Source organism: Peribacillus simplex (assembly GCF_030123325.1).
GTDB lineage: Bacteria > Bacillota > Bacilli > Bacillales > DSM-1321 > Peribacillus > Peribacillus simplex_D.
The window spans coordinates 3254892-3370234 of record NZ_CP126106.1; the positions used below are offsets into that span (position 1 = coordinate 3254892).

The 115343-nt window shown below is 37.5% G+C and carries 111 protein-coding genes, 9 pseudogenes and 1 riboswitch (1 of these 121 only partly in view); of the genes and pseudogenes, 28 read left to right on the forward strand and 92 right to left on the reverse strand.

Annotated features, from left to right (window positions below; translation table 11 throughout):
* Positions 1 to 24: 24 nt before the first annotated feature.
* From QNH43_RS15265 to QNH43_RS15285, 5 genes are all read right to left on the reverse strand, one after another.
* A complete protein-coding gene (locus tag QNH43_RS15265) occupies positions 25 to 288 on the reverse strand; it encodes a metal-sensitive transcriptional regulator (protein WP_054395644.1) in 264 nt (87 codons plus the stop codon).
* A 178-nt stretch (positions 289 to 466) separates the two neighbouring features.
* Entirely contained in the window at positions 467 to 910 is a 444-nt protein-coding gene (locus QNH43_RS15270) for an SRPBCC family protein (RefSeq protein ID WP_283914790.1), read from the reverse strand.
* A 539-nt stretch (positions 911 to 1449) separates the two neighbouring features.
* Entirely contained in the window at positions 1450 to 1980 is a 531-nt protein-coding gene (locus QNH43_RS15275) for a DUF4309 domain-containing protein (RefSeq protein ID WP_283918375.1), read from the reverse strand.
* A gap of 672 nt (positions 1981 to 2652) precedes the next feature.
* Positions 2653 to 4083 carry an aspartate ammonia-lyase gene (gene aspA, locus QNH43_RS15280; RefSeq protein ID WP_076369768.1) on the reverse strand — a complete coding sequence of 477 codons (1431 nt, stop codon included), beginning with the start codon at positions 4081 to 4083 and terminating at the stop codon, positions 2653 to 2655.
* 23 nt (positions 4084 to 4106) lie between these two features.
* On the reverse strand, positions 4107 to 5096 hold the full coding sequence (locus QNH43_RS15285; protein WP_283918376.1) for an asparaginase: 990 nt from the start codon (positions 5094 to 5096) through the stop codon (positions 4107 to 4109).
* Between the two features lie 226 nt (positions 5097 to 5322).
* On the opposite strand from QNH43_RS15285, the gene QNH43_RS15290 reads away from it, so the two are divergent.
* Positions 5323 to 5697 (forward strand): helix-turn-helix domain-containing protein, encoded by a 375-nt coding sequence (locus tag QNH43_RS15290; RefSeq protein WP_283914791.1) that lies wholly within the window; start codon positions 5323 to 5325, stop codon positions 5695 to 5697.
* A 713-nt stretch (positions 5698 to 6410) separates the two neighbouring features.
* Here QNH43_RS15290 and QNH43_RS15295 read toward each other — a convergent pair.
* The 7 genes from QNH43_RS15295 to QNH43_RS15325 all read right to left on the reverse strand — a co-directional run bounded on the left by QNH43_RS15295 (position 6411) and on the right by QNH43_RS15325 (position 12826).
* A complete protein-coding gene (locus tag QNH43_RS15295) occupies positions 6411 to 6578 on the reverse strand; it encodes a hypothetical protein (RefSeq protein WP_283914792.1) in 168 nt (55 codons plus the stop codon).
* A 287-nt stretch (positions 6579 to 6865) separates the two neighbouring features.
* Positions 6866 to 7831 carry a homocysteine S-methyltransferase gene (gene mmuM / locus QNH43_RS15300; protein WP_283914793.1) on the reverse strand — a complete coding sequence of 322 codons (966 nt, stop codon included), beginning with the start codon at positions 7829 to 7831 and terminating at the stop codon, positions 6866 to 6868.
* A complete protein-coding gene (gene mmuP / locus QNH43_RS15305) occupies positions 7828 to 9216 on the reverse strand; it encodes an S-methylmethionine permease (RefSeq protein WP_283914794.1) in 1389 nt (462 codons plus the stop codon). The genes mmuM and mmuP overlap by 4 nt, the downstream gene beginning before the upstream one ends.
* A gap of 83 nt (positions 9217 to 9299) precedes the next feature.
* Positions 9300 to 9402: riboswitch (SAM riboswitch) on the reverse strand.
* 239 nt (positions 9403 to 9641) lie between these two features.
* A complete protein-coding gene (locus QNH43_RS15310) occupies positions 9642 to 10250 on the reverse strand; it encodes a flavin reductase family protein (RefSeq protein ID WP_283914795.1) in 609 nt (202 codons plus the stop codon).
* 18 nt (positions 10251 to 10268) lie between these two features.
* The gene (locus QNH43_RS15315; RefSeq protein ID WP_283914796.1) at positions 10269 to 10877 is read right to left on the reverse strand and encodes an alpha/beta hydrolase; all 609 of its coding nucleotides are present in this window, start codon (positions 10875 to 10877) and stop codon (positions 10269 to 10271) included.
* Complete coding sequence (locus QNH43_RS15320) at positions 10877 to 11824, reverse strand: ring-cleaving dioxygenase (protein ID WP_283914797.1); 948 nt, start codon at positions 11822 to 11824, stop codon at positions 10877 to 10879. The genes QNH43_RS15315 and QNH43_RS15320 overlap by 1 nt, the downstream gene beginning before the upstream one ends.
* A gap of 24 nt (positions 11825 to 11848) precedes the next feature.
* Positions 11849 to 12826, reverse strand: a complete 978-nt coding sequence (locus QNH43_RS15325; protein ID WP_283914798.1) for a ring-cleaving dioxygenase — start codon at positions 12824 to 12826, stop codon at positions 11849 to 11851.
* 242 nt (positions 12827 to 13068) lie between these two features.
* Between QNH43_RS15325 and QNH43_RS15330 the strand changes: the two genes are divergently transcribed.
* Entirely contained in the window at positions 13069 to 13668 is a 600-nt protein-coding gene (locus tag QNH43_RS15330; protein ID WP_283914799.1) for a nitroreductase family protein, read from the forward strand.
* Between the two features lie 181 nt (positions 13669 to 13849).
* Here QNH43_RS15330 and QNH43_RS15335 read toward each other — a convergent pair whose 3' ends face one another.
* From QNH43_RS15335 to QNH43_RS15345, 3 genes are read right to left on the reverse strand one after another with little or no spacing between them, the layout of a single operon-like run.
* Positions 13850 to 14902: an alpha/beta fold hydrolase gene (locus tag QNH43_RS15335; protein ID WP_283914800.1), complete on the reverse strand. Its 1053-nt coding sequence runs from the start codon at positions 14900 to 14902 to the stop codon at positions 13850 to 13852.
* Complete coding sequence (locus tag QNH43_RS15340) at positions 14895 to 15395, reverse strand: hypothetical protein (RefSeq protein WP_283914801.1); 501 nt, start codon at positions 15393 to 15395, stop codon at positions 14895 to 14897. The genes QNH43_RS15335 and QNH43_RS15340 overlap by 8 nt, the downstream gene beginning before the upstream one ends.
* A 25-nt stretch (positions 15396 to 15420) precedes the next feature.
* The gene (locus tag QNH43_RS15345) at positions 15421 to 16182 is read right to left on the reverse strand and encodes an SDR family oxidoreductase (RefSeq protein ID WP_283918377.1); all 762 of its coding nucleotides are present in this window, start codon (positions 16180 to 16182) and stop codon (positions 15421 to 15423) included.
* A 302-nt stretch (positions 16183 to 16484) separates the two neighbouring features.
* Here QNH43_RS15345 and QNH43_RS15350 point away from each other — a divergent pair, with 302 nt between their 5' ends.
* On the forward strand, positions 16485 to 16937 hold the full coding sequence (locus QNH43_RS15350; protein ID WP_283914802.1) for an OsmC family protein: 453 nt from the start codon (positions 16485 to 16487) through the stop codon (positions 16935 to 16937).
* Between the two features lie 51 nt (positions 16938 to 16988).
* On the opposite strand, the gene QNH43_RS15355 is transcribed toward QNH43_RS15350, so the two are convergent.
* Positions 16989 to 17240: a YkuS family protein gene (locus tag QNH43_RS15355; RefSeq protein ID WP_283914803.1), complete on the reverse strand. Its 252-nt coding sequence runs from the start codon at positions 17238 to 17240 to the stop codon at positions 16989 to 16991.
* Positions 17241 to 17338: 98 nt separating this feature from the next.
* On the opposite strand from QNH43_RS15355, the gene QNH43_RS15360 reads away from it, so the two are divergent.
* Positions 17339 to 17473: a YuzL family protein gene (locus QNH43_RS15360; RefSeq protein WP_098369432.1), complete on the forward strand. Its 135-nt coding sequence runs from the start codon at positions 17339 to 17341 to the stop codon at positions 17471 to 17473.
* A gap of 116 nt (positions 17474 to 17589) precedes the next feature.
* On the opposite strand, the gene QNH43_RS15365 is transcribed toward QNH43_RS15360, so the two are convergent.
* On the reverse strand, positions 17590 to 17754 hold the full coding sequence (locus QNH43_RS15365) for a hypothetical protein (protein ID WP_283914804.1): 165 nt from the start codon (positions 17752 to 17754) through the stop codon (positions 17590 to 17592).
* Between the two features lie 95 nt (positions 17755 to 17849).
* On the opposite strand from QNH43_RS15365, the gene QNH43_RS15370 reads away from it, so the two are divergent.
* Positions 17850 to 18041, forward strand: coding sequence for a hypothetical protein (locus QNH43_RS15370; protein WP_377396808.1), 192 nt, complete (start codon positions 17850 to 17852; stop codon positions 18039 to 18041).
* A gap of 169 nt (positions 18042 to 18210) precedes the next feature.
* Here QNH43_RS15370 and QNH43_RS15375 read toward each other — a convergent pair whose 3' ends face one another.
* The 3 genes from QNH43_RS15375 to QNH43_RS15385 all read right to left on the reverse strand — a co-directional run bounded on the left by QNH43_RS15375 (position 18211) and on the right by QNH43_RS15385 (position 20871).
* The gene (locus QNH43_RS15375; RefSeq protein WP_283914805.1) at positions 18211 to 19149 is read right to left on the reverse strand and encodes a magnesium transporter CorA family protein; all 939 of its coding nucleotides are present in this window, start codon (positions 19147 to 19149) and stop codon (positions 18211 to 18213) included.
* Between the two features lie 308 nt (positions 19150 to 19457).
* Positions 19458 to 19730 carry a hypothetical protein gene (locus tag QNH43_RS15380; protein ID WP_076369795.1) on the reverse strand — a complete coding sequence of 91 codons (273 nt, stop codon included), beginning with the start codon at positions 19728 to 19730 and terminating at the stop codon, positions 19458 to 19460.
* A gap of 61 nt (positions 19731 to 19791) precedes the next feature.
* Positions 19792 to 20871 (reverse strand): nitric oxide synthase oxygenase, encoded by a 1080-nt coding sequence (locus QNH43_RS15385; protein WP_283914806.1) that lies wholly within the window; start codon positions 20869 to 20871, stop codon positions 19792 to 19794.
* A gap of 245 nt (positions 20872 to 21116) precedes the next feature.
* Here QNH43_RS15385 and QNH43_RS15390 point away from each other — a divergent pair, with 245 nt between their 5' ends.
* On the forward strand, positions 21117 to 21440 hold the full coding sequence (locus QNH43_RS15390; protein WP_048678030.1) for a catDE operon transcriptional regulator CatR: 324 nt from the start codon (positions 21117 to 21119) through the stop codon (positions 21438 to 21440).
* 128 nt (positions 21441 to 21568) lie between these two features.
* A complete protein-coding gene (locus QNH43_RS15395; RefSeq protein WP_283914807.1) occupies positions 21569 to 22486 on the forward strand; it encodes an NAD(P)/FAD-dependent oxidoreductase in 918 nt (305 codons plus the stop codon).
* Positions 22487 to 22578: 92 nt separating this feature from the next.
* Here QNH43_RS15395 and QNH43_RS15400 read toward each other — a convergent pair whose 3' ends face one another.
* Positions 22579 to 22725, reverse strand: coding sequence for a lmo0937 family membrane protein (locus tag QNH43_RS15400; protein WP_141993711.1), 147 nt, complete (start codon positions 22723 to 22725; stop codon positions 22579 to 22581).
* A gap of 252 nt (positions 22726 to 22977) precedes the next feature.
* Between QNH43_RS15400 and QNH43_RS15405 the strand changes: the two genes are divergently transcribed.
* Both QNH43_RS15405 and QNH43_RS15410 read left to right on the forward strand, forming a co-directional pair.
* Positions 22978 to 23298, forward strand: a complete 321-nt coding sequence (locus tag QNH43_RS15405) for a YckD family protein (protein ID WP_283914808.1) — start codon at positions 22978 to 22980, stop codon at positions 23296 to 23298.
* Positions 23299 to 23466: 168 nt separating this feature from the next.
* On the forward strand, positions 23467 to 25440 hold the full coding sequence (locus QNH43_RS15410; RefSeq protein WP_283914809.1) for a S9 family peptidase: 1974 nt from the start codon (positions 23467 to 23469) through the stop codon (positions 25438 to 25440).
* 266 nt (positions 25441 to 25706) lie between these two features.
* Here the strand turns inward: QNH43_RS15410 and QNH43_RS15415 are convergent, their stop codons facing one another.
* The 8 genes from QNH43_RS15415 to QNH43_RS15450 all read right to left on the reverse strand — a co-directional run bounded on the left by QNH43_RS15415 (position 25707) and on the right by QNH43_RS15450 (position 33844).
* Complete coding sequence (locus QNH43_RS15415) at positions 25707 to 26138, reverse strand: CBS domain-containing protein (RefSeq protein ID WP_283914810.1); 432 nt, start codon at positions 26136 to 26138, stop codon at positions 25707 to 25709.
* Between the two features lie 79 nt (positions 26139 to 26217).
* Positions 26218 to 27054: an MBL fold metallo-hydrolase gene (locus QNH43_RS15420; protein WP_283914811.1), complete on the reverse strand. Its 837-nt coding sequence runs from the start codon at positions 27052 to 27054 to the stop codon at positions 26218 to 26220.
* Positions 27055 to 27143: 89 nt separating this feature from the next.
* Positions 27144 to 27293: a hypothetical protein gene (locus QNH43_RS15425; protein WP_283914812.1), complete on the reverse strand. Its 150-nt coding sequence runs from the start codon at positions 27291 to 27293 to the stop codon at positions 27144 to 27146.
* An 89-nt stretch (positions 27294 to 27382) separates the two neighbouring features.
* Positions 27383 to 28363: an ABC transporter permease gene (locus QNH43_RS15430; RefSeq protein ID WP_283914813.1), complete on the reverse strand. Its 981-nt coding sequence runs from the start codon at positions 28361 to 28363 to the stop codon at positions 27383 to 27385.
* Positions 28356 to 29270, reverse strand: a complete 915-nt coding sequence (locus QNH43_RS15435) for an ABC transporter ATP-binding protein (RefSeq protein WP_283914814.1) — start codon at positions 29268 to 29270, stop codon at positions 28356 to 28358. The genes QNH43_RS15430 and QNH43_RS15435 overlap by 8 nt, the downstream gene beginning before the upstream one ends.
* A complete protein-coding gene (locus tag QNH43_RS15440; protein ID WP_283914815.1) occupies positions 29267 to 30058 on the reverse strand; it encodes an SGNH/GDSL hydrolase family protein in 792 nt (263 codons plus the stop codon). Before QNH43_RS15440 ends, QNH43_RS15435 begins: the two co-directional genes overlap by 4 nt.
* 388 nt (positions 30059 to 30446) lie before the next feature.
* Complete coding sequence (locus QNH43_RS15445; RefSeq protein ID WP_434060121.1) at positions 30447 to 31643, reverse strand: MFS transporter; 1197 nt, start codon at positions 31641 to 31643, stop codon at positions 30447 to 30449.
* Positions 31644 to 31711: 68 nt separating this feature from the next.
* Positions 31712 to 33844 carry a PAS domain S-box protein gene (locus QNH43_RS15450; RefSeq protein ID WP_283914816.1) on the reverse strand — a complete coding sequence of 711 codons (2133 nt, stop codon included), beginning with the start codon at positions 33842 to 33844 and terminating at the stop codon, positions 31712 to 31714.
* Between the two features lie 362 nt (positions 33845 to 34206).
* Between QNH43_RS15450 and QNH43_RS15455 the strand changes: the two genes are divergently transcribed.
* Positions 34207 to 35121: a YitT family protein gene (locus tag QNH43_RS15455; protein ID WP_260320902.1), complete on the forward strand. Its 915-nt coding sequence runs from the start codon at positions 34207 to 34209 to the stop codon at positions 35119 to 35121.
* 85 nt (positions 35122 to 35206) lie between these two features.
* On the opposite strand, the gene QNH43_RS15460 is transcribed toward QNH43_RS15455, so the two are convergent.
* The 4 genes from QNH43_RS15460 to QNH43_RS15475 form a co-directional block, all read right to left on the reverse strand.
* Positions 35207 to 35401 (reverse strand): cold-shock protein, encoded by a 195-nt coding sequence (locus QNH43_RS15460; RefSeq protein ID WP_034307294.1) that lies wholly within the window; start codon positions 35399 to 35401, stop codon positions 35207 to 35209.
* Between the two features lie 850 nt (positions 35402 to 36251).
* Complete coding sequence (locus QNH43_RS15465) at positions 36252 to 36458, reverse strand: cold-inducible protein YdjO-related protein (protein WP_061463486.1); 207 nt, start codon at positions 36456 to 36458, stop codon at positions 36252 to 36254.
* 126 nt (positions 36459 to 36584) lie between these two features.
* The gene (gene recQ / locus QNH43_RS15470) at positions 36585 to 38714 is read right to left on the reverse strand and encodes a DNA helicase RecQ (protein ID WP_283914817.1); all 2130 of its coding nucleotides are present in this window, start codon (positions 38712 to 38714) and stop codon (positions 36585 to 36587) included.
* 154 nt (positions 38715 to 38868) lie between these two features.
* Positions 38869 to 39702, reverse strand: a complete 834-nt coding sequence (locus QNH43_RS15475; RefSeq protein ID WP_283914818.1) for a 3D domain-containing protein — start codon at positions 39700 to 39702, stop codon at positions 38869 to 38871.
* A 257-nt stretch (positions 39703 to 39959) separates the two neighbouring features.
* On the opposite strand from QNH43_RS15475, the gene QNH43_RS15480 reads away from it, so the two are divergent.
* Genes QNH43_RS15480 through QNH43_RS15490 form a run of 3 tightly spaced genes read left to right on the forward strand, consistent with a single transcriptional unit; the run spans position 39960 to position 41043 of the window.
* Positions 39960 to 40193, forward strand: coding sequence for a spore coat associated protein CotJA (locus QNH43_RS15480; protein WP_048679115.1), 234 nt, complete (start codon positions 39960 to 39962; stop codon positions 40191 to 40193).
* Positions 40194 to 40460, forward strand: coding sequence for a spore coat protein CotJB (locus QNH43_RS15485; protein WP_063234474.1), 267 nt, complete (start codon positions 40194 to 40196; stop codon positions 40458 to 40460).
* Between the two features lie 13 nt (positions 40461 to 40473).
* The gene (locus QNH43_RS15490; RefSeq protein ID WP_283914819.1) at positions 40474 to 41043 is read left to right on the forward strand and encodes a manganese catalase family protein; all 570 of its coding nucleotides are present in this window, start codon (positions 40474 to 40476) and stop codon (positions 41041 to 41043) included.
* A 45-nt stretch (positions 41044 to 41088) separates the two neighbouring features.
* Here QNH43_RS15490 and QNH43_RS15495 read toward each other — a convergent pair whose 3' ends face one another.
* Together QNH43_RS15495 and QNH43_RS15500 are read right to left on the reverse strand one after the other, a co-directional pair.
* On the reverse strand, positions 41089 to 41961 hold the full coding sequence (locus tag QNH43_RS15495) for a CvfB family protein (protein WP_283914820.1): 873 nt from the start codon (positions 41959 to 41961) through the stop codon (positions 41089 to 41091).
* A 202-nt stretch (positions 41962 to 42163) separates the two neighbouring features.
* On the reverse strand, positions 42164 to 42466 hold the full coding sequence (locus QNH43_RS15500; RefSeq protein WP_283914821.1) for a response regulator transcription factor: 303 nt from the start codon (positions 42464 to 42466) through the stop codon (positions 42164 to 42166).
* A gap of 110 nt (positions 42467 to 42576) precedes the next feature.
* Between QNH43_RS15500 and QNH43_RS15505 the strand changes: the two genes are divergently transcribed.
* Positions 42577 to 43767: an alanine--tRNA ligase-related protein gene (locus QNH43_RS15505; protein ID WP_283914822.1), complete on the forward strand. Its 1191-nt coding sequence runs from the start codon at positions 42577 to 42579 to the stop codon at positions 43765 to 43767.
* Between the two features lie 97 nt (positions 43768 to 43864).
* Here QNH43_RS15505 and QNH43_RS15510 read toward each other — a convergent pair whose 3' ends face one another.
* A complete protein-coding gene (locus tag QNH43_RS15510; RefSeq protein WP_283914823.1) occupies positions 43865 to 44278 on the reverse strand; it encodes a hypothetical protein in 414 nt (137 codons plus the stop codon).
* A 78-nt stretch (positions 44279 to 44356) separates the two neighbouring features.
* Positions 44357 to 44548 (reverse strand): hypothetical protein, encoded by a 192-nt coding sequence (locus tag QNH43_RS15515; RefSeq protein WP_283914824.1) that lies wholly within the window; start codon positions 44546 to 44548, stop codon positions 44357 to 44359.
* A 141-nt stretch (positions 44549 to 44689) separates the two neighbouring features.
* Here QNH43_RS15515 and QNH43_RS15520 point away from each other — a divergent pair, with 141 nt between their 5' ends.
* Entirely contained in the window at positions 44690 to 45211 is a 522-nt protein-coding gene (locus tag QNH43_RS15520; RefSeq protein ID WP_283914825.1) for a GNAT family N-acetyltransferase, read from the forward strand.
* Between the two features lie 41 nt (positions 45212 to 45252).
* Here the strand turns inward: QNH43_RS15520 and QNH43_RS15525 are convergent, their stop codons facing one another.
* The gene (locus QNH43_RS15525) at positions 45253 to 47502 is read right to left on the reverse strand and encodes a HelD family protein (RefSeq protein WP_434060122.1); all 2250 of its coding nucleotides are present in this window, start codon (positions 47500 to 47502) and stop codon (positions 45253 to 45255) included.
* 720 nt (positions 47503 to 48222) lie between these two features.
* Between QNH43_RS15525 and QNH43_RS15530 the strand changes: the two are divergent.
* Positions 48223 to 48581: pseudogene (locus QNH43_RS15530) on the forward strand (HD-GYP domain-containing protein); the annotation flags it as partial.
* 176 nt (positions 48582 to 48757) lie between these two features.
* Positions 48758 to 48997 (forward strand): ribbon-helix-helix domain-containing protein, encoded by a 240-nt coding sequence (locus QNH43_RS15535; RefSeq protein WP_076369834.1) that lies wholly within the window; start codon positions 48758 to 48760, stop codon positions 48995 to 48997.
* 182 nt (positions 48998 to 49179) lie between these two features.
* Here the strand turns inward: QNH43_RS15535 and QNH43_RS15540 are convergent, their stop codons facing one another.
* Positions 49180 to 49581: an RDD family protein gene (locus QNH43_RS15540; protein WP_076369836.1), complete on the reverse strand. Its 402-nt coding sequence runs from the start codon at positions 49579 to 49581 to the stop codon at positions 49180 to 49182.
* A 336-nt stretch (positions 49582 to 49917) separates the two neighbouring features.
* Here QNH43_RS15540 and QNH43_RS15545 point away from each other — a divergent pair, with 336 nt between their 5' ends.
* The gene (locus tag QNH43_RS15545; protein WP_283914827.1) at positions 49918 to 51537 is read left to right on the forward strand and encodes an ABC-F family ATP-binding cassette domain-containing protein; all 1620 of its coding nucleotides are present in this window, start codon (positions 49918 to 49920) and stop codon (positions 51535 to 51537) included.
* A 197-nt stretch (positions 51538 to 51734) separates the two neighbouring features.
* The gene (locus QNH43_RS15550; RefSeq protein WP_283914828.1) at positions 51735 to 52007 is read left to right on the forward strand and encodes a hypothetical protein; all 273 of its coding nucleotides are present in this window, start codon (positions 51735 to 51737) and stop codon (positions 52005 to 52007) included.
* 693 nt (positions 52008 to 52700) lie between these two features.
* Here the strand turns inward: QNH43_RS15550 and QNH43_RS15555 are convergent.
* Positions 52701 to 52931: pseudogene (locus QNH43_RS15555) on the reverse strand (IS110 family transposase); the annotation flags it as partial.
* 181 nt (positions 52932 to 53112) lie between these two features.
* Between QNH43_RS15555 and QNH43_RS15560 the strand changes: the two are divergent.
* Positions 53113 to 53269: pseudogene (locus tag QNH43_RS15560) on the forward strand (IS6 family transposase); the annotation flags it as partial.
* 233 nt (positions 53270 to 53502) lie between these two features.
* On the opposite strand, the gene QNH43_RS15565 reads toward QNH43_RS15560, so the two are convergent.
* The 5 genes from QNH43_RS15565 to QNH43_RS15585 form a co-directional block, all read right to left on the reverse strand.
* A complete protein-coding gene (locus QNH43_RS15565) occupies positions 53503 to 54555 on the reverse strand; it encodes an aldose epimerase family protein (protein ID WP_283914830.1) in 1053 nt (350 codons plus the stop codon).
* Positions 54556 to 54822: 267 nt separating this feature from the next.
* Complete coding sequence (locus QNH43_RS15570; RefSeq protein WP_241593677.1) at positions 54823 to 56217, reverse strand: sugar porter family MFS transporter; 1395 nt, start codon at positions 56215 to 56217, stop codon at positions 54823 to 54825.
* A gap of 317 nt (positions 56218 to 56534) precedes the next feature.
* Entirely contained in the window at positions 56535 to 57959 is a 1425-nt protein-coding gene (gene araA, locus QNH43_RS15575) for an L-arabinose isomerase (RefSeq protein WP_283914831.1), read from the reverse strand.
* A 52-nt stretch (positions 57960 to 58011) separates the two neighbouring features.
* Positions 58012 to 58707 (reverse strand): L-ribulose-5-phosphate 4-epimerase, encoded by a 696-nt coding sequence (locus tag QNH43_RS15580; RefSeq protein ID WP_076369848.1) that lies wholly within the window; start codon positions 58705 to 58707, stop codon positions 58012 to 58014.
* Positions 58708 to 58729: 22 nt separating this feature from the next.
* Positions 58730 to 60340, reverse strand: coding sequence for a xylulokinase (locus tag QNH43_RS15585; protein ID WP_283914832.1), 1611 nt, complete (start codon positions 60338 to 60340; stop codon positions 58730 to 58732).
* A gap of 329 nt (positions 60341 to 60669) precedes the next feature.
* Here QNH43_RS15585 and QNH43_RS15590 point away from each other — a divergent pair, with 329 nt between their 5' ends.
* Together QNH43_RS15590 and QNH43_RS15595 are read left to right on the forward strand one after the other, a co-directional pair.
* Positions 60670 to 61761, forward strand: a complete 1092-nt coding sequence (locus tag QNH43_RS15590; protein ID WP_283914833.1) for a GntR family transcriptional regulator — start codon at positions 60670 to 60672, stop codon at positions 61759 to 61761.
* Positions 61762 to 61910: 149 nt separating this feature from the next.
* Positions 61911 to 62801, forward strand: a complete 891-nt coding sequence (locus QNH43_RS15595) for a LysR family transcriptional regulator (RefSeq protein WP_283914834.1) — start codon at positions 61911 to 61913, stop codon at positions 62799 to 62801.
* Between the two features lie 596 nt (positions 62802 to 63397).
* Here QNH43_RS15595 and QNH43_RS15600 read toward each other — a convergent pair.
* From QNH43_RS15600 to QNH43_RS15620, 5 genes and pseudogenes are all read right to left on the reverse strand, one after another.
* On the reverse strand, positions 63398 to 63580 hold the full coding sequence (locus tag QNH43_RS15600; RefSeq protein ID WP_034307388.1) for a YolD-like family protein: 183 nt from the start codon (positions 63578 to 63580) through the stop codon (positions 63398 to 63400).
* Between the two features lie 641 nt (positions 63581 to 64221).
* Positions 64222 to 65271 (reverse strand): annotated as a pseudogene (locus QNH43_RS15605) (flotillin family protein); the annotation flags it as partial.
* A gap of 496 nt (positions 65272 to 65767) precedes the next feature.
* Positions 65768 to 66514 (reverse strand): twin-arginine translocase subunit TatC, encoded by a 747-nt coding sequence (gene tatC, locus QNH43_RS15610; protein ID WP_283914835.1) that lies wholly within the window; start codon positions 66512 to 66514, stop codon positions 65768 to 65770.
* 64 nt (positions 66515 to 66578) lie between these two features.
* Positions 66579 to 66761 (reverse strand): twin-arginine translocase TatA/TatE family subunit, encoded by a 183-nt coding sequence (locus tag QNH43_RS15615; protein ID WP_283914836.1) that lies wholly within the window; start codon positions 66759 to 66761, stop codon positions 66579 to 66581.
* A gap of 12 nt (positions 66762 to 66773) precedes the next feature.
* Positions 66774 to 68411, reverse strand: a complete 1638-nt coding sequence (locus QNH43_RS15620) for a PhoX family protein (RefSeq protein ID WP_283914837.1) — start codon at positions 68409 to 68411, stop codon at positions 66774 to 66776.
* Positions 68412 to 68811: 400 nt separating this feature from the next.
* On the opposite strand from QNH43_RS15620, the pseudogene QNH43_RS15625 reads away from it, so the two are divergent.
* A pseudogene (locus QNH43_RS15625) lies at positions 68812 to 68988 on the forward strand (GNAT family N-acetyltransferase); the annotation flags it as partial.
* Between the two features lie 452 nt (positions 68989 to 69440).
* Here the strand turns inward: QNH43_RS15625 and QNH43_RS15630 are convergent.
* The 6 genes and pseudogenes from QNH43_RS15630 to QNH43_RS27820 form a co-directional block, all read right to left on the reverse strand.
* Positions 69441 to 69779 carry a hypothetical protein gene (locus QNH43_RS15630; protein WP_283914838.1) on the reverse strand — a complete coding sequence of 113 codons (339 nt, stop codon included), beginning with the start codon at positions 69777 to 69779 and terminating at the stop codon, positions 69441 to 69443.
* Positions 69780 to 70112: 333 nt separating this feature from the next.
* The gene (locus tag QNH43_RS15635; protein WP_283914839.1) at positions 70113 to 70784 is read right to left on the reverse strand and encodes an NAD(P)H-dependent oxidoreductase; all 672 of its coding nucleotides are present in this window, start codon (positions 70782 to 70784) and stop codon (positions 70113 to 70115) included.
* A 339-nt stretch (positions 70785 to 71123) separates the two neighbouring features.
* Positions 71124 to 71966: an oxidoreductase gene (locus QNH43_RS15640; protein WP_283914840.1), complete on the reverse strand. Its 843-nt coding sequence runs from the start codon at positions 71964 to 71966 to the stop codon at positions 71124 to 71126.
* 657 nt (positions 71967 to 72623) lie between these two features.
* The gene (locus QNH43_RS15645) at positions 72624 to 73586 is read right to left on the reverse strand and encodes a TIGR03943 family putative permease subunit (protein WP_283914841.1); all 963 of its coding nucleotides are present in this window, start codon (positions 73584 to 73586) and stop codon (positions 72624 to 72626) included.
* Positions 73587 to 73599: 13 nt separating this feature from the next.
* The gene (locus QNH43_RS15650) at positions 73600 to 74592 is read right to left on the reverse strand and encodes a permease (RefSeq protein ID WP_283914842.1); all 993 of its coding nucleotides are present in this window, start codon (positions 74590 to 74592) and stop codon (positions 73600 to 73602) included.
* Positions 74593 to 75034: 442 nt separating this feature from the next.
* Positions 75035 to 75271, reverse strand: a pseudogene (locus tag QNH43_RS27820) (metal ABC transporter solute-binding protein, Zn/Mn family); the annotation flags it as partial.
* A gap of 371 nt (positions 75272 to 75642) precedes the next feature.
* Here QNH43_RS27820 and rpmG (QNH43_RS15655) point away from each other — a divergent pair.
* A pseudogene (gene rpmG / locus QNH43_RS15655) lies at positions 75643 to 75789 on the forward strand (50S ribosomal protein L33); the annotation flags it as partial.
* 80 nt (positions 75790 to 75869) lie between these two features.
* Here rpmG (QNH43_RS15655) and QNH43_RS15660 read toward each other — a convergent pair.
* The 22 genes from QNH43_RS15660 to QNH43_RS15765 form a co-directional block, all read right to left on the reverse strand.
* On the reverse strand, positions 75870 to 76793 hold the full coding sequence (locus QNH43_RS15660) for a CobW family GTP-binding protein (protein ID WP_283914843.1): 924 nt from the start codon (positions 76791 to 76793) through the stop codon (positions 75870 to 75872).
* Between the two features lie 182 nt (positions 76794 to 76975).
* Positions 76976 to 78163, reverse strand: coding sequence for a GTP-binding protein (locus tag QNH43_RS15665; protein WP_283914844.1), 1188 nt, complete (start codon positions 78161 to 78163; stop codon positions 76976 to 76978).
* 46 nt (positions 78164 to 78209) lie between these two features.
* Positions 78210 to 79385 carry an FAD/NAD(P)-binding protein gene (locus QNH43_RS15670; protein WP_283914845.1) on the reverse strand — a complete coding sequence of 392 codons (1176 nt, stop codon included), beginning with the start codon at positions 79383 to 79385 and terminating at the stop codon, positions 78210 to 78212.
* A gap of 275 nt (positions 79386 to 79660) precedes the next feature.
* Complete coding sequence (locus QNH43_RS15675) at positions 79661 to 80017, reverse strand: hypothetical protein (protein WP_283914846.1); 357 nt, start codon at positions 80015 to 80017, stop codon at positions 79661 to 79663.
* A gap of 76 nt (positions 80018 to 80093) precedes the next feature.
* Positions 80094 to 80363, reverse strand: coding sequence for a 30S ribosomal protein S14 (gene rpsN, locus QNH43_RS15680; protein WP_283914847.1), 270 nt, complete (start codon positions 80361 to 80363; stop codon positions 80094 to 80096).
* Positions 80364 to 80443: 80 nt separating this feature from the next.
* The gene (rpmG, locus tag QNH43_RS15685) at positions 80444 to 80593 is read right to left on the reverse strand and encodes a 50S ribosomal protein L33 (protein WP_251428333.1); all 150 of its coding nucleotides are present in this window, start codon (positions 80591 to 80593) and stop codon (positions 80444 to 80446) included.
* A gap of 40 nt (positions 80594 to 80633) precedes the next feature.
* A complete protein-coding gene (locus tag QNH43_RS15690) occupies positions 80634 to 81812 on the reverse strand; it encodes a GTP-binding protein (RefSeq protein ID WP_283914848.1) in 1179 nt (392 codons plus the stop codon).
* 318 nt (positions 81813 to 82130) lie between these two features.
* Positions 82131 to 83750, reverse strand: coding sequence for a nucleoside recognition domain-containing protein (locus tag QNH43_RS15695; RefSeq protein WP_283914849.1), 1620 nt, complete (start codon positions 83748 to 83750; stop codon positions 82131 to 82133).
* A 9-nt stretch (positions 83751 to 83759) separates the two neighbouring features.
* Entirely contained in the window at positions 83760 to 84860 is a 1101-nt protein-coding gene (locus QNH43_RS15700) for an NAD(P)/FAD-dependent oxidoreductase (RefSeq protein ID WP_283914850.1), read from the reverse strand.
* A 273-nt stretch (positions 84861 to 85133) separates the two neighbouring features.
* The gene (locus tag QNH43_RS15705) at positions 85134 to 85556 is read right to left on the reverse strand and encodes a Fur family transcriptional regulator (protein WP_283914851.1); all 423 of its coding nucleotides are present in this window, start codon (positions 85554 to 85556) and stop codon (positions 85134 to 85136) included.
* A 390-nt stretch (positions 85557 to 85946) separates the two neighbouring features.
* Positions 85947 to 86768 (reverse strand): metal ABC transporter permease, encoded by an 822-nt coding sequence (locus tag QNH43_RS15710; RefSeq protein ID WP_283914852.1) that lies wholly within the window; start codon positions 86766 to 86768, stop codon positions 85947 to 85949.
* On the reverse strand, positions 86714 to 87421 hold the full coding sequence (locus QNH43_RS15715; RefSeq protein WP_283914853.1) for a metal ABC transporter ATP-binding protein: 708 nt from the start codon (positions 87419 to 87421) through the stop codon (positions 86714 to 86716). Before QNH43_RS15715 ends, QNH43_RS15710 begins: the two co-directional genes overlap by 55 nt.
* 76 nt (positions 87422 to 87497) lie before the next feature.
* A complete protein-coding gene (locus QNH43_RS15720) occupies positions 87498 to 88457 on the reverse strand; it encodes a metal ABC transporter substrate-binding protein (RefSeq protein WP_283914854.1) in 960 nt (319 codons plus the stop codon).
* Positions 88458 to 88770: 313 nt separating this feature from the next.
* Entirely contained in the window at positions 88771 to 89949 is a 1179-nt protein-coding gene (gene cntE, locus QNH43_RS15725) for a staphylopine family metallophore export MFS transporter CntE (protein WP_283914855.1), read from the reverse strand.
* Between the two features lie 30 nt (positions 89950 to 89979).
* A complete protein-coding gene (locus QNH43_RS15730; protein ID WP_283914856.1) occupies positions 89980 to 90726 on the reverse strand; it encodes an ABC transporter ATP-binding protein in 747 nt (248 codons plus the stop codon).
* Between the two features lie 2 nt (positions 90727 to 90728).
* The gene (gene cntD / locus QNH43_RS15735) at positions 90729 to 91535 is read right to left on the reverse strand and encodes a staphylopine uptake ABC transporter ATP-binding protein CntD (protein ID WP_283914857.1); all 807 of its coding nucleotides are present in this window, start codon (positions 91533 to 91535) and stop codon (positions 90729 to 90731) included.
* Complete coding sequence (cntC, locus tag QNH43_RS15740; protein ID WP_283914858.1) at positions 91532 to 92431, reverse strand: staphylopine uptake ABC transporter permease subunit CntC; 900 nt, start codon at positions 92429 to 92431, stop codon at positions 91532 to 91534. The genes cntD and cntC overlap by 4 nt, the downstream gene beginning before the upstream one ends.
* Positions 92432 to 93364, reverse strand: coding sequence for a nickel/cobalt ABC transporter permease (opp1B, locus tag QNH43_RS15745; RefSeq protein ID WP_283914859.1), 933 nt, complete (start codon positions 93362 to 93364; stop codon positions 92432 to 92434).
* Between the two features lie 116 nt (positions 93365 to 93480).
* Entirely contained in the window at positions 93481 to 95103 is a 1623-nt protein-coding gene (gene cntA / locus QNH43_RS15750; protein ID WP_283914860.1) for a staphylopine-dependent metal ABC transporter substrate-binding lipoprotein, read from the reverse strand.
* 115 nt (positions 95104 to 95218) lie between these two features.
* A complete protein-coding gene (locus QNH43_RS15755) occupies positions 95219 to 96538 on the reverse strand; it encodes an opine metallophore biosynthesis dehydrogenase (protein WP_283914861.1) in 1320 nt (439 codons plus the stop codon).
* A 30-nt stretch (positions 96539 to 96568) separates the two neighbouring features.
* Positions 96569 to 97363 carry a class I SAM-dependent methyltransferase gene (locus QNH43_RS15760; protein ID WP_283914862.1) on the reverse strand — a complete coding sequence of 265 codons (795 nt, stop codon included), beginning with the start codon at positions 97361 to 97363 and terminating at the stop codon, positions 96569 to 96571.
* 27 nt (positions 97364 to 97390) lie between these two features.
* On the reverse strand, positions 97391 to 98224 hold the full coding sequence (locus tag QNH43_RS15765) for a histidine racemase CntK family protein (protein ID WP_283914863.1): 834 nt from the start codon (positions 98222 to 98224) through the stop codon (positions 97391 to 97393).
* Positions 98225 to 99063: 839 nt separating this feature from the next.
* Here QNH43_RS15765 and QNH43_RS15770 point away from each other — a divergent pair.
* Entirely contained in the window at positions 99064 to 99843 is a 780-nt protein-coding gene (locus tag QNH43_RS15770) for a M15 family metallopeptidase (protein WP_283914864.1), read from the forward strand.
* A 333-nt stretch (positions 99844 to 100176) separates the two neighbouring features.
* On the opposite strand, the pseudogene QNH43_RS15775 reads toward QNH43_RS15770, so the two are convergent.
* The 4 genes and pseudogenes from QNH43_RS15775 to ltrA all read right to left on the reverse strand — a co-directional run.
* Positions 100177 to 100338: pseudogene (locus QNH43_RS15775) on the reverse strand (IS110 family transposase); the annotation flags it as partial.
* A 320-nt stretch (positions 100339 to 100658) separates the two neighbouring features.
* Positions 100659 to 101435: a YibE/F family protein gene (locus QNH43_RS15780; protein ID WP_283914865.1), complete on the reverse strand. Its 777-nt coding sequence runs from the start codon at positions 101433 to 101435 to the stop codon at positions 100659 to 100661.
* Positions 101432 to 102571 carry a YibE/F family protein gene (locus QNH43_RS15785; protein ID WP_434060123.1) on the reverse strand — a complete coding sequence of 380 codons (1140 nt, stop codon included), beginning with the start codon at positions 102569 to 102571 and terminating at the stop codon, positions 101432 to 101434. The genes QNH43_RS15780 and QNH43_RS15785 overlap by 4 nt, the downstream gene beginning before the upstream one ends.
* A gap of 279 nt (positions 102572 to 102850) precedes the next feature.
* Positions 102851 to 104110: a group II intron reverse transcriptase/maturase gene (gene ltrA / locus QNH43_RS15790; RefSeq protein ID WP_283914588.1), complete on the reverse strand. Its 1260-nt coding sequence runs from the start codon at positions 104108 to 104110 to the stop codon at positions 102851 to 102853.
* A gap of 1274 nt (positions 104111 to 105384) precedes the next feature.
* Here ltrA and QNH43_RS15795 point away from each other — a divergent pair.
* Entirely contained in the window at positions 105385 to 105588 is a 204-nt protein-coding gene (locus QNH43_RS15795; RefSeq protein ID WP_214750194.1) for an alpha/beta-type small acid-soluble spore protein, read from the forward strand.
* 571 nt (positions 105589 to 106159) lie between these two features.
* Here QNH43_RS15795 and QNH43_RS15800 read toward each other — a convergent pair.
* The 4 genes and pseudogenes from QNH43_RS15800 to QNH43_RS15815 form a co-directional block, all read right to left on the reverse strand.
* Positions 106160 to 106486 (reverse strand): annotated as a pseudogene (locus QNH43_RS15800) (transposase); the annotation flags it as partial.
* A gap of 29 nt (positions 106487 to 106515) precedes the next feature.
* Positions 106516 to 107061: an HNH endonuclease family protein gene (locus QNH43_RS15805; RefSeq protein ID WP_283914866.1), complete on the reverse strand. Its 546-nt coding sequence runs from the start codon at positions 107059 to 107061 to the stop codon at positions 106516 to 106518.
* Positions 107062 to 107600: 539 nt separating this feature from the next.
* Complete coding sequence (locus QNH43_RS15810; protein WP_283914867.1) at positions 107601 to 109133, reverse strand: flotillin lipid rafts scaffold protein FloT; 1533 nt, start codon at positions 109131 to 109133, stop codon at positions 107601 to 107603.
* Positions 109134 to 109153: 20 nt separating this feature from the next.
* Entirely contained in the window at positions 109154 to 109672 is a 519-nt protein-coding gene (locus tag QNH43_RS15815; RefSeq protein WP_214787077.1) for an NfeD family protein, read from the reverse strand.
* A 326-nt stretch (positions 109673 to 109998) separates the two neighbouring features.
* Here QNH43_RS15815 and QNH43_RS15820 point away from each other — a divergent pair, with 326 nt between their 5' ends.
* On the forward strand, positions 109999 to 110571 hold the full coding sequence (locus QNH43_RS15820; protein WP_283914868.1) for a biotin transporter BioY: 573 nt from the start codon (positions 109999 to 110001) through the stop codon (positions 110569 to 110571).
* Positions 110572 to 110854: 283 nt separating this feature from the next.
* On the opposite strand, the gene QNH43_RS15825 is transcribed toward QNH43_RS15820, so the two are convergent.
* Positions 110855 to 111340, reverse strand: coding sequence for a YusW family protein (locus QNH43_RS15825; protein ID WP_283914869.1), 486 nt, complete (start codon positions 111338 to 111340; stop codon positions 110855 to 110857).
* A gap of 98 nt (positions 111341 to 111438) precedes the next feature.
* Positions 111439 to 112083 (reverse strand): PAQR family membrane homeostasis protein TrhA, encoded by a 645-nt coding sequence (trhA, locus tag QNH43_RS15830; RefSeq protein WP_283914870.1) that lies wholly within the window; start codon positions 112081 to 112083, stop codon positions 111439 to 111441.
* A gap of 158 nt (positions 112084 to 112241) precedes the next feature.
* On the opposite strand from trhA, the gene QNH43_RS15835 reads away from it, so the two are divergent.
* On the forward strand, positions 112242 to 112829 hold the full coding sequence (locus tag QNH43_RS15835) for a DUF2087 domain-containing protein (protein ID WP_283914871.1): 588 nt from the start codon (positions 112242 to 112244) through the stop codon (positions 112827 to 112829).
* Between the two features lie 68 nt (positions 112830 to 112897).
* On the opposite strand, the gene QNH43_RS15840 is transcribed toward QNH43_RS15835, so the two are convergent.
* From QNH43_RS15840 to QNH43_RS15855, 4 genes are all read right to left on the reverse strand, one after another.
* Entirely contained in the window at positions 112898 to 113497 is a 600-nt protein-coding gene (locus QNH43_RS15840) for a cell wall hydrolase (RefSeq protein WP_283914872.1), read from the reverse strand.
* Positions 113498 to 113602: 105 nt separating this feature from the next.
* Positions 113603 to 114178, reverse strand: coding sequence for a GNAT family N-acetyltransferase (locus QNH43_RS15845; protein ID WP_283914873.1), 576 nt, complete (start codon positions 114176 to 114178; stop codon positions 113603 to 113605).
* 39 nt (positions 114179 to 114217) lie between these two features.
* Positions 114218 to 114622, reverse strand: coding sequence for a secondary thiamine-phosphate synthase enzyme YjbQ (locus QNH43_RS15850; protein WP_283914874.1), 405 nt, complete (start codon positions 114620 to 114622; stop codon positions 114218 to 114220).
* A gap of 511 nt (positions 114623 to 115133) precedes the next feature.
* Positions 115134 to 115343, reverse strand: the 3' end of a protein-coding gene (locus QNH43_RS15855) for a PTS fructose transporter subunit IIABC (RefSeq protein ID WP_283914875.1). The gene runs 1683 nt beyond the window's last position; 210 of the gene's 1893 nt are visible here — the last part of the coding sequence; the start codon falls outside the window, past its right edge; its stop codon occupies positions 115134 to 115136.

Consider the following 115343-nt stretch of genomic DNA (forward strand, 5'->3'; position numbering starts at 1 on the left):
AACAATAACAATAAATATAATTGCTTATCGGCTTTTCACTAATAAATTCACAGCTTCTTTCACTAGCTCTTCGGGATTCTTTTCTCCGGATTCATTAGCCTCCCGGACGCATTCTACAAGATTTGAACTTACAATTACCCCAATTGTCCTATCGATTGCAGATCTAGTGGCAGATAACTGCGTTACAACATCTCTGCAATCTTTGTTTTCCTCCATCATTTTCAATATCCCACGCAGCTGTCCTTCAATTCGCTTCACTCTATTTTTTACTTGCTTATCATATTCCATGTGAGGCCTCCTACCCTGCCTATTACTTATTTATCCTATCCTATCCAGACATCCATCATTAAACCTATTCAGTTGAAATGAAGGTTTGATAAAAATCATACAATTTATAATACATACCACTTAGGTATAATTGTCAAGTGTCAATATTATTCAATAATCATAGCTCCAATATGTAATTCTATTTTTGTACTAGGAGACTTTGTGCAACTGCCTCAGAAAACTCGATCGTCATTTGGGGAACGTAGGTTTTTAACAAAGCATTGACGATAGGGGCTTTGGCTCCTTTTGCCGTAATCGCCAGGCAGCCAGTCATTTTAGTCTGTCCACTTCCGCACTGTTCTGCTAAAAAATAGCCATGCCCATCAAATTTTTCATTTAATCCCTTAAGTTTAAATGTTACCTTATCGGGTTCAATCCATTCCAATATCTTCACTTCAAGTTTAATTTTCTTCTTCATTAATCCCAAATCGCTTTTAAACTCCCATATGAGTGTCCACTCATTTACCATCTCATGATTGATATATCCTGGGACAAGAGGTGCCCAACGATCTATACTACTTACAAATCCCCATACAGTTTTAATTGAAACAGGTAAAATGATACTATGCACACCTTCTGACAAAGCAGTTCCCCCTTAATTTTTCTTTTTACATCTTTTTAATGTATGGCTGAACAATATTGAATAGAACGGTAAGATCAGATTCTTAAACAAAATTCTCCCGGTGGTGAGAAACCATTTAGAGATATACAGCAAAGAATCGCCCCCTGCAATAAAGGGACGATCCTTTTTTATTGCTGGGTCTCAGACTTTAGACAAACTTGATACAAATTTAGAATGCCTACATTTTTTTGAGGGAGTGTAAAATATGAGCGTTGGTTTCCACTCCAGGCACTCGCTTTCCGCGGGCGGTCCGGGAGCCTCCTCGGCGCTCTTGGCTCCTGTGGGGTCTCCCTTGGACGCACTTTTCTAAGCAGGAGTCTCGTACCCTCCTTTCCAATCAACTTTGCTTAACAATGCAGATGGAACCCCTTTGGTCTATAAACTCAGACCCAGCTTAATTGCTGGGTCTGAGTTTATGAAAAGATTATTCTTACGTATCTTTTTAGGTTTCCTCATTTTCTTTAAATAAAGTAGGATCAGGATCAGGATCAGGATCAGAATCAATTATTATCTGACGCAAATTCAACCGTATACATATTCAATCTTGGATCAGGGTTAATCCAGGCACTTTCAAACACGAAGACGACTTTATAATTTGCGTAATCGGTATAAGTGACATAGTACATCCCTTCTTGCTCCACTTCACTTACAGGTTCACCAACCAATCCCTTCAACATGGATAAATGGATGGTTTGCAATTGCGGATCAAAATCATCAATGGCGGTAATCGTTTTTCTACCTGTTGAACCGTCATAGAGGAATCGGATATTATGGGACCAATAATTGGCCGCAACGGTACTTAAATCTTCCGGTGCACCCCAGGCTTTTTCCACTTTCTTCAACGAATCACCTACAGAAAATGGGCCACTGTTAATGGTTTGCTGGGATTCATAGGCTAAACCCATGATCTGCCGAATCAGAAGGTCTGGCGTGGATTGTGATGTTAATGAAGATGACGCAAAAGCAGCCTGCCCACTAAAAATGAGAAATGCGAGCATTAGAAATGTAACACTCCGGATAAAACGATTCACTTGTTTCAAAGTTATCCTCCCTTTCCACATGGAAATGACTAATTACATTATTTTTAAATATCTTAAAAAAGATGAAAAATTGCGTATATCATTCCAATTGGTTTTACCTTTACCATTAATATTCATTGGAACTTTGGACACATACCATTCGTTTTAGAAAAAACTTAAAATGAAATAATAAGCTATTTAACTTGACGCCAATGGTGCCTTCTTTATCCGAGTGGGCACAAAAAAACGTTCACATCGTTTCTTATGAAGATAGTTTATTTTTAAAAGATAACCATGGTGGAGATTTGGAGAACTCATTCTTAAATAGGGACTTTAAAACAAAAAGGGCTGCTATTTTGGGAGCACTGGATTTAGTTCCTAAAAAAGCTGCCGTGCAGGCACTGTAGCTGGACTGACTGGCTTATTTGGATATTTAAGAGGATTTGTAGCTGCTAATGCTATTAGATATTTTAGGGGGATGGGTTTTTTATAATCCATGATTTGAATGACGACCAAAAAATTGAATATTCAGTCTTCAATACCCACTATCAGTTGACGGACGGTTGGGAACATTTCATGTTGGTATGTATATAATTAATGACTATGCCTTTATACCAGCGGTCCTAAAGGCATAGTCATTACATCAAAAATCATCTAGATTTATGTTTTGTACTAATTTACTGGTTATTGCCGATCAAAAAGAGAAGCTCCCGCTATACCGGGTTTTGTCATCTCATAAGGATTTAGAATCAGATCCAATTCTTCTTCTGTCAACACATCATATTGTAAACAAAGTTCGCGAACTGATTTGCCTTTTAATATCGCTTCACGCGCAATACGTGAAACCACTTCGTACCCAAGGTGCGGATTGACTGCTGTAATCACTCCAACACTTTGTTCGACATAATCTTTTAAATGTTGCTCATTAGCTTCAATGCCTTCTAAACAATAATCTGTAAAGACATTGAAAGCATTGTTCATTATGCTAATTGATTGCAATAAATTGAATACAAGGACTGGCTCCATTACGTTCAACTCAAGTTGTCCTGCTTCAGAAGCTAAGCAAATCGTATTATCGTTCCCGATGACTTGGAAAGCGACTTGATTAATTAATTCTGGCATTACTGGATTTACTTTTCCTGGCATGATGGATGAACCTGGTTGACGTGCTGGAAGTGTGATTTCTCCTAATCCCGCTCTCGGTCCTGAAGCCATCAAACGTAAATCATTAGCAATTTTAGACATATTCATCATACATACTTTCAATGAAGCTGACACTTCAGTATATGCATCCGTATTCTGGGTTGCATCTACTAAATGTTCTGCTCCTACAAGCGGCAAGTTACTGATTTCAGCTAAATATTTAACAACATTTTCAATGTAACGAGGATCTGCGTTCAATCCCGTTCCCACGGCTGTTGCTCCCATATTCACTTCATATAAATGTTGACGTGATTGACTGATTCGTTTTATGTCCCGATCCAACACGCGGCTGTATGCCTCAAATTCTTGACCGAGTCGAATTGGCACTGCGTCCTGAAGATGTGTGCGTCCCATTTTGATAACATGATCAAATTGTTTTGCTTTTTTCTTTAAAACCGTACTCATCTTGGTCATTGTTTGTAACAATTGCTCTAAAAGCCTCAGTGTTGATAAATGAATGGCAGTAGGGAATACGTCATTGGTTGATTGCGACATGTTAACATGGCTATTTGGACTAACTTGTACATAATCCCCTTTATTGTGTCCCATGAGTTCTAACGCACGGTTGGCAACGATTTCATTAATGTTCATATTCATTGATGTACCTGCGCCGCCTTGAATTGGGTCAACGATGAAATATTCATGCCACTTTCCATCGATCACTTCATCAGAAGCTTTGACGATAGCGCTTCCAATACCATCATATAATCGTTTGGTATCCATATTTGCTAAAGCGGCTGCTTTTTTAATCATGGCTAGTGCACGAATCATTTCTTCATTGACCTTATAACCGGTAATCGGAAAATTCTCTACAGCGCGTAAAGTTTGTATTCCATAATAAACATCTGCCGGAATTTCCTTTTCCCCAAGAAAGTCTTTCTCGATGCGGTATGTTCTCTCTTCTATCAACATTTCATCTTGCCCCTTTGTTTGTTCTATAATGTAATATCCTCTGCAATCGGTGTTTCCATCATTTCCTTCACTTTTTTGGGATCTTGTGTCTTGGCTAAAATCCACATCAACTTAGGAACGATGGCTTCTGTATTCATATTTCCGGAACGAATGATGACATTCTTATTCACTTTTCGTCCCACTTCGTAAATATCCATATCTTCCCCTTCTTCCAAACATTGGGTAGTAATGACTACGGATATTCCACACTGTACTAACTCATTCAATTTTTCTAGAATATTTCTTCCTTGAAACGGAATACCACCGCTTCCATAACTTTCAATTACGATTCCCCGACATTGATTTTTCAGAGAATCAAAGAATTCAGGTTTAATACCGGGATACAGCTTAACCAAAGCAACATCAGTACATAGGGAAGCATCTAACTTAACTTCCTTTTTCTTTGGTGAATGAACTGGCTTTAGATACTCAATTTTATCTTTGAATATGGTAGCGATATATGGATAGTTTATACTTTCAAACGAATCATAGCTTTTAGTTCTCAATTTAATGGCCCTAGTACCCTGGATGACTCTACCATCAAAAACAACAAATACTCCTCCAATATCTTCACAAGCAAACCGAATCGCATCAGAGATATTTCTTTTGGCATCTGTCTTTTTAAAGGCAATTGGGATTTGAGAACCTGTAATGACAATTGGTTTCCCTAACTCTTGTAACATATACGAGAGCGCAGCTGAAGTGTAAGCCATTGTATCTGTTCCATGGGTAATCACAAAGCCATCGTAATCATGGTAGTGCTCATGGATGGATTGTGCCATTTCTGTCCAATCTTCGGGCTGCATATTTGTACTATCAATATTCATCAAAGGCTTACTATCAATCTGATAAAGTAAATCCAATCCCGGCAGGTGTCCTAAAAATTCGTCAGCTTTCATTTCTGGAACCAGTCCATCTTTTCCTTCTAACGATGCAATTGTACCACCTGTAGTAATTAACATCAACTTCTTCATTTTTGACTTCAACTTCTCCAATATACCCCCCCTATAAAACCTCCCTGTCTTACAATCATTCAATCTTCTTAGAAAAATGTTATCGCTATAAATGTACATGTTACGCGTACACCACATGTTATTATAGTCATGTTCCAGAGTGAAATCAAGCTCAAATCATTCATTACGCGTACGCTCATTCCAATTTGATGTTATAATGGATTTATATAAAAGGAGAGTTATAAGAATGATTGTAAATAGATTAACTACATTAAGGAAGGCCAAAAGGTGGTCTTTGCAATATACCGCTGACAGACTCGGAATCGCCAAGAGTACCTATGCAGGTTACGAATCGGGCCATCGCCGCCCTTCGTTAGAAACGATTAATTTATTAGCAGGCTTATATGATACATCCACTGATTACATTCTAGGTCGAGTGGATTATCCATCTAAAGATATTACCACAGAGTCACCACGAGTCATGGAATTAACGGATTCGCCAAATATGAATCTGGCTGTCGATGGAATCTCTCTTTCTGAAGAGGAAACGATTCAATTCATCGCTTTTATTAGAGCTAAACGAGAAGTGGAAATATATCGCGATAAACAAAATGTAACATAGCAGACATTGTGCATAAGACTTGGTATATTGGAATGACCACACTTCATCATCAGGTTCTTATAATATTCACGATATAACTGGCATGTTTTATTTAAAACTGTAAAATTCCATGGCTTTAACCAGTTAGGATAAGTCGGTTATGCTTAATCATCAAGTTCGCCCTTTGAAGCTACCCATAATTATTTCTGGATGACAAGAGAATAGGCAGATAAAACTTACTTACTTACTTACTGGTCTTATTAGCTTTTGGAATTCTAATAGTGCCCCGAGTTTAGAAAATTAAGTTTTATTAATTATATATAGAAGAAAGTAGACTAATTAAATGTCATCCATCATCATTATTCTGTTATCTTCTTTAACTTACTTCCTTTTCCATCAAGGGAAAAGGAGTAAATTCCGCTGTTTTTTCTATCCACCAACTATGCTTATTTAAGTTCAATACCCGAATTTCCCTCTTGATTTATTTGTAATGAAAGAAAAACCATAGCAAAGCTCATGGTTTTCCCCCGTTTATAAATGGACATTGCTGTCCCATCTTTAAAGCTAAAAACGAAGCTGAATTTTGGAAGCCTTATGAAGTGTAAGGTATATCGTTTAATTCATGTGCTTCTCTTTTCGGAAAGCGAAATTATAAAATCCTTAAAGGTATGGAAAATTGCTCAATATCTTGGTTGTTTAGAACTGTCTCATTCGATATGCCGTTTCCCAATAAATCAAGGCATCTCGTCTTCTTTTTCCCGATTTTTGAAAGCTTCATGTGTGACAATATCCTCGATTTGTTCATATTGCCGGCTATGTTCCTTCTCTTCGCTAATTCTATTATTGGGTAGATTTCCTGGATGTCCTTTTTCTTTGTGATTAAAACCTTTACCACGACTCATACTCATTCTCTCCTTTTTAATCATTATTTGTTTAGTTTCCCCAAGCACACAAAAAATATGATTTAATTTCTCTTTTTCCTGTTTTTGCAGCAGGTTTGGATTCACCTTTAATTTCAGCCGAAATTCATTGTAAAATAAGGGATATGTGTCAATCCGTGATGTTCCTTCACACCCGATCTAGTGCAAAAAAGAACAGGAATCGTCAAATTATGACACTTCCTGTTCTTTTTATTAGGGTTTTACTACTACTTACATACCTTATAACAGTTTGCTTAACAGTAAAAGGGTTAGGAGGATACCACAACGGAAGGTCTCCACTTTCTTGAAATGTCTGCAATATGATGCGGTTCCGTTCTGCAACATCCTCCAATTAAACGTGCCCCTGCATGGTGCCATTCTTCAGATTTCAGGTCGAACCTGTTACATGATTCTTCACCATGCCAGGTTTTAGTTTCCGGATTATATGTTTCACCAGAATTCGGATAAACTATAATTGGTTTATGCGTGTTTGAACGCAACACCTGTATGGCTTCCGTGATACCTGATATGGGCGCACAGTTGATGCCGATTGCAGCAATTTGCTCACTATCCCCAAACAATCTGGTACACTCCTCAAGCAATGTACCGTCACTAATCGCTTTTTCATTTTTCAATGAAAAGGATAGCCAAGCATAGACTTCTGGATAATCTTTCAATAATGTATGTAATACTTTTGCTTCTTGCAGAGAAGGAATCGTTTCAAATGCTAAAATGTCAGCACCGGCTTCAATCAAAGCAGATATTCGCGAGCGATGAAATGCAGTTAAAGTTTCATCGGAAACACCATAGTTTCCTACATACTCTGAACCATCTGCAAGGTAAGCCCCATAAGGTCCAACTGATGCAGCAACCAATGGCTTAGGTCTAATCGCTTGATATTCTTCTTCCTTCCAAAATTCATCTCTTGCTTTCCTTGCGAGTAAAACCGTTTTCCGGATTAGTTCCAAAGCCTCTTTCTCTTGTATTCCGCGGAGGGCGAAACCTTCAACTGTTGCTTGGTAGCTTGCCGTTATCGCACAATCAGCACCAGCCCGAAAGTAGTCAGAGTGAACTTGATAAATCACTTCTGGATTTTCAAGTAATACACGTGCAGACCACAGGGGATCGTCCAAATCGCACCCATGCCTTTCAAGCTCTGTAGCTAGAGCCCCGTCCAAAATCATGACTGAATGATCTCGTAATATTGCGTCAATTGGGCTAATTTTTTTATTCATGTTCTACTCCTCTTTTTCTTTATAGTTTGTGTCAGATAATAACTTCCATAGCAAAATAAAATAAAAGGAATGCCACAATATAGTGCAATTCGTTGTGTAGGATCAAATGCAATTCCTATGCAAGAAGCAAGACATAGCATAAAAGAAACGATTGGTATGAGTGGATATAATGGTGTATGAAAAGCCAAATCATTTACTGAATTTCCTTCTTTTATAAATCGTCTGCGAAATAGAAACTGTGACGCGCTAATACTCATCCAAACTACTACCACGGCTAATCCAGAAATGGATACAAGCACTATATATACAGTATCCGGTGCAATAATACTCGAGAAAAGGGCTAAACCACCTCCCAACATACTGCAAAGGACTGCATTTATCGGAACACCCCGTTTTGACAATTTTGCAAATATGGGTGATATAGTTTTCTTATCCGCAAGTGACCAAAGCATTCTGGATGATGCATATAATCCAGAATTTGCAGCAGACAAAATGGCAGTTAATATAACAAAGTTCATAATATCCGCTGCATACGGCACTCCAATTCGTTCGAGAACTGCAACAAAGGGGCTCTCTAGTACGCTTGCATCCGAAATAGGCAATAATGCGGATAATACAACAATGGTCCCTACAAAAAAGATGATCAATCTCCATAATGTCATACGGATTGCCTTTGGTATCGTTTTTTCTGGATTCACTGTTTCTCCAGCTGCAATTCCGATTAATTCAGTTCCAGAAAACGCGAAATTCACCGCGAGCATTGTCATTAGAATAGCAAAAGCACCATTCGGAAATAAACCTGCACTTGTAAAATTGGAAAATAACGGGGGTGATTGTGAATGAATTATTGGAATAAAACCTATCATTGCCGCAGCTCCCAGAATAATAAATATAACAATAGCAAATACCTTTATAGACGCAAACCAGAATTCGGATTCAGAGAAAAACTTAACGGTCCACGCATTTAAAGCCAAGACCAATATGGCAAATAGAGCACTCCATATCCAGACATTAATTGATGGAAACCATCGCTGCATTAACAATCCTGCAGCCGTAAATTCCGAACCTAGTGCAACAGTCCAGGTTAGCCAATACAACCAGGCTACTGTATATCCTGTCCCTGGTCCGATGTATTTGGCTGCGTAGCTATGAAACGCACCTGTCTCGGGCATTTGTACTGCCAGTTCACCTAGACATAGCATGACTAGATAAACCACTAAAGCCCCAATCAGATACGAAAGGATGGTGCCGAATGGGCCAGCCTGTTGAATCGTATAACCCGAACTTAAGAATAAACCAGTTCCAATCACCCCGCCAAGCGATAGCATTATTATATGCCGTGCTTGCATTTGCCTTTGAAAATCATGCTTCTTTTTGTTCACCATTCTTACTCTCCTTAATCTTGGATCCAGAAAAAACGAAAACGCACTCTAAAAAAGAGTGCGTTACTGACAAATAAACACGTACGGTCTTATCTATCAAGGTTTCACCCCCTGGAATTAGCACAGTGTCATTATAGACCTGTTGCTGAGGTTTCATAGGGCCAGTCCCTCCACCTCTCTGGATAAGAAATTATTTTTTTATAACTTTATCAATCTATGAAAAAATTGTCAAGTTTTGTTTCGAAATGTAAAGACTTCCTTATAAAATTCTAACGATCATGGCGCCGATGGCATTCATATAAAAATGGTTGCTCGTTTTTGAACAGTGCTTACCGCATTAAAATTGCAGATAAAGCTAACCGGGAAAATTTTGATCAAAAAAATGACGCCATCTTAAAAAGATGACGCCATTTTTACTTTCTTTTCACTTAAGGACGTTCTATTTCAAATAATTCCCCTAGTTTTGTATAAGTATGACCCGCTAATCTTGCTACAGGTTTCAGCCCATTCTGGTCAATTCGGCCATTATGGTAAATATCTTGCTCTATATGATAGCAGACTATTTTCCCTATCAATAAATCACATCCAGGTTTATTCTGGGAACCTGCCAATGGTATCGCATGCTCTAATGTACATTCAAAGCGTACCTTCGCTTCTTGCAATCCTGGTACTGATATCTTCTCACTAACAGCCAGCGTGAAATGGGTAAGACCCAATTCACTTTCGTCAGATGGGAGTTCCTTGGCCGTTCGATTTGCATCAGCTACATTATTTTCATCAGTGATATGAACAACGAATTCACCTTTTTGAATTGCATTTCGGGCTGTGTCCTTTGAAACTCCTTCTTTCCGTTGAACAGAAATGGAAATCATCGGAGGATTTGAACTGACTATGTTAAAAAAGCTGAATGGCGCTATATTGATTGTACCGGTGTCGGATTGTGTCGTAACCAGGGCTATAGGTCTCGGTATAATGCTTCCAGTCAAAAACTTGTAATTTTCCCGTTCAGTCAGACTTTCGGGATTAACAGAAATCATCTTCATTCCCTCTCATTCTTATAAAAAGTTCTTCTGAAACCATGATCCTGCTGCCTCAACCTCTGCACGTGTTAACTGATGACCGTAATTTTCCCAGTGAACATCCACTTTAGCACCAGCTTGCAGTAAAAGTTGATTAAGTTCATCAGTTTCTTCTGCCGGGCAAATCGGATCGTTTTTACCTGCAGCAATAAATACAGGTATATCCGAAAGGGATGGCAAAACAATCCCTCGTCTAGGCACCATTGGATGATGTAGGATCGCTCCTTGTAATGCCCCTTCGAAATGGAACAGCAAACTTGCCGCTATATTTGCACCATTGGAATAACCTAATGATACCACTCTGTCACGGTCGAAGTCATATTTTTGGGACGCTGATTCCAAGAAGTCATAAAGCTCTTTCGTACGGAAAATCAAGTCTTCTTCATCAAAAACCCCTTCGGATAACCGGCGGAAAAAACGAGGCATTCCGTTTTCAAGTACATTTCCCCGTACGCTTAATACGGATGAACCCGGGGAAACCATTTCCGCTAATGGCAAGAGATCTGTTTCCGTTCCTCCAGTGCCATGTAAAAGCAAAAGTAACGGAGCTTCTGGATTACTTCCTTTTTGAAAAATATGCTTCATCATTTATCCTCCTCTAGTACTCTCGGCACTGCCGGCAGTAACGTTTTCTCCATGATTCCCCTTTTTTCTTCCAGCCATGGCGGCAGCATTAATTTACTGCCCATCGTTTCCTTCGTTTCATCATGAGCGAAGCCAGGTGGATCTGTGGCCACTTCAAAAAGTATGCCTCCATCTTCCCTGAAATAAATGGCATCGAAGTATTGACGGTCTGTAAAGGGTGTCACACCATAGCCATGGTTGGCGATATGCTCCCTCCATTCTTTATGATCTTCATTATCGATTGCTCGCCATGCAAGATGATGGACAGTTCCCACTCCGATTTTCCCATTTGGCAAAACCGTTTTTTTAACATCTATCAAATTTCCGATGTCCGATGTGGATTTGAAGCGGATGTAATCGCCCTCTTCCCCAATCTTTTGCAGGCCGATCACATTCTCTAATAGTTCCATCGTTTTAATCGGTTTTGACGTCAATAATACGGCACCGCCGAATCCCTTGACAGCCTTATCAGCTGGTACACCGCCGAATGACCACTCGCTATTTTTCCCTTCTTTACGCTCAACCAGTTGAAGTTGCAAACCATGTGGGTCTTGAAATTCCAGATATTCCTCGCCGAAACGTGAAACCTTTTCAAAATCTATGTTAAATTTACCTAAACGCATTTCCCAGAAACCCAATGATCCTTCCGGAACGGCATATGTTGTAACACCCACTTGTCCTGAGCCAATTCTCCCTTTGTATGCCCCTGGCCAAGGAAAGAAAGTGATGATAGTGCCCGGAGAACCTGATTCATCTCCGAAATACAAATGATAGGTGCCTGGATCATCAAAATTAACGGTTTTCTTCACCATACGCAGTCCCAATACTCCAGCATAAAAATCCACGTTCTCTTGAGGATTGCCTACAATTGCGGTTATATGATGTATTCCTGCATTTTGCTTTTGCATGCCGATTACTTCCTTTCCCGTTGATTAATTTGTTGGTTTTGTATTCAGTGGTTTTAAATTCGCTTCAATATCCTTTCTTTTCGATTCTAAAAATGGTGGCAGGGCAAGGTTCTCACCTAAGTGCTGCTCTGCTTCATCCACTGCAAAACCTGGTCCATCAGTAGCTAATTCAAATAAGATGCCATTCGGCTCCCTAAAATAGAGTGAATGAAAATAAAAGCGGTCCACATATCCCGAGTTCACGAATTTCGATTCACTAATTTTCTCTATCCATTTTCTCAGTTCCCCTTCATTATCCACCCGGAAGGCAACATGGTGTACTCCACCCCTCCCCAACCTTTCCCGAGGTATGTCATTCCTTTCTTCAATATGGAGTTCGGCTCCTGTTCCTCCCTCACCTGTCTCGTAAACGACTATCGGATTTTGCCCCCTAATTGAGGATGGGTATGTGCCTGATTTCCTGAACCCCAATACCTTGGTAAGAACGCTTTCTGTTTGTTCAATATTGGGTACAGTAAGTTTTACTGGTCCTAATCCAAGGATTGAAAACTCTTGCGGTACCGGGCTTCCATCCCACGGTAATCCTCCTTGAACCCCGTTATTATCCTGATCGGAAACCAGAAGAAGCCTCTGCCCTTCAGGATCTTTAAAAGATAGCACCTTCCTTTCAAAACGGCTCGATATTTCATCATGCTCAACATTGAATTCAACAAACCTTTTTTTCCAATATCCTAGTGCTTCATCATCTCTCACCCTTAAGGAAATTTCTGAAATACTATTGTTCCCCTCATGTGTGCGGGCAGCATTGGGAATTTCAAAAAATGTCAATTCCGTACCCGGTGAACCAATTTGATCTCCATAAAATAAGTGATACACACGAACATCATCTTGATTCACCGTTTTTTTAATTAATCGCATCCCTAAGACTTTCGTGTAAAATTCAAAATTATTTCCCGCTTTAGCTGTAATCGCAGAAACATGATGCAATCCTTTTAATTCCATCCGTACCACTCCTATCTTTATAAATCTCCCCTTACGGAGAAGAATTAATCCGTAAATAATATCTCGAATTCAAAGTATTTAACCTTCACAATACTCTTAATACAAATATCTTGATTTAAAGATAAACGACAGTGATAAAATTGTCAACCATTTTCAATCAAATAATTTCGCCAGTATTCACTTAACATAAAAAATTAAAATCAGGTCAAAATAAATCAGTATAAAGAATGGAGGTGTGATATATGGGTAAAGATTTTTTTAGCGCAATTGAAGATAGACGCTCTTATTATTCCCTTAGCAAGGAACGTGTTGTTCCTAATAAAAGGATTAAAGAAGTTATCGATCATGCCGTTCAATATTCCCCTTCCGCTTTCAACTCCCAAAGTGCAAGAGTGATTGTTTTAACTGGCCAAAGCCACGACCAATTATGGGCTATCACGAAAAAAACATTAAGAAAAGCAATCGGTGTCAAGGATTTTGAAAAAACTGAAGAAAAAATGAAGTCATTTATAAATGGTTATGGTACGGTTTTATTCTTTGAAGACCAGGCCATTATAGATAGGCTTCAAGAACAATTCAACACGTATGCCGAAAACTTTCCGATTTGGTCGAACCAATCGTCTGCCATTTTACAATTTGTCGTATGGACTTCCTTGGAAATTGAAGGGTTTGGGGCAAGTCTTCAGCATTATAACCCTTTAATCGATGACGAAGTGAGAAAGACATGGGATATATCACGCGATTGGAAACTCATCGCACAGATGCCCTTTGGAAAACCAACTGCAGGGCCTGGCGATAAAGACTTCTCACCACTTGAAGAACGTGTGAAATATTATCATTGAAACAATAGGGGCTGTCTCTACATAACGAGCCAGCCCTTTCAGTTATTTCATTTAGTAATCCGGAAATGCTGCAAAAAATTTTGAAAATATCAATGATGCAAAGCCTATATATTCTACAACCGGCATGATTTTGATATCCTCAATGGCGTTCAACATGTACATTTCAAATCCCCCTTGTAACCTATTGAATTGGTGAAGAGCGCCCCGGTAGCCATTCCTTCAAATAATATGGTAGTTCACCGGAATATTGTTTAGCAGCATGTCCACTTTTCAGTAGGCTATATGTCTTATCCTTACATCTTAAATGCTTCATTATCGGATAAATCATTTCCTGTGGGACCAATCGATCATACTCACTCGCGCATACCAAAACACTAGCATCAATTTTCGATAGCTTCGCTTTTTTCCCCCTTACCTTAAAACCCCCATTAACCAAGCTATTTTTTATCAAAAGGTCTTTGGTTATTTGTTTTGCGGCTGCTCCGGATAATGGTATATGCCCATTAGCCCAAGCATTGAAGCGGCGCCAATTTTGAACGTATTCATCATCATCCGCTTGATTCAATAAAGATAAATAGGGTGATATATAGATAGGAGATGTAATTAATCGGATTCCGTATTTAACTGCACTGGCTGGGATCGTTTGATAAATATCAATCGTATCGTTAAAATCCGCGGTACCTTCCTTTAACGCTTCCTGCCATTGATCAAAAAATTCCGAGGCACTGAAATCAACCGGTGTAACGGAGAGGATCAAGTTCTTGATTGGCTCGTCTGCAATGGCAGCATAAATTGCGGCGATTGTACCGCCGAGGCAAAACCCCATAACTGTAATTTCTGATGCTCCAGAGTGGCGTAATGCACGCTGTACTCCTTTTTGAATATAATCGACGATATAATCTTCGATCGATATATCACCATCTTCAAAGCCCGGACTTCCAAAATCAAGCAAATATACATCAAAACCTTCATTCACAAAAGATTCTATTAAACTATTACCAGGGGACAAATCAAGAATCAAAGGAGTATTGATCAGTGAATATATAAGAAAAACCGGCACATCATATTTTTTTTGTGCTGATGGATAATACCAAAGCGTTGATTTGTTTTTTTTCCATACCTCTATTTTCGGCGTCTGTCCCATTTCAGGCATTGGCTGATTGGGAATATCCATAAAATGTTTCCATTTAGATATGGATTCGGATTGATTTTTTGGCTCTTTCCGCTTAGACATTTGAATTTCCCTGTCCAGATGAATCTAACTCAGGTAACTGCGAGCTTAACAATAAGGAGTTATTTATAAAATCCGATATCCTTTTTTTACGCCCTTCGATTTCATTGGATTCCCAACTTGACTTCTTTTTCTTACTGCGCGATGAGGCATTGCGTTTATTACTAACTGAAGAATTACCTCTGACGAGCCCGCCCCTATCCTCGACAAGTGTTGAAACCAGCTCTTCTAAACTATCAATTTTTTCTTCGAGCTGGATGACCAGTTTCGCTACACTCGCTACATCTTTTTTTGTTGGGTAATTCATGATGATGGACATTCTTTCTGAGGCTTCCTGCATTCTATTTATTCTTGGAATCTGCAATCGGGCATTGTCGCTTACTGCTTCTATTAACTCACGATTATTTAGCAAATCCTTAATTTTACCATTAAGCTGTTGCTCTTTTTGTGTGCCTAGTAATTTAAGCCCTTTATAAAAATTTGATTTTCCCGCCATATTTCTTCCTTCCTTTCTCCTCCGTTTACACTAATGCCGAAATTCCACCGTCAATGATCAAAACATGACCAACCATATAGTCAGAAGCCTGTGAGGCTAAAAATACGGCGGCACCCCTTAAATCATCTTCATCGCCAAACCTGCCAGCCGGAGTTTTACCTAATATGTCATAGTTAGACTTTTCAAGAATTTTCTTTGTGATTTTAGTCGGGAAAAATCCAGGTGCAATTGCATTGACTTGGATCCCATATCTAGCAAGTTTAACTCCTAAATCCTTGGTCATTGTAATGATGGCACCCTTACTGGTGTTATAAGCTATCGTATCCAATAGCTCAGGAAACGTCCCGCCAAGACCTGTCACCGATGCAATATTTATGATTTTTCCGGAATTTTGCTGCTTCATGACCTTCGCTACAGCCTGTGAAAACAGGAATGTACCTGTAACGTTAACATTCAATACTTTTTCCCACTTATCCTTGGGAAGATCCAAAAGCGGACCTGACCAAGACGTACCGCTGTTATTGACAAGAATATCAATCGTGCCGAATTGAGCAAGCGTTTCCTTGACGACATGGTCAATGGCACTCTGATCGGTGATATCACATTCAAAGGCAATGGCATTAACACCCATCGATTGCAAGTCTTCACATGCCTCCTTACATAGAGGAAAATTTCGTGAAGCAATGACGATATTTGCACCAGCCTCCCCCAACGCCATGGCGATCTGTTTGCCCAGTCCTCTGCCGCCGCCGGTGATGATAGCCGTTTTATTAGTCAAATCGAACATTTTACTCAATGTAGTCAACTTTTCAGCCCTTCCTTAATGAAGAATTATTTATATAAAACCGTCTATATCATTATAGAAAAGCCTATCCAATATTGTGCTTAAAATAGCCTAATGCCTCTGCCTTTTGTTTAAATCAACATGTATCCTTTATATCAATGAGGAATGCTTCGGTCAGCTGGCGGAAATTCGGCCTATTGGAAACTTAATTCGTCCGATTACTGAATTATTAGACTGAGTGAGCAAAATCGGATACTTAACCTGTTAAATCGTTTACACTATAGAACAGTAAGGAGGTTAAAAAAATGACGGTACATCACTTTCATTTAACCGCCGAATGGCCCGGCGGCAGAAATGATATCGGTACAATTCATTCAGGGAATCTTCAAACACAGATAAGTATTCCTACTGGAATGGAGGGACCAGGGATCGGCACTAATCCCGATGAAATGCTTCTTGGGGCGGCATCAACATGCTATATCATTACCTTTGCTGCAATGTTAGAGCGAGCCCATATAGAAAAAGCAAGATTGTCCATGCAATCGGAAGCGTTAGTGGATGTTACGAATGGTGTATTCACCTATAAGAAAATCATTCATTGCCCTGAACTTGTATTAGTCCAAGGCACTTCTGAAAAAGTGGTTGAAAAAGCGAGGAAACTTGCTGAAAAAGCTGAAACTTCATGTATGATTTCTAAAGCGATCAAAGGTAATGTAGAGGTGGAATTGAATATGACAATTTCCATAGCACAGTTTTAACCTTGAACTGAAAAAGTGCCTAACCCTATGTCGGTTTAGGCACTTTTTGAACTATTGAATCATGTTCACTTTATTTTCAACCTCGCGGCACACTTCATCAGCCGTTAAACCATTTGCTTCAATGATGGACGCTTTCAATGAAGTATCGCTTATACCCATCACATTACTTTCCAAACCTGTTACCACACAACAATCCACGTTTTTTACGTCAGCTTCTTGTTTAATCTCCACAACATCAAAACCTTTTTCACGAAGTGCTTCCTGAATATTCGTTAATGATTCTTCAACACCGATTTTTGACATCAACACACACCTCCTCTACCCTCTAACCTGTCCTTTTCACCTTCAATATATGTATAGGATGTAAAGGAAATAGGGAAAGTAATATCGAGGTGATAAACATGAATGGGAAAAACAAGAAAGATGCTTCACAAACTCGTTTAGGTTCTTCTCAGATAGAGGGGCAAGGTACCACTACGAAAGAAACCGGGGCCTTCACTCAACCTTCTTCACTTAAAAAGCAAAAACGTTCCTGATAAAAGAGAATCCTAAATCAACCATGGAACTCCGACTTCATGATACGCAAAAAAACGCTTGGTTTAACCGCCAAGCGTTTTCCTCTGCATGGACCTGTCTTCACTTTACAAGGTTCTTATATATTTTGTTTTCTGATTTCCCTTTGAATTTTTAGATCATTCAATCGATCTCCATCAATTGTTTTTGAATCCATTTTTGCTTTATCGGCTCCACCAGGGTTTAAATCACTTGCCCTTAAATTATTATTGGGCGCTGCTTGCTCGTTCCATTTGGTCATCATGATCTCCTCCTCAGTCCTTTATCTTTCCCAAACCTAAGAATTTTCATGAATACACCCCATCATTTATTGCAAAGATAGGAATGGAGGTGGTTTTATTGGAACCAAACAAACCCGGCAATAAGAATGTACCGGATTTTAAAGAGTTGAACGACCGTATCATCAGAGAAGCATCACAGAGTCCCCGTTTAGTGATAAAAACAAATTTGGATGCAAAGAATGTAAAGGATGAGAACCCTTATGCCGATCGGATCAACAGTGAAGGATTTTCTGATTTTTTTGAGGAATAAAACAAACCACTTTGTACAATTTGGACGTTGATTGGAACGAAGGGCACTCGCTTTCCGTGGGCTGTCCGGGAGCCTTGGCGCTTTTGCGCCCGCGGGGTTTCCCCTGGACGCGCTTTTCCCGCATCCCTTTTGTCTACAAAATGAAACCGGCTTTATAAGCCGGTTAATTTTAAAAATATTTTTTCTTCCAAAAAATGAATGCCGTCGTCCCAGCCAATGTGATGGCAATTAATAATGTAAAAATGAAAGCAAACGGATTATGTTCAAATGGCAGTTCCACATTCATTCCGTAAAAACTTGCCACCATCGTCGGAAGTGTTAAAATAATGGTCACTGAGGTTAGAAACTTCATGGCATTGTTGACATTATTGGAAATGATCGAAGCGAAGGCATCCATCATACCGCTAAGAATGGATAAATACACTTCTGCCATTTCGATTGCCTGAGCATTTTCGATGATTACATCCTCAAGCAATTCTTTATCTTCTTCATACATTTTCAAATAATTAAAACGGAGGATCTTATCAAGTACTACGCGATTGGATTTCAATGATGTCGTAAAATAAACCAGGCTTTTTTCCAAAGCAAGGAAAGTGTATAATTCTTTATTTTTCATGGACTGATGCAATTCACGTTCCGCTTCATTAGTCATCTTGTTAATCTGTTTCAGGTAACGTAAGTAATAGGATGAAATCTCAAATAATAATTGTAAAGCAAACCTTGTTTTCTTATTGGTGAAAAACCCTTTGATTTTATTGTTTTTGAAATTCGCCAATATCGGTGTTTCTTTCAAAGACACTGTAATGAAACAGTCTTTGGTAAAGATCATACCTATGGGGATCGTTTCAAAGATCGGTAAGTCGGCCTCGTCCCTGGTCAAATATGGGAAGTCGACAATAATTAAAACATTATCATCCTCTTTTTCGATTCGTGGCCTTTCCTCATCGTCCAGTGGATCTTTCATGAAATTGATCGGTAATTGCAAAGTCGTGCATATATAATCTATTTCAGCTTCTGTGGGCGCGACAATGTTCACCCATGAACCTTTTGTCATTTCCTCGATATTGTTTAGGTGACGGTTTTCATCCGTCTTGTAGATTTCAATCATTTCTTGACCTCCTCTTCTATAGAGAAAGCCTTATTTACCTTCTTCGAGCAGATACTCAGGGAGAATAACAGTCTCGACTTCTAGCATCATAGTGGCTTCCTCTTTCTTTCTGGGTTCAGGATCATAAGAACTGCTGCTCACTCGTATCCACTTCCTTTCGATTCTTTTATCTTAATCCTTATTCATTTAAAGCACAATAAAGAATTTAATACCATGAATCCACGCACAGAATTCACAATTATCTGATTTTTTTCATTTGAAAAATATAATACAAAAACGCTTGGGTATCCCCAAGCGAGTCTGTTTCATTATCCATGCTTCGCATTATTATAATAGTGAACACCATACATGGCGCCTTCATCTACCATTTTATTATCGTCATGATCATATGGATCAGGGTGACCTGCCTTTTCAATTACGGGATCCAGCTCGGAAGCCTTCCTATTCCAAAAGCCTACTGTTTTTGCTTTTGCATTGGACCATATGTCCTTCACTTTTCCTCTATTCGTTTTATTCGATAAAAATGAGACTCCGGCAACTCCGACTCCTATTAATACTACGTTTTTTCCTAATGCCATCATTACCTTCCCCCTTATTTATTGACTTGCTATATCTATACCCCACGTCAGTTAATTTAAACCTTTATTTATATGGAGGAATTTGATAAAAGAAATTAGGTTTCTTTATTTCATTGTTATATGGCTGATGAAAAACGTGTGTCGTCGCTGGAGACACCGGTGGAATTAACCAGGTCCAGTCCCCTGTTACTTTCCGGTCACAAGAGGCTTCTTTTTCTTCGAATTTCTTGAATTGTTTAGCTGCTGTATGGTGATCCACAATGCTGACTCCGTGTTTTTTATACGAATGAAGGACTGCTTCATTCAGTTCGATAAGGGCTCTATCTTTCCATAAATTCGAATCACGCTTAATATCCAAGCCCATTCTCTCCCCGATTGCCGGCAGCATATTGTAGCGTTCTTCATCCGCGAGGTTCCTGGCACCGATTTCCGTTCCCATGTACCACCCATTAAATGGTGCAGCTGAATAAGTAATACCACCAATTTCCAATCTCATACCGGAAATGATTGGAACTGCATACCATTTGATTTGAAGATCTTTGAACCATTTTAGCTTAGGGTGGGTGATTTGAACTTCTTTAATGAGGCTTTCAGGTATATCATGAAAACTAGGCGGTTTTCCGTCCAATTGGACTACAAGGGGTAAAATATCGAAAGGTCCGATTTTCCCTTCCCATCCTAATGCCATACATTGCTTGGTGAATTCGATTGAACTTGAATCACCGATTACTCCATGTTCAGTCTCATATCCTGCATATCGAATGAGCTGATGATTCCAAATATCCACTTTTCGATCATGATCTTTCTGTTTGAAAATGGTAATCACAGGTCTGATGCTCCCATTATTCGTAGCATATTCGATATGCTCAAAGAGAGACGATACTATTCCTTCTTCGCTTTGAACCATCCTTTTATCAATCACCCTCAGCGATTCCCAAAAAAAGCGTCCAATGCAACGATTGCTATTACGCCAAGCTAATTTAGCACCGTATACCAGTTCTTCATATGTATGTTCATATCTGCCTGTTTCATTTATTTCCTTGTTAATTTGTTCGATCCTGCCATTTATGTCCTCTTCCGTTTTCAATAATTCCGGATAACTTGTCCTGATAAAGGATACAGCCTCTTGCAGTAGATCATTCATCTTTCCCACGGATCCTTCCATTTGCAAAACTTTGACTTCAATATTAAAATAACATATTTTTCATGGCATCCCTAAAGAACACTATTGTTTAAAAGCTCATTTTTTTAAAATGTGGCAATTCCGAGGCGGAATACTTTTCATGATACTTAAAGTAAGCTCATAAATTTCATATACTAAATAATTATCGGTAAAGTTGTTACATATGAGGTAAATGGATTATAATATATTAATAATGAGGTGATATGATGAATAATACGACACTTTGTCCACGTTTTGAAAAAGGAATGCAAATCTTGAGTAAACGCTGGACTGGATTGATTGTCAATCAATTACTTAATGGCCCTCAACGGTTTTGTAATATTGAATCTGCATTCCCGATAAGCGGCAGGATTCTTTCTGAACGTTTAAAGGACTTGGAAATTGAAGGTATCGTTAAAAGGGACGTTTATCCAGAGACACCGGTCAGGATTGAATATTCTTTAACTGAAAAAGGCAAGGCTCTTGCACCGGTAATGAACGAAATTCAAAATTGGGCACAAGAATGGCTCGAACCAATACAGAATCAATGATATAGGAATTAAGAAGGGAGGAAGGTCTGCGGACCTCCTCCTTTTTTGTTTAAGTGCCAGTGCCTAGTGGTATATTTTTTACAGATAGAATAACACTAGGTTTATTCCAAATTTATGGGCGGTGAATTATGAAACAGGCAGATTGCATTATTATTGGTGGTGGTATAGCCGGTATTCAGGCAGCCATACAGCTCGGAAGATATAAACATGATATTATCGTCATTGATTCTAATCAAGGCCGATCTTCCATTGCCAAGGCTTACCATAACATTCTTGGATGGCCAGATGGGGTAAGCGGCAAACAATTAAGGACGCTTGGCCGACAGCACGCTGAAAAATTCGGTGTCGAATTCTTGGATGATACAGTGAAATCCCTTGAAAAAAAGCAGGACAAGTTTTTTATCCAAACAAAAAATGACAGGGAATATCAAGCTAAAATGGTTTTTTTTGGCACCGGCATTACCGATAACATTCCTCCAATCAAAAACATCTATCCAACTCTTGGGACATCCACATATATATGCCCTGATTGTGATGGGTATGAAATCATGGATAAGCAAACCGTTGTCATAGGAGGAGGAAATACGGGCGCGAGCATGGCGCTTACTCTATTATATTGGTCAAAAAATATCATTTATGTAAATCATTTGAAAACAAAAATTGATGAGGAGTATAGGGAAAAGTTAAAGGAAAATCAGATTCCCGTAATCGAAGAGGAAGTTTTTGAAGTCCATGTTGATGCCAAACAGCAGTTGACAGCCATACAATTGGTATCAGGTAAATTAATCGAAGCTGAAAAGGCATTCACGGCATTTAAGGGTAACAAACTTAATAATGAGCTGGCCTTACAATTGGGTGTGCAAGTAAATGAAAACAATCATGTGGTGATTCATCCACGGACTAAAGAAACGAATATTAAAGGAGTCTGGGCAGGCGGCGACCTCGTTGCCCATTCCGAACAAGTCACCATTTCGATGGGGGATGGTACCCAAGCAGCGATATGGATTCATAAGAGGCTGTTGGGCCAGCCACTTCCTTATGATTGACAACCTGATGGAAGATTAAAAGGCGACCTGTCAACCAGGCCGCCTTTTATATTGGTATATATAAAGTTTTCCACGTTAGCCTTCTAACACATCTATGTTCGATTCCTCCCCTTAAAAACTTTAACCAAAATGAGAATGACCGCGATGATAAGCAAGATATGTATAAATCCTGCAGCCACTTTAAAGACTAAACCAAGAACCCATAATAATATGATTAGACCAATAATTGTCCAAATCATGATTAAGCCCCCTTTCTTCCCTTCTTTAGATGATTTTTTATTAATAAGAACCTACAACGAAATTTTCTGCTTACATTTAAATTACCCCATATCTTTCTGTAACAAACCCTTACACTATTTTTTACATAAAACTGTAAATGCTGTAAATGATAATAAAGGAATGAGGAATCTTCCATATTGAAAAACAGCCACCATAAGGAAGAGACTTTCAGGTTTTACCACAAAAATCCAATTAGAAGGAGTCGTTCATTCATGAAAAAGTTTTTAGTCATCTGTTTAACAGCCTGTTCCCTATTCTTGGTTAATCTGAATCACTCGGCTGCACAGGAAAATAAAGCAAAGCCGGAAAGTGTTCAATTCACTGAAGCTCAAAAATCGGAAATCGCTAAGATCCAAAAACAGATACTCGCTGATAAAAAGATATTGATCGAAAAATATGTCGAGTTTGGCGCGCTTTCGAAAGAAGAAGCCGATAAAATGGTTTCACATTTTGAAGAACATTATAAAATGATGGAAGAACATAATTTTCAAATTCCGCCGCACCGCCCACATTCTCGACACATGCACAAGTAATTGCATGTTATTTGCCTATAGCCTGATAATCCGACCTGATGAACAGGCCGGATTATTTTCATTTCTTTCGTCCTTGATAAATAAACATTGCGCGTTTACCATTTACTAAAGGATTTATATTTCTCTTTAGCGAAATACATAACTATGAGAAATGAAAGGGTGAAAAGGATGAACAAAATAGGTATAACAGCAAGAGACTTATTTCACTTGAAATCAGTAACCGACCCAAAGCTATCCCCGGATGGAAGCATGGTGATTTATGTCCAAACAAGAATAGATGAAAAAACGGAAAAATACATTTCCAATCTGTATATGTTCAGCCTGATTACGAATGAAACAAAGCAATGGACGTTTGGGGACAATCGTGATACATCACCAGCCTGGTCCCCCGACGGCAAGCATATCGCCTTTATATCGGACAGATCTGGTAAAAAACAGGTCCACATTATAGGGAGCATTGGCGGGGAAGCTCGACAGCTGACCCATTTCGTGAACGGTGTATCAAAGCCTATTTGGTCTCCTTGTTCCACCAAATTGCTGCTTTCAACCGGATTAAAGGTGGGGGAAAACCTTAATACGGTCAAGGAAAATGATTTGTCCAAAGAAGTTCATAGATATGACCGGATTAAGTATAAATGGGATGGAAGAGGCTATTTTGATCAGTTATATCAGCAGCTGGTCATAGTGGAAATTTTTAAGGGAGATTCCACATTGCTAACGGAAAACCATATTGATCATCATCCGAATGCATGGTCCCCAGACGGACAGCGTATTGCATTCATAAGCGGGGATGCAGAAAGAAGTGATGATGAACTTTTTTCCGATATTTTCATCATGGAACTAGAAACGAAAGCTTTAGAGAGGATAACGGATGGCAAAGGTTTCTTTAGAGATCCGAAATGGTCTCCAAATGGCGAATATCTATCTTTCATTGGCCATAATAAAGAATTTGCCGGTGCCACCTTTTCAAATATCTGGTTATATTCCATTTTCGATCAAACGACTCAGTGTTTGACCGAAGGATGGGACGTCCAAATTGGAGATTCCGCAATTGGTGATTTCCAAATCGGAGCCGTCGACCCAGGTATCTTATGGACAAACGATAGCCAAGGCTTTTACTTTTTAATTAGCGATTATGGAAATACCGGAGTTTATTATGGTTCCATTGAAGGAGCCATGTATCCATCGATCCTTGACCCGCAGCATATATACGGCCTGACTATAGATCCCGAAAGCCATCGTGCTGTGGTGGCTATCAGTACACCTGTTCATCCCGGCGATCTCTTTGCTTATAACCTTACAAACGGCGATAAGGAACAAATCAGTTTTGTTAATGAGGATTTTTTGAAGGATAAACATTTGTCCATGGCTGAACCCATTACATTTCCATCTGTTGATGGTCTTACCATCCACGGCTGGATCATGAGACCGACCGATTTTAATAGCAATCAAAAATATCCGCTCATTTTAGAAATTCACGGCGGTCCGCATATGATGTATGCCAATACCTATGTACATGAATTCCAGACCTTGGCTAATGAAGGGTATACTGTATTGTTCACTAACCCGCGCGGGAGTGTAGGATATGGCCAAGACTTTGTAAATGCCTGCAGGGGCGATTATGGTGGCATGGATTATAAGGACTTAATGGCTGGAGTTGATCATGTTTTAGCCACGTATGATTTTATCGAGCATGAAGATTTAGGGGTAACCGGGGGAAGTTATGGAGGATTCATGACAAATTGGATCATCGGACACACCAACCGCTTCAAGGCCGCTGTGACTCAGCGTTGCATAAGTAATTGGCTAAGTTTTTATGGGGTCAGCGACATCGGCTATTATTTTACAGAGTGGGAAGTAGGCGGCGATATCGTTAACTCTGCTGAAAAATTATGGCAGCACTCTCCTTTAAAATATGTTTCCAATGTGACTACCCCTTTACTTTTACTTCACGGTGAAAAGGACTTCCGCTGTCCCATTGAACAGAGCGAGCAATTTTTTGTCGCTTTAAAACGGCAAAAAAAAGAAGCGGTGCTTGTTTCATTCCCAGATGAAACTCATGAAGTATCCCGAAGCGGATCTCCAAAAATGCGCCTGCAGCATGTTGAGGAAATCAAAGGATGGTTCAATAAACATCTTTAAAAACAAGACTGTTTTCGCATACTTTATTGATATTTACCAAGTAAAGCGGTGTGGTTGATTTCCCCTCCAGATGCTCGCTTTCCGCGGGGCGGGCGGTGAGCCTCCTCGGCGAACGCCTGTGGGGTCTCACCTGTCCCGCTGCTCCCGCAGGAGTCTCGCACTTGCGCTCCAATCAACCTTAAATCGTTTTGTTTTAAAAACAACAATCTTTACGAAAAGAGCCAAAAACAAAAACTCTGTTAGCAAAGCTAACAGAGTTTTTGTTTTTAGTGTTGAATTTGGTCTCTGTCCTCGGAAATCGAACTTAAAGCATTTCCTGCCATTGAATTTGTCTGTTGGTGTACAGCAAGATCACCTAATGCCACGACTCCCACCAGCTTGTCATTCTCAATGATTGGGAGCCTTCTGATTTGTTCGGTAGCCATTAATTCTTCAGCTTCCTCCACCGACATATCGGGCGTACCTGTTACAAGGTTCGTGGAAATGACATCAGTAATTCTAGTTGAATTCGGCTTTTTCTCGGCAACACAACGAATGACGATATCCCTGTCTGTGATGACACCAATTAAATGGTTATTCTCCAATACAGGAATGACACCAACATCATCATTCTTCATTTTGACTGCTGCTTCATATATATTATCTTCCGCCGTGCAACAATCCACGTTTGTTGTCATGATATCTCTTAATGTAGTCACGGATATCCCTCCATTTTCATAAGTTACTTGTTTATTTTTGACTTCTGTAAAGAAATTATTCATGAAACACGCACACGCTTCATTCCACATATTTCCCATGATCCGGTTTGGCTAATGAATCGAACTCCTTTGCAAGCTTTGATAAACCCATTTCCAGTTCTTGCCCTTCAACAGGATACCCGTGCCCCGTTATGGCAACAGCCGGCTTCATACTTTCCAATAACTTTACAGATTCTTTTGCAGCCTCCCAATCAGTTGTCAAATACCGCGGTGGGCCCGCAATTTCTTTCTCCTGAGTGATAACCTTGTATAGGGAATCTTGTCTGACATTCACAAAAGTATCTCCAGCAATCAAACTTCGGTCACTTTCACGGAAAAGTGAAATATGTCCTTTTGAATGGCCAGGGGTGTGAATCCATTTCCAATCGCGAAGCCCGGGAACACTTTGATCATCAGGCAATGGCTGAACTTTTTCATCAAGGTTGATTCCCTCATTCGGAAATATCCATGAAATTTTTGCGACCATCCCCCCTTCAACTGTAGGATCCGGTTCGGGGTAATTTTCCTGTCCCGTTAAATAAGGCATTTCTTTTATATGGGCATAAACAGGAGCATTCCAATACTCCATTAACTCAATCAGTGCACCAACATGATCGAAATGTCCATGTGTCAAAATAATGGCGGCAGGTGGATTTTGAGGTCCATATATTTCTTCAGCCGTTTTCTTTATTACCTCCGCTGAGCGTGGCATCCCTGCGTCTACCAATACCCATTTATCATCTTTGGGTGACCCTACAAAAATCACATTAACGATTTGGACGGACAGACAATATATATCCTCATTTATTATCTGTACATCACCACTGGAAACTGAAGTCATTGGCATCAATTTTTCATTCAAATGATTATCATCCATTTATAATCCTCCTAATTTTGAACAATCTTTTTTAAAAGGATACCCTGTACATGAAAATAAAAAACAACCTATAATTTATATAGGCTGCTTCAGACTGTAGACAAATATGAAGAAAAGTTGCAGATGATTTCAAAAATCAGCTCCCTTTCCGCCGACTGTCTGCCAAGCCTCATCAAAGCAAGCGTCTGTGGTGTCTCGGCTAGCCAGTTATTCGGCAGGAGTGTCGCAAATTTCTTCAATCCAGTGAGTTTTCAGTTCATATAAAACATAAAAAATCATGCAGTATAACCAAGTCATGGTTTAAAATCATGGTTATCATTCCTTCGCCTCAGTATACATCCCTTCGGGTAAATACTGTAAAGGATACAATTAAAGCAAGAGCCCACCAAACGAGCAAAGTAGTGACAGATGATAATAAAGTCATCCCTTCTATCGGGGGAGCCGTCCCGCTAATATAGGCGGTCAACTTCAAATTCACCATAAAGAAATATTTCGCTGATTCCCATGATGAAACCATATTGTTCAATATAGCCCCGGAAATTAATGCTGCCAGCATGATGCCCATTCCTGCAGGGGTGCTCCTCACTAAAACCGAAAGCATGAAAGAAAGGGTCCCTACAACGACCGCCACCAGCCAGACAAGTCCCAAATCCATCAATAAGAATTTCCATTGTTCAACTAACCTTACTTGACTGACATCCACATCAGCACCATGCAATTCGAATCCGGTTATTACAGGGGCCCCCCATCCTTGATACCCGAAAACGATTCCTGATAAAAGGTAAGACAATACGGCTGTCATCGCCACGATAATCGAAACCGATAATAATAATGTTACATATTTGCTCAATAAGATTTTCCAGCGCTCCACTGGCCTTGTAAGCAGTAGCTTGATCGTGCCTTGTCCATTTTCGGAGGAAACCAAATCACTGGCCACAATCATGATCAACAGCGGAATGAACAAATCAATTGCATTTTCCAAAAACATGCGTGTAAAAGTAGCTGCGCCTGGTTCTGAGGGATTGATATCATGATCGAGATAATATTGCTGCTGCTTCAGACTTACTTGCAGCTGTTCACGCCACTCATCCAGCATCCTATTCGAGCCCAACCGATTTTGAGTATCAATGATTTGCTGCTGAAGAGCTGCACGCCAATCCTCAGTTCCCAATTTCTCCCGCTGCTCTTCCACTTGTTTGTATTGGGCATATGTAAACATCAACACTAAAATTCCAACGATGATACCTATTATGATCAGCCGTTTTTTTGCCAACATCTTCATCATTTCATTTTGGACCAAGTTATTCAATGCCTGCACCTCCGACACCGGTAACTTGCAAAAACAACTCTTCCAATCCCGGGAGCTTTCGATTCATTTCATGCACCCTTACCCCTGCTTGGATAAGTGCAGCATTCCAATCGGGTGTTTTGAGTTCATCATAAGCTGTAATGATATATTTGTGATCTAAGGTAATATCGGTGAAGCTGCTTAGAATTTCCGCTCCCTTTTGAAAAGGTTCCACCCGCCAAATTATCCGCTCCTGCGTGGATAATAAGCTTTCCACTGTATCCGTTTTGATAATTTCCCCGCCTTTAATAATTGCGACCCGGTCACAAAGTTGCTGTATTTCACCTAATAAATGTGAAGAAACCAGTACACTCATACCTTCATCTTCAGCCAACTTCCTGATGAATTGTCGCATTTCACGGATTCCGGCAGGATCGAGCCCGTTAGTCGGTTCATCCAAAATTAACAGCTTAGGGCTGTTCAGCATTGCCTGCGCGATTCCTAAACGCTGTCTCATACCTAACGAATAGGTCTTCACTTTATCGTGAATTCTCGCTTGCAGACCGACGAGTTCAACAACCTCGATCAATCTTGTTTCATCTACATCAGGTAACATTCTTGCAAAGTGGATCAAATTATCCCACCCACTCAAAAATGTATATAATTCTGGATTTTCAACGATGCAGCCCATTTGCTTCATAGCCTTCGTAAATTCCTGACGAACATCATACCCGCATATATGGATGGAACCCGAGGTTGGCTTAATCAATCCGACCAACATACGGATTGTCGTCGTCTTACCTGCTCCATTCGGTCCTAAAAAGCCGAAAACCTCACCTTCATTCAACTCAAAATCTATTCCTTTAATAATTTCCCTTTTGCCAATCTTTTTTCTCAAGTCCCTAACAGACAATGTCACCTGTTTCATCGTTCCACATCCTCCCATTTTATTAAAGGAGCAACTCTATCAGCAATTAAACGATACCCCTTCTTATTAGGGTGAAAATTGTCCGAATACAAATACTCATTTACCGACAATTGAAATAAATCGAATGTTGGAACGAAAATTGCATTTTCATAATGAGCCACTACTTCAGCCGTTTCATTATTCCAGTCCCGTACGATGCGGTTTGTATCAAAGTCTTTATCCAAATCTATAAATGGGTTATACAGGCCAAGCAGCAAAATAGTGGCTGAATCATTGACTTTATTTATATCTTTAAAAATTTGATGTAAATTTCCCAAGAAATTCTTTTGTGATACGGAAGTAGCTTCCCGATCATATTCAAGCAGGGTTTGCCCTTTTTGAAATAAATCGTTACCCCCGATTGTAACTAAAATAACATCAGCTTCCTGAATTTGGCGCTTCACTTCCGGTTGTTTCACTTGTTGCACCAATTCTTTAGACACTTGTCCATTAATTCCAAGGTTATGAATGATTGGTTTTCTATTATATTGACTCTTCAAGTCTTCAACAACAAGTCCAACATAGCCTTTGCCTGTTTCATCACCTGTGCCACGTGTTAATGAATCGCCTATCGCCACTACCGTAAAATCTTCGGGAAGGTCATTTTTTATGGGGGTTTCTTCAATTACTTCCATATCGGATGTTCCTTTTCCATAATGGTCCATAATCGCCCATCCTAGGCAAAATACAAAAAACAGACCGATAAGAGCTGATACGATGGTAGTAGCCAACACTTTTGGTTTACTCAAAAATACTCACCCTTCCATTCATTCTCTATCTTCCATTAAATCATATTATTTCCAAAAACAAAAAAACGTTTACTTATGGTTAAAAATCCCATAACTTAATTGTTAACAGCATTTCTTTTATAAAGCGCACCCTTCCCCTCTTATCAATAAAAAAAGGCAGAATGGGATTCATCTATTCCCTTTCTGCCTTTTTTTATTTGCTGTTTAATCGATCCCTGACCCACCACGGTATTCCTTCTGATTTTGTCTGCTTTTTCCGGAAACATTATGCACCCACTAAAGGTGGCACTCCGGAAGGTCGTTAATGCAGCACCTAAACCTGAGTTTTGCATGCCCACTTCAATTGATTTTGATCATTGTATCTCCTTATATTAGAACGGACCACTCATCATTTTTTAATTATAACTAGGGGTTTCCCCATTACTTTTAAATTTTTCTCTAACTTCATGAGCCAAATTGTAAGCAGCATCCCGATCAGTGTGAGTAAACCATAAAATAAATAGACTGAATATATTCCTGATTTATCCAATATTATCCCGCCGCTGAAGGTACTGAACCAGTTTCCCAATCCGTTGCCAATGGCGGAATAAAGCGTTATTGCTGTAACTGTTATATGTGCAGGGACGACTTCCCTGATATATTGTAAAGCTGCTGGTATGAATAAGCCAAGTGAAAACCCTTGAATGACCGAAGTCACATATACGGTAGCCAAACTTGGTTCGGTGAAGTACAAACCCCAGCGGACCAATGAAGCCGCGCCAGCCAATAAGGTAATTGGCAGCAGGCCTATCTTATGAATCCATGTACCTGCCATTCTCATAAAGGGAATTTCCGATAATACAGCTAATAGGAATGCAATGCCAATTCCTGTATATGTTCCGCCTCTTGCCTCGACAAACAAACCATAGTATACATTATTTGCAAGATTAGGACCAAAAAGCAAGAACGTGATAGCAAGAAAGATTAGAAAACGTTTCATGGTGATCAATTCTTTCATTCCGCCGAAAAGTTTCACTTTCCCCCCAGGAGGCTCTTCGGGCAAACGAAGAGCCAGGCTAGCCGCGATCAACAGGCCAAAGAAAAAGGCATAAAATATAACGGAAGGACCCATGAAGGATTCAGATAACTTTCCCATTACAAAAACCGCCACACCGTAACCAAGTGATCCGAATAAACGGATTTTCCCATAATTCGATTTGATTTTTGTTGTATATTGAAGGGTGATGCTATCAGAAACTGGTATTATCGCACTTTGAAAGATGGCCAAAGCAATTGCGACGGATACTAAAAGGAAATAGGGCTCGAACATCAAGTAGCCTAAACCGAATACACCAGCAAGAAACGATGTCATTGCAAGTATTTTTGCTGGTCTCCCGCTCCAATCACAGACAATTCCCCAAAAAGGTTGAAAAACGATCATCACTATCGGTCCAACAGACATGATCGTACCTATTTCAATACCGGATAAACCTGCTTCATTGGCCAAATAAACGCTTAATAGCGGTGTTAAACTTCCCACTGCAAAAAAAGAAAAAAGGTAAAATACCTTCAAGTTTATAATATTGACATGCTTTTGTTTTTCCAAATCCAGTTCCCCCACGCAGACTCTTCTACAAAGTTGATGATTTTTTTCATTGCTCCCTAATAGGCATTTTAAATAGGGAGCACGATATTAAAGACTGTTCCTTTATTGACTTCGCTCTCGACAAAGACATTCCCCGAATGGCTTTCTATGATTTTAAAGCTGATCATGAGACCTAACCCGTTTCCAGATTTTTTCGTTGTGAAAAATGGTTCCCCGAGTCTCTTTAGCTGCTCTGGCGGCATCCCAATTCCTGTGTCGGTAATGGATATATGCACTTTATCCTCTTTAAGTTCAGTGATGACTTTTATGAACCCACCGTCAGGCATAGCTTCCATACCATTTTTAATGAAGTTCAATATGACTTGTTTTAACCGATTCTCATCACACCGAACGAGTATCTCTTCGTCATTACAATCCGAAATCAGCCTGATGTTCTTCTTCCTTGCTTCAAACTCCGTCAAAGATACAACGTTTTGAATGATCGACACAAGATTCTTCGTTTCCAATATCAATGCCTGTGGTTTGGCCAATTGTAAGAACTCTTCAACTATCTCATTCACACGATTGATTTCATCCATGATTATTTCTAGATATTCTTGTTTATTTTTGTCCGTTTCATCCAATTGCAAAAATTCCGTATATCCTTTCATGGATGTCAGCGGATTCCGTATTTCATGTGCCACCCCAGCTGCAAGCTGACCGACAGCGGCTAATTTATCCTGCCGATGGAGCATCTCTTCAGATTGTTTACGCTCAGTTATGTCATATCTAAGTGCCAAAAACTGAGATGGCTTTCCTTCTTCGTTGAAAAATGGAACAATGGTTGTATCGACCCAATAAAAACTGCCATCTTTGGCCTTGTTCCTAATTTCACCTTTCCAAACTTTCCGTTCATGGACGGTCTTCCACATTTGTTCAAAGAATTCCTTTGGATGGTATCCAGAATTAACCATTTTATGGGTTTGGCCTATCAATTCACCTTTCCCATAACCTGAAACCTCCGAGAACTTTTCATTCACTTCAATAATGACTCCTTTATCATCGGTTATCGCCACAATCAAGGATTGGTTTATTGCATAATGCATATCTTCCAGTTCCTTGATTGAACCCTTTAAAGCATTTTCTGCTTTTTTACGACTGGAAATATCCGAACGGATGGAAATATATTGATATGGTTTCCCCTTTTTCATAAAAGGAACGATAGTTGTATCAACCCAATAAACATTACCATCTTTAGCCCGATTGCATATTTCACCATGCCATGTTTTCCCTTGGCTGATCGTTAGCCATAAATCAGTGAAAAATTCTTTTGCATGATAACCAGAATTTATTATGGAATGGTTTTTCCCTATTAGTTCATGTTTTTCATATTGTGATATTTCCAGGAATTTTTCGTTAACATATGTAATGATTCCTTTTGCATCCGTGATGGCGACGATTGCCGATTGATCTAAAGCATAACGGATATCACTCACAGTATTATCGCTTTTTGCTAACCGACGGCCCACAATCGTACTTGAAGCTATCAAGCTGGCAAGGATGAATAATGAAACGAAGCATGTAAGATAAAGCATAAATGGCGTGAGTGGAACAAATTCAACCGGTTCATTTTTCACGTTCATCGGTAACACTCTCACAAAAAGATAATAGCCTTCAATGATTGCCCCACTCATCATGAGCGTACTGACTGGCTTTAGCGAAGATTGACTTAATTTATTAAAATAAAATAATATTGCAAGCGCTGCTACAAATAATATAAAGATACTGAAAAGCGTACTGAGAACCGACAATGGGCTAAAGTGCAAGGAGTGATTTAAAGAAGATGTTCCCATTATATAATTGGATAAAATGGCCATCGTAAACATGAAGCCGCAAAAAACGATTTGCAGGAATTGGGTTTTATACGATATGGCCAATAACCCAACCCCTGCGAGCGCTATCGCTAGAGCTAACGAAAAAATTATTGTAGAAAAGTTGGATGCTGCCATTCCTGAATTATCGAGGGTATATATGACCACAAAATTAAGCGTCCAGATTGCCACTCCCATAGAGCAGCTGCTCCCTATATATACCAGACGTTTATATCTCTCTATCGTCAGTAATGTTGTCAGTAAATCCAAAGCCGTATAACACGCCATTATTATCAATAGTACTGCAATCATAAAGAGGACAGAATTTGATGCCACAATTGATTGTTCCATTTTTTTACTTGATCACCTCTACCGTTCTATTCTCCTATATTGTAATGTAAATTCACAGGACCTCAAAGGTTTTTTATTTCCTTACTCCTATTTGATTTTTACGTAGCACCCCTTGCCTCAAGAAAATGAAGGTTTTTTCATAAATTCAATAAAATGAGAAATACTATTGTTTTGTATGGAGTAGAATATGAATACATGGTAATGACAAGCATTCACAATCCTGTTTCATCATTGCAGGGAATTATCAATAATACCAATAATTATTCAGGAATATATTAATCAAGAATGTTAATTTCTTTATTTAATTATACCTATAGGTTTATAATTAAATAGAACCTATATAGAGAGAAGGAGTGGGGGTCATGATTATGTCAGACCTGGCAGGTGCAAGTACAACAGAAATTATGCAAAAGAAGACCCAGCATAAAAAATTAACACTTAGACAAATTTTACAGAGAGGTCTATTAATTACGATCGGTGCGGTTTTAATGGCTGTCGGCCTCGAGATTTTTTTAGTGCCGAATAACGTAATCGACGGGGGCATAACGGGTATTTCGATTATGTTATCTTACATCACTGGATGGAAGCTTGGAATCTTTCTTTTCATTTTGAATCTTCCTTTCTTTTTTATCGGTTATAAACAAATCGGAAAAACCTTCGCATTATCTACCCTTTATGGAATTTTAGTCCTTTCCATTACCACTACATTGCTTCATCATGTACCAGCTTTCACTCAAGATATCCTCCTAGCGTCCGCTTTCGGCGGAATGATTCTTGGAATTGGTGTTGGAATGGTCATACGATATGGCGGCTCATTGGATGGTACAGAAATACTTGCTATTCTCGCTAGCAAGAAACTCCCTTTTTCCGTTGGGGAAATCGTCATGTTCTTTAATTTATTCATCCTTGGCAGTGCGGGCTTCGTATTCTCGTGGGATCGTGCCATGTATTCGATCATAGCTTACTTCGTGGCATATAAAACGATGGATATTGTCATCGCAGGTTTGGACGAATCCAAATTTGTTTGGATTATCAGTGATGAATTTAATGATATCGGCGATGCGATAATGAATCGTCTTGGACGGGGCGTAACCTTTTTAGCTGGCGAAGGAGCTTATTCTGGTGATGATAAAAAAGTCATCTTTTGTGTAATAAACAGGCTTGAGGAAGCAAAACTTAAAGAGATAGTCAAAAGCTTCGATCCATCTGCATTTCTTGCCGTAGGGGATATCGCGGAAGTTCGAGGCGGTCGGTTCAAGAAAAAGGATATTCACTAAACTCAACTGCTTTTTGCTTCATCCAATTGGCAAAAAGATAAAAAAAGCTGAAGGGAGAATCCCCTTCAGCTTTTTTTATCTAGACTTAATAGTTTCTTGGATTGTTGATTGCTTGAAGCATTCTGGTGCCGGGTTTCATCTCGCTGCTACATAACGGACAAACATGTTCATCATTACTTGTAAAGTTATCGCGAATCCAACCTTTGCAATCTTCTGATGTACATTCCCACACCTTTGTTTCTTCAGGAATGATTTCTTCCGTATTATTTCTTCTATACATATATCTCACTCCTTAGAATTGAATTGACTCCGTCCTGCATAACAGATCACAAGCCATAAAGATAAAAGAAAGAATAGATGGCGTTTAATCTAAATTGTGAGTAAATAACCATTCGCAAATCTAAGTATGATCATTGTTCTTTTCAAACAAACTTTTGAATGGTAAGAACTTGAGATTACGACATGAATTTTTCATATCTCAGTAACCATTATATCATATATATGCTTTACATATTTGAAGAAAGATTCTAAAAAAAGAAATGATTCCCCAAAATGAAACACAGTCCCTGACTTACCCTTCAAGATAACCGAGACTGCGCTGTTTAAGAATCCATTCCATATGGTTCTTCCTGCTCGTTCAATGAACATTTCAATGCGAATCGAGCATGAGAGTAATTTTTAATGCCAAAACCTAAAACAATGAAAGCCCTGCCTCTCTCCCATCCATACGGTTCCTAGACCGTGCCTGCGAGAATCAGATAAAAGCTTGTAAGTACATGTTTATTAATTAAAACCGTCCGTAATTCCAATTGGGTAGATTAAATTCCAAAAGACAAATGGTACATAGAAGTAAGTTAATGAAGAACAGAAATGGATCGAGGAAAATAATTACATGTAGTTCTTTTTTCAAGATGTGTTTAACTTGTTTCTACTTCATCATGAAAATGATGAAAAATTATTTTATTAATAAAAATGTTACTTTAAATTACCCTCCAGTGTTTTCTTTTCATAACACTGAAAATTAACTATACCATAAATATTTTTGTATGTAAAGCCTTAATCCAAAACGAAATCACTCCGTCATACTTCTTTCTTAAAATAAAAAATAAAGAGGCTATGATTCACCTCTTTTATTTAAACGCATTATACTCATTTTCAATTTTTGGAAGTTCCCTGACTTCCTCAACTAATTGACTTCCGCACATTGGGCAATCATAGTTTTCCGAGGCAAAATCTTTTCTCATCCAACCATTGCAATCTGCTGATCCACAAGCATATACTATCGTATCTTCCATAACGATTTCTGGTTCCTCTGAATTCTTTTTACCAAAATACATGAGCAACCTCCTCTTTTTTATATAAAGACTCTGATTAAAGGCGCAAGATTTCTCCTTTTTATCATTCCTAGTATACGCATTAAACTAAATTCTTATTTATTCAATGAAGAAATTATCCAAAAAACCTTAACACCTTTCGTTTTCCAACCCTGCTTTAACCAAGATCGCTTTAATCATGAAGTAGGAAATATGCTCAGGCAGGGCTTCTTTTAGTGGTTTCAATTTTTCAGAATCCAATTGTTTCGCAGTTTCCAAAACAAGATCAAACTCTTTATCCGAGAAAATCTCTTCCCATTTGATATCCAGGTGTTCTTCTGCACACTTTAATAAATGATTTTCAATTGAAACGGAAGACAGCCCTCTCAATGTCCCTATTTCCTTGATTGATTTACCTTCCCGATATAAGCGATAGCTTTCTAAATGAGATTGTTTAGTAGCTCGCTTTACCGTTTCCTTTGTAACCATATTATTCGTTTCTAATTCAGGATGTGCCTGTACATACTGGGAAATCCCTTGTAAGAACACGGATCCGAAGCGTTCAAATTTCTGCATTCCTACGCCTTTAACTTCCAGGAATTCCTCTTCCGTCCTCGGGAGTTTGACGGCCATATCCTTCAAAGATGCATCGGAAAAAATAATGAATGGAGGTACATTTTCCTTACTTGCCAATTCTTTTCTTACCTGTCTTAACTCTTCGAACAACCCATGATCCGCACTGATGCTGCTTACTTTTTTTATTTCCTTACGCAGGACTTTTTTCTGTCCCAGTAGCACTTCCCTGCCAGCATTGGTAACCTTAAGGACCGGAAACTGGCCGCCCGTCATTTCGATGTACTGTTTTGCTGTCAGGAAATCAATGAAATCACCTACATCCTTCGCAGATTGATCATTGATGATACCATAGGTTGAAAGGTTCTGGAATCCGAACTCTTCCATTTTCTTATTGCGTGATCCCGTAAGCACTTGTGAAATCATCGTTTTACCAAATCGTTCACCCATTCGCAACATGCATGAAAGGACCATCTGTGCTTGTGTAGTTACTTCAATAGATTCACGTTTATCTGTACAATTTTCGCAATGACCGCAATCTTCCGGGTTTTCTTCTCCAAAGTATTGAAGGATGAACGCTTGCAAGCACCCTTCGGTAAAACAATAATCCTTCATTTTGTTCAATTTCTTCAATTCCTGGGACTGCCACTCCTGCGAGGGATTTGATTGATCAATCAAGAAACGCTGTATCTGCATATCCTGAGGGGAATATAAGAGGATACATTCACTATCCAAACCGTCCCTCCCTGCACGTCCCGCTTCCTGATAATAACTCTCCATGTTCTTTGGAGTTTGGTAATGGATGACGTATCTAACATTCGACTTATCGATCCCCATCCCAAAGGCGGATGTTGCCACCATCAAGGGAACGTCATCACGAATGAATTGGTCTTGCTGTTCCGACCGGTCTTGTTCATTCATGCCAGCATGGTATCGCCCTGTTTTGAATCCGGCTTTAATAAGCTTGGCATACAAGGTATCGACTTCTTTCCTAGTGGCTGCATATATGATGCCCGATTCACTTTTGTTTTTTTCTAAATAGCGCATTAAAAACCGTCCGCGATTTTCTTCTTTCACAACGGAAAAGAACAGGTTATCTCGAGAAAATCCCGTTGATACTGTATGCTGCACTGATATTCCTAGTGACTGACATATATCATCGGTCACATGCGGTGTGGCTGTTGCCGTTAATGCCAGTACAGTCGGAGCTGATGGCATGTTTTTCAATAAGGTCTTGATTTTTAAATAACTTGGTCTGAAGTCATGTCCCCATTGAGATATACAGTGGGCCTCATCGATGGCAACCAATGAAATTTCCACATTAAATAGATCCTGTTGAAATGCAGGATTCTCCAAACGTTCGGGTGCAACATAAACCAGCTTATATCTACCGTGCTTAATATCATTCATTCTATTGGATGATTCTAACCCAGAAATGGAGCTATTAAGAAATGTGGCATCAATCCCATTTTGTTCGAGGGCATCTACTTGGTCCTTCATCAAGGAAATAAGTGGGGATATCACGAGTGTTACACCTGGTAACAGAAGGGCTGGAATTTGGTAACATATTGATTTACCTCCGCCGGTTGGCATGATTCCCGCTGTGTTTATTCCTTCCAAAACCTGTTCGATAATTTGTTCCTGACCTTTTCGGAAAGATTCATAACCAAAGTATTCCTGTAAATAATCACGTGCTTTTTCCATCAATTTACTACTCCTCCAATTTTCCTTGTTAGGATTTATAAGGATCTATTTCTTTCATTGTACCTGCTTTTCCCGTGAACCAAAAGGACAAAAAAAGCAGACACATTATGTCTGTGTCTGCTTTTTTCAATATATGAACATGTTTTGTATGGTTTAATTAATTCAGGATTTGAACTTTGACGTTTTTAACGCCCCAATTCACGGCATCTTTTTCGTTAGGTACAAAAATGTCCACTCTATTCCCTTTGATGGCACTGCCTGTATCCGCTGCGGTCGCGTAGCCATAACCCTCTACATAAACTTTAGATCCAAGCGGAATGACTGATGGGTCCACTGATATCACCTTTGCATCAGGATTCGCTTTCAAGTTGACTCCTGTGGCTGTAGTACCGCTGCAGCCTTGACAATCAGCCGTATAGGCAGTTGCTCTAACAGTGATTTCTTTTTCGATTCCTGCTTGATCGCTGGATTCATTGTTTGTGTCTGCTTTTTCTGATGATTCTGCTGGTTCCGATTGTTCAACCGGCTTTGTTTGTTCTGCTGGTTTCGATTGTTCCACTGGCTTTGATTGTTCTGCTGGTGCAGCTTGCTCTGATTCCTGTGCAGGCCCTACACTCGCAGCTTCGACTTTATTAGCTGCAGGTTTAATGACCAGTTTCTGACCAGGGTGGATTGTATCTGAATTTAAACCGTTCCAAGATTTAATATCATTTACCGCTACATCATATTTGTCTGCAATTTCCGATAATGTGTCCCCTGACTTTACTTTATGATGCTCTTCTTGAGAAATATGTATGGTTTCTCCGGCATATATCACGTCTGAAGACAAATTGTTCCAAGACTTAACATCTTCTATTGATACTTTATATGTTTGAGATATCCCCCATAATGTGTCTCCATCTTTCACTTTGACATCTTCTGCTTGTACCGGAATTGTAAATGCACCGGATATTGCAGCCGCTGCCGCTAACGATAAGATTGATTTTTTCATATGTTTGTTACCTCCTTGTGAGCTGCTTTATAAGCTACGAGTTAAATCTTAACATAGTTTTTTTCTATACAAAGAACAAACAGATAAAGAATAGATGACAAACATCACAACAAGATAACGAGACTATAACAAGATTTTATAATATTCTGAAAAACATCATTTTCCAGATAATTTCCTTTCCGGGCCAGAGAAGTCATATTATGCATTATCCAGGCATAAAAATTAAAGGCCATATCTTTACAAAGGAGGTATTTTTTGTGACCCGCGAAAAGACTTTTACCTTAGTTAAGTCATATAAACCTTTCCATAGTAAATTCGATCCTTGTCCGCCTATTGGGAGAAAGTATTACAGGACACCTCCTAATTTGTATATTAATTTTCAACCGCCTAATATGGAGCAGTTCACACCGGAAGAAGCTTTGAAATACGGTACACTTTGGAAATTCTTTTATGATTTTTATGATAATCCATATCGGGAAAGGGAGACGTAAATGAATAAGAAACTGGATGATGAATATTATCAGTTGCTTGAACAAATACAGGCTGCCGATTTCGTACTTGTCGAGTTGACCCTTTATTTGGATACACATCCTAACGACCAGCAGGCTTTACAGCAATTTAATCAATTTCATGAATATTCCAAACAACTGAAATCGGTTTTTGAGCCTAAATATGGTCCATTATTGGGATTTGGAAACAGTCCAGGCGGTGAAAATAAATGGGAATGGGGCCAAGGCCCTTGGCCATGGCAGGTATAAGGAGAGATGAGCTATGTGGGTTTATGAAAAGAAGCTGCAATATCCAGTTAAAGTAAGAGATTGCAATCCTCGATTGGCTAAATTTTTAATAGAACAATACGGGGGTGCTGATGGTGAGTTGGCTGCAGCACTCCGATACTTAAATCAACGATATACAATTCCGGATAAAGTGATTGGCCTGCTTACGGATATCGGAACGGAAGAATTCGCTCATCTAGAAATGATTGCCACAATGATTTATAAACTTACAAAAGATGCCACACCACAGCAGATGGCAGCCGCCGGGCTAGGGGACCACTATGTTAATCATGATAGTGCCCTTTATTATCATGACGCAGCGGGGAACCCGTGGACTGCCACTTATATCCAAGCCAAAGGAGACCCCATTGCGGATTTATATGAAGATATCGCCGCTGAAGAAAAGGCCAGAGCAACCTACCAGTGGTTGATTGACATCTCGGATGATCCTGATATCAATGATTCACTCAGGTTTTTACGTGAAAGGGAAATTATCCATTCGATGAGGTTCAGGGAAGCTGTGGAGATTTTAAAAGAAGAAAAAGGTAAAAAGAAGTTCTTTTAATGAAATTCACATAAAAAAAGGCAGCGGAGAAAATCCGCTGCTTTTTCATTTACGGTCTGAAGAATATGTCCATCCATCTTCCTGGTAAATCTTTTCTTCTTTCATCAGTTTGCCGAGAGCACGCTTGAACGCTCCCTTGCTCAAACCGAAGTGAAACTTAATATCATCAGGTGGCGTTTTGTCACCATAAGGCATTGCACCGCCGCGATTCATTAAATAATTGAAAATGACATCAGCATCTTCCCCCATTAAATCTTGTTTAAAAGGGATTAATGAAACGTTAAGCGTTCCATCTTCTTTACTATCAATGACGCGCCCTTCAACTAATTCACCAAGACGGGGCTCCTCCTTACGTTCACTTTCGTGAATGAAACAGCGGTACCCTTCTTGTGAAATAAAGAAAGACCCAACCATAAGTAAACGATAGACATTTCCTTTAACACTGGTGTTACGGACTCCTTTTAAAGGAGCTTTCACTGCAATCTCCTGAATTACATCTTCCGTTGCAAGGTTACCAAACAGGCGATCATGACGATCTGTCTTCAGGGATACATATAAACGATCACCAACCTCAGGCCATAAGCGATCTATATTCGGAAGGTCATCCAGGGATACAAGAATATCTTTGGAAAGACCGATGTCCACAAAAACACCCAGTTTTCTTTTCACATTGACAACTTCTGCCCAGCCATATCGATCAATCTGAATTTCGGGTATCTTCATTGTCGCTGTTAGCCTTGCTTGTTTGTCATGATAGATGAACACAGTTACTTCATCGCCAATCTCAAGTTCCGTTCCTTCATTCATTTCATTATGATGAAGTAAGACATCTTCTGAACCGTCCGTTAAAAACCATCCGAAATCAGCCTTACGTTCCACTTCTAACTCTACAGCCATGCCGGCCTGAATTTTTTGCATGAATAAAAATCCTCCTGTAACTTACCTTTACCTACAATTGTACCCAATTATTTATTTTTCCAACATATTTGAATTTATCATTTTTTTGTTGTTCTGTATACCTATTACGGTTTTTTATTTTTTACCCCTTATTTTCTTCATGGAATGCCTGAGGGATGAGAATCTGCCCTTGTTTACCGTTACTTAACGAGGTACGCATGCATCACTTGGATAATTGGCTAGGTTTATAAGGTTTAACTAAATAATCTTTGGCCCCCAATGAAATTCCCTTCTCCCTTTCGTCAAGTGCGGCCGATACAAAAACGGGAATCCCCTTCAAGTCAGCAGATCTTTTCAATTCCCTCAGGATCATCCAGCCGTCCATCTCTCCCTCTTCAAGAAGGATATCCAGTACAATGGCATCCAGGGGTGAGGTTTTTAGCATTTGAAATGCCTTTCTACCACTTTTGAAAAAGCTGACGTGGAAGCCACTGTCCATCAATTCATATTTTAGCAGTTCCGCCAAGAATAATTTATTTTAATTTGTCATAAAGTTTACTTATTTACCTGGCTTACCTTGTCAGGTATTTCGGTGATATAATTTAATGATCAACAGAAAGGAAAAAGAAATCATTCATGACAAAAAAATTGTATTACACATCCACCAAAACTTCCCAATGGGATACCAAAATTCAGGAGAGCTTTGAAGAAGATGGATATTACTACATCACTCTTGAAGAAACCGCTTTTTATCCCGAAGGGGGCGGTCAGCCTGCAGATACTGGTATAATAGAAGGAATTACCGTTCTTGACGTTCAAAAAGGCAATGATGGAAAGATTCTGCATAAGACGGAGAAAAGGCCAGATTCAGAAATCGTTCACTGTGAACTTGATTGGTCCCGCCGCTTCGATCATATGCAACAGCATAGCGGCCAGCATTTACTCTCTGCTGTCTGCAGGGAACTGTTCGACTCTAATACGGTCAGCTTTCACCTTGGAAAAGAATATTTAACGATCGATTTAATGTCAGGATTTCAATGGACTGAAGTACATACGGCTGCTGCTGAAAAGCTAGTTAATCAATATATCATCGAGAATCGCGAAATACTTATCTATTACGTGACAAACGAGCAATTACAGACACTTCCTGTCGTCAAAATACCTAAAGTTTCAGAGAATATCCGTATTGTTGAGATTGAAGGGGTTGAATATAACCCCTGCGGCGGAACTCATGTAGGGCGTACTGGTGAGATTGGCTTAATAAAGATTTTCAAAACGGAAAAGCAGAAAGAACATACCCGTCTCTATTTTAAGTGTGGCTTCAGGGCATTGAACGATTATTCCGAAAGTCTAGGAATTCTTTCAGCATTATCTAATAAGTTCAATACCGGACGTACAGAGATTCTGAATAGGGTGGAGAAACTGGAGAATGACTATAAGCTGCTGCTATCGGCAAATGAAAACTTAAAACTTGAAAATGCAAACTTTCTTGCTGACTCCCTGCTTGCAGAAAATGCAGGGGGATTCATCTCTCATATTTTCGAAGATAGCTCAATGAAAGATCTGCTTTACCTTGCAGGTACGATCGTAAAAAAGGAAAAGGTTACCGTATTATTAGCATCAAGTAAGGAGCAAAAGGTCATCCTTTCGCACAGTGGGGCCACCCCCTTTCATTGCGGACAATATTTCAGGGCTGAACTCGGTTCGTATAATGGGAAAGGCGGAGGGAACGAACAGACTGCACAAGCAGGTTTTGCGTCACAAAATGACTTAATTGCATTTTACCAATACACAGTTGAAAAATTAGGCCATAATCCTGGTATATAAAATCTTTGCGCAGTGGTTGAAGCCATTCGTGATGAACACGGAATTCATGACTTCCCAGAATGAGAAAAGAGAGGACAAATTTATGTCCTCTCACTTTTTATTCTTCCATTTTCAATTTCACTAACCCGTGTTCTTCAATATGAAGATGATATTTTTCCTCGAGCTCCATGATACGTTTAAACGCTTCCTCCCGGGTGTATTCATGTTTTTTTGACTCCTCGGCAAACTCTTTTCTAGCCAAATGGTAAGCAAGCTTATCCCTGAACACTCCTTCTTCATACTCATTTATGACTTCATGAAGTTGCTCCTCCAATTCCCTGCTTATATCATAAATTTCATATTCCTTCACAAACTGTACTCCTTCCATGCCAAAATCTTTGGCAAAGGAATTGAGATACTGTTCCACTTCACTGAACTCTTTATTATCTACAGTATCGGAAGCAACCCAATATCCGTACTGAACCATTTTGAATAATGTCTCATACTGTTTCTTGGTAAAATTGATTTTCATTGTCGATACTCCTTTTCCGGTTTCCTTACAACAAAAAGAATAAACCGCAATGGAACAAAAGTCCAATGCGGTTTATTCTCAATCCAATATTTCCGTTACAGAAAAATAAGCTGCTTTTTCCGTATCTACGACATAATGGCAATCGCCTTTAACTAAATTATAATAACGGTGCTTTTGAATATTTGATATCATTTGAGTTGAGTCATCGCCTTCAACATCATGCTCTAGTTCTTTGCCTCCCGGAAAATAAAAACTAACTTTCAATTTCATCTTTCTCATCCTTCCCCTCATCTGGTTGAATCACTCTTTTATTTCTTATCCTTTCTCATGCAGTTTTAAACATAAATAAAATGCTTATTCACTTTTTCCATGATATTCTAGGGAAAAATACGAAAATCAGAAGGTGTTTTCATGAAGATAAGGAAAGCCGTAGAAGAAGATGTAATTGGAATAGCAAATGTACATATTAACAGCTGGAAAACGACTTATAAAGGAATCCTCCCTGAACAATATTTGTCCTCCATGAATCTGGAAGCCAAAAAGAAAAACTGGCTAAGAAATTTAAAGATGTTGCATAATGCCACCTTTGTAGCGGAAAACGCCAATGGGGAGATCATCGGTTTCGCTGCCGGCGGGCCTGAACAAACGAATGATCCGCATATTCAAGGTGAAGTATATGCCATTTATTTTTTAAAAGAATATCAACGACAGGGACTCGGCCGAAAAATGATAAAAGCGGTCATGCATGAGCTTATTGAAATGGGACATAAGAATTTAATAATCTGGGCATTAAAGGATAATCCTTCATGCGGTTTTTATAAAGCCCTTGGCGGCCAAGTGATAGCTGAAAAAACCGTTAAAATGGCAGGCATCGAGCTCACCGAAATCGGTTTCGGGTGGGAAGATATTCAGGAGATCCTTTTGCATTTGTAAGTGTATCCCGAGGAGGGTGGTTACACTCCACCCTACCCCTTTCATGTCTTGATAAGGAAAGCACTTTTCTGATTACCTAAAAAATACAGCCTGTGCAATGGCCTTGTCATTGTTACGTACAGCAATTTGATATCAAGTTCATTTCCATGGCAATATACTTCTTCCAGGGATATTGCAAATACGACATCGAATTCGAGACCTTTGGCTTGATAGGAAGGAACAATCAACGTTTTATCCTTAGGGATGTTTCCCGCTTCATTTATTAAATGAAAGCCTTGATGGAATACTCTTAGCTTCTCGTTTGCCAGTTTGCAATCTTTCATCGTTTTGGCAATAACGGCAAACGTTTTAAATCCTTCTTCTTTAAGGCTTGCAATAAGTTCGATAAGTTTTTCTTCCCAACCTTCCTTTTCAATGGTAATGAATTCTGGATTTTTGCCATGACGGACTACAGGTTCAACCTCCGGGAAATCATATGTTAATAACTGAAGTATTTCATTAGCTTGTTTCATTATTTCAACAGTTGTTCTGTAGCTTTTTTGTAATTCAGTATACGTCGCCCGAGGGAAAATACGGCTGTGAACCTCTTCCCATGTTTGAAGTCCGCGGTATGAATGGATGCCTTGTGCAAGATCGCCTACAAGTGTGAACATATCGGTATCCACTGCCGTCTTTAGTGCCTGTAACTGCATGAAGCTGTAATCCTGTGCCTCATCAATGACGACATTTTTTGCTTTGTTTTCTTTATCAACACCAAAAAGCCGCTCCTGAAGATATAATAATGCTCCTAAGTCCTCCATCTCATAACTTTTAACAGAAAATAATTTATGATTATACTCACATAATACACTGGCATCTTCAACAGTAAGTTTACCGTTGCTGTAAGAGGCAAGACGCTCCGGATCTTCGTATAACTCCTGATAATAATCCAGGAGATCCTTACTTTTGAATTGCTTAAAATACCCTTTTACGGAAGAACGGATCGCCTTTTGGATCTGTCCTATCCTTTCCTCCTTTTTATCGAGGCATTTTGTAACAAAATCCTTACGTATGACTGGATCAATATTTTTATAGAGAGCCTTCTCAATTTTGGCATCATAAAGGTCAACAACACGTTCAAGCATTGTTTTCTTTTTCAATTTCACTTCATTTTGTAAAATGGCCTTCAGTTTGTCCAGCCTGCTGTATAACGGTAAATACCAATAATCCTCTTCCAATAATCTAATGAACTTCTTAGCGGAATAGAGGCGATATTTATCACAATAAAAATCACCATTCGGATGAAAACCCCTGAAAATATCCTTTACATATTCGTCCAATATATATTTAAAGACAGGGGAGCCCTTCAGGCCTGATATCCAGACGGCTGAATCAATTTCTTCATCATCCTTTTCCAGCAATCGAGTTAATTTATCATCCGCTACAAGCTTCACTTGCTTTCCTATCGCTGCCTGAACATATTCGGAAAATGTGAATTGTTTAACCTTTTCGACACCTAATTCAGGTAAAGCTTCAGATATGTAATCAATGAACACCCGGCTCGGAGCAAGAATCATTAATTGTCGCGGATCGAACAAGTCTTTATAGTGATAGATGAAATATGAGATCCTATGTAAAGCAATTGTAGTTTTACCACTGCCCGCTGCGCCTTGGACAATGATAGGTTTATTCAAATCTGCACGAATGATTTTATTTTGTTCTTCCTGGATCGTGGTAATGATATCTGTCAATCGATTGCTGGAACTTTTGGAAAGGGACTCCTGCAATAATTCATCCGTTGTTGTTAAATCAATGTCCCTTATCTCATCCAATTCACCTTCTTCGATCATTAGCTGTCTTTTTAAAGTGATGTTCCCGCTGAATTTCTCTCCTTCAGCTTCATATTCTATTTCACCAATCCGTCCCTCATAATAGAGGTTTGCTATCGGGGATCGCCAATCGACGATGATCTGTTCCTGGCTTTCCCTCTGATAAAGCGATGTTTTTCCGAAATAAAGGACTTCGCCTCTATCACCGTCATTCCTTTCGAAATCCACTCTTGCAAAGTAGGGCTTTTTACTTGCTTTGCGCAAACTTTCCAGTTCGGTTTTGGACATCTCAAAAAAGTTGGCCGTCGTCAGCAACTGTGAATATAAGCCTGCTTCAGACCAATCGGCATCGCTAAAAGCTTCTTGCATATTCCGCTGAAACTGATCTTTGCTTGTTTCTGATGTTTTGATGACTACATCGATATAACGTTTCGTAAAATCCAGCCGCTGTCGTTCCTGTTCAAAATCAGGGTGATTACCCAATGAAACCACTTCCCCTTCCTTATTTAGTTATCAAACTCATTAAAAATGCCGATGCTAAGACGAAATGGACATTTATACTATCAGAAAAGCCAATGGTTGACAAATCTGGAGACATAGAATGATATAGTTGAAATTTCTCCTTCCCTGATATTTCATATAATTTGTAGAATGCACTAAATATTCCAGATTGGATTTTGCTATAATATGTTGACTTATGAAGGAGCATCCAAAATGCTTTCAGGAGGAGAACCATTGAATACTTTTTTTACCATTCTGGGAGTAGGAAGTTTGATTTCTACTTCATCTGATGGATATCACACAGTATCCGTTGCAATTATGTTAATGACAATTATACTATCCTCTTTATACATAATGATATGCAATGAATTTATTGTATATCATAAAGATATCAAACCCATCAAGCAGGCCTTGGAAGTCCTTCAAACCTCCTATACGACTGCTCGGAAGATTCCTACGCAGTAGCCCAACCCTGATATTGCATTACTTAGAGGCAACCATACTTAACGTCTTACTTGTTATTTTATTTATATATTGGGAAAAGCAGATTTCAGGCACTTTGGTGCTATCGGTATTGATCATTAGTGTATCTATGTCTGTGATCCAAGCTTTAATTGACTTTTTCTTATCCAGATGGCCCCGGCAAAAGGGGCGGACATCATAGAAAGATATAGTATGGGCGGGGAATTATTATAGCTGGGACCGGGCGTTAAGCATCATCATGAAAGGTATGATGGAATGGAATACCCCAATGGACTGCCAGGGGGAAGGCATACCATTATTCGGTCGGAATATTGCCGTTGCAGACGCCTTTGATGCAATGACCTCCGATAGAGCCTACCGTACAGGGATCCATGGAAAAGGCATTGGAAATCCTTGAAGATGGTATGGGCAGGCAGTGGGAACCATACCTCGCCAAATGCTTCATCAAAATGAAAAGAAAAGAGCTTTTCGATTCCGGCACTGGCATACCGAATCAAAAACGGCTGAATGATCCTGAGGGGCGAACCCTCCATAACATACAGGAATTTAATTCTAGATACATTTTTTTACAGATATAGCCTGACTAAAAACTTTTTAATGTACTTACATTAGGGTAAAGTGCTCGATTATACCTTTCCTCTACAATTGTCATCATCTCTTAACATAAATAACGTTAATTTAATATTTTATTGTAAACTGCCATTATATACTTAAATTACAATTAAATAATTTTTTTAAGAAAGTGGGTACTGTCATGGAAATAAATGAAAGACAACCAATGCTATCCCCTAAATTAATCCATGAACTTGAAACTTTATCATCCAAAACAAATATGCCTATTTCCGAACTATTGGAAATATCTGTAGCATCACTATTGGAAAAGGTGAACAATACCAAAGAACTAAATGTCGGACTTAATAATAAGGAAATGATTTTAAGAAATAAAATCATCATTAATCAAAATAAAGAGGTTTTGAATAACCAAAGCACTTGACCATATAGGTGAAGTGCTTTTTGGTTCCTAACCGCCGCTGTTCATTGATTAAATATTCTATCGTGGTTTCCAATGTAATATTTATACCTTGAATTGTAATTTACCCGCCAAAAAAATCGCATCGGATTCAAAATATAGATTTGCATAAAAAAAAAGCAGCTATTAAACTGCTTATCAATAAATCATGGTTTATTTGATGTCACGTATGTACCTGCTATGAAATCATGTATCGCTCTATGGTCTTTCCTTAGGCCGACCATGAATGCACTAACAATAAATCCTATCCCCAATGTAATGGCATATACCAAAGCAGCAACTAAATACCTCAATAACATTGTGCCTATTCCTAATTTTTTGCCGTCCATCCTTACTATGCGTATTCCCATAATCCTTTTACCGACTGTATACCCATACCAAAATATCGGGACAAGCAGCATGTATAGGAAGTCGAAGAACGTTGAAAAGTTTTCATTTTCCCAATCTCCAGTAATCAACCCGAAAATTATCGCTAATGGTAAAGATACTATTATGCCATCCAATACTCCTGCTAAAAAACGTTTCCAAAAACCTACTGAATCACTCATTTATGATCCTCCTGTCGTGTTAGTTACAGTTACCTATATTACCAATTAAAAGGTTGATACGTAATGAGTCCTTATGCCCATAAATTTCTTCGGTGAAAAAATAAAACATACTTTATACGCGACAATTTAAAAACAAAATTAAATCCTTGTGTAATTTTTGCTTATAAACGGTTGTTTTTGCTAATCTGCCTTTAATTTTCATAAGAAATAAGATACAATTTAACGAACGGCATTTAAAAATTATTGAAAACTGCTGTTTGTGTGAATCAGCGTATAACTAATGAAACAAAGTGTTGGACACGTTGAAACAAAAGTATTTTGGAGGAATGTAAATAAATGATTACAGTAAATAATGTTGGTTTACGCTATGGCGATCGTAAACTGTTTGAAGATGTTAATATAAAGTTCACGCCTGGTAACTGCTATGGCCTGATTGGGGCGAATGGTGCGGGTAAATCCACTTTCTTAAAAATCCTTTCAGGTGAAATTGAAGCGCAATCCGGCGATGTCCATATGGGGCCTGGCGAACGCCTTGCCGTTTTAAAACAAGATCACTTCGCTTATGAAGAGGAAGAAGTCCTTAAAGTTGTCATTATGGGACATGAAAGATTATATGAAGTCATGCAAGAAAAAGATGCTATTTATATGAAGGAAAACTTCACGGATGAAGACGGAATGAAAGCGGCCGAACTTGAAGGTGAATTTGCCGAATTAAACGGCTGGGAAGCTGAACCTGAAGCTTCAATCCTCTTAAAAGGCCTTGGCATTGCAGAAGACCTGCATACAAAGAAAATGGCTGAGTTGAACGGTGGCGACAAAGTTAAAGTATTGCTTGCCCAGGCACTTTTCGGGAAACCGGATGTTCTATTACTGGATGAGCCTACCAACCACTTGGACTTAAAAGCGATCAAATGGCTGGAAGAATTCTTAATCAACTTTGAAAACACTGTTATCGTAGTTTCCCATGACCGTTACTTCCTTAACAAGGTTTGTACACATATCGCGGATCTTGATTTCGGTAAAATCAAAATTTATATCGGTAACTATGACTTCTGGTATGAATCAAGCCAGCTTGCCCTTAAACTGACTCAAGATGCCAATAAGAAAAAGGAAGAAAAAATCAAAGAGCTACAAAATTTCATCGCGCGCTTCAGTGCCAATGCATCGAAATCGAGCCAGGCGACATCCCGTAAGAAATTATTGGATAAAATCAGCTTGGATGACATCCAGCCTTCTTCGCGCCGCTATCCATATGTAGGCTTTACACCTGATCGTGAAATCGGGAACGACCTGCTTCGTGTAGACGGACTCTCGAAAACGATCGATGGTGTAAAAATATTGGATAACGTCAGCTTCACGATGAATAAAGGCGACAAGATTGCATTTGTCGGTAAAGATGAGATTGCTAAAACAACAATGTTCAAAATCTTAGCAGGTGAAATCGAACCGGATAGCGGCTCATTCAAATGGGGCGTTACGACCTCTCAGGCATACTTCCCTAAAGATAATGCTGAATTCTTTGAAGGTGTCGATTTAAATCTTGTCGATTGGCTCCGTCAATATTCTCCTAATGACCAGAGTGAAAGCTTCCTGCGTGGTTTCTTGGGCAGAATGTTATTCTCTGGCGATGAAGTCACGAAAAAGGCAAGTGTACTTTCAGGGGGCGAAAAAGTCCGTTGTATGCTTTCCAAAATGATGTTAAGCGGTTCGAACGTCCTAATGCTTGATGAACCTACCAACCATCTGGACTTAGAGTCGATTACGGCATTGAACAACGGTTTGATCAGCTTTAAAGGATCTATGATCTTCTCTTCTCATGATCATCAGTTCATCCAAACTATAGCGAACCGAATCATTGAACTTACACCAAAAGGTACAGTCGATAAGCAAATGAGTTATGATGAATACCTTGAAAATGGCGAATTGCAAAAGCAAGTGGCTGAAATGTACAAATAATACTTTTATGAAAGCACATCCTTATTGGATGTGCTTTTTTCGTTCCCGATTCTTCTGCTCCATTTATTTCATATCTTTAATGTATTGAAGGTATAAAAAACACGCTGCAATAAATATAATAATATTCACCGAAAGATGGGCACTGAATAATTTCATCGATAAAAAGGTATATTGGTAAAAGAAGGAGTGAGTTAGAATTGGATGGTCATACAGTGAAAAATATTTTTGATGATACAGGATACCTTTTTTTATATGATAAATTCAGTTATCATTTTTATATATCCGGATTGTTCGATTTAGTGGAACAAGAAAAAGTAATCTCGGATTTCTTAAATTCTTATGGCTTCGACGATAAAAATCCTCTCTTTTTTGACGACTTTTCCTTTTACTTTAATTGCTTTCATTATTCCCACCAAAAACAAAAGCTGCTTAATTACTTGAAAACCGAGTATGACGAACATATTTGTTAAGTATAAAAGGCCAGATAAACTGATCCAGCCTTTAAACGAGCACTAATCAAAAAAAGGTAATAGCATATAAGTGCTACTACCTTAGACTGTAGACAAACTCGATGAAAATCGTGTTTTCTACAGTTTTTTTACGGTTTGTACAATTTGAACGTTGATTTCCTCTACAGGCACTCGCTTTCCGCGGGCGGTCCGGGAGCCTCCTCGGCACCTTTGCTCCTGCGGGGGTCTCCCCTGGACTCGCTTTTCCCGCAGGTGTCTCCCACACCCGCTCCAATCAACTTTGTTTTAACTTTTAGATGGAACCCTTTTGCCTAAAGTCTTCATTGATTTAGAATAGAATACCTACAACTTAAGGTGTTGAGGAGGATGCTTTCTAAACATGATTCTATTCAGCAAGATCAATTGGTGCAAGTGAACCATTTGGTTTGTAAATTTGACTCCCATTAATAATTCTTTATTTATCCTCTTTTGGTATAATGTGTTTTATTTTTCTTCATTTTTTCTATATTGCATTTTTCAATACATAACGAACATTTGTATTTTTATTGATATTTTTTAAAAACCTACCGTCCTTTAGATAATTTTTGAAATCACTCATACTTCATAAAGAATTCACTAATTTTTGCCAATTTCCACTTCAGTTACATCCTTCGTAAAAGAAAAAACAATTCGACCTATTACACCCAACAGTTTTTCCTCCAAGTATTGAATAACAGGGGTATGGTAATGCCCTGAAGATTCTAAAATGACCATAGGCATCTGCCCTGTCACCTCTTCTATTTCTTTTAGAAATCCTATAAAATGATCTAATTCCTCTCTAGGATGGTTAATTGAAAAGCTCTTTCCATATGGTTTAGATTGATCTAAACATGCCTGGACTTGGCTCACTCCCTTTGCCACATCCAGACCAACTACTGTATTCAGCGTTTTTTCCTCCTCTACTTACTAACCAGTACCCCCAGTCCTCCATGTAGTGTCATAGCTTCGCTTGTTATACGAGATATACGTCCCAAACAGCCTCAAACATGTTTCTACAAGTAGGAGTGGACTGTTTAGTTCACGGGATCATGTCCCCCGCACCCGAACGTACTACTCTGGCTACTGATATAATAGATTGGTGGAAATGAAGGAGGAACGGGGTTTATCCATTTCTCATACAACGATTATGCGGTGGGTTCATCAGTATGGTCCTGAATTGGACAATCGGATCCGAGTTACCTCAAACAAATAACTCTTGGAGAGTCTATGAAACATATATCAAACAGATTGATTACGGAATCAGTCTGTCCAAAATCAAAAAGAATTCCTCCATCAATTGTTTGGACTTCCAGCATAAGATACGATTCCGTTAGGAATATATGTGCTTTATTCTCTTTTACTTTTTTTGGACTTTAATTGACTTAAAAAATCCAATTCTAAAATAGTTTAAAGATATGAAAAATGGTCGAGATTTTATAAAAGATATTTCCACGCCTTGCAAATAGCCACTCTCTTATTACTTAGGCAAGTAGCTACACCCCTCAAAACTTATTTTGTATTTTGTTTGGGAAGTGTAATTTTCGCCAGCACGAAGAATAATATCTCCAAAATCTTCAAACTCAATCGCTCCTGGGGCAGCTTGGGTTTCAAATGTTATTCCACCATGTTGGATTAATTTTTCTCCGTGCATAAGTGGAACCCCTTCCACAAAGTTCGCAGTATAAACTACGATCGTAGGCTCTTCTGTGTATACCTCAACTTTTATTTTCTCGTCGGGACTAATTAATTTGGCTGCAGTTTGATGAAGTCCTGAGCACGTAAGGAAGAATGGATGGTCGATTCCTTGAACCTTATTAACTTCTGCGTCAATGGCTTCAAAGGTTGATTTTAATTTCTTCGGGGTTCGAAAATCATAAGGCGTGCCAATTGTGCTTCGCTTTTCCCCAGTTACCGTGGTATCGTCATTTACTGGTGCAAATTCTTCAGAAAAGATTTGTAAGGAATGATCATCGATTGGATTGCTGGGATGCCCTGTTAAGTTAAAATAGACGTGATTGGTCGGATTGAAAATTGTGTCTTTATCACTTTTTGCTTGATAGCTCACTGACCAAATATTTAAGTTGTCTAATGTATAAGTCACACTTACTTTCAAATTCCCTGGAAATCCATTCTCGCCATCAGGTGAGTGGGTTGAAAAGATGATCGATGCACTTTCATCCGTCTCCTTCACTTCATAATCCCAGATTTTTTCATCGAATCCAGGGTTGCCACCGTGTAATGTATTCCCTAATTGATTTACAGATGTTTGGTAACGTGATTCACCAATTGAAAATTCGCCATTTTTTATTCTTCCAGCGACTCTTCCTATGGTTGCTCCATAATATGTTTCTTTTTTGTAATCCTCAAGCGAGTCAAATCCCAATACGATATTAGTACGACCCGTTTCCGTTAGGACGAACAGATTGACGATTCTTGCACCAAAGTTTGTAACTTCCATTCTTACTCCATGATCATTTTCTAAAGTAAACAGCAAGACTTCATTTCCAAACGAGCTTTGTGATGCTTTCATTTTTTCGGCTCCTTCCCTATTAAATTCCTTCATATAAATAAAGCTTAAAAACCATGAATTGCACAAAAAGTTCATCAAACATTTTTAATAGTTGAAAAGCCGAAGTAGCAACTTCGGCCTTAAGACAGGGAATCATATGAGTAAATCAACATGTTCATGATGTGTATGTGTAGATCATAAATACAGAAGTATTTTCCCTTATGACCCCCTGATTAAAAATGCATGCTTAGCTTCTTTGAATTCTGCTCCAAATATCATAGGTCTAAATTAAGCACTTTTCCCCTTAGTTTGTCTACTTTCTCCAATTTTTTCAATTTCCTCCAAAGTATGACCTCGAGTCTCAGGAACGCATGTCCGGATAAATAAAACACCAAGTAAACAAATAGCACCAAAGATTGCAAAAACAGCTTCTTGAGACATCGAAGCGGTCATGATTGGAAACAGCAATCCAACCAAGAAAGAACCTATCCAGTTAAATGATGAAGCTAATCCTGACGCACGACCGCGAATTACCAGCGGGAAAATTTCTCCAACGATGACCCAAGTTAAGGGAGCCCACGTGAATGAATAAAGTGCTACATAGATACTTAAAAAAACAACCATCATCATCGGATTTGCATTAGGAATTAATAAATTCAATATTGCCGGCAAAATAAAGGATAGCCCCATAATTGTTCCGCCTATTGTTAATAAAGTACGGCGATTAAATTTATCAGCAATCATAAGGAATATTAATGAACCTAGTACGAGAATAACCCCTTGAATAATTGGCCACATCAATACTGAGCTGGCTTCATGCCCTGTTGCCTTTTCCACAATCATAGGAATATAATAAAAAATTGCGTTTGCGCCCTGGAATTGTTGAAACGCAGCAACACCCACACCAGCAATTACTAAATAACGGTATTTATTACTTAAAAGTGTACCCCATGATGCTTTTTGATTTACCTTTGCTTCCTCTTTAACAGTTTCTTGAATTTGTGTTATTTCAGAATCAATTTGTTCTTTGTTAGAGCGAATAAAGCCCAACACCTTACGAGCTTCATCAATTTTATTGTTCTTAATTAAAAAACGTGGTGATTCGGGTAACCTTGACACTCCAATAAATAAGATCAAAGCAGGTACGGCAGCCAAACTAAGCATCAACCGCCATGCCATTGTTCCTGGCAAGTCTTTCAATAAATAAGCGACAATGTACGAAAGCAACATTCCAGAGACAATCATTGTTTGATTAATTCCTGACAGACGTCCACGTAACCGTGCAGGCGCCATTTCCGACATATAGGCTGGGACCAACGCAGAAGCAGCACCAACAGCCAACCCTAATAAAATCCGAGCAACAATCATAAAAAGGATCCCATTATGAGGGGATATTCCTGCCAAAATGGATCCAACAGCAAAAATGATAGAAGATATTAAAATCATTTTCCGCCGTCCTAAACGATCAGAAAGTTGTCCGGCCAGGGCACCTCCAAAAATAGCTCCAAACATCAACGAAGAGGTAATCCAGCCAATAGCACCAGGGTTGTTTTGAAGGTTCCAATCATGTTGCAGAAAAGGCAAAGCACCCGTCATAACGCCGATATCATAACCGAAGAGAATGCCTCCAAAAGCCCCAAAAAAATAAATGAATCCACTTGAGATTTTCTTTCCATTAACCATAAAAATTCCCTCCTCAAGGTTTTAAAATTATTTTTTTAAAAAATCCCACTACTAAAAATATTGATAGCTTTGAAAGAAAATAATACTAGTGTTTTCAAACTACAAATACATGCTAGTAGATTCATCCTAAAAGTTATTTATTAGGATGAATTCTTGGTAGTCAATGCGCTATTAAAACGCTTTCATCTTTTTCCTGAAAATCATGAACACGCTTACGAATAAAGGGATCACACTAATGGTTACTATTTTCATTCTTCAACTTCTGGAGTACCTATTTTTCCCTCCTAGGAAGCAGAGCCTCCTTGGAGGGGGAGACATTACTTAATAACTACGTATTCCAAGCCAACAAGCTTTGCATACGTTGTGATTTGGTCTGTTGTTAAATTCAATGAAACAACTGTATGGTGACCGCCACCATTCTCCAGCCAAGCTTTCACTCCATCTTGGAAGTTTGGCTTCACTTCCCAAAGCACACGGGCCACTGGAAGGTTTGGTGCTGGAATGGTTGGCTCAAATGCAGAAACTTCATTAATCAAAAGTTTATAGTTTGTACCAAAGTCAGCCATGGAAACGACGACGCCGTCTCCTGCTTTGCCGTCGAATACTAAACGTGCTGGATCTTCACGATCACCTATACCTAATGGAGATACGACGATTTTTGGTTTGTTACTTGCTAATGATGGGTCGACTTCAAGCATATGTGATTGAAGGATTGATTCCTGTCCAGCAGCTAATTCATATGTGTAATCTTCCATAAAGCCAGTTGATTGGTTATGGCTCATCACTTTCAGTAAGCGATCAAGTGCTGCCGTCTTCCAATCCCCTTCACCCGCAAAGCCATATCCTTGTGCCATCAAACGTTGGACGGCAAGACCAGGAAGTTGTTTCATTCCATGTAAATCTTCAAAGTTCGTTGTGAAGGCCGTATAACCACCATCATCAAGGAAACGTTTAATCGCAATTTCATAGCTTACCTGTACCTTTACGCTTTTCTCCCACTCTTCCCTACTGTGGGTACCATAATCAAATTCATAAAGACCTTCGTATTCTGCAAATAAAGCATCAATTTCTTCATCAGTAACCGCATTTACATATTGAACAAGGTCTCCGATTCCAAAATAGTCAACTGTCCACCCAAATTGGATTTGCGCTTCAACCTTATCCCCTTCGGTTACTCCAACGTTTCGCATGTTGTCTCCAAAGCGAGCGACCTTAATGTTGAAGCTTTCGTTATAAGCAACCGCTACGTCCATCCATTGTGCAATTTGCTGTCGCACTTCAGGGCGCTCCCAATATCCAACAACAACTTTATTTTGTTTTTTCAAACGGGCATTGATAAAACCATATTCACGGTCACCGTGAGCGGATTGGTTTAGGTTCATAAAGTCCATATCAATCGTTGCCCAAGGAATACTTTCATTGAATTGTGTAGCTAAATGAAGCAATGGTTTTTGTAATAATTTTGTTCCACGAATCCACATTTTTGCAGGTGAGAAAGTATGCATCCAAGTGATGACACCGGCAACTTCATTACGATAGTTGACTTCTTTCATGATGCTTGTGATTTTATCTGCACTAACAGCTAAATCTTGCAATACTAGTGGATAAGGTAAAAAACCGCTTTCATTTAATGCATCGGTTATCGTTTGTGCATGCGCCTTGACCTCCGCTAACGCTTCTTCCCCATATAGATGTTGTGATCCTACGACGAACCAAAATTCCTTTTTATCTGTTGTTAACATAATAAACCTCTTTTCTTAATTCTAATGGTTTGATAATTTGATAGAGTTTATCTTAATTTTGACCGTAATAAGCATATTTTCCATGTTTTCGTAAATAGTGTTTATCCAAAATATTTTGTGGTAATTCTTTTGCAAAATGATTTAATTCCCGTGTAAATAAATTCATTTTCGAAACTTCATCCAACACCACACTATTCATTACAGCGGATTTTGCATCCTTGCCCCAAGTAAACGGACCATGACCATGAAGTAAGACGCCAGGAACGGCTAAAATATCTAACCCACGCTCTTCAAATGTTTCGATGATTAACTTCCCAGTCTCCACTTCGTACCCACGATCAATCTCCTCTTTTGTTAGGTAGCGGGCACATGGGACGGATCCGTAAAATGTGTCTGCATGAGTGGTCCCCATCGCTGGAACATCAAGGCCTGCTTGAGCCCAGATTGTCGCCCAAGTTGAATGAGTATGCACAATGCCGCCGATTTCTTGGTAATACTTATAAAGTACTGCGTGAGTCGCTGTATCTGAAGAAGGCCTCAACTCTCCTTCAACAACATTGCCATCTAAATCAACAACAACCATATCACTTGCTTTCATCGTTTCGTAATCAACACCACTAGGTTTGATAACAAATAAACCACTTTCTCGATCAATGGCACTTGCATTACCCCATGTATATTTCACGAGTCCATATTTAGGCAAGTCCAAATTTGCTTGAAATACCTCTTCCTTCAGTTGTTCTAACACGTCAATCCCTCCAGTTTTCCACTCATAACATCAAATTGTCTACAGCGGCCTGCTCAATCACTAAACCCTTCCTGTATCTTTCAATAAATGCTTCAAATCCTTTAACATCTACTTGATCAGGATAAATTTCTTGCCCATCAACCTCTTCGAATACTTTTTTGTCGAGGAAGTCTTCTAAACTTTCATTTTGATCTTTATTCATCATGTAAGATGCAAGAATCGCCATTCCCCACGCGCCGCCTTCTCCTGCTGTTGACATAACTGATACTGGAGTATTCATTGCAGCGGCAACAATTTTTTGTCCAACAAGAGGGGTTTTAAATAAACCACCGTGAGCCAAAATACGATCAATTGCAACATTTTCTTCCTTTGTCAAAATACCCATTCCGATTTTTAAAGCACCGAAAGCGGTAAAAAGGTGAGTCCGCATGAAGTTTGCTAAATTGAAATGACTCTCAGGCGAGCGAACAAATAATGGCCGCCCTTTTTCTAAACCTGTGATATTTTCGCCTGAGAAATAACCATAGCTAAGCAAACCTCCACCATCTGGATCCGCTTCCAAAGCCTTATTCAACATTACTTCAAATAATTTATTTGTATCAATATTTTGTCCCATTGCCTCAGAAAACTCACGGAACAATCCCAGCCAAGCATTGAGATCACTTGAACAGTTATTCGCGTGAACCATCCCAACTGGACTTCCGTTTGGTGTAGTTACCAAATCAATTTCCGGATATACTTTTGAAAGTTCTTTCTCTAGTACAATCATGGCAAAAACGGAAGTTCCTACTGAGACATTTCCGGTACGTTTCCTCACACTATTCGTTGCAACCATTCCAGTTCCCGCATCGCCTTCTGGTGGGCAAATTGGGGTGCCAGGTTGTAAATTTCTTGATCTATCCAGGATTTTCGCTCCAATTTCGGTTAATTCACCAGCTTGCTCGCCTGAAATGTAGACTTTAGGAAGAATCTCTTTTAGCTTCCAAGGATAACCTTTAGTCTCAATTAAATCGTCAAACTGTTTGACCATTGATTCATTGTAATCTTGCGTTGATTCATCAATTGGGAACATGCCTGAAGCATCTCCAATGCCAATTGCTTTATTACCAGTCAATAACCAGTGAATGTATCCAGCCAAAGTCGTAATACAATCAATGCGAGGCAAATGTTTCTCTTCATTTAATATTGCTTGATAAAGGTGAGCAATACTCCATCGTTCAGGGATATTAAATTGAAATTGATTAGTTAATTCTTTTGCTGCAACACCAGTTGTTGAGTTACGCCAAGTTCGAAACGGAACAAGTAGCTCCCCTGTACTGTCAAAAGCCATGTACCCATGCATCATTGCAGAAAATCCAATAGAACCTATTTTTCGAATTGTAATTCCGTAATTTCGTTCAACTTCTTGCTTCAATTCACTATAAGCTGTTTGCAGACCAGTGATTATATCCACTAAGTTGTACGTCCAAATTCCATCTTCCAAGAGGTTTTCCCACTCATAACTTCCAGATGCGATGGTTTCATAACGGTTATCAATCAACACCGCTTTAATACGCGTGGATCCAAATTCGATTCCAAGTGAAGTTTCTCCCTCGTTTATCGCTTGTTTAATTTTTAATATATTCGTTTGCACGTTAATCCCCCTTCTGACAGCGCTTTCAACGAAAGGAGGCGCTTAAATTTAGTAACAATCATATTATATTTTTTTGTACGTACATTTGTCAACGGTAAATATTATTTATACTTACAACTTTCAAGAGAAATCCTCCATCCTCACCTTAAAATTAGTAATAAAGGATTTTAATGATATAAAACATAAATGGTAAATAGGGCGAATTTAATTTATGCAAAAAACATAGGTGATTTGTTTTAATTGATTCAAAATTATGTTAAAATATGTCCGCACAAATATTTTATACAACTAAATTAGAATGTAAACAACTATGAAAGAAGTGAGGTTTAATGAAACCAAAGTATCAGGTAATCATTGATGATTTAAAAAATAAAATCCTTTCAGGTGAATATAGTGTAGGGGAACAAATTCCCACTGAAACCGCCATGCAAGAAATGTACAACGTTAGCCGGCACACTGTACGAAAGTCCATTTTAGAATTATCAAACGAGGGATTCTTAAGAAGTGAAAAAGGATCTGGCACATATGTTAGTAACCAATATCAATCAAAATCTGGTGGCAATTCCAAAAATAAAACGATCGGTGTTATCACGACCTACCTTTCTGATTACATTTTCCCTTCTATTATCCGCGGAATTGAAAGAAGATTAAATGAAGATAATTATTCCTTACTATTAGCCAGTACGAATAATGATGTCGAACAAGAAAAAAAAGCCTTGGAAATGATGTTGTCATTTGGCGTGGATGGTTTGATTATTGAACCTACAAAAAGCAATCTATACAATCCCAACATCGCTTACTACCTATTGTTCAAGGAACAAGAGGTTCCATTCACCATGATTAACGCTTATTATGAAGAATTAGAAGTTCCTTTCTTTTGCCTAGATGATGTGCAGTCAAGCTACCTCGCAACAAAAGAATTGATTTCGAAAGGACATTCCCAAATTGGTCTCATTTCGAAAATGGATGATTTACAAGGAAAGTATCGAATGAAGGGATATATAAAAGCACTTGGAGAAGCCAAATTACGCTTTCAACCAGAGCAATTGCTCTCGTATACTACAGAAACGAAGCTAGACCTATACACGAACTTGAAAGGGTTCCTAAATGAAAATAGAGACGTGTTGACTGCCATTGTTTGCTATAACGACGAGGTAGGGTTGGAAGTAGCAAATGTATGCAGACAACTTGATATTTCTATTCCCGAACAATTATCAATTATTGGTCAAGACAATTCTTATATTGCGAAGAATGCCAATATCAAACTAACGACATTGACACACCCACAAGAACAAATGGGACATGATGCAGCTGATTGGGTCATTAAGAAATTACAAGGAAAGAAGGATTTACCAAACGAAACCTATTATCAACCAGTGTTAATTGAAGGCGAAACTGTCAAAGAGTTAGAAATACAATAATCTTAGTGTGTGATCAATCACTATATAAATGGAATTAAAGGTTTTTTGGAGAAATAAAATCTAAAAATTTATCTTATAAATATAAATTTTTTATGTATCAAAACCGATTAATCAACCCAAGATTTTTTTTCGTACCATAATGAAGAATAATGGAAAAAAAGAAGAGACTGTCTATTTATGAAAGGATACTGCCATCCATAGGACTTCTTAGTATCGTAACCTATTGGTCGAACTATAAAAGCCAGTCTCTAAAAAAAAGATTGAAACAAATAGAGGGAGAACTTGGTGTAAAATTATTCAATCGTGGTAGAAGAGGTGTGCATTTTACTCCGCAAGGCGAGTACCTTGCTGCATGTGCTGAGGAAACTCTTAAGTATTATCTAAAAGTAAAAGATAATTTAAGCAGCATGAGTAATGAGTATACAGGGACACTAAGGCTAGGAGTTTCTAATTTTTTCACTAAATATAAACTTCCTTTTATTTTAAAATTATTCCAAGAAAAGTATCCTCGTGTAGAAATCAAAGTAATGACTGGCTGGAGCAGTCAGGTGTATAAAGCTATCTATAATCAAGATGTTCATATAGGATTTGTTCGAGGAACTTATAATTGGAAAGAGCAGAAACACTTATTATTTGAAGAAAAAATGTGTATTGCATCGATAGAAGCTATTGATGTGAACAATCTTCCTAATAGGCCAAGAATTGAATATAAAACTGACTATGTATTAAAATCTCTAATTGATAATTGGTGGACAAAGAATTATACACAAGAACCGTTAATAAGTATTGCAGTCGATCAAGTGGATACTTGTAAAGAAATGGTGATAAATGGATTAGGTTATGGTATTTTACCTAGTCTAATACTTGATGGGATAAAAGGATTACATAAAATTGATTTAACAGATTCAAAAGGAGAGCCTATTTTACGTCGAACCTGGATGTATTATCATCAACAATCCTTAGAGTTAAATTTAGTGAGGGCATTTGTCAATTTTATAGAAGACTTAAACTTAAACTTAAATTTAAATGAAAATAATTAGCATAAGTGAATTTATTAACGATTTCTAGCCTGTTCTGCCTACCTACCCGACTTAGCGCGATTTTATGTATAAACAACGAAAAAACCTACTGAACGTAATCAGTAGGTTTTAAGGATAAATGAATATATTTCCAAACTATTAGGTAAATTCTGATCTTCTTAAGAATTAATATCCTCTTTGCTGGAAATAACTTTACCATTGTAATTATATAGAAAAAACAAGTAATAATAACAGGTAATATAGAAGATTTCATCATTCTTTTTGTGTTCTAAAATATATTTGTTCGTGCTAATTCACTTATTAAAAGAGACTTGTTGACATTGGAGAGCACCGATTACCAAAGTAAACTCTCGATAGTATGGCTCCTCACAAGCGTTTCTGGGAGAAATAAAACCTAATTTATATCTTATAAATATAAATTTTTTAATCAGGAATTGAGAAGTCCTTTTTTTCAAAACTGAAAAATTACTAACTACAGGAATGCTAAATGACCCTTTAGCTTTCCATATATGAAAAAAGAACCTCTAGTGATATACTAAAGATTCAGGATTAATAAATATATTGTAACTTTAATTAGTTAAATGAAAGTAATTAAGTTAATATATTTCCATAATACGAGATAAACGAATAGAGAAAATCTTTTGATTTTCATCCTTTAAGGAAAGGGTTTGTTCATTAAGGTTAAGTTTATGCAATTGACCCTTACATGTTTTTAATACTCCTTCTTTATAATAAATGATGGTCGTTATGCCCTTTTTTTTCAACGATTTTAAGATCATCTGATTGTCTCCTTTCTGTGTATTAAAATTATTTATTAAAAATTGTATGATAATTGATGCAATACTATGAAATCAATTAGGATATGTATATTATATAATGAAAAACGTAAGCGTTTTCATTATTGTTGTGAACAATTTGTGAAAGTTTGAACATTAGAATATTTTGGAACATCAGAATAGGCTAGGAAATGGTAAAATCCATGCTAAAAAAATGAATATTAAGTGGATCGACTTTTAGACTGAAAATAACTTAACGTATAATATCCCCGTTTTGTCGGCGGACTCCCTTATAGATTTTCTAGTCTAGAAAGAATTAAATTTCCCATTTTTTCCGAATCATCATTTGGACTATAACGTACTTTCCTTAGCCACTGATTTACCTGAGTAGGAACAGAACGATTGTTGGTTCTAAATTAAATCTCAGAATAAATGTCATCAACACACTTCAACACGAAGAAGCAACAGATTGTATATCTGTTGCTTCTTTTTGTATGATTTTTCCCTATTGCTCTTAATGGTTAATTCTTCAATATTTTTTTTATTTACATTCTTTTTGTTTTTTTGCAGTACTTCTTATTCTAATGCATCAGCTTAAATTTCATGTGATGAACAGTATGATTTACCTTTTATTTTTTTCTCTGTTACTCTTCCTTGCTTGCTGCCATATTCATGTTCGCTTCGACATTCTCATGGCTGATGGTTGTAAATGGCAAATTTCGTTTTCCTGAGAAATTCTCAAGTAAGTCTTTAACATCGATTCCCGAAGATGCCTTTAATGACTCCTGCAATGTGGCCATTAAATCCGTTGCATAGCCAGTCACTTTATTGGCCCCGCCATTCGCACCGCTTCCACCTGTATCCACTACAGTGATCTTGTCGATATTACTAAGCGGACTTGCCACTTGTTTGGCATACTCCGGAAGCATTTTCAAGATCATATCCATGACGGCTGCCTGACCGAACTGTTCAAATGCTTCGGCAATCTTCTGCTTGGCTTCGGCCTCTGCTACCCCTTTTAACCGGATGATTTCCGCTTCTGTCGTACCTTGTGCCCTTTGTGCGTCCGCTTTAGCAAGACCGTCCATGCGAACGCGTTCCGCTTCCGCCTTCGCCATGGCTTCGATTTTATACTTATCGGCATCCGCCTTTTTCTTCACTTCGGAATCATATTGCTTTTCACGGCGAAGGATTTCTTTTCCCTCCAGCTCGATTTGCTTTTGCCGTTCGATGATCCTGATTTGCATTTCCTGTTCTGTTACATCCTGTTTAGACCTGGCCGTTTCAAGATCGTAAGCTTGGTCAGCTCTTGCTTTGGCAATATCCTGCTCGCGACGGTATTCCGCAACCTTCAGCTTGTTGATTTTTTCGGCTTCGGCTATTTCCGTTGCCCTTTCAAGTTCGGCACGCTGGGCTTCCTTCGATGCTTCTGCGCGCTTGATACGCGTTTCTTTCTCTGCTTCTGCGGTAGCTATATCGGCATCCCTCTTCACTTGTGCAATCCTTGGTTTACCGAGCGATTCAAGATATCCATTTTTGTCCCGAACATCTTTTATAGTGAACGATACGATGATGAGTCCCATTTTTGCTAAATCCTGCGAGGCTACCCTCTGTACTTCCTGGGAAAACTTTTCGCGGTTTTTATAAATTTCCTCGACTGTCATCGACCCAAGGATGGAACGAAGATGCCTTTCCTTGTAACAAGGTTATATTATGGGAGAAATAAAAGAATCTATATATGGTATATGGAGTATTCATTAAAACCAAGTGTTGCTGGGAGAAATAATACCTAAAATTGTATCATAAAAATATAAATTTTTTATGAATCAATACCGATTTATCCACCCAAGATTTTATTTCGCATAATGAAGAATTGAAAAAAATTAGAGACTGTCTATTCAAGAAAGGATACTACCATCCATAGGACTTATTAGTATCGTAACCTATTGATAGAACTATAAAAGCCAGTCTCTTAAAAAAAGAACTGGCAACTTTCTTGAAAAGGTAGTTTTATAGCTGTAAAAGTGTACTTTTACGAACAGGTGAATGATTATCCAGAAAAATCCACGGAAAACAAGTCCTATATTTCTCGGCATGGGTATTCTTCACTTAGCTTAATGAGCATGGGATGGTAACCGCAAATTTTAATAGTAAAAAACGAACTCCTTATAAAAAGAAGTTCGTTTATGTTTAAGACGTTTTCCTAATTTCAATGACGTTATCCGATTGCTGTTTGAGTTTTTTTCGGTATACGATTTTTGACAATGTCACACTAAATTCGTATAAAACTAAAAGAGGCACGGTAACTAATATGTCTGACATGAAATCTGGTGGTGTAATTAAAATGGATACAACAACAAGCAAAAAGTAAGATATCTTTCGCGCTTTTGAAAGAATCATGGGATTAACGACACCAAGAGAGGTGAGGAACATGACAACAAGCGGAATTTCGAATAAAAATCCAAACGGCAGTGTCAAGTTAATCATGAATTTAAAATATTTTTCAGACGTAAACATCGTTTCAAATTGACCTTCAGACAAAGACAGTAAAAAACCAAGAACGGTTGGATACACGACAAAATATCCGAATGATAAACCGGCAATAAAAAGGATAAACAGTCCAGGAATGTACGATAGTGTCGTTTTTCGTTCATTTTCAGAAAGTGCCGGTTTTACAAATAGCCACGTTTGATAGGCGGCAATTGGAATGGTAAGAGCAATCGCGATCACGCCGGAAATCATAAAATATACCCAGAGGATTTCACTTGGCCCCAATACAGCTAACTGATGGCCGAGATCACGAATAAGCCATGTGTAAATATCCTTCACATAAATGAATGATCCAAATAAAAAAAACAGAAAAGCAATCAAAGTATAGATGATCCGTTTCCTGAGTTCCTCAAGGTGCTCAACCATAAGCATTTCTTGATTAGTCATACAGCCCCTCCTTTACTAAAAACAAGAGGAAGATGTAAGCTTATTGCTTACATCTTCTTAAAAATCACTTAGATTGCGTCCTTTCTTCTTTCTCGTCTGATGAAATTAAATCCTTAGTAGAGTTTTTAAATTCTCTTAATGTGCTACCAAAGGCACGTCCAATTTCGGGCAACTTAGATGGACCAAATATGATGAGGGCAATGACCAAAATCAAAATCAATCCAGGTATTCCAATATTTTGTAACAATGTATTCCCTCCTTAAAATTTAAATCCTGTAATAGCCACAACTGCTGGACGAGGCATCTTTTCACCTTTACGGTGCGGCCATGTACTTGTAGGATTGTTGATATCTTCCGTTACTTCACCAGGGTGCTGAACAGACAAGAATAGTGTCTGTTCATTCGGAGTGAAACAAGGTCCGGTTAATTCAGCCTCCATAGGAGCGGATGCAAACTGCCAGGCAATCCCTTTATCGTGACCAACGGTAGGAATGACAAACATTCCGTTGTTGCCAAAGCTTGTCCATGCACCCTGATTTAAGCTACTCGATGAAATATCCGTTACGGTCCATAAATTCGCGTTGCTGTCAAAGGTTAAGTTGTCTGGTGCGCTGAATCCGCTTTGACGTCCTCCAGCTGCAAAAATTTCATATTCAAACTCAGTTGCTCCATGGTCACCGTTTTTTTCGATGAAACGGGTAATGTGTCCATGTAAGTTTCCGTGCTTATCATTATTCGTATGTGCAATAAAGATCGTGTTATCAAATGGTGAAATTTCCACATCCTCCGGTCGGTCAGTCAGTGTTCCGCCAAGAAGGAGCGCTGCTTCTTGACAGTTAGTAACAACATCACCTTGCGTTTGGAACTTTTCCATTAGTTCCGGTTTGCCAGCCGCCGCTTTTTGTACGGCCTCAATTGTCAGAGCTATCCATCTTCCTTTTTTAAAGTCCGCTACATATAAACTCCCTTCCTCAAGAAGACGGGAATTTCCTTTTCCTAATGCCGGTACATATTTACCCTTACTAACAAATTTATAGACACAAGCATCTTTTTTATCGTCTCCCATGTAAACGACGACACGTTGGTCTTTGGAAAGTCCCATTGAAGCATTTTCATGGTTGAAACGTCCAAGAGCGGTATGTTTGCGAACTGCAAAATTTGGATCGAACGGATCAACTTCGATTACCCAGCCGTAATGTGTTTCGTTTAATCCAGCATTATTAGCCGTTTCTTCGAAGTTCTCTTCACAAGATAAAACCGTATTCCATAATGTTTTTCCACCGGAACAGTTAGCGAATGTTCCTTGAACGCTTGTTGCGCCGTTTACCGATTTTGTTCCTTTGGCCGGTCCGGTAAGTGCAAAAGATGTTAACCCTGTTACTCGTCGGGCATAAGTGGAAGCAGCATCCATTTTCCATTTATTTTCTTTCTTATCATAAAACACTTCAATAATGGAACCGCCCTGGTTATATAGAAGCTTTTCAATTTGTGTAGGAGCATACTTGCCATTTACTTTTTCTCCTTCCACGTACAGAGGGTTTGTATATTCGTGGTTTACCCATAATAATCCTCGTTCATTGGAATTTTGAATAGGAAAGTAAAGGGTGAAGTCATTATTAAAACCAAATGTGTCTCCCTTACCATTGATTACATCGCCATAAGCGGCTACAACGTCATATTTAAATCCTTTTGGAAGAACGAGTTCGTCCTTATTTGTAGCTTCAATCGGAGTAAACTTAAAGCCCTTTTTCTTCGGTTTTACATGTAACAGGCTGTCGGTTTCCGCATTAACTGTCTCGCTTAAAATACCTAAACCAGAAGTGGCCACTGCAAGGGCAGTAGCTCCTGTACCAATACGTGTTAAAAAGGTGCGTCTGTTTAACGGTTTGATTTCCATAATGCTCCTCCTTTATTTTCCTTGAAAACTTAGGCCGCTATTTTCAAGAATTTCTCACTCACCATCAGCTTCATTCTGAACTAAGTTCCATCCATTGTTTGAAGCCAAAATCATCTTCTCTGCAAAATGGAATTAGACTCTGTATGTACTACGTCTATTAACCTGTTAAATAGGGCCTATCCAAGCCACCTATCCAATTTAGCAAATGAAAGTAAAGATGGTATTAATTTTTTTAAATAATTTATTAAAAATTGTAAAGATTAGGTTCTGGTGTAAGAAATTTATCAAACTCGAACATACTGATACTACTACTCTCCAAAATACCGGATTACGAAAAGATGAATTCGGTTTCCCTTTTAGGGATTAAAGAAAACAAAGAAAACCACAACTTCCTATAACCGAAGTTGGATATGAATTAAGCAAAGATTACTGGGGAAAAGGGATAGGTAGTGAAGCATTGGAAGCCGTTGTTAAGTATGGTTATCATCACTTTCAGTTAGAAAGAATTGAGGGCTTTATTTGAACCTGCTAACTCCCATCACAAAAACTAGTAGAAAAGCAAGGCTTTAGAAGAGAGTGAAACCAGCGTGGAAATGCTGAGTCATTAATCTATAAAATCAATCGTGCACAGCCATTGGTATGTGGGGCATTCGAGTTATGGGAGTGTATATTTCGGGAATACAACTTGGAATGGTACCATAGCGATAGATCTGTTTATACGTGCTATTTTCTTGTTCATTAGGTTTAGATACCATTTTAAAAAATGAATATGGATCTTTAAAGTAAAGAATTTTCCTTAACGTATTAACCGTACTATAATGAATAGTGGATACTATGTAATATTACATAGATTATCCACTATTTTTTTTATTATAATCCCTATACATACTTTAATTACCCTGCCCTTTAGCATAATAACAATTATGAAGTTTCTACGCTTAGCACAATCACTTATTCCAGTAAATGGCCCGTTCATTGAAGGTAACTAAATAAAAATAGCCTGCCAAAATTCATGCAGGCTCTTTTTATTTAGCTTATTGTAACGATTTCAACAGGACCGTGGTCATCACAATGACCATTGTGAACATAATGTAATCTTCCATTAACTAAATAATCCATGTGATCACCATGAGGTACCTTTTCATGTCCGCAATTATCTTCGTGGTTACAACCGCAAGCAATAGGTCGACATTCATCAGGATTGGTTTCCCTAACCGGAATCTTACATTCATCCCAGTGACCTTCATGTTCATGGTGAAGATGACCATTATGTACATAATCAATATGGTCGTCGTGTCGAATTTTTGTATGCCCACAAGCGATACTATGACGGTGATTATGATTTCCTGTATGGATAGAGTGTTCCATTTTTAAATTCCCCTAACTTATATTTTCCTTTAGAGTATTCCCTAAAAGTATAAGAGTATAATTTTAAACATTACTGCCTTAGCTAAATAAGCCTTATTCCATTAAATGGTCCAATACAAAAAGGACGCCTTCTTATTAAAGAATTGCGCCCTTTAATGGAACAATTTATTAAAGACGATTTAGATGCGTATCTTTAAAATGCGTAGGATATTTTCGCTCTCCGTTCCAAGTTTTTCGTTTTATGGCTATTTTTGGACTTATCTCAAAATGACATTAAAGGAGACATGCCTTTGTGAACATGTACCCTGATGTTGAGAAACATCATCTACAGTTTTATCGCCACTCAACAATTCCATCGAGATTTTGTCTTGTTTTTGGACGTTTGGGATCCTCTTTCCGATATCCGAAAGCGACCATACAGGCTACACCGAAATCGTTGCTGTCAATGATACCCTCATTTTGCAAAATAGCGGTCACCTGCTTTTTATCAAAACCTTCCATCGGACAGGAATCAATACCGATTTGAGCCGCAGCCGTCATCATGTTTCCTAATGCTATATATGTTTGTTTGCTTGCCCATTCAAAAATGAGACGGTCATTATCTTCGAGTTCTGTTTCGACGAAGGATTTGTAGAAACCGGAAAGACCTTGCACAACTTCTTCAGGTAAATGATGAATGTCTTTCATCATTTTGATCACGTGAACGGAATCATGCCTTAAGCCTTCTTTTCTTCTGGCCAATATAACTACAAAATGGCTGGCAGTGGTCAGTTGTCCCTGGGCACCGCCGGATACAGGTTTTAATTTTTCGCGAAGCGTTGCATCCTGGATCACGACAAACTTCCACGGCTCGAAGCCAAATGAACTTGGAGATAATCTTCCTGTCTCCAAAATAAAGTGAAAATCTTCATCCGAAATCTTTTTGTTGGTAACAAATGCCTTGCAAGCATGTCTGAACTGGCAAGCTTTTAAAATTTCCTGTTTTTTACTCTCCGTTTCTATCATGTGGAATCATCCTTCCTTTTTAGTAATACTTTAATAAACCATATTTCTCCAAAAGTATTTTATTATCCTGCTAGTAAGCTCAATAAGCTTTATTTCATTATCTGGCCCGATTACTGAACAAAGGAAAATTCTGCATTATTAAAATAGAATTTTTTATCAAACTTGAAGTTTTGTTGATTATTCAAGAATTGGGTGCTAATGTTCAATAAGTGTGAACCGGTTTTCAACAGCCTTTGATCTTCCACAATCGGTATTAGCTGATATTGCGGAATAAGAAAAGCGCATTTCATTGTTTGCCAATTTTACATAATTCCCGTTAAATCAATAATATCTTAATCATTATTTATCAAAATCTGTTGAACAAGTTATTTCTTTCCATTCACCAAACTCTTTTTGCAAGTAAACTAGGTTTTCCGAAACCATCTTATACGCATCCGGGCCTAACAATAAATGAATGGGAGGATTAGTTTCTGAGGCTGTACGTATCATTGCTAAAGCTGCTTTTTCAGGATCACCTTGTTGCTTTCCATTCATCACATTATCAAGAAAATACTTCATTTCACGCACTGCTTTATAATCCTCAATTTGGTTTTTACCATACATAACAGATCCACTACTTAAGAAATTGGTTCTAAAATAGCCAGGTGCTACTACTGTAACCTTTATGCCAAATGGCTCTACTTCACCTGCCAGAGCCTCGGATAAACCGACTACTGCAAATTTTGTAGCACAGTAACTACCCATCCCACCAACACCTATGTACCCTGAGATAGAAGCTATATTAAAAATATGCCCCGACTTTTGTTTCCTTAAATAAGGCATTACTTTCCTAATTACATTTAATGTACCAAATACATTCACATCAAAATTTTGGCGGATTTCTTGATCTGTTAGTTCTTCAAGGCTTCCTCCCAAACCAAAACCAGCATTATTCACAATTATGTCAATCTTGCCGAAAGCTTCAATGGTTTGCTCAATAGCTTGTTGAACGCTGGCTTCATTAGTCAAGTCAACCGCTAACGGCAGGAATCGTTTTGTATCATCATTAACTGCCTTTATTAAATCATCCACTGTTCTAGAAGTTGCAGCAACTTGGTTGCCATTCTTTAATAATTGTTTTACCAATACAAGTCCCAAACCTTTTGAGGCTCCAGTTACAAACCATATTTTATTTTTGCTCATAACAAATATTCATTCCTTTCTTATCAAATACCTATTTTTTACTGATTAGTCATACATAGTTAGAATATGTATTGATGTACTAGAAAAAGAAGTAAAAACTTCACCTTAAGATTTGAAAAGTTATCGGAAAACATTTTGGAATTATTGTTCAAGTATGCATATCGTTTTAAAGTGAGGTTTACATAATTCATCTTATAGGAAATAAAATACGAAAAAGCCCTTTTTTCTTCTATTAAGGGCTTTTTCTTGTTCATATAAGTGTACTTTTACGAACGGGATATCATCTTTCTTGAACAACTCTAACGCAACAATTTCATGTCTTTTTTTCCTGAGCTCTAAACTGTTTTATAAGGGTATACCAAAAATGAATATAAAGACAAAAAGAAAAGAAAAGTGGTTATTTAACCACAATATATTGTAAATTAACTAAAACAATTATTCGGTCACTACTTATAATCCTATATGTCACTTTTCGATAAAGATAAGATGTTAAAGTTCACCTTCATGATTCTTAAATGCTTTCCCATCATAGTAGTAAAGTTAAGAGCCTAAATGAACATTGTGGTTTTCTTTCAATTGACGAACAAGTTGCATAAACTATAAAAGTTAAATAAAATTAAAAGAAGCCGATGAAATCAGCTTCTTTTTGCAAATGTTTTATAATATTTTTACACTAATCGGATATAGATAAGGCTCAATAGGTTCACTGATTTTTTCCCAATCAGTAATTTTGATTACAGGAAGCTCCTTCCCGTTATACGCCGTAATTTCTATTACACCATTTGCTTTGATCCATGTATCCTTGTCTAGGGAAGAAGCCTCTGGGAACTCTGAAAGAAATCCAATAATACTTGCGTCTGCGACACAGTGAGTAATTAAAAATCTTGAAATCACCAGCTGATTTTGAGCAAATCCATCTTCTTTATAAACAAAGCCCTTTAATTCGATTTTTCTTCCCTTAAACTTATTAATATCTTTACTCATTTCTTCATAATAGGCTGCATAAACATAGTCATTCATCTCAATATTTTGGTTTTGTTCTAACTGTTGTATCAATAGATTATATTCTTCCTCTGAGATTTCTTCCTGCTGGTTTTCTAGAAGAGCTGGGTCTACAGGGTTGTCATCTATAGAGGGATCAGCCTGACCATTTATGTTACTCTCTTCCATTTCTTCTGGAGGATTACTGTTTTCTTTATTTTTGTCTTCTTTAGGTTCTTGTTTTTGGTTTGACAGTGCCAGCATTGCCCCTTTCTTATTTGCAATAGAAGCATCGAGTACTTTGGCTGGAAGCAGAAACCCAGTTAGTAATGGAAACACAATAATAAAATACGAAATTAGTTTTTTTGTGTTAAAAGAAGAATCTCCATGATCATGGTTATGGTCGCAGTCATGGTCGTGCTGATCACAATGATGATAGCTGCTTTTCTTTACTTTCCATGTCCTTGTAATTTGAATAAAAAACAAAATCAAAAATATTACAAAAGCTACTTGGCTTAAACTTTCATATTTTGGATTAATGAACTTTGTAATTTCACCGGTGAAATGAAGCTTAAATATGAGGGACGAAAAAGCTAGTAAAATTAAAGCTCTAGCAGCTTGCTGAAATTGGATTTGCATGATTTTCCCCTCCTTATAAAAAGCTCTGCATCAGCATTAAAGTGATAAACACCATAGAAACAACCAATGCTAGCAAAACCATAACAAATTTAAATCGAAAAACGCTCAGCATCATAAGTGTGTTCTTTAAATCCATCATGGGTCCGAAAATTAAGAAGCCAAGGATTGATGAAACTGGAAAAATGCTGCTAAAGGAAGCTCCTATAAACGCGTCTGCTTCAGAACATAGAGATAAAACGTAAGCCAATCCCATCATTACAAATAAAGAAGAAGCCGGACCGTTTCCAGCCTCCAACAAGGATTTTGCTGGCATATAGGTTTGTACAAAAGCAGCTAAAAAAGCTCCCATAACCAGGTATTTCCCCATATCAAAAAACTCATCAATTGAATGTGTGAGCATCGACCAAAAACGCTTGGAAAGTGATTGATTTTTACTGTGATTATGGGTTGAAATGATGGAAGGCTTAAATTGATTGCCTTTAAAAATCCAACTGACAGCAAAGGCAACCATTATAGCCACCAGAAAACCTAACCCCATACGTAATCCAGCAATTTTAAAATCGTTTCCAAATGCCATATATGTAGAAGCAATAACAATCGGGTTGATAAGAGGGCCTGTTAACATAAAACCCATCGCAGCATGAATAGGTACTCCTTTTACAACTAAACGTCGAACAATAGGGACGATTCCACATTCACAGGCAGGAAACAGCGCTCCTACAATACAGCTCATGATTACAGCCATAACCTTATTCTTTGGTATCCACCTTTGAATATGTTCCTCAGTAACAAAGATTTGGATCACTCCAGCGATGAGGACCCCAATTAAAACAAAGGGCAGGGCTTCTATTAAAATACTTAGAAAAATAGTATTTAAATTTAACAATGACGGTGGAATAACAAAGGTATCTTTTATACTAGAACTGAAAGTAAACATGAAAAGAGCTAGCGCTATTAAGATAATACCGGTTATATCTATCATATAACCTCGAATAATCCGAATCATAGGTACCTCCCTTAAAATATAATGTAGTGCTTCTTCCATAAAATATATTAGAAAGTTATAGAGTATGAATGAAAGATTTACTTAATAATATATAGCAAACTTTACCAATTAAATTCACATGACTAATAGTAAAGAAAGCCCTGCCACAAAAAGATGGAAGGGTTATGGAAGTTTTAAATTCTAACTATGTTAAATATTTTTTCTCTTATACTATGTTTGATTTTATTCATTTAATGCTGTCTGAATGGTTTCTAGTTTTTTTCTTATGATGCTAAAATAATCATCACCTTGTTTTATATTCTCCTCTGTTATCGCTTTTAGATTATGAAGAGTAAGAGACTTCGTACCGATTTCTTTTTGAATCATCTCTGCAACTTTTGAGTAGATTCTGCTCGAAAATCACTTAATGGACGCCATGTTCTGTTGATTCCTGAACGATTTCTTATAATTCTTTCTGAGAAGGCTCCTGTGAAGGAGATAAACCTCTTTCCCAATATCCATATGCAGCATGAGATACTAATAAATACTTCGTTTTGGAGTTGTCGACGGTTGATTTAATATCTTGATTTAGTTTTTCTAAATCGCTTTTTAATTGAAGAAAATTAGATTCAAACTCTGAAGCATGTTCTGGCATTATATCACTTAACGAATTTTTAATATTGTTAGCAAGGTCTATAGCAAAAACTGGGGATCCAAATCTCCGTGGTCATGGCCATCGTCTTCATGCACATGATCTTCAGTTGCCCCCTACCCCGCCTTCGTGATCATCAGAATGTGTTTCCTCGCTTTCGTGTTCAAGTTCGTCAGAGTATGTTTATTCGCCCTCATGTTCATGTTCGTCAGAATGAGTTGAGTCTAGGAGCTCAATTCCTTCTGCTGCTTTTAAAATACTTACGTTTTCCTTTTTCAAGTTTTCAGCTGCTTTTTCTGCAAAACCTTCAATCCCCACTCCAGTATAGAAGGTTTCTATGTTCAAATCGGAATTATTACGTTTTAAATCTTAAAACAGTTTTAGAGTAATGTAAAGGATTATTAGGAGGATAGTAAAAATTAACGTGTACTAAAACAGGAGACCGTAATTTCATTACGTCAAAAAACAAGAGAAACAACCCGGACGGATTAGTACTGATGAAATATAGTCCACGCCTAAAAAGATCCACATTAAACCGTAAAACAGGCTTCCAATATTGTAAATGAGCAGATTTTTCGCATAGTTGGTGATTCTAAATTATGGCAGCTCATATCTTAATATAGAAGTTTTTTAAGTTCACGTCTTATTAATATTTATTTTCGAGATCTTTTAATTGAGAGTAAACTTCCCTACTATCTAGATTTTCTCCAATAACAACGAAATGATTTTTAAAAGCAATATCTTGTGGATAATAAGAAGGTACCCCGTATGTATATTGGAATAGATTAACTTTCCCTTTTTCTTCCTCGAATCGAACAAAGCCTTTTATTCGGTGAATTGTATCAGGAAGTTTCATTAACCAATTTTCAAAATCTGTTTTTTTAATTTCATTCGTAAAGGTATATGTTAATGATTGGATATGCAAACGTTGATGAACATTCAACTTCTCAAATTCACAAATGGAATTACGATTGGAATAAGGAATACCTGATAATGATATGTTCGAAAAATTAGTTATATGAAGAGTTGCACCTGGATTTATTGATTTTAAATCAGCTTTAATTTGCTGTAATTCTTTTTTACTTAACCGAATAGTTTTATTGATGATCAAGGTATCTCCATGTTTTACTTGCTCTTCATATAAGCGATTGAGTTGAGGACTATTTCTTCTCCTTTGTAACCATCTGTCTGCATCAACCGTTGTTATGATTGAGCGTATAGATATACGGTCAGCAATGACAGGAGACAGACAAGCATCCAGGATTTCAATAGGATGGGCCACACCAGATGCCTCTATGTATATTACATCAGGTTGATGCATATGGAATAATGTTAATAAAGAGATTTCCAATTCATCTTTAGCCGTGCAACAGATACATCCATTCAACAATTCCTGTAGAGGAACCTTGTCACCTATTATGTCTGAATCAACGGATTTCTCGCCCAATTCATTCATTAAAACTGCCACTTTTCTTCCGCTACCTTTTTCATCCATTAATAGATTCTGCAACAAAGTAGTTTTTCCACTTCCGAGAAATCCACCTATGATAACTACCTCTACTTGTGCCATTTTAACTACTCCTTAATAAACATGTTACTTTAAAATTATGTTAGTAATAATATGTCTTTATTTGATGCAATCTTTTGTTTTCCTTTTTACCAGGTTTTTATGTTTGCTCATTTTAAATAAACTTATTTCCGCAAAATTGAATACTTATCATATAATCTTACCTATTCATAAAAAGATTTATCTTATACATTCCAAGTAAATGGGTCTGGAAGCCCTGCCCAGTTGCTTTCTAGCTCACTTACCGTTAACAAGCACGCATCCAATTCTCTTGTGAGTTTTCTTGTGTTGATATCCATCCCAATGATGACTAGCTTAGTATGACGATCTCCATACTCAATATCCCATTCCTTAAGGATTTGTGGTTCATTTTTAAATATCTCCTCTTGTTGTAGTTCCGGTAGAGATGCAACCCAATAAGACAATGGCTCAAGTGTTACTGATGGCCCTGCTTGTGAAAATAGCAAAGCTACATTATTTCTGGTCGCACACCATGCAATCCCTTTAGCTCGTACGATTTCTTTAGGCATTGAATGTATCCAATTTGAAAATTTCTCTGAATTAAAAGGCAATCTTCTTGCATAAACAAACGATGATATTCCATATTCTTCGGTCTCGGGTGTATGTGCAGCATGCCCTTCATTTAATTCTTGAAGCCAACCTGCTGAGGCGCTTGCTTTATCAAAATCAAACAGTCTTGTATCCAAAATGTGTCTTGCATCTACCTGGCTATTTTCTGTACGGATCAGCTTAGCATCAGGTTGTAATTTACGTAATACATTCTCTAATTGATTTAAGTTTTCATCCTCTATCAAATCACATTTATTAAGAATGAGTACATCGCAAAATTCAATTTGATCTATCAATAAATCAGCAATATTTCTATCATCACTCTCACCTACCGCTTCCTTTCTATCCAGTAAGGAATCCCCTGAATGAAAATCATGCCAGAATCGATTCGCATCTACAACCGTAACCATAGTATCCAATCGGCAATATTCAGTTAAATCGATACCCATATTCTCATCTATATATGAAAATGTTTGTGCCACGGGAATAGGCTCGCTAATCCCCGTTGATTCTATGAGAATATAGTCAATATCTCCTGCTCTAGCCAACTTTTCTACCTCTTGAAGCAAGTCTTCACGTAATGTACAGCAAATGCAGCCGTTAGACAATTCAACAAGCCTCTCTTCTACCCGAGATACATGACCACCTTGTTTGACCAGTTCGCTATCAATATTTATTTCACTCATGTCATTTACTATCACTGCTACTTTTAATCCTAGGCTATTTTTTAAAATATGATTTAGTAAAGTTGTCTTTCCAGCCCCTAGATAACCACTTAATACGGTCACCGGAATTTTTTTCATTATATTTCCCTCACCATCTAATAAATAGTAATCATTACGATTTAAATTATAAAGAATTTACGATTAAACTTGCAGCTTGACGTGCACCAGAAATATTACGTGCTATAGGACCCATTTCAAGTTCTGCTAATGCACCTGTCACATATAAGTTTTCTCCCCATTGTAAATTTTTTGAAACAATAGGATAACCGCATTCTGCACACCTTAAATGATATTTTTCTATAATAGGTTGTATTAGAGATTTACCAGGTAAAGAAGATTCAAAACCAGTAGCTAATATTACCATTCCAAAGGTTCCGATTTTATTATTTTTATCGTCGAATAAGTGCACCCATTTATCTTCTGCTTTTATCGCCATCACTTCATGATCGGCAACATGGATTGTTCCTTTTCTTATTCTATTATTTAAGGTTGCATATAAATCCTGCGGAAGAGACCCTCTATGTCTGGCGTTTTTGATTTGTTCTCTTCGCATTCGGTAGTCCGTTATTTTTCGATAACCCGTCTGATTCTTTGGTCCAAGCCACGCTGGGTCACTATCAAAGGTATGGATTCGAAAGGGGTGCCTTTTTATTATTGTAACTTCAGCAGGAAAATGGTTTGACATTTTTACAGCTAGATGTGCTGCTGTAATACCACCACCTATGATAGCAATAGGTGCCATAATTGAAGTGAAATCCAATGCTTTATCATCGAAAATATGTAATACCTTTTCTGGGTTTCTTTTCTTCAAATCTCTTGCCCATTCAGGCCACATAAGTTGATCACCTATCCCCAAAGCTAAGACAAGATTTTTTCCATATACCTTCTGCCCATTAGTTAAGGAAACAGACCAACGATCATCTGTCTTTTCAAGGGTTAATGCTTCTCCTTGTATCCAGGCTTTTTTTATTGCTACTTCTTCCATAAGCAGATTACAGTGTTCATTGAAAGCATCAAGTGAAGGACGTTTATAATATCCGTACAGAGCTGTAGGCCAATCATTTTTGTTTCTTTTCACGTAGCTTTTTAAACTATCTGCTTTAACATCGATGTGGTGTACAACCGGTGACCGTAGGTACGGCATAGATATGATATCAGCTCGTTTTTTCCACTTTTCCAAAGGCATAGCATTTTTATCAATAATAGCTAACTCATTAATGGTTAACTTGCCAGTCTTTAATAAAAATGTGGCTAATGTGGTTCCCTGTATGCCGCCTCCAATAATAATCCACTTAAACATAACTACCTCCTTATGTATAATCAATATCATAATTACTTACTGTAAGAAAGGCGCAATCCTTGTATGAAAATTCTCTCCATTTGTTATTTCTCATCAATATACCTAGTTTATAGCATGCATCCAATCTTGATTGTGAGGGTAAATGGGGCCATACATAATGCTATTGAACTAGTCACCAGATTAGTCTTTTTCCCTTATCTCAAAAGGAAATTGATGAAGTATCATTGGAAAATAACTCAATATTTAAATTATCTTTTGCACAGATGGTTTTAAGGTTAAGATAAGAAGATAAATGCTCGCTGGGTAGTATTATCGGATTGCTTAAATTTATCGGTATAATCAATCCATTTAATTCGATTACACCGTTCATCTATAGATTTATCTATTTCCATTTGTGCCTCATCCATTATTTCCTTTATTGTAGAGATATGGAGAGAGAAGTGGTCTGCTGCAGCTTTAAATGGAGATTTCTCAATCATTAACTGAAGAAATTGTTTTTCATCCACAGAAGCTTCCTCTAATTGATATTCCATACTCTCAATATACTGGTAAACTTCTCTGTGTATATCAGGTAATTTCTTGATAACACTTCGAAGTAAAAATTCCATTAAGATAGGATTAATCCGCTCCATATATTCACCCCTTAATATTTCCATAAAAACACCAACCACCAGATTTTAACATCTGGTAGTTGGGAGATTGAATATTTTACCAACTAGCTTTTTTCACACCCGGTATTTGACCTTTGTGAGCATACTCTCTAAAAGCAATCCTAGACATTTTGAACTTTCTTAGATATCCCCTTGGCCTTCCAGTTACTTCACATCTGTTCTTAAGCCGTGTAGGTGAAGAATCTCTAGGAAGTTTTCCTAGTGCTTCAAAATCACCTTTTTCTTTTAACTCTGCACGAATGGCTGCATATTTCATCACCATCTCCTGCCTTTTTTGTTCTTTAACAACTTTTGATTTTTTCGCCATAATAATTCCCCTTTTTCAAATCGAAATGATTACGTTTTATTATAAATGCTTTTGCTTATTTAATTTATTCTCTTAATGCTTTATTTGGTTTCTCTGTGTAACGTACGTTTTTTTAATCGTGGACAATATTTCATTAGTTCAATTCTATCCGGGTTATTTCGTTTATTCTTTGTAGTAATATAATTGCGATCTCCAGTTTCCGTACATGCTAACGTAATATTAATTCTCATCTTTTTTCCTCCTACATTGTTTTATATTTACTCATATTTGTTAAAAAGAAGGTAGTGGGTCTTTAAATTCCGACCAATCTTGATTCATTTCTGCTTCCGTAAGTAAGCATTCGTCTAAGGTTTTTTCAATTTCTTTTTGATTCATATTAATTCCAATCATAACCAATTCGATTATTCGGTCACCAAATGTTTCGTCCCAATTATCCAAGAGTTCTGGTTCATCTTTTAAAATTTGTATTCGCTCTTCTTCGGGATAACTCACTATCCAATTTCCTGCTGCCTGAATAGTTAGAGAAGGTCCAGCTTGCGAGAGAAGTCCGGAAATGTCGTTTCGTGTAGCTAACCAAAGAAATCCTTTAGAGCGTACCACCTCTACTGGCCAATTATGTATCCAATTCATTAGCCTTTCTGGGTGGAATGGCTTATTGCGGCGATATACAAATGATGCTATACCATACTCTTCTGTTTCTGGAACATGCTCTTCAATTAGTTCTTTAAGCCACCCTGCCCCCTGACTGGAAGTCTCAAAATCAAAAAGTCCTGTGTTTAGAACTTGAGTAAGTGGTACACGTGAATATTCACTCTCAATAATACGGGCCTCTGGATTGAATTTTTGTAAAACGGATTTTAGTTCTTGAACATTTGTTGACGATACTAAATCGACTTTGTTCAATACAATCACATTAGCAAATTCAATTTGATCAATTAATAAATCGGCTATTTCCCTGTCATCATCTTCATCAACTGCCTGCTTACGATCCAATAGAGTTTCTCCTGATGCGTAATCATGCCAAAAACGATTAGCATCTAAAACTGTAACCATAGTATCCAGCTTACATAATCTAGACAAATCTATTCCCAAATTTTCATCAACATAGGTGAAGGTCTGAGCTACGGGTATTGGTTCACTTATTCCACTTGATTCTATAACGATATAATCAATATCTCCTAGCTGTGCAAGCTTTTCCACTTCAATCAGTAAATCTTCTCTAAGCGTACAGCATATACAACCATTTTGCATTTCTACCAGTTTCTCGTTAGTTTTAGAAAATCCCCCTTTTTTCACCAAGGTAGCATCAATATTTACTTCACTCATATCATTGACAATAACAGCTACTTTAAGATTATCCCGATTAGTTAAAATGTGATTTAGTAGTGTTGTCTTTCCTGAACCAAGATAACCACTTAGTACTGTAACTGGAATTCTTTTCGAACCCACATTTTCACTCCTTTCAAAAAGCACCCTTATATCATTAATTATACAAATCGAAACTATTACGATTTAATATGTAATAATACACAGCTATACTTTATTATTAGGTTTGCTTTTTCTCTCCCGCTATGGTTAATAGCTATACCATTATAAATCGTAACGATTACTATTTACAAGTTTTTTTATAAATAAATTCTTGCATCTCTTTCTTTAGAGTTCTAAATCCTTATAAATTCTACTTGATGTCGCATTTTTCTGACCAAAGTATTTGCCCTTGTACTAACTACATCATTGGTTCCCTATTTATGATCGTAAGTGAGAAACTTAATTGTACAACGATAAAAGAATGGAAAACAAAATAACGCTTAAAATACTTGTTATCATTTGTTTTCCAGCTAATAAGAATGCCTCTTTAAAAGAAAGTTCTTTCATAATTTTTACTAAGGTTACTAAACAGGCAGTAAATGTACTACAGAGGAAAACCGCAATAAATAGTTCTCCTACTGCTATTTGTTCTGCCATAATTCCGGAACCTTCATTCAATAATAATATTCCGTCCTTACGGAATAAACTTGCAACAAATGCAGGGGCTATATCAGTAGATAAGCCAATAACAACCAATAAGGGTGCAATAAACTCCTTTAAAATTTCCATCCATCCCAGAAAATCAAATAATGAAGCAACCAGGCAAATAAATAAAAAAATTGGCATAGCTTGGACAAGAAATTGACTTAAAACAGGCTTTAGTCTATAGGATAAAGTTTGTCCGGAAGGCCATTGCAAGAAAGTCTCTCTTTTTTTAAACATTGGTACCAATGTTTTTTTATTCCAAATTTTTCCGTGAATAAGTGATACTAATATCAAGATGAATATATACGGGATAATAAGAAAGATATGTCCTGAAGCACCAAAGACAGATAGAGACGCTCCTAGCTGATAGCTACAGGCAGAGCCAAAGGAAATCACTGAAATGCAGTTCTTCCTAGTACAAATGTTGCAACTTCGACTAGATTGTATTGCAACAACATTGCATCCAAAACCGTTAATGATAGGAACAAGATCTTGTCCGGTTAAACCAACTTTTCTCATAAGTGGATCAAGTGCATCTGTAATTTGATCCTTTAATCCACTTTCTTCTGTAATCGCAATAGCTAAGGCGAATAAAATCACAACCGGAAAAGCCCAAATGAAGGAGTAGATTCCCAATGATAGTAGTCCAAAATCTCCAAAGAGCACAGTTTTTAAGGTTTCAGGGGCCCCTCCACACCATCTAATAAGAGAATTAACAATGGTTGATTCTACAATGCCCTCTACTCTTTTTGAAAACTGGTAGGCTAAAAAGATTGGGAGGGAATAGATAACTAGTAAAGTTATAAGAGCCAAATACGGCCCTAAGATTCGCACATGGAACAGTGATTTTATGTCCTTTATTTTTTTTATACGTAAATTATTAATTTCCACACTTTCTGCAAAAGTAACCGATCTTGCTAGCTCACGTATTTTATCCCCAACTCTTGAATCAACTCTTCGTGTGTCCATTATAAATAAAGGGAATTTGTTTTTTTCTTTAAAATCATTTAATTCATTTAGTGATTCTTGATCCATTTTATCTTCAAAGCTAACTATGACAGCAATCGGCTTATCTTCAAAAGGGAAAACTTCTGTTAAGACTTCAATCTCCTCTTTAAAGTGAGTGCCTCTTACTATAAACCAATATTGATCTGCAGATTTTATCTTTTTTCTTGTATATTGACTTGAGATTAATTCACCTCCTATACGGATTCCAGGTGTATCCATATACCGGGTCTGATTTTCATTCACTTCTAGTATTGTAGAGGTAGATCCTTTAACATTAGATCCCTGAGTAGGGAAATTTTTTTGTAATAATCCTTTAAGTAGCGTAGTTTTTCCTGATGATTCTAAACCTAATAATACAATTTTCATATTAATCTCCTAACAGGCGCACCCTTTCTCACAACAAGATAAGTCATCAAGGTACATGGCAGACTTCTTATACAATTCAAAAATATCTTGATTGCGAGGAAGATTATGATGGAAAATGATATCCTCAGCAATAATGGCAAACCTTTGGCGGAATTTATAAATAAAACAAAAAATTGTATTACTTTGCCTTACATTCGGTCCAATCAAATATACTGAAGGGGCTAGCGTGGACTCATCCTTTTTAGTTAAGATTGGTAGTCCTTCTTCGTTCCATTCAAATAACTCCTTGAATTGCTTCGCACCGCTCCCAAAACCAATACAGATAATTGGTTCCCATTTAGTTTCTACAACATCACCATTATCGAATTGAATGAGAAACATGTCTTTTTCATCGTCCTTTTCGACGGAGATTGCTCTACTCATTGGATGTTCAAAGATTCCATTAAGCGCTTTTGTTGATTCAAGCCTTTCTCTTGTAAATGGTGATAAGGTCCTACTAGGATCTACCTCAATATCAAACCACTGTTTCGCAGAGTAATATACATCCACTTTTCTCCCTTCCTTATTTAAGTGATAGGCCGCATCCGCTGCGCTCTCACCACCACCAATAATGATTCTATCCCCTTCAATTTCTTTCCATGAGGTTACATCGCCGTAATGTATACCATATTTAAAAGGACGTTTTGGAAATTGGAATTCGCCACAAGCAATAATAACTGAATCTGAGAAAAAACCATCACCCTTCTCGCTTGTTTGTACCCAATACTTTTCTTCCCTTTTTTCTACTTTATGTACTTGTGTATTTTCACTAACTGGCAACTTGTAGTGTTCAGCAATCATACATAAATATTCGCCATATTCCTCCCCTGATAAGTGTTCTTTTCCAAAAGTATATGCAGGTGACGTATCAGGTAAAATCGCGTTTAAATCTAAATAACTAAAACCATGAGCAGTAAAAGATGGTGTGATAAACCTTGTTTCTTCAGGCCATTGAAAGAATGTTGAACCAACTTGATCCCTCTCTAAAATAATAAAATCATCTATTCCATTCTGCTTTAATAGAACACCCATACCAATCCCTGCTGGGCCTCCTCCTATAATCGTAATCATTTATATTCCTCCTTTTATAAAAAGCTTATTACTACTGCTAAATGAATCTCGTTAATTATGAATCCTTTTTCCATTTTTCTTTGCACTTTTTCACAACACAAATCGTAACAATTACGATTTATATCATAAAGTTTAGTGACAATCTATAGACATAACCTACTATTACAGTTCGAAGTTGAACTTGTTTATGTTATGTAAGTGATTAGGGCACTATTTTTAATTAACTATTGTATATCAATAATTCAATACCCTTGATGTAACGTGATTTACTACCTATTTCTCTAAGCAATCGTAACAGTACCCATAAAACTCAAACCTTTGTAATTTAAATTGATTATTAAAGGAAACCTTGGAGAAATCAATAGGACAGTTATCTTTATCCAGAGATTCACTTTTCCCACAATTTAAGCATTTTATCATACTCCTCGTATTTTCAGACACTAATTGATATTTACATTCTCTTTCCCACATACCTTTCTTCTCTATAAATCCTTTTTTCTCCAACAAAAACAATGTTCTGTAAACCGTATCTAGACTAATACCGGGGATTTTTAATTTAGCCTCTTTATGAAGAATTCTGGCGGAAATAAATTCACTGTTTCTGTTACTTATCAATTTAATTAATAGTTTTCTTTTATTCGTCATCTTATAACCCGTTCTAGTTAAAACAGAATTTATTTTATATTGTAAGTTCATCATTATTAACTCCTTTCCTTATTGAATAATCTCTTTTAAGAAATTAAAGTTAAATAATCCTACCCAAACACATGTCTTAAAATCGTAATCATTTCGATTTACATTAAAATTAAATCATATTTTCATTAGAAAATCAAAGAAGTATATTTCTTTATTTTTTTCATAAACTCTTTAATTAGTGCGTAAATAATAGTTAATTTCGATGTACACGATACTGGTGACAAAGACAATAGATGATGAAATGATTTAAAATATTGGAATGTAAATAAAATTATTCATTTTTCTAGAGAGAAGGTGCGCATTTTATCACTGTAAGATGATTATTGGCACTTCTTCTCTCAGAAAGATTTACGGTTTCCCTTAGTTAACAAAAAAACTTTTTAGTACATATCAATGACCTTTTCTTTTTAAAAAGTAAAGCTTTTGAAAAGCAAATCCCAGTAATAAGATGACAACAAGTAGCAACGTAATAGTTGCTCCTGGAGGAGTTCCTAAATAATAGGAAGTACTTAAACCGGTGATGATGCCGAAAAAAGCAGTAATTATCGCGGTAATAATTACCCATTTGAAACCTTTTGCTATCCTTATTGAAAAGGCGGCTGGTAAGACAAGCAGGGCTGATACTAACAGTACACCAATTGTAGGGATAATGACCGCTATTACTAGTCCAGTTAAAATACTGAATGAGAGTGACAGAATACGTGTATTAATCCCACTAGCAAATGCAGTATCTTCATCAAATGTTAACAAAAATAGCGGTCTTTTTAATATCCAAAAATACAGGAGAACTATTAAGGTTATAATCAGCATGATATATACTTGCCGATTACTAATAGTTACAATGGAACCAAATAAATATTGTTCCACATTAGTTGTCATGCCACCAGCACTAATACTCATTAAAAAGAGGGCAAGAGATAAACCAGCAGCCATTAATATGGCAATGGAAACCTCAGAATAAGAATGGTAAGCTCTGCGCATATACTCTACTGCAACGGCACCAATGATAACAACAAGAAAGCTTGAAAGCGTTAAATCAGTATGAATGAAATAACCGACAGCTACTCCAGCTAGGGAAATGTGTGAGAGGGTATCAGCCATTAACGCTTGTCTCCTTAATACGAGAAAGACTCCCAATATTGGAGCAATGATGGCAATTAATCCTCCTGCCCAAAATGCCCTTCGCATGAATTCAAGGTCAAACATTTCCATGTATCTCGTTCTCCCTTCTCAAGATGAATGATTTTATCAAGAAAAGGTTTTACATCTTCTTGATCATGGGTTACCATCAAGACCGTACAGTTGTGCTCCTTAACTCGATGTTTCATAAATTCATAAAAATTTTTTCTACTTTCAAAATCCATCCCGGTTGTTGGTTCATCAAGTACAAGAAAGTCTGGTTCAGCTGCTAAAGCACGTGCTATACAGATTTTTTGTTTTTGACCACCAGATAATGCCCCGATTTTATGGTTCCTAAATTCCCACATCCCAACCATTTCCAAAGCATTTTGAACAACCTTCTCGTCAAGAGCAGTCAATCTAGCAAACCATTTTCCTTTACGAAATCTCCCGGAACGGACCAACTCTATAACAGTACTTGGAAAACCAACATTAAATGAAGCTATTTGTTGAGGTACATATCCAATTTTTAACGGTAGTCCTTTTTCATTACTTTTACTTATTTTTATCTCTCCGCGCCAAGGCTTTAATAAGCCTAGCAACAATCGCAACAGAGTTGATTTAGAGGCACCGTTAGGTCCTGTAACCCCAATGAATTCACTACTATTTATTTGAAAGGAAATATCGTCTAGTGCTGGAGTATGGCCATATCCAAATTTAATTGCTTTTACTTCTACAAGTTTCAATCATGTCACTCCTTTCCAGTTTTACAAAAAAATAAAAAACGTGACTATGTCATGTATCACGCTTTTATTTCATTAACTATTTACTTAATGCACCCTTTAGTTTATCTAAATTATCTTGCATTACTTGAATATAATCAGCGCCTTTTTTTTGATTTTCTTCACTTAACCCTTCCAAGGTATTAAGTACTTGAGTTTCCGCCCCTATTTCATCTGCTAGAGTTTTTGCTACTTTTGGGGATGCTACTTCTTCAAAGAAAATAGTTTTTATATTATGGTCTAATGCAAAATTCTTCAATTCTGCAAGCTTAGCAGGACTTGGTTCGTTTTCAGTAGACAAGCCGGCAATTGCTACTTGTTTAAGACCATATTCATTTGCTAAGTATCCAAAAGCTGCATGTTGAGTAATAATTTCTTTACTTGAAACATCTGCAAGTGTAGATCTAAATTCTTTATCTAGGTCCTTTAGTTCTTCTATATAAGCCACACTATTTTTTTCATACTCTTCCTTATGATTTGGATCAACCTTTATTAATGCATCCTTAATATTCTCAACTTCTTTTTGTGCAAGTGCAGGGCTTAACCAAACGTGTGGATCCTTTTCATGACTATGTGCTTGCTCTTCTTCCTCTGCATGTTCATGCTCTTCACCTTCCATTAGAGTGATTCCTTCGCTCGCTTTAACAAAAGTAGACTTTTTAGAATCTAAACTCTCTTCGATATCAGGCACCCATGTCTCCATATACTCACTGTCATAGACGAATAAGTCTGCATTTTGTATATTACCTACATCCTTTGGTGAAGGTTCCCAATCATGAGGCTCTATGGAAGAAGGAATTAATAATTCTACCTCAGCGAGATCGCCAACAACATTTTTTGTAAACTCGTACATTGGATAAAAAGTAGTGACTATTTGAATCTTATCAGTATCCTTCTTTATTTGATTTTCCGCCCTCTCATTACCATCCCCTTGTTGACATCCGACAAGCATAAGTGGGATTGCAAATACAGGAGCTAACATTCTGTTAAACTTTTTCATGAAATTACCCTCCGATATATATTCACTCTTTTTTAGCATTCGTAGTATATCGTAATTATTACGATTTGTAAATTGGAATAATTACGATTTGGATATACATTCCGCCAGTACTGGTAATTTAATTCTTTTACTATCTTTTTAATTATGCCAACTTACAATCTTTCTTAATTTATACGTATCTCATACATTATTAATTAGCCATTAAAAAGAAAAGGTATACTATAAAAAGATTATCCTCTATAAGATTAAAATATTAAATTTAACAAACCCTTCCAAAAGACATATATAATACTTTTGAAAGACTCCTTTATATTTATCCAACAAATATTTTTCTTCGATCATATGCAAAAATGGTCATCATCACACCTAAGATAGCACAAATCATATACATAAATGAGTATGAGGATAAATCAGCTATCGGCCCCATAATGACACCACCTAGCGAAACACCTAAATCAGCCATAGCAATAAATAAACCAAGTAACACATTTCGATTTACCTTAGGCAATACAAAGGTTAAATACGTTGTTAACGTTGGATAGATAATTGCCTGAGCTATCCCCATTAAAATCGCACCTGCATAGAAAAAGAAAGCCCCACCCGTTATAGATACGCTTACACATTGCGCCGCTATTGCTAAAAGAAGCATAGCCCCCATGATAAAAGATGAATGCCACTTACCGTCTGAAGGAATTCTTTTCCTTAAAGTAAAACGAGCAAAGACAACGGTACCAGCCTGAAGCATGAGATAAATTCCAGCATTGCCGTTTTTTAATTGCATAGCGTACAGTGGTATGAAGGTTGTAATCGCTCCAAATACAATGGAGGTAACTAACATCAATACGCTGCATTTAAACAGAAACGGATTTTTTACCAACTGACTAAATGCCTTAAACATACTTACTCCTTGCTCATTTTTAACTGAAGCAGGTTGATCCTTTCCTTTTTCCATTTTGGCACTGTAGCCAAACACCCCTGTAGTGATGGCAATTGCTATCATCACTACTGTAAAATAATCCATACCTCCTTGCCAAATTCCTAATGCCAGTATAGGTCCAATAATACCTGGTATATAAGAGAATAAAGAATAAAGTGAGATGCCCTGAGAGCGATCCTTCTCTGGTAGTGCATCAATAATGCCTATCTGCAATGCCATAGAAAAAAAAGCTGTCGACACTCCTTGTAACATACGGGCAACTAGATAGCCGCCTAACCCAGTAATCGTATATAATATTAAAGCAAAACCATTGACTATAAGTATAATGCGCAACACTTTTATCGGTCCATGCTTTTGAATGATTTGACCTGCCCACGGACGAAAGAACATGGTTGTAAATAAATACGCCCCTATAATCAAGCCGATAGTAGTATTGCTGGCTCCTAATGATTCCCCTTGTAAGGGGATAATAACATTTAGAATGGCATTGGCACTAAAATAAAGAAGAACCAACAGATATAAACGCAGAAACGGCCAAGACATAGCTCCACTCACAATTTTTTCTCCTCCTAGTTCGAAAATAATCTAAAAAGTTATTAATTTGTCCAATAATTTTCTAGCATATTCTGACTGAACGTTTTTTAATTGTTCGATTTTAATTACTTCTTCAATTTGACCATTTCTAAAAATAATGACCCTGTCGCAAATATAGGCGGCGGCCTGAATATCATGAGTAATAAATACATAGCTCATATTGTAGAGGTATTTTAATTCCTTAAGTAATTCAAGCACTTGTATTTGAACTGATACATCTAAAGAACTGATTGCTTCATCTAATAAAATACATTTTGGTTCTGTGGAAATGGCCCTTGCAATACATACCCTTTGAACCTCTCCCCCTGATAATTCATGAGGATATCTTTTTCTGTAGGACGGATTTAACCCAACTTGATTCAATAGATTATCAACCCTGTTTTGAATTTCTATTTTGAGCTTGCTCTTAATTTTTAATGGCTCCATAATGGCTTCCTCAACTGTAAAAAATGGGTTAATGGAAGATTTATAGTCTTGAAAAACAGCGCTAATGTTACCCGATCTCACTCTTCTATCCCCTACATTTTCACCCTGAAATAAAACGGTTCCCCGATCTGGCTTTTCAACTCCTATTAGTAAACGACCTAATGTGGATTTTCCGCTCCCACTTTCTCCGATAATACCGAGACATTCGCCAGTTCCACATTCAAAACTAATATTGTTCAAAATCTTTTGTCTTTTGTTTGAAATGAGTCCACCACTTTTATAAGACTTCTCCACACTATCAACCTTTAGCAATTTTAAGCTCTCCCCATTATTTTCTTAAAATGATTACTCAACGCTAGTCTAGTAGATACTAAATATTTGGTATAGTCATGTTCCGGTTCTGAAAATATAGTTTTCGATTTTTCTCTTTCAATAATTTCTCCATCCTTCATGACCATAACTTCATCAGCAATTGCTCTAACAACTCCCAAGTCATGAGAAACAAAGATCATAGAGCAGCCCATTCTTTCCCGTATTTTTATAAATTGCTCAACGACTTCAAATTGTGAAATAGTATCTAAAGCTGTTGTTGGTTCATCAGCAATAATAATGTCTGGTTCTAATACTAATGCTAACGCAATCATTATTCGCTGCAACATTCCACCCGATAGCTGGTGTGGATATTTATTCATAATCTCTATCGGATTTTTCAGCATGACACTTTCCATAGCATCTTTCACTTTTTCTTCGATTTCTTTATTACTCCAACCGAAATGTTCAACAAGCGTTTCCTTTAAATGAACCCCAATTACACAGGATGGGTCAAATGCACTCATCCCATTTTGTAGAATCATGCAAAGTTTTCTTCCCCTTCTCTTTCTCATCTCCTTTTCTGAAAGTTCGTTTAAGTTCTCGCCTTTAAATAAAATGTCTCCTGATTGGTGAAGCCAGGATTTATTTAATCGCATTATAGACCTACAAGTCAGAGACTTACCGCTTCCGCTTTCTCCTACAATTGCCAGACAGCTTCCTTGCTTTAAATGGAATGAACTATTATAGATAATCACTTTACCGGAGCTACTATCCCATATTCTCAGATTTCTAACTTCTAATATATTCATAGATTATTTTGCCACCTCTTTTGAAGCTTAATTTTAGAGATTGTTAACTCTTCTTGAAGCTTATTTTTTGAGGTAATTAATTTAGGGTCTATGGCAACTTGAAGTGCATCAGAGAAAAAGTTAAATGCAGATACTACCATAATAATAGCTAGTCCAGGAGCTAACATTAATTCTGGTCTTGTAAACATTACTTCCCTTGCCTCATTTAACATCATTCCCCATTCAGCATTTGGGGCTTGAATTCCTAACCCTAGGAATGAGAAGCCTGATACTTGCAAAATCATCGAACCAATTGAGCTGCTCGAAATCACTGCGATATCAGAAAATGTAACAGGAACAATGTGCTTATAAATAATTTTCACGTCACTAATACCTGATGCTTTGGCAAATTTCACATATTCTTTTTCAGCAAACTGCATAACAGACGTTCTGATTATTCGAGCAAACCATGCCCATTTAATCAAGGTAAACGCAATCAATATATTTTCAAGCCCCACACCTAAAATACCAACAACAGCTAATGCCATTACGTATCCTGGAAAAGATAGCATCGTGTCACAAATTCTCATTACAGTGGCATCTACTTTTCCTCTAAAGTAGCCTGCTAGAAATCCTAAAACCGCTCCAATCAAGACAGATATGAATAATGCAACTAAAACCCATAAAACACTGGGACGAATGCCATAAATGATTCTGGATAAAATACATCGTCCTAAGTGATCATTACCTAATAGGTAATCCCATGATGAAGAAGCATAACGAAGGCTCATATTTACTTCTTCAGGGTCATGTGGAGCAAATATAGGGGCGAAAATGCCAACAACGATTGTTACAACGATAACTATGAGAGAAATTGTGCCTAACCTATCTTTTATTAAATTTTCAAATAGTCTCATTTATATATCATTCCTTAATTTAGGATTCATCACAGCGTTTATAATGTCGGAAATGGTATTAAATAATACAAAGGCCACTGCTAAAATAAGTACATACGCTTGTATAATCGGGAAATCCCGGCCTAGAATTGCTCGAACACTTAAACTTCCTAATCCTGGCCAAGCAAATACATTTTCTATAACGACTGTACTTCCCAATATAATAGGTATAGACATACAAAATATCGAAATGGCCACTTGCAATGAATTTCTTAAGATGTGCATGGTGACTTTCCTCTCTGTTAAGCCACATGCCCTTCCATACAGTACATAGTCTTCATTTAAATTACTCAACATCGAACTTCTAACGACCCTAAAATAAATGCCTGCATAGCTTATCGCAATGACAATAACCGGTAGAATATAACTTTTATACGACTCCATTCCGCTTGTTGGCAATAAATCCACTTTTACGGAAAAATACCAAATCAGAAGAGTCGCCATCCAGTATGACGGCATTGCCGTTAGGAAAAATGAAAATCCCCTTACTGACTTATCCATAATTTTCCCCTCTTTCATCGCACAGATCACACCTAAAAGTATCGATAGAACAATAATGACAACAGATGAAACCAACGTTAGTTTTAACGTATTTAGAAAAGCAGGTCCAATTAACGACCAAACCGGTTTTCCTGTCACGTAGGAAACCCCAAAGTCCAACTGTAAGCAAGCAATAACCCAATCGAAGTATTGTATAATAAATAGTTTATCCATCCCCAACTCATCTTTCGTTTGAGCAATTAATTCATCTGTTATTGTTGGAACACCTTGCGCTTGCAATACCACTTCAACTGGATCTAAGGGAGAAAGATTAATTAAAATAAACGTTAAAAATGAAATGACCAAAAGTAAAGGGATTGATATGAATAGTCTCTTAATGATGTAACTTCCCATAGAAAATCTCCTTTTAATAGAAATTTTAAAAACCACACTTCTTCTGCAATATAATACTTAAAAGGTTACTCTTCACATAAATAAAAAGGGGAATCTTCCCCTTTTTATTTATATTTCTATTCAAAGTTCATCAGTTCAAATGGTAACTCAAATTGCGTTTGCTTAAATGATATGCCTTTTAATTTTTTTGGGGCAACTACAGTGACACTGCCATTTGAAATGGGAATAAAGACTGCTTCATCATGTACAATCGTCAAAATATCCGCATATAACGATTTTCGTGTTTTCTCATCAGTTGACACCATTACTTCATCAATCTTCTTGTAGAGTTCATCTGAGTTTGCAATACCGCTTGTAGTATGTAAATAAGATGCCTCAGAAGTAAAAGCAGAGATTGTACTTTGTGGATCATACGCAAGTCCCCATGTTTGATTGAATAATAGATCATAGTCACCCGTCGTTCTTCTATTAGCAATTGAAGTTGACTCTTCACCGATAATTTCTAGCTGAATACCGATCTCTTTTACTGAAGCTTGGATAAACTCAGCCTGGGTTTTTTGGGAGGAAGAATTGCTATCATAATAAAGTTTCATTGCCAATTTTTTGCCGTCTTTTGTTCTAACATCAGACCCATCTTTTGCTGCCCATCCTGATTCTTCTAAAATCTCTTTCGCTTCTTCTAAATCATAGCCTCTTTTCTTCAAATCAACATCTGCATAATTGACGTTAGGTGAGAATAGTGTATTGGCTACTGTTTCCGTACCATTTAAAATATCCTTACTAATGGTTTCTCTATCAATCGAGTGCCAAATGGCTTCACGAACAGCTGTTTCACTTACTGGATTATCAGATTTACTGCTATTTGCTACAATCATTTTCGTATTCATTGGTTCACTTCTAACCAACTGATAATCACCTGAATCAACTAATTGATTCATTGCTTCTACATCAAGACTGTCTGCACCGCGGTCATCAGTAAAAACAAAGTTTACTTCTCCTTTTTGTAAAGCTAAAAATGTCGTTTCCCCTGCTGGAAGAACTTTAGAAGTAATCTTCTTAATTTCAGGTGAGTCACCCCAGTAGTTTTCATTCGCTTTAAAAGTGGCGTACTCATCAGTTTTATGTTTAGTGAGAATATATGGTCCTGTACCATTAAATCCATTTACGCCATCTTTAGTTCCCCCGTTTTTAAAATCTTTGGGTGATAAAAATACGTAAGGTCTGGTCATAGACAATTCAACCAAAGTTGGGTAGTATGCTTCTGATAGCACAAGTTCAACTGTATAAGCATCTACTATATTTACACTTTCTATTTTTGTAGATAATTTAATCCAAGCATGCTTTTCTGCGTTGTTTTGCACAGCTTCAATATTTTTCTTTACTGCCTCTGCGTTAAATGGTTCTCCATCATGGAATTTCACATCTTTTCTTAAATGAAAAGTGTATACTTTTCCATCTTCTGAAATTTTCCAGGATTCAGCAAGCAAAGGTTTAATCCCATCTTCTGTATTTTCAACCAATGATTCATAGACCATCCCTTGAGCTGGCATTGAACCTGTATACAGATGCGGGTTTATATCATTAATATCTTTGGAGGATGCATAAACTAACTCTTTTGAGCTATTCGTTGAATCAGCACCTTCCTTTTTCTTACTATTAGATTTTTCTGCAGAGCAGGCAACTAGAATAGAAAAAACCAAAAATATTAGAGATGCTAACTTAAATTTTTTAACTAACAATATATTTCACTCCCTTTAGCCTTACTAATTTGAATTAATTCACCTTTTACTCAAAATTGAAAAAATACCCTTTTGTAAATCGAAATGATTACTATTTATATGGTATATTACTCTATTAACTTAAGAACTTCTTTGCGCTTATACTTTTTCCTATTTCACTGCATATCATATTCAAATCTTCATCAAAGCTTTGAACAACAAATGCATTAGATAGCAATTCATCTTCATGGGATTGAGCCACTTTTTCAATTTTATTCTCGTATGTTTTAATGAATTTATCTATTGTTGGACAATTTAAATTTAAATATTTTGCAATTCCTTGAATTATTTTTATACGATAATAGTCTTCTTTAGGCATCCTAGGGATATCCAAATATCCTTCCCTATTGACGAACATTTTTCTAATTGGAACAGCAGAAAAATCATAATATTTCCCATCCTTATCTGGTTCTGAAAAAGGATCGATCAACAGTGCGGTATAACGTATATATAATAAATATTCTTGATGGATAGCTTCTAAATGATTAAAATTCTCTATATCATGACGTGATAAACTTTCCAATCTCACGGGATAATTATCATCTGTCATAAATTTAAGTAGATTTAAATTTTCTATATTTAATTTCCCTAAGATATTCATGATTTCTTTCCATTGAGCCAGCATATCCCTAATTAAATATTGTGTAATGGGCCCCTCAGGATAAAGTTTATAAACATATTTCTTGCTTTCTAAGTCACCAAATATTGCACTTAGTGTGAAATCATTCATAAACAACGGTGGGTGAACATATAAAGAAATATTTCTCGTTTCTGCTTCTATTGGAGATTTCATATTTACAAGAGTAATACCTAATTGTTCATATAACTTATATAGTCCCTCGACATTTTTAGATGGATATTGTGTAGAGCCTATATAAATTTTTTTCTTGACTGCCGTTGTTAAAACATTATTAGAAGGTTTATCGTGCATCCATCGTGTATCTCCGTAATATGTAGAAAAACTGATAATTTCCGCGTCTGAATTACGCTGGTTCATATAATTATTTATTAAACTATTGGAACCGAAAGTCGGAGAAATTAAAACAATACACCTTACTGGTTTTAAGATCTCATTATTAATTTGTTTTAGTACTTCTATATAAGCATCCGTTGTTACAGCAAGAATAATAGTATCCCATTCACCCTTAATTGTTCCATAATCCCTAAAAACTTGGTCAATGAAGCATTCACCTTGCATAGTACGATGCTTTTCATTTTGAACGCTTACACGAACTAAATGATTATTTTCCTTAAGTGTCTCAAAAAAAATTTCTGAACGAACAGATTCTCTCCCAACAATTCCTACGTAGCAATTCAATTGGTTTTTTAGATTCATAGCTAGTTGGATAGATGTAGGGCCAGTGCCTAATAGTAGGACTCGCTTAAAATCATTCATAAAGGCCTCCTTTTCTTACAAATTAGTAAGCTATGCTTTTTTATACAATGCGATATCAAACACATGATCTGGACGCAATATTTCTTCAACCATCTTCCACTTCTGCCTATCAGCCTCTCTTGATGGAAAATTAAACAATGACTTCAATTGATTGCCATATCTCATAGCAACAACTACATTTTCATTCGTTAATGTATGTAATTGATCCAATATGTAATATTTATTTTCAACAGTTGAACTAAAAATGATATGAGTAACGTTTTTCGTAAAATCAAGATTTTCCACTAATGTTTTTTCTAATCTAATATTTAATCCATTTCCTAATTTCTCTACTACGTTTCGTCCAAGTTGTATAGCCTCATCATCAATATCTATGCCAACAACCTCTGCTCCTGTTCGCTTAGCGATTAATAATGGCGTCATTGGAAATGAACCTGATCCTACTAACAATACTTTTGATTCCGAAGTAATTTGAAAACTGCCAAATTCTTTTTCAATACATGATTCTATATTTTTAAAATAGTCTGCCTTTTCACTATTTCCATCCAGTAGCTTGATTGCACGAAATTTCTCCATAATAGCTACACAAAGTGCCGATTTTCTTCTTAGGTTCATCACAAGTTGATTTAAATCACTAGATTCTTGTAGTTCTAGTTGTTTCCAAGCTTCTTTATTCGTCTCATTTGTTATAAATTTTGAATAGTCATCTATTAAACTCTCTAACTCTGAACAATTATTGATTGTATGATCATAACTTCCTGCTAAACCTTCAAATTTTTCTGAATACTCACTTAAATATTCTTGAAAAGTTACTAATGCATTCATTAATTTTCCCCCAGTACAATGTTATAACTAACCATCTATAAAAGCTTTGCCTTGTGCTACTATTTGTACCGACCCTTCAATCATAAGGCTTGTTAATTCTTCTCCATGACAAGTAGCAAATACTTTAATATCGCCACCAGGTTGCCTTATATTTGTAACAATCTCTCCTTTATTCTTCCAAGCTAGATAGGCTCCTAAGGAGGCTGTACCGGAACCACACCCCCTTTCCCATATCATACTATCTAAATGTGGTACATAAATGAGGGGAGCCATTTCCACAGATTTCGATTTATACAATAAAACGCCGATCAATTGAGCACCTAAAGTTACTCCAAGCAACTTTGCTAAAGATTGCGCTTTTTCCCTTACTGTTTTACTAAATTCCTCCACTTCTATCACAATGTGTATAAATTCATGGTATCTCACTATAATCATATTCAAATCGTTGCCATCATACTTTATTGTTCTCTGTTCTATCTTTTTAGGAATAGGCATAGTAACCAGACAGTGATATTCATCTAAATTTCTTTTCATTTGACATGTTATTAATTTATCTGTGCCTGAAGCTTCTAATATTATCTCCGCCAAATCATTATGCTTAAGTCCTTTTTCAGATGCTATAAAAGCTGCCAGTGCCATACAAGCATTACCACAAAACTCACCTCCAGCCATATGTAACTTTGCGGCAGCTTTATTATTTATCGGCTTTTCTATAAATCCAACTTGTTCTGCATGCACGCTGTCGTATGACATGATTTTCGAAGCAATGTGCTTATACTCTTCAATTAGATAATTAGTTTTAACAAGAATTGTCATATTTTGTGTTGGATTAAATTTTATAAAATCTATTTCCTGGATCATCTCAACTACCCTCTACACTTATATTTTTTGGTTTTCCTTTCTTCATAAAGTATTAATCATCACAAATAGTAATGATTACGATTATCAATTACAGAATGAATTATAGCATAATGTTGGAAAGTGTCAACAAATATTGGGTCTGTTTTTTACACTGTTGCCGCTTGAACAATGTCATAATTTTCATTTTTTTCTCTTTCCATGTTTATCCCTTAGGATTATATTCACCATTACATATCGGTGCACACGATGATTTAAAAGAAATGGGAAACCAGGTGGCAGATAAGGAGTTAGTCGGGGTATTCTTAGATACTGTTGGTAATATAAAATCCTATTTGCAAATCTGAACAAAAGTAACAAAATGAGCCAATCCAGGAGTTTATCATAAGGGTTGAATAGAAAATGATGGCCTTTCCGCTGCGCAAAACTGGGATTTCATTACACAGCACCTTATGGTCGTCAATATATGGGGATTTCTAACAGAAGGAAAAGATGAATGGGCATTACAGAAATTAGTAGGAATGTACTTTAAAGATATTGATTTTTATCTTCTTATTTGATATTGTGAGTTTTATCAAATTATAAATAGTAACAATTACGATTTATAAAGACAAATACATGATATACGATTTCATGTTTAAATTATGGGAATCTATCGACTATTTTCTTTTTTAATAAGATCTATTATCATATTGAATGATTAATCGAAATGTGATGGATATAAGAGACTAAATGATAGGACACTTCATTTTTGTTTTCTCCCTCCCTAACATATCGATTGTTTAATTTTTATATAAAATATTAAGCAGGATTAGTAACAAATTGAACCTGGGGGCCGCACTATGTTAAGATCCATTTACACCATAGCTTTACTAACATTTATTTTATTATGTACATTAGGCTGTACAGTTAAGGATAGCTCTAAAGAAGAAGATAATATACACGATCAAAGTGTAGGTAAGAAAAATTCAGCTTCTAACTCAAAGGAAAACGAACCTAATATTAACACGGTTCAACAAGAGGCTATTAAAGTCTCTGCAAACCCTGAAAGCATTCCCGTATTAGTAAATAAGTTAAATCCACTTCCAGATAAATACAGACCATATGACCTTTTTTATCCAAATGTACCGTTTATTTTCAAAGAAAAAATCGAAAAACGAATGATGCGCAAAGAGGCCGGGCAAGCCTTGGAAAAATTATTTCTTAAGGCTGAAGAAGACGATATTAAATTAGCAGGCGTATCGGCATTTCGTTCACAGGAAACGCAAGAAGCTATTTTTAATAATTATGTAGAAAGGGATGGACTTGAAAAGGCTAAAACTTATAGTGCATATCCAGGAACCAGTGAACACCAAACAGGCTTGGCTATTGATGTAAGTGGCATTAATGGCACTTGTGCTGCTGAGGAATGTTTTGGTCAAACTAAAGAGGCTGATTGGTTAGCTAAGCATGCAAGTGAGTTTGGATTTATCATTCGTTACCCAGAAGGTAAGCAAGAAATTACAGGCTATAAATATGAGGCTTGGCATATTCGCTATGTAGGGATAGAGATAGCAAAAGACATTCAAGCTCAAGGGGTGACACTCGAAGAATACTATAATGTTCAGCCCGTTTCTAAGTAATATTAAGCCAACAAAGCCAACGACATCTAAAATGCGATGTATCATATTTTAGATGTCGTTGGCTTAACTTTTATATACTGATTACCAAGGTTAATCCCTTCTGCTTTGCCTTCGAGCAAACTGTTATTATGAGATACTTAAAGGCATCACAGAACCAATAGATTTTTTGCATAAGGATGTTTAACATAATTTTCAATTAAATCTTGATTTATTTTTTTCGTTTCTATTTCATTCAATTCAGCTTCACTTTTTATAAATGCTTGGGAAATACTTATCTACAATTCATCCATTACTGAATAAAAAATGTACATAACTCCTTTATTAATTCATCTGCCCTGTCACCTCTTCAATCTCTTTTAAAAAGTCTAAAAAATGACCTAATTCCTCTTTGATGTGCTTCATTGAAAAGCTCTACCCATACGGTTTAGATTGATCTAAAAATACCTGAACTTGACTCTCTCCTTTTGCCACATCCAGACCGACAACTGGATTCATTGTTTTCCCCTCCTATACTTACTTACCAGTACCCCTAGTCCTTCATGTAGTGTCATAGCTTCGCTTGTTATACGAGATCTACGTCCCAACCAGCCTCAAACATGTTTCTACAAGTAGGGGGCGGACAGTTTATTTCACGGGATCAAGTCCCACGCACCCGTTAGTTCATTAAGAAAAAAGGCCGCCAAATGGCAGCCTCATTCTCTATCTTTATTCATATAATGGCCCTTATTGAAGGCTATGCAAAACTAAACTTACCTCCCTCAAAAACTTATTCCTATTATACAAATGAGTGCTCATAAGCCTTTTTGCCATAAAACCTATATAACTTTCTCTTTATTTTTTCTTTTTTTCACCAAAAAATAAGCAGTAATAAAGGCAGTAATAGGAATAATCAGGGCTACTCCTGTTCCAGCACAAAATATAGTGATCATTTCAGCACTAAATATTTTTGAGTTTACGATTTCTCCAACAGAATAGGATAAATCTTTAAACCATATAAGCAAAGCCAAATAGCCTCCAAAGAAGGCAAAAAATAATGTATTCGTAGTTGTTCCTAAGATATCTCTCCCAATACTTATGCCAAATGTGAATAAATCTTTCTTGCTAATGGATGGATGGTGATAAAACATTTCTCGCATGGGAGATGAAATGGCCATGGCTGTATCGATAATGGCGCCAATAGTACTCATAATAATTACTGATGCTCCAATTTTAACAAAATCTACTCCAATATAAAGGGAAAAGATGCTAAGCTCTTCTATTTCTTCTTCACCAAAACCTTGTATCATCGCATTTTCCGTCACAATGACAATAAAAAAGAGTACAATAACAATCGTGATAATAGTAGAAATGAATGCTGTTTTTGTTGTACTATTCACTTCGTTAATAAAAAATAAATTAATATAACTAATCACCATACATGCAATCAATGTAACGATATACGGATCATTATTTGGATTTGTCATAAAAATGATGGTAAAAAGAAACACACCAAAGTTTAGGAAAAAAGCAAAAAATGAACGTGCTCCATTTTTTCCACCAATCAAGATCATCAATATTAATAATATGAACGCTAGCAACACTAATACATTCATTGTCTTTCCCTCTTTCGATTAATGAAAAAAATAGAAATATATAGACCTATCGGAATAGTTAACACGATTCCAATGCCACCAGCTATGGCACGGGCCAATTCCAATGTAAGGTTCATGGAAAGGGTAAATCCTAATGGAGAAGAATTTTTTAAATACAAAATAATCGTAGGTATGGAGCCGCTTATATAGGCAAAAAACAAAATATTTGTCATGGTTCCCATGATGTCTTTTCCAATCTCTAATCCCGAAGTTTTAAGTGCTTTTACTGATATGTGGTTATTCTTTTCATACAACCCAAAAATCGAAGAAGACATGGTAATGGCTATATCCATTACGGCTCCTAAAGATCCGATAAATAATCCTGCCATAAACACCATTTTATAAGGACGAGTGAGAAATTGCATTTCTTCATATCGAAGGCCATTTCCGGAAGTTAACCACATAACAAGATAAATAATGAACAGCGATAAAAAAGTCCCTAACAGTGTCGCAATAATAGCTGCATATGTTTTTTCATTAAAACCGTTAACGAATAAAAGGGAAAGGACCGTAAATAGAATGATACTTATACTGCATATCAATACCAAACTAATGTCTGATGTATTCAAATAAAAATCTAATGCATATGACAACAATATGGCATTGACTGCCAAACTTATAATTGAAAACAGTCCTTGCTTTTTTCCAACGATTAGTAATGTCAAGATAAAAATCCATGCTACAATCAACACAAATTTATCACGCTTTACGTCTTTTATGGTTCCAGTTAACTCTGAATTTTCTTCTGTCTTCGTATCAATCGAAACAAATAAATCATTTCCAACTCGATATTCTTGATCATAAGCTCCGGATAAGGAATATTCATTCTTTAAATGAATAAGTTTTCCTTTTTCTTCTCCATTTTGTAATTCGGCTATTATACTCTGGGTAAATAGACGATCTTCATTTTGATACATATCATTCAATTCAGTTGTATTTTCCAGATTTGTTTTGATGACTTTGGCTATTGGAAGTTCATAGAATGAATAATTGTGATTAACAAGGAAAACAGAGGCGACAAAACAAAGTGCTATGATGGCGTACAAAGAAACATGCTTGTAACCCATTTTTATAAATTTATTTACGATAACATTCAAAATAAAACCTCCAAATATCGGGTGGGCAAAAAAGGCAGGATGGAGCCAGAATTGACTGACCTCCGCCCTGCCTTACTAGTATTTGATTTTTTTATCTTATCATGAATAAATTTTATTTGCGAAATAAAAAAAATCCAATTGGTAACCAAGGGGTTTTTTCTATTAGGTTTTGAAAGTATGATTATTGTAAGAATCGTACATTAAATCGAGTAGGAGGAGGCGCCTAGCCTCCGACCTCTCACACCACCGTACGTACCGTTCGGTATACGGCGGTTCAGTTTAAGTCTGACGTAGTTTTGTATATCGTTCATATAGATTTACTAACCCTTGGTGGAGCCAATAAACATTATTAAGGATTTTGTCTAGAATAGGACTATGCGCTATGCGCCAATAACCCTTTCTGCTATTTCCCCATTCATATGCTTTTCCAAGTGGGACGCCTAATCCTTTGAGTTTCCTCACCCTCGTTCTTGGTAATTTCCATTGTTTCCATAGGCACATCCTGAGTCTTCTTCGAATCCATGAATCTAAATTCTTCAATACGTTCGGAGTATCAATGAGGGCGAAATACCCCATCCAACCTCTAAGGTATTGCTTTAACTTATTTATTCGGAGTTTCATGGGTATCGGTGATTTCCTCGAGGTCATTTCCCTGATTCGTTTCTTTACTCTCTTCACCGTTTGTTTAGCCAGTAGAACCTTCGGGTTCTTTGACTTCGTGAAACTAAAACCGAGAAACGTTCTGTTCCAAGGGCGATCATACTTCGACTTCTCGTAGTTGACCTTTAGCTTCAGATTATTTTCAATGAAGTTTGAGATATTTCCCATTGCACGTTTAGCGGCTTTTCGTGTCTTCACAAAGATAGTACTGTCATCCGCATACCTTACGAATCGAAGATTACGTTTCTCTAGTTCTTTATCTAAATCGTCTAACATGATATTAGATAATATAGGACTTAACGGACCTCCTTGCGGAGTTCCCTCCTCACTTTTATGAAAAAGTCCGCCTATCATAATGCCTGCTTGAAGGAATTTACGAATCAGTTTGAGAACTCGTTTATCTTCAATTTTCCGCTCTAACATTCCCATGAGCTTGTCATGATTCACTTTATCGAAGAACTTCTCCAAGTCCATATCCACTACCCATGTATAACCTTCGGTTATATAGGACTTTGCCTTTCGAACCGCCTGGTGCCCTTGTTTGTTAGGGCGAAACCCATAGCTATTCTCCGAAAAGGTTGAGTCATATATCTTGGTCAATATTTGGGCAATGGCTTGTTGAATGAAACGGTCTAGAACGGTTGGAATACCCAATAGCCGAACTCCGCCGTTTGGTTTCGGGATTTCGATACGACGGACGGGCTGCGGTTGATAGGTACCCTGTAAAAGGGCAGTTTTCATGTTGTACCATTCGGTTGCGAGGTGCGGTCTCAGGTTTTGAACCGGCATTCCATCTACACCATGGCTTCCCTTATTTCTTTCTACACGCTTCAATGCCTGTATTAAGTTTTCCCTCTCTAGTATCTGTTCCATTAACATCGTTGATATCCTTTCTACGTGGATAAATGGTCTATTTGTGCCTTTATCTGCTCCGCCCTTTTGAAGTTCCCCGTGTATTCACCACTTCTTCCCTCAAATAAGTTCCGTTAGGAATTGTTTGCTTCTTCGCAGATAACGAACGCCCAGTATTCATCCTCCTTAATCTGTTCGGTCCTTCCTTATCTTCTCGAGTAGACAAGTACTATGACCTCTGCTGACTTCTGATGATTCAGCTGTCCATCACTGGACAGGTTACCAAGTGTACTTGGCTGTCATCAGACCTCCCCGGGTAAGAGTGCAATCTTTCCCTCCATCTATCTGCTTCATTTACTCTGTACCACCTTCGGCAGTAAGGACTTTGTTTTGTTTCGCAAACTCATCCAATGATACCTAGCCTAATATGAAGTTCGTGTTCCTCAGACCGGAGGTTTGCCGCTTGCTTCCTTCAGATTCCACGTCGCCGTGGACACCCTTGCATTAAGCTAACCACTACTACTGCCTTCATGGTTCGGGACTTTCACCCTATAGATTGCACCCATGCCGGGCGCACGAAAGGAGTTGCCTTAACAACTCCTTTAAGAACAAAATTTTATTTATTAGGCACTAATAATACTGTTTTTATTTTTAAAGTAAATAAACAAATTAAATATGCTTAACCCTAAAATTATTAGAAACAAATATGAGGAAATAACGTCTCCTCCTAAATTTAATTCATCAGCTATATATCCCATAATAATAAGATTAATACCAGAAACAATTATTGAAATTATCGAAGTAATACTAACTGTGAATCCATTAACGAGGTTGCTTCGTTTCTTTTGAGCCAATAAAATAATGGAATAACAATTAAACTAATTATAAAAGTAATAAAAACTAATCTTAAAAAATCGTATATTTCCAACCCTTCCATAGTTATCCCCCCCTTATTATCCTTCCTCTATTAATCTTACCACAAAAAACCATAATTCTTATGGAACTAAACTGCCCGTTAAAAGGCAACCTCAGCAACCTGCCTTATTGTATAGTTGACACAAACTGTGCAATAGGAGGAGAAAGCCTCTGCTTCAGATTATTTGCTTTTCGGAGCTTCTGAAACCCTTACCTTGCGACCCGGTGGCTTCAATGTTTTCCTGTGCTCTTCCCTTCTAGAGCTACAGATGAGTTTTAATTTCACTTAATCACTGCCTTAATTTATTTTAAATTCTATGTATATAACTCTTAACAATATCAAAACCTATGACTAGCAACACATTACATTCATAGGAGCTGACAACATGGCTAGAAATAACAACAGTAATCAATTAGTAGTTAATGGTGCAGAGCAAGCTCTAGAACAAATGAAATACGAAATCTCTAGTGAATTCGGTGTTACACTTGGCGCTGATACAACATCTCGTGCAAACGGATCTGTTGGTGGAGAAATTACAAAACGTTTAGTGCAAATGGCTGAACAACAATTAGGCGGAAGAACTCGTTAATCGAAATCATATGTAATGTTAGGGATAGTGGTTGGACTATCCCTATTTATAATTTTACAAATTTCAAAAAAGAAACATAAACATCAGTAGCTGTTATTTTGCTATGTCGCATTACGAATATACTACGCTTATTCAACTCCCTCAGTTTGATGCAAATATCTCTCGAATGCTCACTTATTCGCAGGATTTCATAACCCTTGATTGTAAGGTCACGGTTAAATGGAGTGATTTCAGGACATGAAGATTTCGTGAAGGCATAGTTAAATAAAGGAGTTGTACAAGACCCCACATTTCACCATATAATGTACATTCTCCACACCGCCCCTGGAGGCTTTCCCTCCCATGTCTCAACGGGTCATTTGCCCTATCATTCCTTCGTCATGCCTATCCAAGGGGTGGAGGCCAGTTATGCTAACCTGATGGGTCAGTTCTCTTTTGTTGAAGAAATCTGGTACTCCGTACATATTTGAAATCCTACGAATAAGTCAACATTCGTAAAAAGAAAAAGTCTATGAAAATTAGTTTTTGAAGGTTCTCTTCGAGAACCTAATTAAAAACTCCCCTTTTAAAACTACGCAACCAGTTCAGTAATAGGTTGAACTTTATCTGCACAATAAGCCTCGTTTCTGCGTGCTATTCCAACAAATATCCTGGCTCGCTTACCTACCAATTTCATAATCGATTTCATTTTCTTCATTTTTTTAACCTTAACATTATGGGAGTGAATAGCTCGAAATTCCGTGTTATTCATCACAAGGCTCATGGTGGCTAAGTAAAGGAAACGTCTTAGCCTGGATCGCCCTCGCTTAGAGATGACATTTTGACCTTTCCACTTACCAGAGCTTGCTTCAGCCAGATGCAACCCAGCGTGCCGAAGTAAAGAATTACCGTGTGAAAAACAACAAAGGGTGATAATCTAAAAAAACACTACTTCAAATCAAGATTATTGAAATTCCATATCTTTTTAGCTATGCCCGCAAGATACACACTCCTTATATTTATTTCTTCGAAGGTCCATTTGTCTTCTTGGCAAATTTCTTTGGTTAGCATTATGATGGATTGCTCATATTTTTTTTTCTTTTCAATAAAAGGATAATTAGATGCAGTAATGTTTAATTCACTTCCAAGCAGCGTAAGGTTCCCAATTCTATTAACGAACATTGAATATTCAGAAGCTCTTGTTCCTAGTTCTTTTTGCCAAGAATTTTCAATGACTTTATTTCTTTCCCTTAGTAATTCCCTTGGCATAATATGTTCGATGTGAACATCACTCCGACCACTTATCGTTTTTTCTCTGGTGTTGTTTGTTAGTGCATTTTCGATCATTTCTAAGATATATTTCGTTTGTGCTGACCTTGTAAAATCCCGGTTCTGGAAGTTTAAATAAAATTCAGTATCAGATGGGGTTCTCCTCTTAAGATAATCAACAATATAAGAAACTGGCATTTCTTTATTGAACGATTCTAAAGCCAAATGATTGTAAATTCTAACTATGTCTCGTGTTTTTTTAAATGATAAAGACTTTGATTGCAACAAATAAGGTGACATTGTCAAAAGATAAGTAAAAAGCTTTTTTGTTTTAAAATTTATAACTCAATGCAATTAAGTTCAGATGATCAAATAGATAAAGTTTTAAGTGCATCCAAATATAGGTTTCAAACATTTAGTAATAGCGAAACTAAAAACCAATTTAGGCTTATTTAAAAAGCAAAAAATAAACAACCAATCATCCTTGGTTGTTTATTTTTATTTATGCTAACAAAGAATCCTATGTTTGATACTTTAACATTCTCTATTTAACTCTCCAGCACTACTCTATTCGCTAATAAACCCATCAATTAAAGAGCCTTATTGTTATACCAAATTTATTTAATAACTATATTTTCAAATCTTTGGTTCTATTTCAACTTTTTCATTTAGTAATATACCAATTTTATTGGTCATTTGAGTATTACTGTATTCCTTGTTATTTTATTCTCTATAAGTAAGTCCAATAACCTATCTGAATATCGTTACTCTTCCTTGCTTGCTGCCATATTCATGTTCGCTTCGACATTCTCCTGACTGATGGTTGTAAATGGCAAATTTCGTTTTCCTGAGAAATTCTCAAGTAAGTCTTTAACATCGATTCCCGAAGATGCCTTTAATGACTCCTGCAATGTGGCCATTAAATCCGTTGCATAGCCAGTCACTTTATTGGCCCCGCCATTCGCACCGCTTCCACCTGTATCCACTACAGTGATCTTGTCGATATTACTAAGCGGACTTGCCACTTGTTTGGCATACTCCGGAAGCATTTTCAAGATCATATCCATGACGGCTGCCTGACCGAACTGTTCAAATGCTTCGGCAATCTTCTGCTTGGCTTCGGCCTCTGCTACCCCTTTTAACCGGATGATTTCCGCTTCTGTCGTACCTTGGGCCCTTTGTGCGTCCGCTTTAGCAAGACCATCCATGCGGACGCGTTCCGCTTCGGCTTTTGCCATGGCTTCGATTTTATACTTATCGGCATCCGCTTCCGTTATCTGTTTCATTTTATTTGCGGAAGCCGCCTGCTCTACCGCATAACGGTCGGCATCCGCCTTTTTCTTCACTTCGGAATCATATTGCTTTTCACGGCGAAGGATTTCTTTTTCCTCCAGCTCAATTTGCTTCTGACGTTCAATGATCCTGATTTGCATTTCCTGTTCTGTTACATCCTGTTTAGATCTAGCCGTTTCAAGATCGTAAGCTTGGTCAGCTCGTGCTTTGGCAATATCCTGCTCGCGACGGAATTCCGCAACCTTTAGCTTGTTGATTTTTTCGGCTTCGGCAATTTCCGTTGCCCTTTCAAGTTCGGCACGCTGGGCTTCCTTCGATGCTTCTGCGCGCTTGATTCGCGTTTCTTTCTCTGCTTCTGCGGTAGCTATATCGGCATCCCTCTTTACTTGTGCGATTCTTGGCTTACCAAGAGATTCAAGATATCCATTTTTGTCCCGAACATCTTTAATGGTGAACGATACGATGATGAGTCCCATTTTAGCTAAATCCTGCGAGGCTACCCTCTGTACTTCCTGGGAAAACTTTTCGCGGTTTTTATAAATTTCCTCGACTGTCATCGACCCAAGGATGGAACGAAGATGCCCCTCCAGGACTTCCCTCGCTTCCTGTTCACGGTCATCTTTGGATTTACCTAGGAATTGCTCCGCCGCTGTGGCAATATCGGTGATCGAACCGCCAATCTTGATTATCGATACACCATCAGCCATGACTGGAACTCCCTGTTCTGTATATACTTCAGGAGTTGAGACCTCAAGCTTGCTTGACAACAAGCTAAGTGGTTCCGCTTGCTGGAACACCGGGAGAACGAAAGCACCCCCTCCGCGGACGATTTTAATTTTATTTCCTGATTCGTCGATGTGAACATTTTTGCTCCCTAAGTAGCTTCCAGTCACGATCAATGCTTCATCAGGACCAGCCGTGCGATATTTCGTAATAAAGACAGCAATAAGTGCGATAAGTAAAAATGCAACAATGGCGACAACAATCCAAACCAAATTAAACATACCCTACCTCCAACCTTTTTTTAATCCTGGTGGGGCATAACATAGACAACCCCGTTTTTAACTTCGATGATCAAGACCTTTGAATCCGAAACAATTCCTTCATTCTTATAACTGGCCGCAGTTTTCGCGATGCTTCCACTGATGCTTTCAATCAGGACTTCCCCAAACCCGTCAACCGGGATTGATGTCAGAACCCTGCCGACCCTCCCTCTCAGATCATTATCATGAAATGTCAAACTTTCTTCCGCTGATGAGATGGGAATCAAAACAAATACATTCAGTAAAGTGACGATGGTAAATGAAATGATCAGCGAAATGCCGGCACTCAATCCAGCATGGAGTCCTGAAAGCGATTCAAGCAAAAACCCACTTGCAAAAAACACGGTCAAAAAGCTAAAAATGAGTGTAGGATTAAATATATCCGGTAATTCAAGGCCGGAAAATATATCATTAAACAAGATAAATAAGAATGTTAGCCCCCCGAATATAATTAATCCATATAAATAGACTGTTTCTAATGGAACCCCAAATAACTCCATCTCTTTCATCCTTTAAATTCGATTTTTTCCAAGCCGCTTACTATTTTTTTAGGACCTGGGATAAGCGTTTTACCAGCATTGATAGTCTTTTGTTATAATCACCTCCATTTACTTCGCTTACCATTCATACGAATGATGCATTAAAAAAGTTTCATTTATTTTCCAAGTTTTGAATTTTACCCTTGTTTTCACTTACAAACAATGTAGTCTAATAAATCATTAATGAATTAAAATCCATAATATCATTGACAGTGTTTAGTTAACATATTAAAATTCTTTATATGTTAACTCGCCATATAAATAGGTTTACATTAGGGGGAAGCACAATGAAGGAACGTCATGAGAAGTTAAGAATGATGATGGTTACAGCTTTATTTGCAGCACTTATAGGGATACTTGCCCAAATTACAATTCCACTGCCTTTAGTACCGATTACAGGACAGACTCTAGCAGTCGGACTGGCAGCAACGATACTCGGTTCACGTTATGGAACTTCTTCCGTTTTATTATACTTGTTCATAGGGGCAGCGGGAGTGCCGGTATTCGCTGAAATGTCTGGAGGATTAGCTAAGATATTCGGTCCGACAGGCGGTTATTTATTATCCTATATCCCGACAGTATATATAACGGGTTTGATATTGGAAAAAATCCGTTTCTCAGTTGCAATGGCTTTCCTGGCAAATACAATCGGGATGATAATTACTTTGGTCATCGGTACGGTTTGGTTAAAATATATGAGTTCATTATCTTGGCCAGTGGCGTTTGCCAGCGGTTTTACTCCATTTATAATCGTAGGTGTTTTAAAGGCATTCCTTGCGTCATGGCTTGGCATTACAATCCGTTCAAGGTTAGCCTCTGCTAATATGCTGCCAAAAAATAATGCACCACTTTCCCAATGATGGGTAAATGAAAGGGAGGGTACCGATTGTGGTACACTCCCTTTCATTATATTCAAACTCCCGAACACTTTCACAAAAAAAAAGACTCTTAAATAAGAATCTTTTTACAAGTAATTATTGCGGTCCTATCCCCATAAGTCCGAATATGAATAGCAAATGTATATGATCCCCTTTGCTAACCGTAATCATTTTACTATAGTAACAGTAATTTGACAACCATTGAGGATACACATGAACTTGCTGCCATTTCATTGTTCAAGGAAGAATATGGTAACTGTTTTAGTTACTTATTATTCACTTTATATTCTTTTTTCGTACCATCTTCGAAAATGACCTCTAAATCAAATTCTTGATAGTCATCCTTCAAATTAAAAGCTTTTGTCACTTCTTGAATGACTTCCTCCTCTGATGAATCTTTGGTGAATGTCAATTTTTCCAGAATCGGGGTCAATTCTTTCATTGCTTCATCACCGTGAACTTCATGCTTGTTAAGTTTGTCCTCGATCGAAGCTTCTGTTTGAGCTCCCATTGTATCATATTCAGCTTCGTATTCGTTATCATTGCCTGTATAATCCACTTCCAATTGAAAATCCTTATAAGTGAAAGGCAGTTTTTCATTATTATCCGTTCCCGTTTCAGGATTATTATCAGCTTGATTTTCATTTTCCTGAACCGGCGGGTTTTTCAATTCATCGTTATCTTCGCCGCATCCAGCCAACACTAGCATAGCGGCAAACGGCACTGATAATATTTTGATTGATCTTCTCATTAGTTTTTTCCTCCTTTAGTCTGTATACCTTATTTATTTCCTACCAGAGGTCAATTAAAACTCAAGAATTCCTCAAATACATCAAATCGACCAAGTGATCATAGTGGAAGGATATAAAACAATACCGCAAAAAAGTGTGTGACAGATCCCCCAAGCACGAATACATGCCAAACCGCGTGATGAAACGGAAAACCGCGCCAAACATAAAATATGGCTCCAATAGTATAAAGCAATCCCCCTGCAATCAGTAACTGGATACCCGCTGAAGGCATCGTTGCCGTAAGTGGTCCCCAAACGATAACGATCATCCATCCCATTGCAATATAGAGAATCGTCGAAAGGAAGAGGAATTTTTTCACATAGAAAGCCTTGAAGACGACCCCAATTATTGCAACTCCCCAAATTATACCCAGGAGTGTCCAGCCTAGTGACCCTTGGATCACTAGAAGCATGATGGGCGTGTATGTTCCTGCAATGAATATATATATGGCTGAATGATCAAAGATTTCAAATATATCCTTTGTTCTGCCCTCTGGAAAACTATGCACTAAAGTGGAAGAGACGTATAAAAGTAGCATGGAAACACCATAAATGACTGAAATGACTATATGCCAAGTCGATCCTGTTTGGGCTGAGAATATGATTAAAAACACAAGTGCTGCAATACTTAACAAAACGCCGACACCGTGGGTTATCGCATTGACCACTTCTTCTTTTTTTGTATAAACATGTGTATTGGCCATGTTACAGCTCCTTAATTTTGGATTAATTTTTTAGTATCCAACCAAAGTATACATCAGATCTTCCAAGCAATATAGAAAAGTGAATATTAACTTGATTATCACCTCTTAATTAGATTATTATCTAATTAGATGATAATCTAATTAGAGGAGGGATAAAAGTGCAATTAGAAAAATTGGTCGCATTCCATAAAACGATTGGTGATGTAACAAGGATTAGAATTATATCCATCCTGGCAAATGGTCCAAAACACGGACAGGCACTTGCCGGAATATTAAAATTGACGGCACCGACCATATCACACCATTTAACTAAATTGAAGGACATTAATTTAGTTAAAGATCGAAGGGAAAAAAATACGGTATATTATTTTTTGAATGAGGATGTCCTGAATCATTATTCATCAGCATTACCTAAAATGGTTTCAACTAAGGGGGATTCCAATAAAATGGATAATCAAAAGCTGAATTTAGAACACAAAAAGATCCTTGAAAACTTTTTGATGCCAGATGGTCGACTAAAAACCATACCTGCACAGAGAAAAAAGAAAATGATCGTTCTTCATCATATAGCCAGCCTTTTGGAAAAGGGACGTAAGTATCCGGAAAACGAATTGAATGAATTCATCCAGTCTTTCCATGATGATTATGCAACAATAAGGCGTGAACTCATTATCGGGAGTATCATGTACCGTGAAAACAGCATTTATGAATTGAATCCCCGCGAGATGTGGGCGGAAATCGTTTAATCGTTTAACGGAAGGTTTCAAAAATAAAAAACCGGCCTCCCATATGGAAAGCCGGTTTTTAATGTAGTTTATATGGCAAAATGGTGGCCGCCGATAATTTTTATTACCTCTAATTGTTTCATCCATTCACTGTCCGAAATACTAGGATTCCAAAAATACAAGGCATCATTTGTATAGCCATGGATCGCCAATGCTTCATTGACAGCTTTCTTGGCATCATTTCCTGCTGGTTTATTTATACTGCCATCACCAACAGGCGAGAATTGGTTTTTTTGATAAATCACTTCCCGTACCGTATCAGGAAATTCATCGCTATCAAGGCGATTCAAAACAACTCCTGCCACCTCGACCTTACCTCTGTATGGCTCCCCTTTAGCTTCTGCATGTACGAGCCTTGCTAATAATTCTTTATCTTTTTCATTCATCACATGTGGAATAATCAATGTTTTACCGGGCTCGGCAACATTATTTACATTATTATTGACTTCTTTCAACTTGCCGATAGGAACACCGTACTGCTTCGCAATATCCCATATCGATTCACCTTGTTTAATGACATGTTTGGTTGCTCCATCCGAAGCTTTACTGGTCGTTCCCTTAGGAAAAGCTATCCCAAGTATGATGACACTTAGAGTCATTATCACGGTTATTATAACTGATAATTTCATCCTGTAACCTCCTCGTTAAGCATCTTCCTAGGATAACAGACCATATGTGAGAAAACAGTGCTAAATTTTTTCCAAGGAAATGAAGGAAAAATTTTCAAGGGTCTATTAACTTCGAAATTTTAATGATTCCCATTCTTCCCGTAGCATTCCCATTTTGATTGAATCATAATAATGACCATCATGATAACGGCATTTTCTCATCCTTCCCTCTACTTGCATGCCTACCTTTTCTCCAACTGCGATCATACGTTCATTACCCGACCAAGTCGTCAGACCAACCCGTTCAATCTCCATTTTTTCGAATAAATAGCTTATGAATAACATTAACGCTTCTGTTCCATAACCGCCATTCCAATACTTGGGCTCAAATATCGTAATTCCGATTTCAAGCCAACGTGAAGGTTCATGTTCCCAGTAATATACAACAGATCCTATTATTTGATCGTTTTTTTCCATTAATAGCTCAGAGTATGCCCCCATTTTTTCATCATAGGTTCTATGCTTCGTTTCTTTATCGATATACGTTTGGAAATCAATGAGTTCAAGTGGATGATAAGGTGCATCCCACTTTTTCCATTCTGGATCTGCTTCTCCATATTTCAGGCTCCATAAACGTTTTAAATCGGCTTGCTTAACATTCCTCAATATTACTTTACTTCCTTCAATCCAAACATCGTCCAATCCGCTTCCTCCCACTTCAACCTTGCCGTACTTTCCATTTTACCTGTCAACACATAATTTAATAAAATATTGCCTTTCTCTAGGACCATCGAATTCACAAAAATAGACACCTTGCCAAGTACCAAGGATCAAGCTCCCTTTATCGATGATCACCTGCTGTGAAGAACCAACCGTACTTGATTTCAAATGGGCTGCCGTGTTTCCTTCCATATGTAAATCCAATGTATGATTCCATGGGTATTGCTCATCCAGTCTCCTTAGCATATCCTTTTTGACATCGGGATCGGCATTTTCATTAATCGTGATTCCTGCTGTCGTATGTGGACAATATATAAGTGCTATTCCCTCTTGAATCCCATTTTCCTTGATGAATGCCTGTACTTCTGTCGTAACATCAATCATATCATCCCTTTTCGTCGTTTTTAAGGTATTTTTCTTCAGCATGTACGATCACTCCTTTTGTTCATTTTAATACTCCTTTACCCCTAAACATTACATTTATGCTTTTATAAACGGTTCAAGAATAATACATTTATCGTTGGAAGTATAAAAATTCACCTATTCATCATGACCTTTTTCCCTTTGAAATTGGATATATAAGGAGTTATTAGCGAGGTTGCAAGGTGCGCTTCATTTTTATGTCAATCAATCATTACCAATTAGCATCTCCCAAAAATGCCGAGGGCCACTCAATGAAGTTTTTCCCTGAGATACTGATGTTCCAGGAAGTGAATAAGCCTCTATCATTAAGGTCCAATGGCGGGGGATCGATTAAAAAATGTCGGAACGGAGGATAATTGCATTTCCAAAAAAGCGCATCCTGCCCTGCGGAAGATGAAAGGGTATCCAGGGTGAACCGTATATATTTATCCGATTCTTTCGGCAAACGGATCGAATTTAGGAATGGACATAATAAAAAGCGGGCCCGTTTATCGGACCCGCTTTTAAATGTGCATCATTTTAGTTTCTTTTTCCAGAATCCCAATATTAAAGCGGTAATGAGAGCTCCTATTAAAATCGCCAGCAAATAGCGGAAAGGATGGTTGACTAGGGGGATGACAAATATTCCCCCATGTGGTGCTGGTAAAGTTACACTAAAAGCCATTGACAGGGCTCCAGCCGTCGCTGCCCCAACAACACTGCTGACGATGACGCGCAATGGATC

Coding starts and splice junctions, on each gene's coding strand:
- QNH43_RS15265 (WP_054395644.1), bottom strand. CDS start 288: ATGGAATATGATAAGCAAGTAAAAAATAGAGTGAAGCGAATTGAAGGA.
- aspA (WP_076369768.1), bottom strand. CDS start 4,083: ATGTTGATAGAAGAGAGAACATACCGCATCGAGAAAGACTTTCTTGGG.
- QNH43_RS15285 (WP_283918376.1), bottom strand. CDS start 5,096: ATGAAGAAGTTGATGTTAATTACTACAGGTGGTACAATTGCATCGTTA.
- QNH43_RS15290 (WP_283914791.1), top strand. CDS start 5,323: ATGATTGTAAATAGATTAACTACATTAAGGAAGGCCAAAAGGTGGTCT.
- QNH43_RS15295 (WP_283914792.1), bottom strand. CDS start 6,578: ATGAGTCGTGGTAAAGGTTTTAATCACAAAGAAAAAGGACATCCAGGA.
- mmuM (WP_283914793.1), bottom strand. CDS start 7,831: ATGAATAAAAAAATTAGCCCAATTGACGCAATATTACGAGATCATTCA.
- mmuP (WP_283914794.1), bottom strand. CDS start 9,216: ATGGTGAACAAAAAGAAGCATGATTTTCAAAGGCAAATGCAAGCACGG.
- QNH43_RS15310 (WP_283914795.1), bottom strand. CDS start 10,250: ATGATTTCTGTTAATCCCGAAAGTCTGACTGAACGGGAAAATTACAAG.
- QNH43_RS15315 (WP_283914796.1), bottom strand. CDS start 10,877: ATGAAGCATATTTTTCAAAAAGGAAGTAATCCAGAAGCTCCGTTACTT.
- QNH43_RS15320 (WP_283914797.1), bottom strand. CDS start 11,824: ATGCAAAAGCAAAATGCAGGAATACATCATATAACCGCAATTGTAGGC.
- QNH43_RS15325 (WP_283914798.1), bottom strand. CDS start 12,826: ATGGAATTAAAAGGATTGCATCATGTTTCTGCGATTACAGCTAAAGCG.
- QNH43_RS15330 (WP_283914799.1), top strand. CDS start 13,069: ATGGGTAAAGATTTTTTTAGCGCAATTGAAGATAGACGCTCTTATTAT.
- QNH43_RS15335 (WP_283914800.1), bottom strand. CDS start 14,902: ATGTCTAAGCGGAAAGAGCCAAAAAATCAATCCGAATCCATATCTAAA.
- QNH43_RS15340 (WP_283914801.1), bottom strand. CDS start 15,395: ATGGCGGGAAAATCAAATTTTTATAAAGGGCTTAAATTACTAGGCACA.
- QNH43_RS15345 (WP_283918377.1), bottom strand. CDS start 16,182: ATGTTCGATTTGACTAATAAAACGGCTATCATCACCGGCGGCGGCAGA.
- QNH43_RS15350 (WP_283914802.1), top strand. CDS start 16,485: ATGACGGTACATCACTTTCATTTAACCGCCGAATGGCCCGGCGGCAGA.
- QNH43_RS15355 (WP_283914803.1), bottom strand. CDS start 17,240: ATGTCAAAAATCGGTGTTGAAGAATCATTAACGAATATTCAGGAAGCA.
- QNH43_RS15360 (WP_098369432.1), top strand. CDS start 17,339: ATGAATGGGAAAAACAAGAAAGATGCTTCACAAACTCGTTTAGGTTCT.
- QNH43_RS15365 (WP_283914804.1), bottom strand. CDS start 17,754: ATGATGACCAAATGGAACGAGCAAGCAGCGCCCAATAATAATTTAAGG.
- QNH43_RS15375 (WP_283914805.1), bottom strand. CDS start 19,149: ATGATTGAAATCTACAAGACGGATGAAAACCGTCACCTAAACAATATC.
- QNH43_RS15380 (WP_076369795.1), bottom strand. CDS start 19,730: ATGATGGCATTAGGAAAAAACGTAGTATTAATAGGAGTCGGAGTTGCC.
- QNH43_RS15385 (WP_283914806.1), bottom strand. CDS start 20,871: ATGAATGATCTACTGCAAGAGGCTGTATCCTTTATCAGGACAAGTTAT.
- QNH43_RS15390 (WP_048678030.1), top strand. CDS start 21,117: ATGAATAATACGACACTTTGTCCACGTTTTGAAAAAGGAATGCAAATC.
- QNH43_RS15395 (WP_283914807.1), top strand. CDS start 21,569: ATGAAACAGGCAGATTGCATTATTATTGGTGGTGGTATAGCCGGTATT.
- QNH43_RS15400 (WP_141993711.1), bottom strand. CDS start 22,725: ATGATTTGGACAATTATTGGTCTAATCATATTATTATGGGTTCTTGGT.
- QNH43_RS15405 (WP_283914808.1), top strand. CDS start 22,978: ATGAAAAAGTTTTTAGTCATCTGTTTAACAGCCTGTTCCCTATTCTTG.
- QNH43_RS15410 (WP_283914809.1), top strand. CDS start 23,467: ATGAACAAAATAGGTATAACAGCAAGAGACTTATTTCACTTGAAATCA.
- QNH43_RS15420 (WP_283914811.1), bottom strand. CDS start 27,054: ATGGATGATAATCATTTGAATGAAAAATTGATGCCAATGACTTCAGTT.
- QNH43_RS15435 (WP_283914814.1), bottom strand. CDS start 29,270: ATGAAACAGGTGACATTGTCTGTTAGGGACTTGAGAAAAAAGATTGGC.
- QNH43_RS15450 (WP_283914816.1), bottom strand. CDS start 33,844: ATGGAACAATCAATTGTGGCATCAAATTCTGTCCTCTTTATGATTGCA.
- QNH43_RS15455 (WP_260320902.1), top strand. CDS start 34,207: ATGATTATGTCAGACCTGGCAGGTGCAAGTACAACAGAAATTATGCAA.
- QNH43_RS15460 (WP_034307294.1), bottom strand. CDS start 35,401: ATGTATAGAAGAAATAATACGGAAGAAATCATTCCTGAAGAAACAAAG.
- QNH43_RS15465 (WP_061463486.1), bottom strand. CDS start 36,458: ATGTATTTTGGTAAAAAGAATTCAGAGGAACCAGAAATCGTTATGGAA.
- QNH43_RS15475 (WP_283914818.1), bottom strand. CDS start 39,702: ATGAAAAAATCAATCTTATCGTTAGCGGCAGCGGCTGCAATATCCGGT.
- QNH43_RS15485 (WP_063234474.1), top strand. CDS start 40,194: ATGAATAAGAAACTGGATGATGAATATTATCAGTTGCTTGAACAAATA.
- QNH43_RS15490 (WP_283914819.1), top strand. CDS start 40,474: ATGTGGGTTTATGAAAAGAAGCTGCAATATCCAGTTAAAGTAAGAGAT.
- QNH43_RS15495 (WP_283914820.1), bottom strand. CDS start 41,961: ATGCAAAAAATTCAGGCCGGCATGGCTGTAGAGTTAGAAGTGGAACGT.
- QNH43_RS15505 (WP_283914822.1), top strand. CDS start 42,577: ATGACAAAAAAATTGTATTACACATCCACCAAAACTTCCCAATGGGAT.
- QNH43_RS15510 (WP_283914823.1), bottom strand. CDS start 44,278: ATGAAAATCAATTTTACCAAGAAACAGTATGAGACATTATTCAAAATG.
- QNH43_RS15515 (WP_283914824.1), bottom strand. CDS start 44,548: ATGAAATTGAAAGTTAGTTTTTATTTTCCGGGAGGCAAAGAACTAGAG.
- QNH43_RS15520 (WP_283914825.1), top strand. CDS start 44,690: ATGAAGATAAGGAAAGCCGTAGAAGAAGATGTAATTGGAATAGCAAAT.
- QNH43_RS15535 (WP_076369834.1), top strand. CDS start 48,758: ATGGAAATAAATGAAAGACAACCAATGCTATCCCCTAAATTAATCCAT.
- QNH43_RS15540 (WP_076369836.1), bottom strand. CDS start 49,581: ATGAGTGATTCAGTAGGTTTTTGGAAACGTTTTTTAGCAGGAGTATTG.
- QNH43_RS15545 (WP_283914827.1), top strand. CDS start 49,918: ATGATTACAGTAAATAATGTTGGTTTACGCTATGGCGATCGTAAACTG.
- QNH43_RS15565 (WP_283914830.1), bottom strand. CDS start 54,555: ATGAAAGCATCACAAAGCTCGTTTGGAAATGAAGTCTTGCTGTTTACT.
- QNH43_RS15570 (WP_241593677.1), bottom strand. CDS start 56,217: ATGGTTAATGGAAAGAAAATCTCAAGTGGATTCATTTATTTTTTTGGG.
- araA (WP_283914831.1), bottom strand. CDS start 57,959: ATGTTAACAACAGATAAAAAGGAATTTTGGTTCGTCGTAGGATCACAA.
- QNH43_RS15590 (WP_283914833.1), top strand. CDS start 60,670: ATGAAACCAAAGTATCAGGTAATCATTGATGATTTAAAAAATAAAATC.
- QNH43_RS15595 (WP_283914834.1), top strand. CDS start 61,911: ATGGAAAAAAAGAAGAGACTGTCTATTTATGAAAGGATACTGCCATCC.
- QNH43_RS15600 (WP_034307388.1), bottom strand. CDS start 63,580: ATGATCTTAAAATCGTTGAAAAAAAAGGGCATAACGACCATCATTTAT.
- tatC (WP_283914835.1), bottom strand. CDS start 66,514: ATGACTAATCAAGAAATGCTTATGGTTGAGCACCTTGAGGAACTCAGG.
- QNH43_RS15620 (WP_283914837.1), bottom strand. CDS start 68,411: ATGGAAATCAAACCGTTAAACAGACGCACCTTTTTAACACGTATTGGT.
- QNH43_RS15630 (WP_283914838.1), bottom strand. CDS start 69,779: ATGGAACACTCTATCCATACAGGAAATCATAATCACCGTCATAGTATC.
- QNH43_RS15635 (WP_283914839.1), bottom strand. CDS start 70,784: ATGATAGAAACGGAGAGTAAAAAACAGGAAATTTTAAAAGCTTGCCAG.
- QNH43_RS15640 (WP_283914840.1), bottom strand. CDS start 71,966: ATGAGCAAAAATAAAATATGGTTTGTAACTGGAGCCTCAAAAGGTTTG.
- QNH43_RS15645 (WP_283914841.1), bottom strand. CDS start 73,586: ATGCAAATCCAATTTCAGCAAGCTGCTAGAGCTTTAATTTTACTAGCT.
- QNH43_RS15650 (WP_283914842.1), bottom strand. CDS start 74,592: ATGATTCGGATTATTCGAGGTTATATGATAGATATAACCGGTATTATC.
- QNH43_RS15660 (WP_283914843.1), bottom strand. CDS start 76,793: ATGGCACAAGTAGAGGTAGTTATCATAGGTGGATTTCTCGGAAGTGGA.
- QNH43_RS15665 (WP_283914844.1), bottom strand. CDS start 78,163: ATGAAAAAAATTCCGGTGACCGTATTAAGTGGTTATCTAGGGGCTGGA.
- QNH43_RS15670 (WP_283914845.1), bottom strand. CDS start 79,385: ATGTTTAAGTGGATTATTATTGGAGGCGGCATACAGGGAACCACATTA.
- QNH43_RS15675 (WP_283914846.1), bottom strand. CDS start 80,017: ATGGAGCGGATTAATCCTATCTTAATGGAATTTTTACTTCGAAGTGTT.
- rpsN (WP_283914847.1), bottom strand. CDS start 80,363: ATGGCGAAAAAATCAAAAGTTGTTAAAGAACAAAAAAGGCAGGAGATG.
- rpmG (WP_251428333.1), bottom strand. CDS start 80,593: ATGAGAATTAATATTACGTTAGCATGTACGGAAACTGGAGATCGCAAT.
- QNH43_RS15695 (WP_283914849.1), bottom strand. CDS start 83,750: ATGAAAATTGTATTATTAGGTTTAGAATCATCAGGAAAAACTACGCTA.
- QNH43_RS15700 (WP_283914850.1), bottom strand. CDS start 84,860: ATGATTACGATTATAGGAGGAGGCCCAGCAGGGATTGGTATGGGTGTT.
- QNH43_RS15705 (WP_283914851.1), bottom strand. CDS start 85,556: ATGAACTTACAATATAAAATAAATTCTGTTTTAACTAGAACGGGTTAT.
- QNH43_RS15710 (WP_283914852.1), bottom strand. CDS start 86,768: ATGGAAATGTTTGACCTTGAATTCATGCGAAGGGCATTTTGGGCAGGA.
- QNH43_RS15720 (WP_283914854.1), bottom strand. CDS start 88,457: ATGAAAAAGTTTAACAGAATGTTAGCTCCTGTATTTGCAATCCCACTT.
- cntD (WP_283914857.1), bottom strand. CDS start 91,535: ATGAATATATTAGAAGTTAGAAATCTGAGAATATGGGATAGTAGCTCC.
- cntC (WP_283914858.1), bottom strand. CDS start 92,431: ATGAGACTATTTGAAAATTTAATAAAAGATAGGTTAGGCACAATTTCT.
- opp1B (WP_283914859.1), bottom strand. CDS start 93,364: ATGGGAAGTTACATCATTAAGAGACTATTCATATCAATCCCTTTACTT.
- QNH43_RS15755 (WP_283914861.1), bottom strand. CDS start 96,538: ATGAATGATTTTAAGCGAGTCCTACTATTAGGCACTGGCCCTACATCT.
- QNH43_RS15760 (WP_283914862.1), bottom strand. CDS start 97,363: ATGAATGCATTAGTAACTTTTCAAGAATATTTAAGTGAGTATTCAGAA.
- QNH43_RS15765 (WP_283914863.1), bottom strand. CDS start 98,224: ATGATCCAGGAAATAGATTTTATAAAATTTAATCCAACACAAAATATG.
- QNH43_RS15770 (WP_283914864.1), top strand. CDS start 99,064: ATGTTAAGATCCATTTACACCATAGCTTTACTAACATTTATTTTATTA.
- QNH43_RS15780 (WP_283914865.1), bottom strand. CDS start 101,435: ATGAATGTATTAGTGTTGCTAGCGTTCATATTATTAATATTGATGATC.
- ltrA (WP_283914588.1), bottom strand. CDS start 104,110: ATGTTAATGGAACAGATACTAGAGAGGGAAAACTTAATACAGGCATTG.
- QNH43_RS15795 (WP_214750194.1), top strand. CDS start 105,385: ATGGCTAGAAATAACAACAGTAATCAATTAGTAGTTAATGGTGCAGAG.
- QNH43_RS15810 (WP_283914867.1), bottom strand. CDS start 109,133: ATGTTTAATTTGGTTTGGATTGTTGTCGCCATTGTTGCATTTTTACTT.
- QNH43_RS15815 (WP_214787077.1), bottom strand. CDS start 109,672: ATGGAGTTATTTGGGGTTCCATTAGAAACAGTCTATTTATATGGATTA.
- QNH43_RS15820 (WP_283914868.1), top strand. CDS start 109,999: ATGAAGGAACGTCATGAGAAGTTAAGAATGATGATGGTTACAGCTTTA.
- QNH43_RS15825 (WP_283914869.1), bottom strand. CDS start 111,340: ATGAGAAGATCAATCAAAATATTATCAGTGCCGTTTGCCGCTATGCTA.
- trhA (WP_283914870.1), bottom strand. CDS start 112,083: ATGGCCAATACACATGTTTATACAAAAAAAGAAGAAGTGGTCAATGCG.
- QNH43_RS15840 (WP_283914872.1), bottom strand. CDS start 113,497: ATGAAATTATCAGTTATAATAACCGTGATAATGACTCTAAGTGTCATC.
- QNH43_RS15850 (WP_283914874.1), bottom strand. CDS start 114,622: ATGCTGAAGAAAAATACCTTAAAAACGACGAAAAGGGATGATATGATT.